At 71.9% G+C, this 115,343-nt stretch carries 104 protein-coding genes, 2 tRNA genes and 3 pseudogenes (2 of these 109 running past the window's edge); 56 read left to right on the forward strand and 53 right to left on the reverse strand.

What is annotated here, in order from left to right:
• The 4 genes in view from Asera_RS02895 to Asera_RS02910 are tightly spaced (at most 26 nt apart) and all read left to right on the forward strand, a layout consistent with a single transcriptional unit that may run on beyond the window.
• Positions 1-856, forward strand: the final stretch of a protein-coding gene (locus Asera_RS02895) for an ATP-binding protein (protein ID WP_425305966.1). It extends 2,120 nt beyond the left edge of the window; 856 of the gene's 2,976 nt are visible here — the last part of the coding sequence; the start codon falls outside the window, past its left edge; the stop codon is at positions 854-856.
• 3 nt (positions 857-859) lie between these two features.
• Positions 860-2,914, forward strand: coding sequence for an MFS transporter (locus tag Asera_RS02900; protein ID WP_157034887.1), 2,055 nt, complete (start codon positions 860-862; stop codon positions 2,912-2,914).
• A 26-nt stretch (positions 2,915-2,940) separates the two neighbouring features.
• A complete protein-coding gene (locus Asera_RS02905) occupies positions 2,941-3,492 on the forward strand; it encodes a hypothetical protein (protein WP_030446947.1) in 552 nt (183 codons plus the stop codon).
• Entirely contained in the window at positions 3,489-4,658 is a 1,170-nt protein-coding gene (locus Asera_RS02910; RefSeq protein WP_030446948.1) for a M23 family metallopeptidase, read from the forward strand. The genes Asera_RS02905 and Asera_RS02910 overlap by 4 nt, the downstream gene beginning before the upstream one ends.
• A gap of 36 nt (positions 4,659-4,694) precedes the next feature.
• On the opposite strand, the gene Asera_RS02915 is transcribed toward Asera_RS02910, so the two are convergent.
• Entirely contained in the window at positions 4,695-5,219 is a 525-nt protein-coding gene (locus Asera_RS02915; protein ID WP_030446949.1) for a GNAT family N-acetyltransferase, read from the reverse strand.
• 74 nt (positions 5,220-5,293) lie between these two features.
• Between Asera_RS02915 and Asera_RS02920 the strand changes: the two genes are divergently transcribed.
• The 9 genes from Asera_RS02920 to Asera_RS02960 all read left to right on the forward strand — a co-directional run bounded on the left by Asera_RS02920 (position 5,294) and on the right by Asera_RS02960 (position 13,233).
• On the forward strand, positions 5,294-6,028 hold the full coding sequence (locus Asera_RS02920) for a GNAT family N-acetyltransferase (protein ID WP_030446950.1): 735 nt from the start codon (positions 5,294-5,296) through the stop codon (positions 6,026-6,028).
• 94 nt (positions 6,029-6,122) lie between these two features.
• Positions 6,123-6,710, forward strand: coding sequence for a hypothetical protein (locus Asera_RS02925; protein WP_030446951.1), 588 nt, complete (start codon positions 6,123-6,125; stop codon positions 6,708-6,710).
• 2 nt (positions 6,711-6,712) lie between these two features.
• Positions 6,713-7,243 (forward strand): hypothetical protein, encoded by a 531-nt coding sequence (locus Asera_RS02930; RefSeq protein WP_030446952.1) that lies wholly within the window; start codon positions 6,713-6,715, stop codon positions 7,241-7,243.
• 96 nt (positions 7,244-7,339) lie between these two features.
• Entirely contained in the window at positions 7,340-7,765 is a 426-nt protein-coding gene (locus Asera_RS02935; protein ID WP_157034888.1) for a hypothetical protein, read from the forward strand.
• On the forward strand, positions 7,762-9,168 hold the full coding sequence (locus Asera_RS02940) for a hypothetical protein (protein ID WP_030446954.1): 1,407 nt from the start codon (positions 7,762-7,764) through the stop codon (positions 9,166-9,168). Before Asera_RS02935 ends, Asera_RS02940 begins: the two co-directional genes overlap by 4 nt.
• Positions 9,169-9,201: 33 nt before the next feature.
• Positions 9,202-10,350 (forward strand): type VII secretion-associated serine protease mycosin, encoded by a 1,149-nt coding sequence (gene mycP, locus Asera_RS02945; protein WP_051802393.1) that lies wholly within the window; start codon positions 9,202-9,204, stop codon positions 10,348-10,350.
• A gap of 55 nt (positions 10,351-10,405) precedes the next feature.
• Positions 10,406-10,771: a YbaB/EbfC family nucleoid-associated protein gene (locus Asera_RS02950; RefSeq protein WP_030446956.1), complete on the forward strand. Its 366-nt coding sequence runs from the start codon at positions 10,406-10,408 to the stop codon at positions 10,769-10,771.
• Positions 10,768-11,958, forward strand: a complete 1,191-nt coding sequence (locus Asera_RS02955; RefSeq protein WP_030446957.1) for a hypothetical protein — start codon at positions 10,768-10,770, stop codon at positions 11,956-11,958. The genes Asera_RS02950 and Asera_RS02955 overlap by 4 nt, the downstream gene beginning before the upstream one ends.
• A 108-nt stretch (positions 11,959-12,066) precedes the next feature.
• Positions 12,067-13,233, forward strand: a complete 1,167-nt coding sequence (locus Asera_RS02960; protein WP_157034890.1) for a hypothetical protein — start codon at positions 12,067-12,069, stop codon at positions 13,231-13,233.
• A 109-nt stretch (positions 13,234-13,342) separates the two neighbouring features.
• Here Asera_RS02960 and folE read toward each other — a convergent pair whose 3' ends face one another.
• From folE to Asera_RS02980, 4 genes and pseudogenes are all read right to left on the reverse strand, one after another.
• Positions 13,343-13,996: a GTP cyclohydrolase I FolE gene (gene folE / locus Asera_RS02965; protein WP_030446959.1), complete on the reverse strand. Its 654-nt coding sequence runs from the start codon at positions 13,994-13,996 to the stop codon at positions 13,343-13,345.
• Positions 13,997-14,198: 202 nt separating this feature from the next.
• Positions 14,199-16,220, reverse strand: a pseudogene (gene ftsH / locus Asera_RS02970) (ATP-dependent zinc metalloprotease FtsH); the annotation flags it as partial.
• Between the two features lie 283 nt (positions 16,221-16,503).
• Positions 16,504-17,070 carry a hypoxanthine phosphoribosyltransferase gene (hpt, locus tag Asera_RS02975; RefSeq protein ID WP_030446961.1) on the reverse strand — a complete coding sequence of 189 codons (567 nt, stop codon included), beginning with the start codon at positions 17,068-17,070 and terminating at the stop codon, positions 16,504-16,506.
• A 63-nt stretch (positions 17,071-17,133) separates the two neighbouring features.
• On the reverse strand, positions 17,134-17,277 hold the full coding sequence (locus tag Asera_RS02980) for a hypothetical protein (protein ID WP_157034891.1): 144 nt from the start codon (positions 17,275-17,277) through the stop codon (positions 17,134-17,136).
• 159 nt (positions 17,278-17,436) lie between these two features.
• Between Asera_RS02980 and Asera_RS02985 the strand changes: the two genes are divergently transcribed.
• The 5 genes from Asera_RS02985 (at position 17,437) to Asera_RS03005 (ending at position 21,218) form a co-directional block, all read left to right on the forward strand.
• Positions 17,437-18,411, forward strand: coding sequence for a GlxA family transcriptional regulator (locus Asera_RS02985; protein WP_030446962.1), 975 nt, complete (start codon positions 17,437-17,439; stop codon positions 18,409-18,411).
• Between the two features lie 138 nt (positions 18,412-18,549).
• The gene (locus tag Asera_RS02990) at positions 18,550-18,867 is read left to right on the forward strand and encodes a hypothetical protein (protein ID WP_030446963.1); all 318 of its coding nucleotides are present in this window, start codon (positions 18,550-18,552) and stop codon (positions 18,865-18,867) included.
• Entirely contained in the window at positions 18,864-19,613 is a 750-nt protein-coding gene (locus tag Asera_RS02995; RefSeq protein WP_030446964.1) for a hypothetical protein, read from the forward strand. Before Asera_RS02990 ends, Asera_RS02995 begins: the two co-directional genes overlap by 4 nt.
• The gene (locus Asera_RS03000) at positions 19,597-19,962 is read left to right on the forward strand and encodes a YbaB/EbfC family nucleoid-associated protein (protein ID WP_051802394.1); all 366 of its coding nucleotides are present in this window, start codon (positions 19,597-19,599) and stop codon (positions 19,960-19,962) included. Before Asera_RS02995 ends, Asera_RS03000 begins: the two co-directional genes overlap by 17 nt.
• A 404-nt stretch (positions 19,963-20,366) precedes the next feature.
• Entirely contained in the window at positions 20,367-21,218 is an 852-nt protein-coding gene (locus Asera_RS03005) for a PSP1 domain-containing protein (protein WP_030446966.1), read from the forward strand.
• Positions 21,219-21,402: 184 nt separating this feature from the next.
• On the opposite strand, the gene Asera_RS03010 is transcribed toward Asera_RS03005, so the two are convergent.
• Positions 21,403-21,633: a DUF1737 domain-containing protein gene (locus Asera_RS03010; protein ID WP_035297048.1), complete on the reverse strand. Its 231-nt coding sequence runs from the start codon at positions 21,631-21,633 to the stop codon at positions 21,403-21,405.
• A 234-nt stretch (positions 21,634-21,867) separates the two neighbouring features.
• Positions 21,868-22,554 (reverse strand): SGNH/GDSL hydrolase family protein, encoded by a 687-nt coding sequence (locus Asera_RS03015; RefSeq protein WP_157034892.1) that lies wholly within the window; start codon positions 22,552-22,554, stop codon positions 21,868-21,870.
• Positions 22,555-23,018: 464 nt separating this feature from the next.
• On the opposite strand from Asera_RS03015, the gene Asera_RS03020 reads away from it, so the two are divergent.
• A complete protein-coding gene (locus Asera_RS03020) occupies positions 23,019-23,399 on the forward strand; it encodes a hypothetical protein (RefSeq protein WP_211255607.1) in 381 nt (126 codons plus the stop codon).
• Between the two features lie 97 nt (positions 23,400-23,496).
• Positions 23,497-24,246, forward strand: coding sequence for a hypothetical protein (locus Asera_RS03025; RefSeq protein ID WP_030446970.1), 750 nt, complete (start codon positions 23,497-23,499; stop codon positions 24,244-24,246).
• 49 nt (positions 24,247-24,295) lie between these two features.
• On the opposite strand, the gene Asera_RS03030 is transcribed toward Asera_RS03025, so the two are convergent.
• Entirely contained in the window at positions 24,296-25,288 is a 993-nt protein-coding gene (locus Asera_RS03030; RefSeq protein ID WP_084131771.1) for a sugar-binding transcriptional regulator, read from the reverse strand.
• A 189-nt stretch (positions 25,289-25,477) separates the two neighbouring features.
• Here Asera_RS03030 and Asera_RS03035 point away from each other — a divergent pair, with 189 nt between their 5' ends.
• From Asera_RS03035 to Asera_RS03060, 6 genes are all read left to right on the forward strand, one after another.
• Positions 25,478-26,443: a carbohydrate ABC transporter permease gene (locus tag Asera_RS03035; protein ID WP_211255608.1), complete on the forward strand. Its 966-nt coding sequence runs from the start codon at positions 25,478-25,480 to the stop codon at positions 26,441-26,443.
• Positions 26,444-26,487: 44 nt separating this feature from the next.
• The gene (locus Asera_RS03040) at positions 26,488-27,300 is read left to right on the forward strand and encodes a carbohydrate ABC transporter permease (protein ID WP_035297049.1); all 813 of its coding nucleotides are present in this window, start codon (positions 26,488-26,490) and stop codon (positions 27,298-27,300) included.
• A gap of 43 nt (positions 27,301-27,343) precedes the next feature.
• Positions 27,344-28,720 (forward strand): ABC transporter substrate-binding protein, encoded by a 1,377-nt coding sequence (locus Asera_RS03045; protein WP_084131773.1) that lies wholly within the window; start codon positions 27,344-27,346, stop codon positions 28,718-28,720.
• Positions 28,721-28,761: 41 nt separating this feature from the next.
• A complete protein-coding gene (locus tag Asera_RS03050; protein WP_051802396.1) occupies positions 28,762-29,562 on the forward strand; it encodes a glycerophosphodiester phosphodiesterase in 801 nt (266 codons plus the stop codon).
• Positions 29,563-29,582: 20 nt separating this feature from the next.
• Positions 29,583-30,254: an HAD family hydrolase gene (locus Asera_RS03055; protein WP_051802408.1), complete on the forward strand. Its 672-nt coding sequence runs from the start codon at positions 29,583-29,585 to the stop codon at positions 30,252-30,254.
• Positions 30,255-30,369: 115 nt separating this feature from the next.
• Positions 30,370-31,452, forward strand: coding sequence for a hypothetical protein (locus tag Asera_RS03060; protein WP_157034893.1), 1,083 nt, complete (start codon positions 30,370-30,372; stop codon positions 31,450-31,452).
• A 59-nt stretch (positions 31,453-31,511) separates the two neighbouring features.
• On the opposite strand, the gene Asera_RS03065 is transcribed toward Asera_RS03060, so the two are convergent.
• Positions 31,512-31,585 (reverse strand) — tRNA-Thr (locus Asera_RS03065).
• 106 nt (positions 31,586-31,691) lie between these two features.
• Here Asera_RS03065 and Asera_RS03070 point away from each other — a divergent pair.
• Positions 31,692-32,669: a bifunctional helix-turn-helix transcriptional regulator/GNAT family N-acetyltransferase gene (locus Asera_RS03070; protein ID WP_030446978.1), complete on the forward strand. Its 978-nt coding sequence runs from the start codon at positions 31,692-31,694 to the stop codon at positions 32,667-32,669.
• Positions 32,666-32,902 (forward strand): hypothetical protein, encoded by a 237-nt coding sequence (locus Asera_RS03075; protein ID WP_030446979.1) that lies wholly within the window; start codon positions 32,666-32,668, stop codon positions 32,900-32,902. Before Asera_RS03070 ends, Asera_RS03075 begins: the two co-directional genes overlap by 4 nt.
• 111 nt (positions 32,903-33,013) lie before the next feature.
• On the opposite strand, the gene Asera_RS03080 is transcribed toward Asera_RS03075, so the two are convergent.
• A complete protein-coding gene (locus tag Asera_RS03080) occupies positions 33,014-34,312 on the reverse strand; it encodes an MFS transporter (protein ID WP_030446980.1) in 1,299 nt (432 codons plus the stop codon).
• Positions 34,313-34,417: 105 nt separating this feature from the next.
• On the opposite strand from Asera_RS03080, the gene Asera_RS03085 reads away from it, so the two are divergent.
• Positions 34,418-36,115 (forward strand): long-chain fatty acid--CoA ligase, encoded by a 1,698-nt coding sequence (locus Asera_RS03085; protein ID WP_030446981.1) that lies wholly within the window; start codon positions 34,418-34,420, stop codon positions 36,113-36,115.
• Positions 36,116-36,227: 112 nt separating this feature from the next.
• Entirely contained in the window at positions 36,228-36,941 is a 714-nt protein-coding gene (locus tag Asera_RS03090) for a hypothetical protein (protein ID WP_030446982.1), read from the forward strand.
• A 59-nt stretch (positions 36,942-37,000) separates the two neighbouring features.
• Here the strand turns inward: Asera_RS03090 and Asera_RS03095 are convergent, their stop codons facing one another.
• Positions 37,001-37,534: an inorganic diphosphatase gene (locus tag Asera_RS03095; protein ID WP_030446983.1), complete on the reverse strand. Its 534-nt coding sequence runs from the start codon at positions 37,532-37,534 to the stop codon at positions 37,001-37,003.
• A gap of 2,624 nt (positions 37,535-40,158) precedes the next feature.
• Between Asera_RS03095 and dacB the strand changes: the two genes are divergently transcribed.
• From dacB to Asera_RS33775, 5 genes are all read left to right on the forward strand, one after another.
• On the forward strand, positions 40,159-41,706 hold the full coding sequence (dacB, locus tag Asera_RS03100; RefSeq protein ID WP_051802397.1) for a D-alanyl-D-alanine carboxypeptidase/D-alanyl-D-alanine endopeptidase: 1,548 nt from the start codon (positions 40,159-40,161) through the stop codon (positions 41,704-41,706).
• Between the two features lie 875 nt (positions 41,707-42,581).
• Entirely contained in the window at positions 42,582-43,637 is a 1,056-nt protein-coding gene (locus tag Asera_RS03105) for a zinc-dependent metalloprotease (RefSeq protein WP_030449531.1), read from the forward strand.
• Between the two features lie 62 nt (positions 43,638-43,699).
• Complete coding sequence (gene tilS / locus Asera_RS03110; protein ID WP_030449530.1) at positions 43,700-44,677, forward strand: tRNA lysidine(34) synthetase TilS; 978 nt, start codon at positions 43,700-43,702, stop codon at positions 44,675-44,677.
• Positions 44,678-44,732: 55 nt separating this feature from the next.
• Positions 44,733-45,374 (forward strand): L-threonylcarbamoyladenylate synthase, encoded by a 642-nt coding sequence (locus tag Asera_RS03115; RefSeq protein ID WP_030449529.1) that lies wholly within the window; start codon positions 44,733-44,735, stop codon positions 45,372-45,374.
• Between the two features lie 88 nt (positions 45,375-45,462).
• On the forward strand, positions 45,463-46,305 hold the full coding sequence (locus tag Asera_RS33775) for an Rv0361 family membrane protein (protein ID WP_051803008.1): 843 nt from the start codon (positions 45,463-45,465) through the stop codon (positions 46,303-46,305).
• A 64-nt stretch (positions 46,306-46,369) separates the two neighbouring features.
• On the opposite strand, the gene Asera_RS03125 is transcribed toward Asera_RS33775, so the two are convergent.
• Positions 46,370-48,331 (reverse strand): FUSC family protein, encoded by a 1,962-nt coding sequence (locus Asera_RS03125; protein WP_035298590.1) that lies wholly within the window; start codon positions 48,329-48,331, stop codon positions 46,370-46,372.
• 145 nt (positions 48,332-48,476) lie between these two features.
• The gene (locus Asera_RS03130; RefSeq protein ID WP_030449526.1) at positions 48,477-49,970 is read right to left on the reverse strand and encodes a potassium/proton antiporter; all 1,494 of its coding nucleotides are present in this window, start codon (positions 49,968-49,970) and stop codon (positions 48,477-48,479) included.
• 229 nt (positions 49,971-50,199) lie between these two features.
• On the opposite strand from Asera_RS03130, the gene Asera_RS03135 reads away from it, so the two are divergent.
• The gene (locus tag Asera_RS03135; protein ID WP_157035174.1) at positions 50,200-50,856 is read left to right on the forward strand and encodes an ACT domain-containing protein; all 657 of its coding nucleotides are present in this window, start codon (positions 50,200-50,202) and stop codon (positions 50,854-50,856) included.
• Here the strand turns inward: Asera_RS03135 and Asera_RS03140 are convergent.
• On the reverse strand, positions 50,836-52,518 hold the full coding sequence (locus Asera_RS03140; protein ID WP_084132780.1) for a S53 family peptidase: 1,683 nt from the start codon (positions 52,516-52,518) through the stop codon (positions 50,836-50,838). The two genes, Asera_RS03135 and Asera_RS03140, sit on opposite strands and share 21 nt — an antisense overlap.
• A gap of 172 nt (positions 52,519-52,690) precedes the next feature.
• Positions 52,691-54,484, reverse strand: coding sequence for an MDR family MFS transporter (locus Asera_RS03145; RefSeq protein WP_244843714.1), 1,794 nt, complete (start codon positions 54,482-54,484; stop codon positions 52,691-52,693).
• Positions 54,485-54,739: 255 nt separating this feature from the next.
• On the opposite strand from Asera_RS03145, the gene Asera_RS03150 reads away from it, so the two are divergent.
• A complete protein-coding gene (locus Asera_RS03150) occupies positions 54,740-55,297 on the forward strand; it encodes a TetR/AcrR family transcriptional regulator (protein ID WP_030449522.1) in 558 nt (185 codons plus the stop codon).
• Positions 55,298-55,378: 81 nt separating this feature from the next.
• Here Asera_RS03150 and Asera_RS03155 read toward each other — a convergent pair whose 3' ends face one another.
• Positions 55,379-57,973 (reverse strand): MFS transporter, encoded by a 2,595-nt coding sequence (locus Asera_RS03155; RefSeq protein WP_030449521.1) that lies wholly within the window; start codon positions 57,971-57,973, stop codon positions 55,379-55,381.
• Between the two features lie 199 nt (positions 57,974-58,172).
• Positions 58,173-58,496 (reverse strand): annotated as a pseudogene (locus Asera_RS33850) (MarR family winged helix-turn-helix transcriptional regulator); the annotation flags it as partial.
• 419 nt (positions 58,497-58,915) lie between these two features.
• Between Asera_RS33850 and Asera_RS03160 the strand changes: the two are divergent.
• A complete protein-coding gene (locus Asera_RS03160) occupies positions 58,916-60,409 on the forward strand; it encodes a peptide MFS transporter (protein ID WP_030449519.1) in 1,494 nt (497 codons plus the stop codon).
• A gap of 42 nt (positions 60,410-60,451) precedes the next feature.
• Here Asera_RS03160 and Asera_RS03165 read toward each other — a convergent pair whose 3' ends face one another.
• From Asera_RS03165 to Asera_RS03190, 6 genes are all read right to left on the reverse strand, one after another.
• Positions 60,452-61,795, reverse strand: coding sequence for an ABC transporter substrate-binding protein (locus Asera_RS03165; protein ID WP_030449518.1), 1,344 nt, complete (start codon positions 61,793-61,795; stop codon positions 60,452-60,454).
• A gap of 2 nt (positions 61,796-61,797) precedes the next feature.
• A complete protein-coding gene (locus Asera_RS03170) occupies positions 61,798-62,613 on the reverse strand; it encodes a carbohydrate ABC transporter permease (protein WP_030449517.1) in 816 nt (271 codons plus the stop codon).
• Positions 62,610-63,506 carry a carbohydrate ABC transporter permease gene (locus Asera_RS03175; RefSeq protein ID WP_030449516.1) on the reverse strand — a complete coding sequence of 299 codons (897 nt, stop codon included), beginning with the start codon at positions 63,504-63,506 and terminating at the stop codon, positions 62,610-62,612. The genes Asera_RS03170 and Asera_RS03175 overlap by 4 nt, the downstream gene beginning before the upstream one ends.
• A 263-nt stretch (positions 63,507-63,769) precedes the next feature.
• Positions 63,770-67,624 (reverse strand): ABC transporter ATP-binding protein, encoded by a 3,855-nt coding sequence (locus tag Asera_RS03180; protein WP_035298586.1) that lies wholly within the window; start codon positions 67,622-67,624, stop codon positions 63,770-63,772.
• A 72-nt stretch (positions 67,625-67,696) separates the two neighbouring features.
• Positions 67,697-69,175, reverse strand: coding sequence for an MFS transporter (locus Asera_RS03185; RefSeq protein WP_051803006.1), 1,479 nt, complete (start codon positions 69,173-69,175; stop codon positions 67,697-67,699).
• A 124-nt stretch (positions 69,176-69,299) separates the two neighbouring features.
• The gene (locus Asera_RS03190) at positions 69,300-69,488 is read right to left on the reverse strand and encodes a hypothetical protein (protein ID WP_157035173.1); all 189 of its coding nucleotides are present in this window, start codon (positions 69,486-69,488) and stop codon (positions 69,300-69,302) included.
• 167 nt (positions 69,489-69,655) lie between these two features.
• Between Asera_RS03190 and egtD the strand changes: the two genes are divergently transcribed.
• From egtD to Asera_RS03220, 6 genes are all read left to right on the forward strand, one after another.
• Entirely contained in the window at positions 69,656-70,630 is a 975-nt protein-coding gene (gene egtD / locus Asera_RS03195) for an L-histidine N(alpha)-methyltransferase (protein ID WP_030449513.1), read from the forward strand.
• A 206-nt stretch (positions 70,631-70,836) separates the two neighbouring features.
• The gene (locus tag Asera_RS03200) at positions 70,837-71,730 is read left to right on the forward strand and encodes a hypothetical protein (RefSeq protein WP_030449512.1); all 894 of its coding nucleotides are present in this window, start codon (positions 70,837-70,839) and stop codon (positions 71,728-71,730) included.
• A 285-nt stretch (positions 71,731-72,015) separates the two neighbouring features.
• The gene (locus Asera_RS03205) at positions 72,016-73,338 is read left to right on the forward strand and encodes a protoporphyrinogen/coproporphyrinogen oxidase (protein WP_169745920.1); all 1,323 of its coding nucleotides are present in this window, start codon (positions 72,016-72,018) and stop codon (positions 73,336-73,338) included.
• A 136-nt stretch (positions 73,339-73,474) separates the two neighbouring features.
• Positions 73,475-74,281 (forward strand): hypothetical protein, encoded by an 807-nt coding sequence (locus Asera_RS03210; protein WP_030449510.1) that lies wholly within the window; start codon positions 73,475-73,477, stop codon positions 74,279-74,281.
• 13 nt (positions 74,282-74,294) lie between these two features.
• Positions 74,295-74,370: transfer RNA gene (locus tag Asera_RS03215), tRNA-Thr, on the forward strand.
• Between the two features lie 229 nt (positions 74,371-74,599).
• Positions 74,600-75,691, forward strand: a complete 1,092-nt coding sequence (locus tag Asera_RS03220; RefSeq protein ID WP_030449509.1) for an ABC transporter ATP-binding protein — start codon at positions 74,600-74,602, stop codon at positions 75,689-75,691.
• A 256-nt stretch (positions 75,692-75,947) separates the two neighbouring features.
• On the opposite strand, the gene Asera_RS32935 is transcribed toward Asera_RS03220, so the two are convergent.
• The 3 genes from Asera_RS32935 to cysS form a co-directional block, all read right to left on the reverse strand.
• A complete protein-coding gene (locus tag Asera_RS32935; RefSeq protein ID WP_051803005.1) occupies positions 75,948-78,692 on the reverse strand; it encodes an Hsp70 family protein in 2,745 nt (914 codons plus the stop codon).
• 134 nt (positions 78,693-78,826) lie between these two features.
• On the reverse strand, positions 78,827-79,888 hold the full coding sequence (gene rlmB, locus Asera_RS03230) for a 23S rRNA (guanosine(2251)-2'-O)-methyltransferase RlmB (RefSeq protein WP_030449507.1): 1,062 nt from the start codon (positions 79,886-79,888) through the stop codon (positions 78,827-78,829).
• Positions 79,888-81,303 carry a cysteine--tRNA ligase gene (cysS, locus tag Asera_RS03235; RefSeq protein ID WP_030449506.1) on the reverse strand — a complete coding sequence of 472 codons (1,416 nt, stop codon included), beginning with the start codon at positions 81,301-81,303 and terminating at the stop codon, positions 79,888-79,890. The genes rlmB and cysS overlap by 1 nt, the downstream gene beginning before the upstream one ends.
• A gap of 153 nt (positions 81,304-81,456) precedes the next feature.
• On the opposite strand from cysS, the gene Asera_RS03240 reads away from it, so the two are divergent.
• A complete protein-coding gene (locus tag Asera_RS03240; RefSeq protein WP_244843716.1) occupies positions 81,457-82,095 on the forward strand; it encodes an IclR family transcriptional regulator in 639 nt (212 codons plus the stop codon).
• Between the two features lie 742 nt (positions 82,096-82,837).
• On the opposite strand, the gene Asera_RS03245 is transcribed toward Asera_RS03240, so the two are convergent.
• On the reverse strand, positions 82,838-84,229 hold the full coding sequence (locus Asera_RS03245) for a class II fumarate hydratase (protein ID WP_030449504.1): 1,392 nt from the start codon (positions 84,227-84,229) through the stop codon (positions 82,838-82,840).
• Between the two features lie 64 nt (positions 84,230-84,293).
• A complete protein-coding gene (locus Asera_RS03250) occupies positions 84,294-84,755 on the reverse strand; it encodes an Lrp/AsnC family transcriptional regulator (protein WP_030449503.1) in 462 nt (153 codons plus the stop codon).
• Between the two features lie 346 nt (positions 84,756-85,101).
• Between Asera_RS03250 and Asera_RS03255 the strand changes: the two genes are divergently transcribed.
• A complete protein-coding gene (locus Asera_RS03255; RefSeq protein WP_051803013.1) occupies positions 85,102-85,314 on the forward strand; it encodes a BldC family transcriptional regulator in 213 nt (70 codons plus the stop codon).
• 59 nt (positions 85,315-85,373) lie between these two features.
• Here Asera_RS03255 and Asera_RS03260 read toward each other — a convergent pair whose 3' ends face one another.
• The 5 genes from Asera_RS03260 to Asera_RS03280 all read right to left on the reverse strand — a co-directional run bounded on the left by Asera_RS03260 (position 85,374) and on the right by Asera_RS03280 (position 89,638).
• Complete coding sequence (locus Asera_RS03260) at positions 85,374-86,051, reverse strand: UbiX family flavin prenyltransferase (RefSeq protein WP_030449501.1); 678 nt, start codon at positions 86,049-86,051, stop codon at positions 85,374-85,376.
• Positions 86,052-86,128: 77 nt separating this feature from the next.
• Entirely contained in the window at positions 86,129-86,593 is a 465-nt protein-coding gene (locus tag Asera_RS03265) for a pyridoxamine 5'-phosphate oxidase family protein (protein WP_051803004.1), read from the reverse strand.
• A 117-nt stretch (positions 86,594-86,710) separates the two neighbouring features.
• Positions 86,711-86,896, reverse strand: a complete 186-nt coding sequence (locus Asera_RS03270) for a hypothetical protein (protein ID WP_030449499.1) — start codon at positions 86,894-86,896, stop codon at positions 86,711-86,713.
• Between the two features lie 268 nt (positions 86,897-87,164).
• Positions 87,165-88,169, reverse strand: a complete 1,005-nt coding sequence (mqnP, locus tag Asera_RS03275) for a menaquinone biosynthesis prenyltransferase MqnP (RefSeq protein ID WP_084132774.1) — start codon at positions 88,167-88,169, stop codon at positions 87,165-87,167.
• On the reverse strand, positions 88,169-89,638 hold the full coding sequence (locus Asera_RS03280; RefSeq protein ID WP_030449497.1) for a menaquinone biosynthesis decarboxylase: 1,470 nt from the start codon (positions 89,636-89,638) through the stop codon (positions 88,169-88,171). The genes mqnP and Asera_RS03280 overlap by 1 nt, the downstream gene beginning before the upstream one ends.
• A gap of 199 nt (positions 89,639-89,837) precedes the next feature.
• On the opposite strand from Asera_RS03280, the gene Asera_RS03285 reads away from it, so the two are divergent.
• Both Asera_RS03285 and Asera_RS03290 read left to right on the forward strand, forming a co-directional pair.
• Entirely contained in the window at positions 89,838-90,599 is a 762-nt protein-coding gene (locus tag Asera_RS03285) for a TMEM175 family protein (RefSeq protein ID WP_051803003.1), read from the forward strand.
• A gap of 88 nt (positions 90,600-90,687) precedes the next feature.
• Positions 90,688-91,617: a hypothetical protein gene (locus tag Asera_RS03290; RefSeq protein ID WP_212804493.1), complete on the forward strand. Its 930-nt coding sequence runs from the start codon at positions 90,688-90,690 to the stop codon at positions 91,615-91,617.
• Positions 91,618-92,341: 724 nt separating this feature from the next.
• On the opposite strand, the gene Asera_RS03295 is transcribed toward Asera_RS03290, so the two are convergent.
• On the reverse strand, positions 92,342-93,427 hold the full coding sequence (locus Asera_RS03295; protein ID WP_035298581.1) for a UDP-N-acetylmuramate dehydrogenase: 1,086 nt from the start codon (positions 93,425-93,427) through the stop codon (positions 92,342-92,344).
• Between the two features lie 133 nt (positions 93,428-93,560).
• Here Asera_RS03295 and Asera_RS03300 point away from each other — a divergent pair, with 133 nt between their 5' ends.
• The 3 genes from Asera_RS03300 (at position 93,561) to Asera_RS03310 (ending at position 96,180) form a co-directional block, all read left to right on the forward strand.
• The gene (locus tag Asera_RS03300) at positions 93,561-94,331 is read left to right on the forward strand and encodes a maleylpyruvate isomerase N-terminal domain-containing protein (protein ID WP_030449493.1); all 771 of its coding nucleotides are present in this window, start codon (positions 93,561-93,563) and stop codon (positions 94,329-94,331) included.
• A gap of 124 nt (positions 94,332-94,455) precedes the next feature.
• A complete protein-coding gene (locus tag Asera_RS03305; protein ID WP_035298579.1) occupies positions 94,456-95,217 on the forward strand; it encodes a maleylpyruvate isomerase family mycothiol-dependent enzyme in 762 nt (253 codons plus the stop codon).
• Between the two features lie 42 nt (positions 95,218-95,259).
• The gene (locus Asera_RS03310; RefSeq protein WP_030449491.1) at positions 95,260-96,180 is read left to right on the forward strand and encodes a MerR family transcriptional regulator; all 921 of its coding nucleotides are present in this window, start codon (positions 95,260-95,262) and stop codon (positions 96,178-96,180) included.
• Positions 96,181-96,364: 184 nt separating this feature from the next.
• Here Asera_RS03310 and Asera_RS03315 read toward each other — a convergent pair whose 3' ends face one another.
• The 7 genes and pseudogenes from Asera_RS03315 to Asera_RS32940 all read right to left on the reverse strand — a co-directional run.
• Positions 96,365-96,877: an O-acetyl-ADP-ribose deacetylase gene (locus tag Asera_RS03315; protein ID WP_051803001.1), complete on the reverse strand. Its 513-nt coding sequence runs from the start codon at positions 96,875-96,877 to the stop codon at positions 96,365-96,367.
• 7 nt (positions 96,878-96,884) lie between these two features.
• Complete coding sequence (locus tag Asera_RS03320) at positions 96,885-99,062, reverse strand: endonuclease/exonuclease/phosphatase family protein (RefSeq protein WP_030449489.1); 2,178 nt, start codon at positions 99,060-99,062, stop codon at positions 96,885-96,887.
• A 76-nt stretch (positions 99,063-99,138) separates the two neighbouring features.
• On the reverse strand, positions 99,139-99,924 hold the full coding sequence (locus tag Asera_RS03325; RefSeq protein ID WP_030449488.1) for an EI24 domain-containing protein: 786 nt from the start codon (positions 99,922-99,924) through the stop codon (positions 99,139-99,141).
• Complete coding sequence (locus Asera_RS03330) at positions 99,921-100,730, reverse strand: alpha/beta fold hydrolase (protein WP_244843717.1); 810 nt, start codon at positions 100,728-100,730, stop codon at positions 99,921-99,923. The genes Asera_RS03325 and Asera_RS03330 overlap by 4 nt, the downstream gene beginning before the upstream one ends.
• Complete coding sequence (locus Asera_RS03335; protein WP_244843718.1) at positions 100,727-101,056, reverse strand: DUF2516 family protein; 330 nt, start codon at positions 101,054-101,056, stop codon at positions 100,727-100,729. Before Asera_RS03335 ends, Asera_RS03330 begins: the two co-directional genes overlap by 4 nt.
• Positions 101,057-101,296: 240 nt before the next feature.
• Positions 101,297-101,815, reverse strand: a complete 519-nt coding sequence (locus Asera_RS03340) for a hypothetical protein (RefSeq protein ID WP_030449484.1) — start codon at positions 101,813-101,815, stop codon at positions 101,297-101,299.
• A gap of 441 nt (positions 101,816-102,256) precedes the next feature.
• Positions 102,257-102,682, reverse strand: a pseudogene (locus Asera_RS32940) (helix-turn-helix domain-containing protein); the annotation flags it as partial.
• A 175-nt stretch (positions 102,683-102,857) separates the two neighbouring features.
• Between Asera_RS32940 and Asera_RS03350 the strand changes: the two are divergent.
• Positions 102,858-103,646, forward strand: coding sequence for an SDR family oxidoreductase (locus Asera_RS03350; RefSeq protein ID WP_030449482.1), 789 nt, complete (start codon positions 102,858-102,860; stop codon positions 103,644-103,646).
• A gap of 36 nt (positions 103,647-103,682) precedes the next feature.
• Here Asera_RS03350 and Asera_RS03355 read toward each other — a convergent pair whose 3' ends face one another.
• From Asera_RS03355 to Asera_RS03365, 3 genes are all read right to left on the reverse strand, one after another.
• Entirely contained in the window at positions 103,683-104,516 is an 834-nt protein-coding gene (locus Asera_RS03355) for a beta-keto acid cleavage family enzyme (RefSeq protein WP_030449481.1), read from the reverse strand.
• A 99-nt stretch (positions 104,517-104,615) separates the two neighbouring features.
• Positions 104,616-105,692 (reverse strand): CAF17-like 4Fe-4S cluster assembly/insertion protein YgfZ, encoded by a 1,077-nt coding sequence (gene ygfZ / locus Asera_RS03360; protein WP_425305967.1) that lies wholly within the window; start codon positions 105,690-105,692, stop codon positions 104,616-104,618.
• A 142-nt stretch (positions 105,693-105,834) separates the two neighbouring features.
• Positions 105,835-106,269, reverse strand: a complete 435-nt coding sequence (locus Asera_RS03365; RefSeq protein ID WP_030449479.1) for a Fur family transcriptional regulator — start codon at positions 106,267-106,269, stop codon at positions 105,835-105,837.
• 195 nt (positions 106,270-106,464) lie between these two features.
• Here Asera_RS03365 and Asera_RS03370 point away from each other — a divergent pair, with 195 nt between their 5' ends.
• Entirely contained in the window at positions 106,465-107,304 is an 840-nt protein-coding gene (locus tag Asera_RS03370; protein ID WP_030449478.1) for an aminotransferase class IV, read from the forward strand.
• A gap of 32 nt (positions 107,305-107,336) precedes the next feature.
• Here the strand turns inward: Asera_RS03370 and Asera_RS03375 are convergent, their stop codons facing one another.
• From Asera_RS03375 to Asera_RS03380, 3 genes are all read right to left on the reverse strand, one after another.
• Positions 107,337-107,960 carry a heme-binding beta-barrel domain-containing protein gene (locus Asera_RS03375; RefSeq protein ID WP_425305935.1) on the reverse strand — a complete coding sequence of 208 codons (624 nt, stop codon included), beginning with the start codon at positions 107,958-107,960 and terminating at the stop codon, positions 107,337-107,339.
• On the reverse strand, positions 107,957-108,055 hold the full coding sequence (mtfM, locus tag Asera_RS33495; RefSeq protein ID WP_030449476.1) for a small membrane protein MtfM: 99 nt from the start codon (positions 108,053-108,055) through the stop codon (positions 107,957-107,959). Before mtfM ends, Asera_RS03375 begins: the two co-directional genes overlap by 4 nt.
• Positions 108,056-108,147: 92 nt before the next feature.
• Positions 108,148-108,939 carry a hypothetical protein gene (locus Asera_RS03380; RefSeq protein WP_157035171.1) on the reverse strand — a complete coding sequence of 264 codons (792 nt, stop codon included), beginning with the start codon at positions 108,937-108,939 and terminating at the stop codon, positions 108,148-108,150.
• A gap of 159 nt (positions 108,940-109,098) precedes the next feature.
• On the opposite strand from Asera_RS03380, the gene Asera_RS03385 reads away from it, so the two are divergent.
• A complete protein-coding gene (locus Asera_RS03385) occupies positions 109,099-110,682 on the forward strand; it encodes a Na+/H+ antiporter (protein WP_030449474.1) in 1,584 nt (527 codons plus the stop codon).
• A 168-nt stretch (positions 110,683-110,850) separates the two neighbouring features.
• Here Asera_RS03385 and Asera_RS03390 read toward each other — a convergent pair whose 3' ends face one another.
• The 3 genes from Asera_RS03390 to Asera_RS03400 are packed head-to-tail and all read right to left on the reverse strand — an operon-like array spanning position 110,851 to position 112,578.
• Positions 110,851-111,183, reverse strand: a complete 333-nt coding sequence (locus tag Asera_RS03390) for a DUF1416 domain-containing protein (RefSeq protein WP_030449473.1) — start codon at positions 111,181-111,183, stop codon at positions 110,851-110,853.
• 1 nt (position 111,184) lies between these two features.
• Positions 111,185-112,039, reverse strand: coding sequence for a sulfurtransferase (locus Asera_RS03395; protein WP_030449472.1), 855 nt, complete (start codon positions 112,037-112,039; stop codon positions 111,185-111,187).
• Positions 112,040-112,071: 32 nt separating this feature from the next.
• Complete coding sequence (locus Asera_RS03400; protein ID WP_051803000.1) at positions 112,072-112,578, reverse strand: DUF4395 domain-containing protein; 507 nt, start codon at positions 112,576-112,578, stop codon at positions 112,072-112,074.
• Positions 112,579-113,043: 465 nt separating this feature from the next.
• Between Asera_RS03400 and Asera_RS03405 the strand changes: the two genes are divergently transcribed.
• Positions 113,044-113,253: a hypothetical protein gene (locus tag Asera_RS03405; protein WP_030449470.1), complete on the forward strand. Its 210-nt coding sequence runs from the start codon at positions 113,044-113,046 to the stop codon at positions 113,251-113,253.
• Positions 113,253-113,549, forward strand: a complete 297-nt coding sequence (locus Asera_RS03410; RefSeq protein WP_157035170.1) for a hypothetical protein — start codon at positions 113,253-113,255, stop codon at positions 113,547-113,549. Before Asera_RS03405 ends, Asera_RS03410 begins: the two co-directional genes overlap by 1 nt.
• A gap of 24 nt (positions 113,550-113,573) precedes the next feature.
• Here the strand turns inward: Asera_RS03410 and Asera_RS03415 are convergent, their stop codons facing one another.
• The 3 genes from Asera_RS03415 to Asera_RS03425 form a co-directional block, all read right to left on the reverse strand.
• Positions 113,574-114,047: a thioredoxin family protein gene (locus tag Asera_RS03415; RefSeq protein ID WP_244843720.1), complete on the reverse strand. Its 474-nt coding sequence runs from the start codon at positions 114,045-114,047 to the stop codon at positions 113,574-113,576.
• Between the two features lie 79 nt (positions 114,048-114,126).
• On the reverse strand, positions 114,127-114,906 hold the full coding sequence (locus Asera_RS03420; RefSeq protein WP_169745919.1) for an LmeA family phospholipid-binding protein: 780 nt from the start codon (positions 114,904-114,906) through the stop codon (positions 114,127-114,129).
• Positions 114,907-115,045: 139 nt separating this feature from the next.
• Positions 115,046-115,343, reverse strand: partial view of a hypothetical protein gene (locus tag Asera_RS03425; protein WP_084132760.1) — the final stretch only. The gene runs 1,904 nt beyond the window's last position; 298 of the gene's 2,202 nt are visible here — the last part of the coding sequence; its start codon lies off the right edge, out of view; the stop codon is at positions 115,046-115,048.

A 115,343-nucleotide genomic window follows, 5' to 3' on the forward strand; every position in this document is an offset into this window, starting at 1 on the left:
CCCGCCGCAGGTCACCCGGGAAGCGTCCACCGCGGCGCTGCTGCGACACGCGGCCCGGCAGGTACCGGCGGAGGAAACGTCCACACTGGACGACGTCGTCAAGGCGCTGCGCGGTACCGACGACGACGGTGTGGAGCTCGCCAACCTGCTGATGGACGCGGCCGAGATGCCACTCGCCCGGCTGTTCTTCGGCCGCCCACCGGAATCGCTCACCGACCCCGAACACCGGGACGTGCTCACCGTCATCACCATGGCCGGGCTGCGGCTACCCGACCTGAAGATCGAACGCGAGTACTGGTCGGCCGAGGAACAGCTGGCGCTGCCGATGCTGCACACCGCGCACCGGCTCGCCGTGCGCCGCTGCTACTCCGGCGACATGAACGCCCGCAAGCTGGTCGGGCTGGACGAGGCGCACTTCATGGAGGGCTGGCGGTCCGGCCGGTCGTTCCTGGTCCGGCTCGCCCGCGACTCCCGGAAGTGGAACATCGCCGGCCTGGTCGCCTCGCAGAACCCGAAGGACATCCTCGGCCTGGACGTGCAGAACCTGGTGTCCACCGTGTTCGTCGGCCGGATCGCCGAGGACCCGGAGATCGCCGCCGAGGCGTTGCGGCTGCTCCGGGTGCCGCGCGGCGTCGGGTACGAGGCGATCCTCGGCACCCTGTCCACCGGCGACACCGCGTCGGACCGGCGGCTGCCGTACCGCGAGTTCGTGATGCGCGACGTGGACGCCCGGGTGCAGCGGATGCGGGTCGACCTGGCGTACGTGCCCGAACTGCTCACCTACCTCGACACCACGCCGACCCAGGCGGCGCCGGTCGAGCGCACCTCCGTACCAGCCGCCAGTCGGGAGGCGTGAGTCATGATCGCCCGGTTGGCCCGCGGCGCGGGCCTCGATCCCACCCGGCCGGCGAGCCGCCGGGAGCGCCTCGTCTCCCTGGTACTGGCGGTCCTGGTCGCCGCCACCGCCGTACTCTTCTGGCCCGCCCAACCCGCCGCCGCCGACCCCTCCCACTGCACTCTCAAGCAGTGGCACGATCCGACCCAGGTCAAGAACTGCATCACGAAGTTGCCTGCCGCATCGAGCACCATCAACGACTGCATGGGGGTTCCCGCTCCTGGAGCGCCCGACAGCGGTTTTGGCGGCTGGTTCGCGGGTGACCCGAAGATCCGTACCGGAGTCACTGGTTATTACACGACCTATGGCTACGGTGGCTACGATTACCCGCTCTACAATCCGGACTGCGTCTCGGGTGCCTCACCACTGCCTTCTTCGGCATCGACGACAACGACCATCGCCAACGGCGAGATGATGGTGGCCACTGGCATCGTCGGTGCCGCCAACGCCTTCCGGGAAAAGGCATACAACCCAGACAGCATGTGGGGCTGGGCCGACAAGCTGGTTCAGAGCGCGACCAAGGCGATCTACCAGAAGGTCTTCACAGTCTTCGGCGTCGTGACGATCGCGATCGTGGGCCTCTATCTGCTCTGGCGTTCCAGGCAGGCCAACATGAGCGATGCGCTGACGACCGCCGGTTGGGCGGTCCTCGTCATGGTTGTTGTCACAGCCGTCGCCGCATGGCCGGTGCTGTCCGCGCACCTCGCCGACAAGACTCTCATCTCTTCGTTGGGCGTCGTCCACGATGCGGTTGGCCCCCAAGCGAAGGATCTTTCGGTTTCGCAGTGTCCCTACGCTTGGAAGAACCCTCCACCCAACTACAAACACGACCCATCACAGTGCAAGGACCAACGGCCGCCTGCGCTTCGGGCGAGCGACACGGCAACTCAGGCCGTGCTCTACAACAACTGGCTCCGAGGAACACTCGGATCGGCGACCAGCCCGGTCGCGGATCGATATGGTTTTGCCCTCTACGACTCGACCACGCTGTCCTGGGCAGAAGCCAAGCAAATTCGTGACGACCCGAGTAGCCGTTCGGAGATCCTCAAGCAGAAATCGCAGAACTTTCAGCGGATCGCGCAGCAGATCAAGACCGAGGATCCGGACGCGTACAACTACCTGCAGGGCAAGGAGGGCAGTGCCCGGGTCGGCGCCGGACTGATCGCGATCATCAGTGCGCTGGCGTTCGCGTTCTTCGACATCGCGGCGTCGCTGCTGATCATTCTCGGGTTCCTGATCTTCCGGTGGGCGGTGGTCGCGATCCCGGTGATCGGCACGATCGCGATCCTGCGGCCGGCCAGCGCCGGGTTCAAACGGTTGATCAACATCGTGGTGGCGGCGATCTTCAACATCGTCATCTTCGGTGCGGGGGCGTCGATCTACCTGTTCGCGGTGGACCTGATCATGAACACCGCGACGTTGCCGGGCTGGTTGCAGATCACCCTGGTGTGGCTGTGCGGGGTCGTCGGATGGTTGCTGTTGCGGCCGTTCCGGCGGATCACCCAGCTGGGCGGCAAGTCGCCGATCGGCGAGATCGCGCACATCGGTTCCTGGCACCGGCGGTTCTTCTCGGATCTCAAGGGCGTCGCGATCGGCGCCGCCGGTGCCGCGGCGCTGGGCGACATCGAGTCCCAGGACGACGAGGAGCAGAAGGGCAAGCGGAAACGCGGCAAGCCGGCGGAGGCCGGCGGCGACGGGCAGCAGCCCGCGACGACCGGTCCGGTACCGGACGCGCCGAGCAGCAGCCCCGCCCCGGACGGTGCGCCACCGGACCCGGCCCGGTCGCCGGAGCCGTCCCGTACCCCCGAGCCGGCGGGCGCGCCGCGCGGTGCGGGGCGCCGGGACGGCCAGGTGTGGGTGCCCGAGACCGGCCGGTACGCCGATGGCAGCGACAGCTACGACGACCTGGCGGCGAGCGTGGGCCGGGCCGACGCGCGGATCTCGCAGAACGCCGGGTCGGTCGACCGGGAACTTGCCGGGTACGAGCGCGCGGATGCGGACCGATCCAGAAACCCGTGACCGACCGATCCTGACGGGAGTTCCAGATGCGCCGGGTACTCGGGTTCGTCACCAGCCGGTACGGCCTCGCCGGGCTGGTGGCGTTGCTGATCATCGTGATCGTGGTGGTCGGCCGGGTCGCGGGCGTGGTCGGCGGCGGATCCGGGCACGACGACGCGGCCGTGCCGGTGACCGGCGGTACCCAGGCGGGCGCCGGCACCACCGAGTCGGGCGCGCCGAACGACGGACCGACCGGTGCCCCGCCGACGCCGAGCCCGGTGGTACCGGCCGGCAAGGCCGGCCCGGTGACCGTCGCCACCTCGTTCAGCACCGCGTACCTGGACTCGAACGGCCCGGCGAAGACCTGGCGGGCGGCGCTGCGCAGGTACGCCACCGACAAGCTCGCCAGCGAGCTCGGCACCATGGACCCGGCCACCGTGCCCGCCCAGCGGCGTACCGGGGCGGCCAAGCTCGGCGATCACGGCGCGCACTGGGCGCAGGTCGCGGTGCCCTGCGACTCGGGCACGCTGACCTTGCGGCTGCTCGGTGACGGCGACGGCTGGCTGGTCGACGGCATCGACTGGGCGCCGGCGTCATGAGCCGGCGCAGGCGCGGCCTCTGGGTGGTGGCGGGGATCGCCGCCACCGCCGTCCTGCTGTGCTGCGGCCTGGGCGGCGCGGTCGCGCTGTCCGGGCTGTTCGACCAGCAGGACACGCCCGCGGTGAACCTGAGCGGCTGCGGCCAGAAGCTCCGCGCGTACCGGGACCTGCCGGCGGTGTCCGGCTACACCGACGCGCAGCGCAGCCGGGCGTACGACATCGTCAAGGCGGGCATCAAGCTGAAGGTGCCGCCGCGCGGGTGGGTGATCGCCGTCGCGACCGCGTTGCAGGAGTCGGGGCTGAAGGTCTACGCCAACGACAATCCCTCGTACCCGCTGGTGAAGGCGCACAGCATGGCGTTGCCGCACGATGCGGTGGGGCACGACCACGACTCGGTCGGGCTGTTCCAGCAGCGGCCGAAGCCGCCGGAGGGTGCGGGCGGCTGGGGCACCGTCAAGGAGCTGATGGACCCGACCACCTCGGCGGAGAAGTTCTACCGCAAGCTGCTGTCGACCAGCGGCTGGCAGCAGGATCCGCTGACCATCGCCGCGCAGGCGGTGCAGGGCAGCGCCTACCCGGACGCGTACGCGAAGTGGGAGAGCGACGCGACGAACCTGGTGAACGCGCTGACCGGTGGCGCGGCCCGGACCGCGGCGAACGCGTCCGGCGCCCGGTCCGTCGGTACCTGCGCGGCCAACGGGCAGATCGCCGCGTCCGGCTGGGTGCAGCCGGTCAAGGCGCCGATCAGCTCCGGGTTCGGGCCGCGCGGCGGCTTCGTCCACTACGGCGTCGACCTCGCCGCGCCGCGCGGTGCCGACATCCGGGCCGCCGCCGGTGGGCTGGTGATCACCGCCGAGTGCGAACCCAGTACCGGCGACTGCGACCGGGACGGCAGCGCCTCGACGCCGGGCTGCGGCTGGTACGTGGAGATCAGGCACGCGGACGGGGTGGACACCCGGTACTGCCACATGGTGTCCCGGCCCGTGGTGCACGTCGGCCAGACGGTCGCCGCCGGTACCGTCCTCGGGCACGTCGGGATGAGCGGCAACGCGGACGGTCCGCACCTGCACTTCGAGGTGCACCTGCGCAACGACCTGTCGTCCAACGGCGCGATCGACCCGGTGCCGTTCATGCGGGACAAGGGCGTCCCGCTGGGCAGGTCCTGACCGGGCCGCCGCGACCCGGCGCCGCGGACCGGGTTCTCACTCCCCGGTGGGAGCGATGAGCTGCCACAGCACGTGTTCCTGCCAGCGGCCGGCGATCTTCAGGTAGTCCGGCGCGGTACCGATCCGGACGAACCCGCACCGGGTCAGCACCCGCTGCGAGCCGGCGTTCGCGACCAGCGTCTCGGCCTGCATCCGGTGCAGGCCCAGCTCGCCGAACGCCACCCGGATCAGCTCGCGCAGCGCCGCGGTGGCGACGCCCCGGCCGTTGCACCCGGCGTCCACCCAGTAGGCCACGCTGCACGACCGGAACGCACCGTAGACGATGCCGTTGAGGTAGCACCGTCCGATGACGGCACCGTCGTCGTCGACGATCAGCCGCGGCAGGGTGATCCCCCGGCCGTACCGGTCGAGCTCGTCCTCGATCACCGCCCGCTGGCCGGCGACGGTGTAGAACTCCGCGTCACGCAGCGGCATCCACGGCGCGAGGAAGTCACGGTTGCGCACGACCAGGTCGGTCAGGGCAGCGGCATCGTCGGCGCGGACGAGTCGGGTACCGGGCATGTGCCCATGATCCACGACGGGCGACCCGCCCATACACCGTTGCCGGCGCGATCCCGGCTCCCTATCCTGCGGTCATGGTCTACGAGGTCGTCACCTGCTCCGAGGCACCGGAACTCGACGAGCAGGCCGGCACGGCGCTGCGCGAGGTATGGCCGGAGTTCATCTTCCACGACCCGACCTCGCGCACCTACATCGACCGGGTGCAGCAGCACTTCTCGCGGTTCGACCTGTGGCTGCTGGACGACGGCGAGGTCGTCGCCGGCGGCTGGGGCGTGCCACTGCGCTGGGACGGCACCGTCGAGGACCTGCCGGACGGGTACGACGGGGGTCTGGTGCGCTCCGTCGGGGGCCACGAGCAGGGCGTCGCACCGAACACGCTGAGCATCATGGCCGCCGCCGTCGCGAGCGGCCGGCAGGGCGGCGGGCTCGCCGGCCGCGTCCTCACCGCGCTGCGCGAGCGCGCCACCGACGCCGGCCTCACCTCGGTGATCTGCCCGGTGCGGCCGACGCTGAAGACCAGCTATCCGCTGCAGTCGATGGCCGACTTCGCCACCTGGCAACGCGGCGACGGGTTGCATCTCGATCCGTGGATCCGTACCCACCAGCGGCTCGGCGCGACCGTGCTCGCCCCGGCGCTGCGCTCGATGGTCATCGAGGGCACCGTCGCCGAGTGGGAGTCCTGGACCGGGCTGGCGTTCCCGCAGTCCGGCGACTACGTGGTACCGCAGGCGCTCGCCACCGTGCACATAGACCGGGACGCCGACCACGGCAGCTACCTGGAGCCCAACCTCTGGATGCGTCACCTCTGACCCGCGGGCCGCCGACACGACACCCCTGGGTCGAGCGGTACGGCGGCACTAGGATCGCGGACGTGACCAGTACCGACCGGATCGTGCCGGCGCGATGACCGGACCGGCCGACTCCGACCTGTGGTTCCCGACCGCGCCGGGGCCGGTCCGTGCGGTGCCCGCGGCGCAGCGCGGATCGCTGCGCGGGCGGCGGGTCGTCACCGGTACGCCGGGCCGTGGCTGGCGGTGCGACCTGCGCGCCGATGATCCGGTCGAGCAGGACGGCCGCGCCTTCGTCCCGGTGCTCGCCGAGCACGACTGGTACCGCGCCGAGCTGGACGACACGGACGTGTTCGCCCCCCTGGTACCGGTCGAGCGGGTGTGGGTGGAGCAGCCCGACGCGGCGGCCGGCAGCGCGGAGCCGCCGGCCAACCTGCTGGCCCGGCTCGTCACGCTCGACGCACCCCCGCTGCGCATCCCGGTACCCGCGCGGGACATGCCGGCACTGACCGGCCGGCGGGTCGTCGTCGTCTCCCCCGAGACCGTTCGCCGGGACGTTCGCGCCGCCTCCGAGCCGTACGAGAACGACGACGGCACGATCTGCCTGTCGGTCTGCGCCGAACCCGACTGGTACCGCTGGGCGTTCGCCGGCCGCCCGGCCGACTGCACCGAGGTACCCGTCTACCTCGTCTGGGCGGAGTGACCATGACCCCATCCCCCACCGCCGCACCTGCCGCCACCCGCCCGGTCAAGCCGCCGCTACGCCGCACCCCGCTGACCCTGCTGCTCTTCCTGCTCGCCGGCTTCGCCTCGCTGGTCGCCGTCCTCGCCGCCGCCATCGTCATCTACATCGGCCAGGACGCCTACAAAGCCGGCCACCAGACCAGCCCGACCAGCGCCGTACGCGCCTATCTCGACGCAACGCTCAACGACCACAACGCTGATCTGGCCGGAAGTTACACCTGCGCCAACCAGAGGATCCACCAGCAAACGACGGAGTTGATCCGCCGCATCGAAGCAGCGCTGCATGACCATCCCGATGCAGAGATCAAGTACCGATGGAGCAGGGTAAGGCGGACTGACGACAGCGAGGCTCGAACGACGGTGAAGGCCGACGTGTATGCATCCACGATCATCAAGGACGCGGTGTCGACGAGCCCGGAACAGACCTGGAGGTTCTCGATGCGGAACGAGAGTGGCTGGAAGGTCTGCGGTCTCGCCATCCCGGCGAACTGACCGCGCCGCGCCCGACCGACGGGAACCGATCGACCAGCGGGTTTGACGTGGCCGATAGTGTGGCTCCCGTTCCGGTATGTACACGGGAGGCGAGCCATGGGCGAATCCTTGCAGGCTGCGTTGCGTGGGTTGCAGGTGAGCCTGCACGACCTCACCGGCACGGCGGACTACCTCGGCGCGGTCGCCGACCACTGGGACGACCATGTCGGCAGCTACATCGGTAAGCACATCGAGCCGGCGATGGCGAAGCTGCGGGACGAGACCTTCCAGAACCCGCACGGCCGGTTCGACGAGGCGACGAACCTCAAGTACGACATCGAAGGCGCGCAGGACAAGCTGGCCAGGCGGATCACCAGCGTGTCGACGCTGCTGCACGACCTCCAGCAGATCACCGCGCAGATCGCGGACAACTACCGGGCCACCGAGCTGTCCAACCAGGCGGACCAGAAGAAGCTGCTCGCGCTGATCGACAGCGGCACGGCGGATCCGGCCGGCGGCAGCGACGGCGGGGCGGCGGTATGAACTTCGGGTACCTGTCCGACGGCTCGTGGGAGGCCGCGGTCACCGACGTGGTGATCGCCGGTCAGCCGAAGGTCGTGCACACGATCAGCCAACGCTGGGCCGGCCTCGGCCACCTGATGCCGGACTACGCGAGAACCCTGCAGGACGCGGTCGACGCGCTCTGCGGCGGGAAGCACGGATGGCACGGCCCGGCGGCGAAGGAGTACGAGAAGATCGTCGCCCAGCTGGCGAAGGAGATCGGCAAGCTGGCCGATGACTGCATTCAGCTGGGCGGCTACATCGACGACGCCGGCGACGCGCTGTCCTCCGCGGTCGCCGGCATTCCGGTGCCGGTCGACAAGGACACCGCCTGGTACGGCGACGTCGACCACCGGCTCCCGGGTGGGACGGAGTTCGACGGCTCGTTGCACGGCAAGGAGAAGTTTCGCGACACGCTGGTCGGCGACTACCAGCAGCACCGGGGCAGCTACCACAACTTCCTGAGCGGGATCACCGTCGACAACGCCGGCAGCCGGCTCAGCAACGCCCGGGTCGCCCAGTACGGTGCGAAGGACTATAGCGGCCAGGCACCGGACCACGTCGACCCCAACACCGGCCAGCCCGCGCCGGGAAGCGCGGAACAGGCCCAGCAGCAGGCGATCGCGCGGCGGGTGGCCGCCTGGTACAGCGCGAACGCCGCCACCGCCACCAAGGCGTTCCGCGAACTGAAGTCCCACTACACCGACCAGCGCGGCGGCTACCGCGAGATCGCCGACAGGAGCTCCGAGTTTCGGCTCGGTACCGGCGGTGAGAAGGACACCGGCGGGGAAGACGGCTACACCGGGTACACCGGAGCGGCCGGCAGTTACGGTCCCGGGTCCGGTTACGTCACCACGCCGGACGGCTCGCGCTTCCACCCGGACGTGCCCGAACATCTGGCCCAGGGGCTCCAGTTGCCCGGTGCGCCAGACACCGGCACCGTCGGTGACCGCGGCCGGACCGACCTCGGCGCAGCCCATCGTCCGGACCTGACCGGGCTCGCCGGGCACGGCGGCAGTCCGGCCGGCGCGGCCCTCGGCGGTGCCGGACTCGGCGGCGCAGGCGGTGGCGGGATCGGCGCCGGCGGGTTCGGCGGCGGGTTGCCCGATGCCGGTGCAGTCCCGGGGTTGGTTCGGCCCGGCTCGGCGACCTCGGGGCCGTCGATGTCGCCGGCGCCGCCGCTGACCAGCCCGCGCGACGCGATCCTCGGCCCGAACGCCCGGACCGTGGCCCGGGGGTCGACCGGCCCGACCGGAATGGGCATGATGCCCCATGGCGGCGGCCGGCAGGGCGCCGGCCGGGATGAACGCAGCAGCTGGCTGACCGAGGACGACAAGGACATCTGGCGCGGCGTCCCGCTCGGCCCACCGTCGGTCATCGAGTAGCCCGTGTCGCGAGCCCACCGAGCAGGGAGATCCATGCACCGCGTTCACCGACCTCGCCGAGTGGTGGCGGCGCTCGGCGCACTGGCCACCGGCACCGCGCTGGCGCTGCTGCCGGCCGCACCGGCCAGCGCCGGGATCCACGGCCAGGAGTGGTTCCTCGACACCCTGCACATCGGCCAGGCGCACCGGTACTCCACCGGCAAGGGCGTCACGGTCGCGGTGGTCGACTCCGGCATCGATGCCGGCCACCCCGACCTGAAGGGGCACGTGCGCAAGGGCGTCGACCTGACCGGCTACAGCGACAAGTACGGCTGGGGGGACGACAGCGGTCACGGCACGGCGATGGCCGGCATCATCGCCGCCCAGGGCGGCGGCGAGGACCACGCCTACGGCATCGCCCCCGGCGCCGACATCCTCCCTGTCCAAGTCGGCAGCGATCCGCCCATCGAACGACTCGCGAACGCCATTCGCTGGTCGGTCGACCACCACGCGCAGGTCATCAACATCTCGATGGGCATCAACCGGCGGGACTACTCCGTTCTCACCGCCGCGGTGCGCTACGCGCTGGATCACAACGTGGTTGTGATCGCTGCAGCCGGCAACCTGCACAACAGTCCGGTCCGCATCCAACTTCCGGCCAAGGTTCCCGGGGTGGTCGCGGTCACCGGCACTACCCGTAGCGGTTCGTTCTGGGATCAGTCGTCGCACAGCAAACCCGCCGCGCTGGCTGCACCCGCCGACGGCATCACCTCGACCGACTCGCGTACCAAGTTCAAGACCGGGTACAGCACCGGGTACGGGACGAGTGCGTCGGCGGCGATCGTGTCCGGGGTGGCGGCGCTGGTGCGGGCCAAGTATCCGGACCTGGACGCGGCGAACCTGATCAACCGGCTCACCGCCACCGCGGACGACAAGGGCCCGAAGGGCCGGGACAGCAGGTACGGCTACGGCATCGTCGACCCGGTGCGCGCCCTGACCGCCAAGGTCCCGCACGTCGACCGCAACCCGGTGGGTACTCCCGCCGCGAAGAGCCACCGTGCCACCCGCCGTGCCAGCGAGCCGAGCGAGACCACGCCGGTCGGGCTGTACGTCGGCATCGTGGTCGCGATGCTGGTCGTCGTGGCTCTGCTCACCGCACTGCTGGTCGTCCGCGGCCGCCGCGCCCGGCGCCGCCGAGCCTGACGGCCGATCGCGGGTTGACCGGTGTCGATACCGTCACCGTCGGCAAGGAGTCGTCGTGGAGGTGGCCGTGACCGAGGAAGACCCGCTGAGCCGGATCGAACGCACCGCGAAGGACACGATCGCGCGTTACCAACGGTTCCGGGCCGGCACCGACGGCCTCACCGCCACCGCGACCTCGCCCGACAATGCCGTCGAGGTCACGGTCACGCCGGCCGGCGCACTGCGCGACCTGAAGCTCAACCCCAAGGCCAAGCAGTACCCGCTGGACAAACTCGCCGCCACCATCCTCGCCGCGGCAGCGGCGGCCACCACCGCGGCATCCGCCAGCTACACGGACAAGGCGGAGGAGTTTCTCGGGCCGAAGCTCGCCGGCCAGGTGCGTCAGGGGCTCCCGACGCAGCTGTGGAAGGAGCGGCCGTGATCTCGCCACTCGGGGTCGACCTCACCGAACTGTCCCGCGGCGTGCACCACTTCACCGCGTTCGCCACCAAGGCGACGGACATCCGCCGGCACGCCCGCGGCGCCGATCTCTCCGACGCGTACGGGAACTGGGGCCGGATCGGCAAGGATGTGGGGCTCGACGAGTACTACGCGAACGTCGCCTCCGCGGTCGAGACGCACACGCAGCTGATCGAGAAGTTCCTGACCGACTGCTCGGTCAACGTGGTCGATGCCCGGCGCGGCTACACCGACGCCGACCTGGACAGCCAGGACTCGATCACCGCCGCCGGCGCACCGCTGTCCGGTGGAGTCGGCCGCGACGGCATCGGCGCCGACGGGTGGACCCGCTGGAACGCCGACACGGACCTGCCGATCTGGGCGGACTTCGTCGCCGGCTCCGGCGCGCTCGCCAATGCCGACGTCGGTGCGCTGGTCAGTGCCGCGGCCGACCTCGTGTTCAATGTCGGAACGTTCGCGGCCGACCCCGAGGCCTGGGTGTTGAGCTCGCTGGTGACCATCGTCATCGACCTGATCCAACCGCTGGAGGATCTGCTCTCGTACGTGACGGGCAACGCGGAGCGGATCTCCGACCATGCCAGCGCCTGGGGGCAGGTCCAGACCGAGATCGGCCAGCTCAGTACCGACATCAAGCACGCGACGCGGGTCGATTTCGCGCACTGGACCGGTGACGCCGGCAGCAACGCACGGTCGAAGCTGGGCACGTTCGTCGGCGGCTTGGACGACACGCAGAAGGAGGTCGGCAACGTCTCGGCGATCCTGACCGCGAGCGCCGGCATCATGCAGGCGCTCCAGGCGATGGTCGTCACCGCCATCACCGAGTTGCTGGAACTGGTGATCAACCGGCTGATGATCGGGGCGGCCGCCGCGCCGTTCACCGCCGGCGCCTCGGAGGCCGCGGCGGCGACCGAGGCCGCGGTCGAGGCGGCGGTGAAGACGGAGCAGACGGTGGCCGAGGTGTCCAGGATCGCGAAACTGCTCGACGACGCGCGCGACCTGTTCACGACCGTGGCGACCACCCTGAACGACGCCTCGACGTTCGGTGCGCCCGGCGCGATGGCCGCCGGCGGCCTCGTCTCCGGCGGCCAGCAGTGGGCCGGCGGGAGCGGGAAGTCGCCGGCGACGGTCTCCGCGGAACTCGCCGAGTGATCGGCGGGGGCCGTCGGCCGACACCGGTTCCACCTGCCGTATCTGTCGCGGCGCAACGGGTCCCGCTGCTCGCCAATCGAGCAGCGGCCCGGGTATGGAGCGATGCACGTGACTGACGCCCGGCATCCGGAGTTCGAGGCGGTGGGTCCGTGGGCAGCGGTCCCGGTCACCGAGGGGTTCGAGCCGCCAGACCTGGCCGACGGTTGCGGCGCGGTGCACCTCGACGTGCTGCTGTTTCGGGCAGTCTGGGACCGGATGCCCGACCCGTACAGGCCACGTCGCAGGATGCTCGTCCGCCGTGCCACGATCGTCGGCGGCACCCGGCAGACGCAGGAGGCCGCCGCCCGACGGTTCGGCATGCAGTTCCGGTTCGCCGACATCACGGCGTGCACCGATTCGGCCCTATCGACGCAGCAACGGGCGGCCGTCACCGTCGACGGTTGCCGGTGCGTGCTCGGGTACGGGCAGTGGCTGGTGCCGCTCCGCGCCGGCCGCCACGAGTTCCGCCTGATCACCGGAGAGTGGACGAGCAGCGATCCGGTCTACGTCGACGTCGAGCCTGCTGCCGTCGTCGCGGTACACGGTCGGCACGCGTTCGGCCCGCTCTGGCCGCACTGGAACGCGACCGACCTGTTTACCGGCAACGGCGCCACCGATGGGGATCTGGATCCCGATGCGGAACTCGAACCCGGCCCGTGGCCAGATCCCGATGCGGAACTCGAACCTGGCCGGGAGCCGGACCTCGACCCGGAACTCGATTCGGGACCGGAGCCGGATCCCGATCCGGAGCTCGAATGGGGCCCGGGGCCGGTGTTCGTCGCGCGCGAGGTGCCGTGGGCCGCAGCCGTTCCGGCACCGCCGGCCGACCAGGGCCTCATCGAGCTGCGCGGGTACTGCTTGTGCCCGCCGGAGTCGGACTGCGTCGCCACCCCCGCGGTGACGGTCGACGGCGCTGCCGTGCGCAGCGGGCGGGGCCGCTGGCTCTATCCCCTCGAGCCCGGTCCGCACGAGGTCGCCGCGACGTACGGTCGCACCACGATGACGTTCCCGGTGCAGGTCGCCGCCGGTACGGCGGTGGCCCTGGAGCTGTTGCACCGACCGGACGCGGCGCTCACCTTCGTCCTGGGACGTACCGGCGACAGTGACCCCAAGCCCCGTGTCGATTCGTCGCCGGTCGCGCCGCTGCCGGCCAAGCTGCGCCGCTCGCTGGCGTTCCTGGCCTTCGCGATCGGCGTCATCGTGGTGATCTGGTTGGCTCAGCGAAACGCACTGTGACGACCGCGAAAGGACGGCGCACCCTTCGAGGCGACGAACGGTTCCGGGCCCGGCCCGCGAGCCGCGGCGGGGCCACGGCCGGCATGCCGGCGCACCGCGCCGGCGGTGGTCAGCGGCCGAGGACTAGGGACATGGCCTCGTTGCGGGCGGCGGCGGAGCGCTCGAAGTGGCCACGCACGGCGGAGGTGACGGTCCGGGAGCCGGGCTTGCGGATGCCGCGCATCGACATGCACAGGTGTTCGCAGTCGACCACCACGATCACGCCGCGCGGGTCGAGCACCTCGGTGAGGGTGTCGGCGATCTGCGAGGTGAGCCGTTCCTGCACCTGCGGCCGCCGCGCGTACACCTCGACCAGCCGGGCGAGCTTGGACAGCCCGGTGATCCGCCCGTGCGCCCCCGGGATGTAGCCGACGTGCGCGACGCCGTGGAACGGCAGCAGGTGATGCTCGCAGTTCGAGTACACCTCGATGTCGCGGACCAGCACGAACTCGTCGTGGTCGGCTTCGAACGTGGTGGTGAGCACCTGCGCCGGGTCGATCCGCAGCCCGGCGAACATCTCCGCGTACGCCCGGGCCACCCGGGCCGGTGTCTTCTGCAGCCCGTCGCGCTCCGGGTCCTCGCCGATGGCGAGCAGGATCTCGTGCACGGCGCGTTCGATCCGGCCGAGGTCGACGGTGTCCGCCACCGGGCCACCGCCGTGTTCGCCGCCGATCAGCCGGGCGGCCAGGTGATCGATGGCGCCGGGTTCGAGCTGCTCGCTCACCGCGTGCTCCCCTCGACAGGGTTCGAGCCCGGTAGCAGCTACCGGGCTCGAACCTGTGCGGTGGTCAGTGTTGCTCGCCGAGCCCGCCGGACTGGCCGAACTGGCGGCCGGTGCGGCCCCACTCCGGGTCGGTACCCGTGGCGGGCTGGCCGCCGTTCGCCTCGCCCGGAACGTCGTCCTGCGGCTCGGCGTCCCGCGGGGTGCCGGTGGCGTTCATCGACGGGTCCTGCGCCCCGCTGCCGGCCAGCGCCGCGGCGCCGTCCGCCTCGGCCTGCTGCTTGAGCGCGACGACCTCGGCCGGGGTCAGCACCGGCGGCTTGTCCGACGGCCGGCGCTTGCCGAATCCGTTGTACGGCGCGAGCTGCGGGCGCTTCTTGACCCGGGCACAGATGCGGGCCATGTCGGCGTTGGTGACGGTCTCCTTCTCGACCAGCTCCAGCACCAGGTTGTCCAGCACGTCGCGGTACTCGGTGAGGATCTCCCACGCCTCGTCGTGCGCCATCTCGATCAGCGAGCGCACCTCGGAGTCGATCTCCGCCGCGATCTCGTCGGAGTAGTCGCGGGTGTGCCCCATCTCGCGGCCGACGAACGGCTCGGAGTCCTTCGTGCCGTACTTGACGGCGCCGAGCTTGGCGCTCATGCCGTACTCGGTGACCATCGCCCGGGCCATCCCGGTGGCCTTCTCGATGTCGTCGCCGGCACCGGTGGTCGGCTCGTGGAACACCAGTTCCTCGGCCGCCCGGCCACCCAGCGCGTACGCCAGGGTGTCGATGATCTCCGACCGGGTCTGGTTGTACTTGTCCTCGGTCGGTAGCACCAGGGTGTGCCCCAGCGACCGGCCGCGCGGCAGGATCGTCACCTTGTGCACCGGCGCGAGCTCGGGCATCGCCCAGCCGACCAGTGCGTGCCCACCCTCGTGGTACGCGGTGACCTTCTTCTCCTTGTCGCTCATCACCCGGGTCTTGCGCTCCGGCCCGGCGATGACCCGGTCGATGGCCTCTTCCAGGTTGGCGTCGGAGATGGCCTTCTCGCCGGCGCGGGCGGTCAGCAGCGCCGCCTCGTTGATCACGTTGGCCAGGTCGGCACCGGTGAAGCCGGGGGTGCGTCGGGCCAGCGTCTCCAGATCGACGTCCGGGGTGAACGGCTTGCCCCGGGCGTGCACTCGCAGGATCGCCTTGCGGCCCTCCATGTCCGGGGTGTCGACGGCGATCTGCCGGTCGAACCGGCCGGGCCGCAGCAGCGCCGGGTCGAGGATGTCGGGCCGGTTCGTGGCGGCGATCAGGATGACGCCGCCCTTGGTGTCGAACCCGTCCATCTCGACGAGCAGCTGGTTCAGCGTCTGCTCGCGCTCGTCGTGGCCGCCGCCGAGGCCGGCGCCACGGTGCCGGCCGACCGCGTCGATCTCGTCGACGAAGACGATGGCCGGCGCGTTCGCCTTGGCCTGCTCGAACAGGTCGCGCACCCGGGAGGCACCGACACCGACGAACATCTCGACGAAGTCGGAACCGGAGATCGAGTAGAACGGCACGCCCGCCTCGCCGGCGACGGCGCGCGCGAGCAGCGTCTTACCGGTACCGGGCTGGCCGAACAGCAGCACGCCCTTCGGGATCTTGGCGCCGAGCGCCTGGTACTTCGCCGGGTTCTGCAGGAAGTCCTTGATCTCTTCCAGCTCTTCCACGGCCTCGTCGGCGCCCGCCACGTCGGCGAACGTGGTCTTGGGCATGTCCTTGGTGAGCTGCTTGGCCTTGGACTTGCCGAAGTTGAGGACCCGGCTGCCGCCGCCCTGCATCTGCGACATGAACAGGATCAGCAACACCACCACGACAGCGACCGGAAGCAGGCTGATCAGCAGCTGCATCCAGATGTTGTCCTTGGTGACCTTGACGTTCAGGGTGTCGACCTTGCCGGCCTTGACCTGCGTCTCGATCTGGTTGTAGATCCGGTCCGCGGACAGCGCCGGGAAGGATGCTTCGATCTTGGTCGAGTTGACCTTGTTGTCACCTGAACCCTTGTATTCCTTCTTCAGGTTCAGCTGCAGGACCTGCTCTTTGTCCTGGAAATTGACGCTCTTGACGTTGCCCGAGTTGATCTGGGCGATCGCCGTCGAGGTGTCGACCTTCTTGTAGTCGTCGCCACCGGTGATCAAAGAGCTGAGTAGGATCGCGCCGAGGATCACCAAGACGACCCAGAACAGCGGCCTACGAAAGAATCGAGTTCGCTCCATGCCGTTGCGGGCCCGCCGAGCGCGCCCCGCCCCTCCCGCTCTCACACCGACGTTGCGACTCGCCGGTCGACGACCGGCGTGAACCAGTTAGTCCCCGGTCATTCGACGGTACACCGTGAAGCCGAGCAACGCGGAGCCAGAGGGCCCGGGCCGGCCCCGAAGCGGTACATAACGCGCATGTGACCAGCGCAACTCCCGGCAAACCCGCAGGTCAGAGCACATCTCACCAACTGAGGGTGTGCTGTGAATGACCTGCCGGCCGGCTAGCCCGACCGGTGGCCCGTCAGCGCTCGTAGACCTCGGGACGCAGCAGGCCGACGTACGGCAGCTCCCGGTAGCGCTCGGCGTAGTCGAGGCCGTAGCCGACGACGAACTCGTTCGGGATGTCGAAACCGAGGTACTTGACCGGAATGTCGACCTTGACCGCGTCGGGCTTGCGCAGCAGCGCCACCACCTCCAGCGACGCCGGCCCCCGGCTGGTCAGGTACTTCAGCAGCCAGGACAGGGTCAGCCCGGAGTCGACGATGTCCTCGATCACCAGCACGTGCTTGCCGCTGATGTCGCGGTCCAGGTCCTTGAGGATGCGCACCACCCCGGACGAGGTGGCCCGCGTCCCGTACGACGAGATGGCCATGAACTCCAGCTCGACCGGGTGGTCGAGCGAGCGGGCGAAGTCGGCCATGAACATGACCGCGCCCTTCAGCACCCCGACCAGCAGCAGCCCGTCGACGCCCGCGTAGTCGGCGGCGACCTGCTTGGCCAGCTCCGCGGTCTTCTCCCTGATCTGTTCCTCGCTGACGATGACCTTGGAGATGTCGTCGGCGTACCAGTTGCCCCTGCCCGCAGCCATGTACCCAGCCTGCCCGACGGCACCGATCACGGCACCGCCGGGGTGGGCACCGGCACGACTCGATCACGCGGCGTGGCTGTGTTGCCGATCCTGCCCCTCCTCGGGGGCGTGCCAGTCCTTCGAGTCACGGCTGTCCCGGGTCCAGCCGAGCAGCTGGGCGGCACCGAGCACGAGCGCGAACACGACGATGAACAGCAGTGCATGCATGACGATCCTCTTTCGGGTCGATCCGGCGCCGCACGAGCGCCGGTGGGGAATCCGCACTGCCGATGGCCATCGACATGTCTATGTTCGGTCGCGCTCGCCCGGTCCTCCAGTGGCAGGAATGCCATTGACCATCGATTTTCTGCCGGTATGCTGGCGGGCATGTTGCGGAAGATCGCGGCGGTGGCGCTGGACGGTGTCGCCGCCTTCGAGCTGGGCGTGATCTGCGAGGTGTTCGGCGTCGACCGCACCGCGCAGGGCTTCCCGTCGTACGAGTTCGCGCTGTGCTCACCCGGCGGGCGGCCGGTGCGCTGCAAGTCCGGGTACCAGATCGTGCCGGACCACGGCCTCGCCCCGCTGGCGGACGCCGACGTGGTCGCGGTGCCCGCGATGGGTCACACCAGCAACCCGCCGGACGGCCCGCTGGCGATTCCGGCCGAGCTGGCCGAGGCGTTGCAGGCGGCCGCGGCCCGGGACGCCTGGGTGGTGAGCGTCTGCTCCGGCGCGTTCGTGCTCGGCGAGGCGGGGCTGCTGGATGGCCGGCGCTGCACCACGCACTGGATGTACGCGGCGGACCTCGCCGCCCGCTACCCGACCGCGAAGGTCGACCCGGACGTGCTCTACGTCGAGGACCGGCCGATCCTGACCAGTGCCGGCACCGCCGCCGGCATCGACGCCTGCCTGCACCTGGTACGGCAGGAGCAGGGTGCCGCGGTCGCCACCGCACTCGCCCGGCGGATGGTGGTCCCGCCACACCGGGACGGCGGGCAGGCGCAGTACATCGAGACGCCGGTACCGGTGGCCGAGACGGCCGAGTCGCTGCAGCCGCTGCTGACCTGGATGCAGGAGCACCTGGCCGAGGAGCTCACGGTGGAGTCGCTCGCGGCGCGCGTGCACCAGGCGCCCCGCACGTTCGCCCGCCGGTTCCGCGCCGAGACCGGCGCCACCCCGCACGACTGGCTGGTCGGGCAGCGGGTGCTGTTCGCCCGCACGCTGCTGGAGGAGACCGGGCTGGGGGTGGAGCAGATCGCCCGACGGGCCGGCTTCGGCAATGCGGCCACCCTGCGACACCACTTCACCCGGCGGCTGGGCACCGCGCCGGTCGCCTACCGCCGCCGCTTCTGCGGTCAGGACTGACCGACTGCCCCAGCTGCCGGCTTGTCAAGTGTTCTGTCGGGAATCTACAGGGGGTGGCGCCTCGCGCAACCGCTTCCGTACGCTCAGCGATCATTCGCGGGACGCGGACGGTGACGACGCGGGCGTGAGGAGTACACGGTGGGCGAGTCGGGCTCGGTCGGCCTGGGTACCTTCGGCGGCCGGCTGATCGCGGCCGCCGGCCGGATGCGGGCCGCCACCGGGCCGGACACCGGGTCCGCGCCGGCCTGCTGCGCGGCCCCCGGCTCGCTCGGCGATCTGGCCGCCGACCTGCACCGACGCTGGGGCGTTGCGGCTTGGCAGGCGCACGACGCGACGGATCGTGCCGCCGACCGGCTGACCGACCTCGGTACCGACCTGGGCACCGCCGCCGCCCGCTACCGCGACGCCGACCAGCAGGCGGCGCAGGCGATCCGGCGGGCCGGGGAGCCTCGGTGATCGCCGGGTCGGCCCGATACGGAACGCAGCGACCCGACTGGCGGCCGGCGCCGCTGCCGGCCGACCACCTCGCCGAGCTGGCCGAGGTGGTCACCGACCTGCTGGCCGCGGTCGACCGAGCCATCCAGCGGTACGGCGTGCCGCCGGAGCACCAGGTCGTGGCCGACCTGCGCGAGTTCCGCGCGCTGCCCGGTACGCTGGCGCAGTCCATCGTGGACACCGACCCGGAACCGGTGTGGCAGCGCTCGGTCGAGCTGGCCCGGCACCGGACGACGGTGGTCGAAGCGGCCGAGCCGGTCCTGGCCGACGGCGACGAGCTGCGCTGGGCCGGGGCGGGGCAGCGCGCGTACCAGACGGTGTGGTCGGCGGTGTCGGCCACGCTGACCGCCGAGCTGCCGGCGCAGCTGCTCGGCACCGCGGAGTACGGCGCCGCGCTGGCCGGCTGGTACAGCAAGCTGCGGGCCGCGCTGACCTCCTTCTTCCTGCGGTACGGCAACTCGCCGGCCGCGGTCACGCTGCGCGCGGGCCCCGGTCCGGGTACCGCGGACGAGCTGGACCATGTGCCGGCCGCCGCCACCGCGGCCGCCGACCTCGCCACCGCCTGCTTCGCCGCGCTGCGGCCCGTGCTCGCCGCCGGACGGGAACTGCGCCCGGCCACCGACCCGCGGCCGGCGCTGCCGACCGCCCGCACCCCGGACCACGACACCGGTACCGACTCGGGAGCGTTCCATGCCGGCCACGACTGACCACGAGCGCGCGACGGGCGCCCCGCGCGAGATCGACGAGACGTGGATCGAGGAGGCGGTGACGCACTACCGGCAGCTGGAACGGCGCCGCACCGAGCTCGCCGACCGGGTCGCGCACGCCGACGTGACGATCCGCTCCGGCGACGGGTTGGTGGAGATCGTGGTCGGCGCCGACGGCGCGTTCCACGACGTCCGGATCGCGGACGCGGCGCTGCGCACGCTCACCGCGCGGGACCTGTCCCGTACCGTGCTGGGCGCCTGCCAGCAGGCCCGGACGGCGGCCGACTGGGCCCGGCAGAAGCTGGCCGAGCAGGAGTTCGGCGCCGACCCGTTCGGCACCCGGCAGTAGCGGCCGGACGCTCGGCGCGGGGAGTGGCGGCGCGGTCGTGGCGGCCGTCTCGCGGCTCGGCGCGGTCGTGGCGGCCAGCTCGCGGCGCGGGCGCGCTCGTGGCCGCCAACTCGCGGCTCGGCGCGATCACCCCGGACCGGCGCGGCGAGGCATCCGACCACATGCCGGTCAAGCGGAAGGCCGGGCTCACCCGAATCGTGCGCCGCTCGGGCGGCCCGGCCGACCTGCACCCCCTGTGGGCCTGCTCCGAACGCCTGGTACGAACTGCGGCCCTTTCGGCGAAAACACCCTTCCGCCGACGTTACGGGTAACTTTCCGGCGCTGGCGCGGTGACGCGCGTTCACCCGGACGGAGTACCCGTTCCGGTTCCCCGCGGCGGGTGTCCGGCGTCGTAGGGTGCTCGGGTGGGCATGCTCTGCGCGGTCAGTTTCAACCGGTACGGCCGGCTCTACTACCTCGACCCCGGCGAGTTCACGCCGCAGGTCGGCGACAAGGTGCTGGTACCGACCGAGGACGGTACCGAGGTCGCCGAGTGCGTGTGGGCGCCGCAGTGGGTCAGCGAGGACACGGCCGGGTTCCCCCGCCTCGCGGGGCCGGCCGGCGACGCCGACCTGGACCGGGACGCGCTCGTACGGCGGCGCAAGGCGGAGGCGAAGGTCGCCGCGAAGAAGCTGATCCGCGAGCACGAACTGCCGATGAAGGTGGTCGCGGTCGACCACCTGACCGGGCCCGAGCCGAGCACCGACTCGGTCGAGGACGGCGCGCACACCACCATCTACTTCACCGCGCCGCACCGGGTCGACTTCCGCTCGCTGGTCCGCGACCTGGGCGCCACCCTGCGCTGCCGGGTCGAGCTGCGCCAGCTGTCCGTCCGCGACTCGGCCCGGGTACAGGGCGGCATCGGGTCCTGCGGCCGCGACCTGTGCTGCGCGACGTTCCTGCGCGACTTCGAGCCGGTCACCATCCGGATGGCGAAGGACCAGGACCTGCCGCTCAACCCGTTGCGCATCTCCGGAGCCTGCGGCCGGCTGATGTGCTGCCTGAAGTACGAGCACCCGCTGTACCAGCGTTTCCAGGAGACGGCGCCCCCGGTCGGCAGCAGGGTCGAGACCGAACAGGGGCCCGGCCGGGTCGTCGGGCACAGCGTGCCGCGGGACGCCGTCAACGTCCGGCTCGACGCCGACGGCAGCCGCTGCTCGTGCAGCCGGGCCAGCGTCTGCGGCTCCCGTCAGGCCTACGAGCAGCAGTACGAGTAGTCCCGCCACCGGTCGCGACCGTCCGCCGGCGAGTCCGTCGTACCGGCGGGTCGCGGCGGCCTGCCGGCGGGCTCACCCGATGCCGGCGACCGCCGCCGGGTCGGCCCGGTTCGGCGGGCAGTCATGACGGCCGGCCACCGGAGCCGGCGACCGCCCCGGCGTCCCGGTTCCGACTCCGGCGGGGTCAGCTCACCGGGTCTGCGCTGGCCGGGCTCTTGCGGATCCGAACCGCCTCGTATGCGGGGAGCACCACGGCCTGCGCGGCCACCACCTGGCCGTCCGGGCGGGCGGTGATCGACGGCGACCCGTACAGCTCGTAGCCCTCGTCGAGGGCGGCGCTGACCCGGGCGCAGAAGTCGTTGTCGTCCGGCCCGGTGAGCAGCCGGTACCGCATCCGCTCCGTCAGGTGATCCATCGGCCGTCCCAGCTCGTGTGGTGAGGCGGGTCGGTGGTCGGCTCGTCCGCCGGGCGCTGGTGCGCCAACCCGCAAGGTCATGACGGGCCGAAGATACCTGCCGGGCCGTACCGGCGGGCGACCGCCGCGACCAGGCCTGCCCGGTACGCACGACTCAGCCGCGTGGCGCCTCGGACGAGACGCCCGCCGCGAGCCGGCCGGTGCGGGTCCGAGGGGCTCCGCAACGGCCCTGGGTCAGTTGACCGCCTTGTGCACCGCGTTCGCCACGGTCCGGGCGAACAGCTGCTGTCCCTGGGGGCCCGGGTGGACCCCGTCGACCAGCAGCGCGCCTTCCTTACCGGCAATGGTGGCGTGCCAGTCGGCCAGGCTCACGTTGGCGTGGCTGCGGACCGCCTGCTGGATCGTCCGGTTCATCGACGCCGTCCACGGCCGCGCGCAGTCGGTGTTCACCAGCACGACCTTGCGGTTGCCGGCCTCGCTGATCGCGGTGTCGAAGTCGGACAGGCCCCCGTTGCCGTTGGTTCCGAGGGCGATGACCAGGACGTCGTTCGGGCCCATCGAGGACAGGTGCTGCTGCACCAGCCCCGGCGCGGTGGTCAGCTGCCGGCCGACCTGACCGTCGATGGTGATGCCGGGCAGGGCCGCCTGCAGGGACGGCGTCGAACGCACCGTGATCGAGTCGCCGATCATCGTCACCTTGGGGTTGGTGACGCGCTTCTTGTCGCGACTCGCCGGCTGCTGCGCTCGGGTCGGCTTCTTACTGTTGGGGGACACGCTCGGTGACGGCTTCTGGGACTGCTTGGTCGCCTGTGCGGTCGGGTGCGCTGCCGCCTTGGTGTCCGGCGACTCGCCCTTCCCACATGCTCCAAGCAATCCGACGACCACGGCCAGGGCCCCGGTCGCGACTGCCGTACCTCGCATCAGTCGTTGTCGATCGCTACGCACAGCAACGAACGTAGGGGTGGGTCGCTGTGATCGCGAATGTTTGTGCCTGCCCTCACCCGCATCCGGACACACCCGGTGCGGAACCTCGCACCGCGCCGCCGGGTCACCCACTCGCACGGGTTCCCCCGTTCGTACCGGTCGGCCGGGCGGCAGCGGCCGTGCGTCCGTCGCCTCGCCGCCCGGTTCACCCGGCGACGACCGTGCCACCCCCGTACCGCCGGCGGCGCCCCGGCGCGGGGAGCCGAACCGGATGCGGGAAACGTGTAACGGAATTGCCAGGGCAGACGAGGGGCAATTTGTTTCCCGATTTCATCGGGCGCATCGATTCTCATCTATTAATCGACACCGAACGTCATTCCGATACAACGCACTGCCGTTGGTCGAATTTGTTTCGTTCGTAGGGTTTCGCCCGCATCCACCGGCAACTACACTCGCCGACCATGTCCTACCACGACTATCGGCGAGACGACCCGCCACAGGGATATCAGGCCGGCCCGCAACCGCCGGGACCGTACAGCTACGAGCCACCGGCGAGGCGCCGACCGGGCGACGGCGCCTCGGTCGTCGCCCGGGTCGTGGTCGGCCTGACCTGCGTTGTTGCGGTGATCTTCGGCCTGCACGTCCTTTTCTCATTCGCCGACGCGAATCAGGGAAACGGATTCGTGCAGTTCATCTACGGTCTGGCCCGGGTGCTCGTACTCGGATTCGGTGACGTGTTCACGCCGGACGACGCCAAGATCGGCCTGGTGCTCAACTACGGGCTCGCCGCGCTGATCTATCTGGCCATCGGTCAGTTCGTTGCCAAAATGCTGCGCCGCTGACCGCACCCGGGTATTCACGAAATCCCACTGGCGCTTTCCCGGTCGCCGGACGAAACAGGAGAGCGGCCGAACCACCCGTTCGGTACGATCGGCGACCATGCGCGTCCTGGGCATCGACGTCGATACCACCCGGCTCCGCCAGTGGCGCGACTGGTTGATGCCCGACGCCCAGCCCTACCTCGTACCGGCCGGGTCCGCGGCGGGGTTCGGGCGGACCGACGAGCCGAACCGCCTCACCCCTGAACTGCGAGACACGTTCGAGCTGTACGACCTGTCCGGCCGCGCCGTCGTCTGGCTCACCCGCCGGCAGGCTCGCGAGCTTCCGCCTGCGGTGCGCGGCGCGCAGCCGGCCGCGCATCGCTGGCCGTCCCGCGACGAGTCCCGGACCAGCGCCCGGATCGTCCGGTACATCGAGTTCGGCCGGCGGGTGAGCCGGCATCGCAACGTCTCGGAGGCGACCTGGCGGGCGGCAGCTGGCACCCTGCCGAACGCGCGTGCGCTGGCCGGCCGCTTCCCCGCGCACAGCGGGCCGAACTGCTTCGGTGCGGTGATGGCCGCGGCCGGGGTCGACGGTGCGGAGCGCCTCTGGATGCAGCGGGAGCCGTTCGAGTCCTGGCTCGCCGAGCGCACCGCACGGGGCGGCCGGGACCACGAACTCGGCACCGTCCTGGTGTGGCGCAGCCCGGACGGGTTGGTGCAGCATGCGGCCGTGACGCTCGGCGACGGTTGGGCGCTGCACAAGCCGTCGCAGGGCTGGATGTCACCGACCAAGGTCCTTCGGGTCGAGGACGTCAAGTTGAGTTCCCGCGCGGTCGGCCGCCACCTGCACCGCCACCACATCCGCTGACCCGGCCGGATCCGATCCGGCGCGGTCCCGCGACAGGCGGGTGGGGCGGTCAGGTCTCCTCGACGAGGATCGCCTCGGCCAGACCGCGGTCGATCACGATGTCGTTGATCAGACCGGACTTGAGGGTGGCGCGTACCGCTTCCTTCTTGCGGGCGTCGAACGCGATGCCGATCCGGGTCGGCACCGATCGAAGCTGCGCTTCCGAGATGCCGATCATCCTGCCGTCGAGTGGGGTGTTGACTCGGCGGCCGTCCTTGTCCAGCAGCACGCCGACCACTTCGGCGACGGCCCCGGAGTCGCGAGCGATCGTGCGATCCTGCTCCGAAGCTGCCTCGTAGACGGTCGACAGCCCGTCACCCCAGGCGCCGATGCCGACCGCGCAGACGGTCAGCTGCTCGAACAGGCGCTGGCACCGCACGAAGTCCGGCTGCTTGGAGTAGATCCGCGAGTCCGACTTGTCGGGGCAGACCATCGGTGCGTAGTACAGGTAGGCCGGGCCGCCGCCGACCCGGGTGAACCGCCGGACGGCCTCCATGACGTCCCAGGCGTCGGTCCGCGAGACGGCGCCGGTGATCTGCACGACCGAGCACCGGCTGAACCCGGCCGGCGGTTCGGTCAGACCCATCAAGGCTCGGGTCGACGAGATGCCCAGCACGTCGCGGTCGGTGACGAGCTCTTCGAGCAGCGAGGTGGCGGCCTGACCGACGCTGGCACGCAGGGAGTGGAGTGATTCGTCGGGCGCCTCCGTGACCGCGCAGTAGCGCAGCCCGAAGCGGTCCTGGAGCTGGCCGGACAGATCGAACTCGACGTCGTCGGGCAGCCCGATCTCGATGCGCACCAGTCCGGTTGCGCGGGCCCGCTCGAGCAGCCGCCCGACCTGGAACCGGGAGAGTCCGAGCTCCTCGGCGATCTCCACCTTGGTGCGTTGATCCAGGTAGGCCCGCCGCGCGACCCGCGCCATCAGCAGTGCCTGACTGTGCTTACCGCGCAGTCGCCGGCCGTCCACTCGCGGTACGCCCGGGCCTTGCCTCGATTCGCTCATGTGAGCACTCTACTGCGTGGTTGACGCGACAGTCCGCCGCGATCTTGCCGTGGCTCCACTCGGTATGTGTTAATCGGTGCGTCTGGCGCTAGACGATCGATCAAATGAGCGATAGCGAGGGCACTCCATGAGTCACGAAGCAACGATGTTCGAGCGGCCCGACACCAGACGACCATGGCTGGCCCGCCGGTGACGCGGGCCCTGACTGGCCGCACCCAGCTACCGGCGGAACCGGCGCCCGAGACCAGGACACCGCAACGGCGGTGGCGTCGCACGCTGCGTCGCCACGGCAAGGAGTACCTGCTGTTCGCCGCCCTCGTCGGTCCGAACCTGGCGCTGATTCTGGTCTTCTCGTACTGGCCGGTGATCTACAACTGCTACCTGAGCTTCACCTCGTGGGACATGATCTCCCCGGCCCCGACCTGGGTTGGCCTCGACGAGTACCGCGAGCTGTTCACCAGCGCGGACTTCGGCCACGTCCTGCTGAACACGGTGAAGTTCGTCGTGCTGATCGTGGTGGGAGCCATCGTCGGCGGACTGGCCACCTCCCTGGTCCTCAACCAACGACTGGTCGGCCGCGGCCTGGCGCGAACCGTCAGCTTCGCGCCGCACATCGTGTCCGGTGCGGCGATCGCGGCCCTGTGGCTGTTCATGCTCGATCCGAGCTTCGGGCTGGTGCGCGCGCTTCTCGAACCCCTGGGCATCTCGTCGCCGCAGTGGACGACCAGCTCGCACTACTCGCTCTACGCACTGGTGCTGGTCTACGTGTGGAAGGGCATCGGTTTCAGCGCGATCATCTACGTCGCCGGACTGCAGAACCTACCGGCCGATCTGTTCGAGGCCGCCACGCTGGACGGCGCGAACGGCTGGCAGCGGTTCCGCCACGTGACGTTCCCGTTGCTGTCCCCGGTCACCTACTTCCTCGTCGTGACCTCGGTGATCGGCGCGTTCCAGGCGTACGACGTCACGGCCGTCATGACGGGCGGCGGGCCGGGGCAGTCCTCGACCACCTTGAGCTGGTTCATCTACCGGCAGGCTTTCCAGGCCTCCAATGCCGGACTGGCCGCGGCCGCCGCAATGGTCATGCTCGTCATTCTCTTGACGATCACCATGCTGATAGCCCGATACGGCGAGCGGAGAGTGACCTACCAATGAGCGTCGAAACATCGAGGCGACGCCACACCGGCACCCGAGACCGGGTGCGCAGGATCCTGCTGTACGCGGCGCTGGTACTGATCGCCGCCGTGTTCATCATGCCCCTGTACTGGCTGTTCAGCTCGGCGGTCAAACCGAGCGGGGAGATCTACCGGTTCCCGTTGCAGTGGATTCCCCGTCACCTGCACTGGTCGAACTTCACCAACGCCTGGCATGACGCACCGTTCGGATCGTTCTTCATCAACTCGATCGTCGTCACCCTCATCGGCACCGCGATCAAGATGGTGTTGGCGACCGGCTCGGCCTACGCGTTCACCTTCCTGCCCTTTCCGTTCAAGCGGGTCTTCTTCGCGCTGATCCTCGGCACGCTGATGACACCCGGCACGATCACCCTGCTCACCAACTACCTGACCGCCTCCGACCTCGGCTGGGTCGACACGTATGCGGGCCTGATCGTCCCCGGTGCCGGTTCGGCCTTCGGCATGTTCCTGTTGCGCCAACAGATGAAGTCCCTGCCGCGGGAGGTGTTCGAAGCCGCCCAGATGGACGGCGCGGGCCATCTGCGGATTCTCGTACGGATGGTCATCCCGATGTCGCGCCCGATGATGATCACCGTCACGTTGATCTCCGTGATCGAGGTGTGGAACGACTTCATCTGGCCGCTCATCATCACGACGACCACGCAGATGCGCACGCTCCCGATCGGGCTGCTCTACCTGAAATCGCAGGAAGGCTACAACGACTGGGGCGCCATCATGGCCGGCACCGTCATGGTCGCCGCGCCGATGCTGATCCTTTTCCTCCTGGCCCAGCGATACATCGTCGCGGGTTTCTCCGGCGGCGCGGTCAAGGGCTGACGTCAGCGCCCGGCGCCGCCACCACGAAAGGATTGTCAAACAGATGTCAGGACAGAGACTCGCACAGGAATCCGGCGCGGCGGTGAGCCGCCGATCACTGCTCGGACTCGTCGGCGCCGGGGCCCTCCTCGCACCGACCCTCGCGGCATGCTCGCACGGCGCAGGAGGACGCGGCTTCGCCCAGGTCGACGTCAAGGTGCCGAAGAAGTACGGCAACCGCAAGCAGAAGGTCGTCCTCTGGAGCTCGTGGAACGCGTCGGCCGGGAAGGTCCTGGACGGCCTCATCAGCAAGTTCAACGACTCGCAGAACGACATCTATGCACAGGCCCAGTACCAGGGCAACTATTTCGACGCGACCTCCAAGGTCACCGCCGCGCTGCGGGCCAAGGCCGTGCCGGACATCATGGCGTTCGGTCAGACAGCCTGGCAGATCTTCTTCCTGAACGAGACGCTGGAAGATCTCAGCAGCTACGCGGACGAGAAGTTCGCCTCCTCGTTCTATGCGAACCTCTACGACGCGGGGCTCATCAAGAAGAGACCGTACTGGATCTCGTTCGCGCGCAGCACGCCCATCATGTACTACAACAAGAACCTGTTCGCGAAGGCCGGACTGCCCGATCGCGGGCCCAAGACCTGGACCGAGCTGCGGGACTGGGGTTCGGCGCTGGTCAAGCAGAAGGCCGCCGGCAAGCCGGTGAAGGTGACCGAGCTGTCCGGCGGGGACAGCTGGGAATTCGAGGCGAGCGTCTGGGAGTTCGGCGGGCGGATTTCGCACGGGCTCGACGTCGTGGTCAACAAGGGCGGCGCGGTCGAGTGCGCGGAATTCATGCGCAAGCTGATCTTCGACGACAAGATGGCCATCCTGGCCAGCCAGTACGGGACGAACTTCAACAACGGTCTGGTCGGGGCCTACATGAACTCGACCGGTGCCCTGGCCGGCACCTACGAGGCGGCGAAGTTCGACGTCGGATGCAGCCCGCTGCCGACTCAGGTGACCCGCGGCGTCCCGACCGGCGGTGCGGGATTCTCCATCTTCAAGGGCGTACCGAAGGAACGTAAGCAGGCCGCCTGGGAGGTCATCAAGTTCCTGTCCTCGCCCGAATCGGCGGCCACCTGGTCGTTGGGCACCGGATACCTGCCCGTCGTGAAGGCGGCAGTGCACCAACCCGACTACGCGAAGGCCATGCAGAAGGACCCCAACCGCCGCGTGGCCGTGGCGCAGCTCGCGCAGGCCGGGCAGCTGGACGAGGTCGATGCCTACGTGCAGAACGCCTCACCGATCATCTACGGCGGGCTGCAGAAGATCTACGGCGACAATCGGCCGTCGCAGGACGTGTTGAACGACGTCGCCCGGCAGCTCGTGGCCGGCGAGAAGAAGATCAGGCCGATGTACGACAAGCTCATCGGTGGCAATGGGTGACCAGACTTCGAACCCTTCGGGTCACCGGCCACCGCGGCGCCATGGGGTACATGCCCGAGAACACGCTGGCTTCCTATCGTCGTGCTGTTGCCGATGGTGTCGACGAGGTCGAGCTCGACCTCCGGCTCAGCAAGGACGGCGAGGTCGTGCTGATGCACGATGCCGACGTCGACCGGACGACGGACGGGCATGGCGCCGTGGCGGACCTGACGCTGGCCGAGTTGCGACGACTGGACGCTGGCAACGGTGAACGCGTGCCGACCCTCGACGAGGCGATCGATGCCGTCGACGTCACCATTCTGGCGGAGATCAAGGCCGACGACGCGGTGGCGGCGCTTCGGCGGATCCTGACCGGGCGGCCCGACCTGCGCCGGCGGATCCAGCCGATGAGCTTTCATGCCAGGCATCTCACGCCGCTACTGGCCGAGTTCGACGATCTGCGGTGTGCGCTGCTCGCGGATGCGGGATCCGACCAACTCGTTGAGCGGGCGGTCGGGCTCGGTGTCGCCTGGATCGGAGTCGGCTGGAAGGGCACCAGCCCCGAGCTGATCGCGCGGGCACACGACCGCGGCCTGGAATATTGCCTGTGGCCGGCTCCGACCAGCGTCGAGGTCGAACGGGCCAGGGCCTGGGGAGCGGACGGGGTGACCACCGACTACCCGGCCAACGTGATCCCGGCCCTGGCGGTCGGGGACCGCGCGGCGGCCGGCAGCGGCCCACCGCGCGGCCTCGGGTCGGCGACGCGAACCATGCCCGGCGAGCGATCCGTTCGCGGCGAGCGATCCGTTCGCGGCGAACGATCCGCGCGAGAGATGCCCGACAGCGTCGAGGAACGGCCATGAACGGCACCGGGATCGCCGCGGTGCTGTTCGACATGGACGGCACCCTCTTCGACAGCGAACGGATCTGGGACGTCAGCCTCGCCGACCTCGCTCACCGGCTCGGCGGCGAGCTGTCCGCGGCGGCCCGGCAACGGGTCGTCGGGACCAACCTGCTGCACACGGTGCGGATCGTGCGGGAGGATCTCGGCGCCGAGGCGGACGACGAGCGGTCGGCCGCCTGGTTACTCGAGCGAACCCGGGAACTGTTCGCCGCCGGCGTGCCGTGGCGGCCGGGCGCCCGGGCCCTGCTCGAGTCGGTCCGGTCCCGGGGGATCCCGACCGCGCTGGTGACCACGAGCTACCGCGCCCTGGTGGACGTGACGCTGGCGCAGATCCCGGCCGGAACGTTCGAGTTCACCGTCACCGGCGATGAGGTGGAGCGGCACAAGCCGCACCCGGAGCCCTACCTGACCGCCGCCGAGGCGCTCGGAGTCGAGCCCGGAGACAGCGTGGCGATCGAGGATTCGCCGAACGGGATCCGCTCGGCGGTACGAGCGGGATGCCTGACGGTGGCCGTCCCCGAGGATCCGCGGACGCTCGCCGATCCGTCCGGCGCGATCGTGCTGGCGCTCGGCGAGGTCACCGTCGACGGGTTGGCGGCGTTGCTGCGCAGCCGGCGGCGGCGCGGGGAACCGGAAGGTGTTCCTGCCTGACCGGAACGCAATCAGGAGAACGCAGCGCAGAAGGGAGAACACGATGTTCGGGCTCCGGAACGCGGGGCGTCCCCGTCGGTATGTCAGGCGATCGGTCAGCACGGCATGCCTTGTGGTGTGCGCACTGCTGGGTACGACCAGCCTGGCCGCGGCGGACACCCTGCCGGCCTCGCACAGCTTCGATCTCAGCGCCCAGGTCGCCAGACACCCGGTGATCGTGAAGGAGGAGATGCAGCATCCGTACTGGGGTGGCCCGGTGCAGGCGTTCGCCTTCGACGACGTGCACCATTACCTGTTCGTCGTGCAGAACCACAACATCTACAGCTCCTACACGGCGCACGGCGCGTTCGAGGCCTACACCGACACCCTGGTCATCAACCGCATCCCGCTGACGGGCGCCCGCGCGGGCCAGGTGATCGACAGCATGACCGTTCCCGATGCGGGCCACGGATCGATCGGAGTGGTACCGGTCGGATCGGGGTCCCAGATCTGGTTGGAGGGCGATCCGAACGGCCCGGCCAGCGGGCCGTGCGCGGGGCAGCACACCTGTCCCGCGTCGAACGACACGGAGATCTTCGGTACCGAGATCGACAGCTTCATGTACCGGCCGAACGCGATCACGACCACGACCCGGCCGGCCGGACTGGTCGCCCACTTCGCCGGCAACTACCACATCTCGGTGTCCTCCGACCCGGTGCACCGGCGGCTGGCCATCCGTTACTGGAACGCCTCGCTGTCCTCGTTCCGGGTCGCGGTCTACGACTGGAACGACGTGCACGATCCGGCGCTGCTGCGCGTGTCGATCCCGCAGACGAGCTTCGCCCAGGGCTTCGTCCTCTACGGCCAGTACTACTACGTCCTGAACGGGAAGTGCCTGCCGAGTGACGCCGGCTGCACCGATTCGACCCAACTGATCGAGATGGATCTCGACAGCGTCGGTTCGCAGGGATCATCGACCCAGGCGACGATCACGCAGCAGGCCCATACCGCGGCACTCGCGACGACCCTGGCGGGTCTGAAGGGCGAGCCGGAGGGGATCGCGGTCCACGCCGATGCGCGGGGGCACATCGGTTTGTTCTTCGGCTTCAACTCCCGGCTGCTGGCCGAGAACAACCTGCCGAAGGTCGTCAGCATCGTGTGCAAGGTCGGCTGGCTGCCACACGTGGCCAGCCCGCAGCCCGACAGCTGCCCGAACTGATCGGTCGCCGGATGGAGAAAGCCCCAGGTCATCACGTTGACCTGGGGCTTTCTGCTGCGAGCCGCCTGTGGGAATCGAACCCACGACCTACGCATTACGAGTGCGTCGCTCTGGCCGACTGAGCTAAGGCGGCAGCGCTGGTGAGTGTACGCGATGACGCACGAGCGGCACGAAGTGGTTGCGGCCGCCCGCGACAAGTGTTTGACTGAGTCAAAGAACTCCGAAGCACGGGAGTGGACATGATCGACTCGTCGCAGCAGCGCGTCGCCGAGGTACGCGCGTTCAACCGGTTCTACACCGCCCTGCTCGGGCTGCTGGAGGCCGATCACCTGCACCTGCCGTACACGTTGACCGAGGCCCGGGTGCTGTTCGAGCTGGGCCAGGTCGAGCAGGTCGACCTGCTCGAGGTGCGGCAGCGGCTCGGCCTGGACGCCGGCTACCTCACCCGGCTGGTGACCAAGCTCGGCCAGGCCGGGCTGGTCGAGCGGGAGCGCTCCGCGGCCGACGCGCGGCGCCAGGTGGTGCGGCTCACCGGCACCGGCCGGGAGACGTACCGCGAGCTCAGCCGGCGCTCGTCCGAGCAGATCGGCGAGCTGCTCGGACGGCTGCCGGAGCCGTCCCAGCAGCGGCTGCTGGCCGCGATGGGTACGGTCCGCGAGGCGCTCGGCGATCCCCGGGCCGGCGGCGACGAGCCCCAGCCCGGCGACGAGGCCCAGCGCGGCGCCGCGGTACGGCTGCGGGCGCCGGCGCCGGGTGACCTCGGCTGGGTCGTGTCGCGCAACGGCGCGCTGTACGCGGCCGAGTACGGCTGGAACGAAGACTACGAGGCGCTGGTGCTGCGGATCGTCGCCGACTACGCCGAGCACCGGGATCCGGCGCGGGAGGCCGCCTGGATCGCCGAGCTCGACGGCGTACCGGTCGGCTGCGTGTTCTGCGTCCGCGCCGGCGAGCCGGACACCGCGAAGCTGCGGCTGCTGCTGGTCGAACCGTCCGCCCGGGGCCTCGGCGTCGGTGGCCGGCTCGTCGACGAGTGCGTGCGCTTCGCCACCGAGGTCGGGTACCGCCGGATGGTGCTGTGGACCAACGACGTCCTCACCTCGGCCCGGCGGATCTACACCCGGGCCGGGTTCGAGCTGGTCGACGCCGAGAAGCACCACAGCTTCGGGTACGACCTGGTCGGCGAGACCTGGTCCCGGCCGCTCGGCGGTGCCCGATGACCGCGCTGGTGTTCATCGCGTCGTTCGCGGTGCTGCTCGCGCTGGCCCAGCTGCTCGGGCTGCCGCACGACAGCCGGGACGGCCACGACTGGCACCCGCCCCGGGCCGAAGAGGACCGGCACGTGCCGCGGCCCGACCGGGACGGCCGCCGGCCGGGCTCCGACCCGACCGACACCGTCGTACCGCTGCGCCGGCACCGCCCGCCGTGGACGCGCCACCACCCAGCGGCCTGAACCGCGATGCGGCCGGCCACCGGACGGGCGCGTCAGCCGACCGCGGCACCGGGCGGCGCGCAGGAACCCGACGGTGCGAGCGCTCCGGCGGGCCGGACCGCGCCGGAGCCGTCAGTCGGCCGCCGCGGCTGCGGCGGTGGCCGCGCGTTCGGCGTCCACCTGCTGCTTGTGCGCTAGGCCGTCGCGACCGTCGTACCGGCGGAACGCGGGCAGCGCCACCGCCAGCGCGATCGTGGTCAGTACGCACAGCACGCCACCCGAGACGATCGACCCGGTGACGCCGGTGAACCGGGCGACCACGCCGCCGCGCAGGTTGCCCAGCGACGGTCCGCTGGTGTAGCTGAGCATCTCGACGCCGGCGAGCCGGCCGCGCAGGTGGTCGGGGATGGTCTGGTTCCAGACGATGCCGCGGAACATGCCGCTGATCTGGTCCGCGGCGCCCGCCACCGCGAGGCACAGCAGCGCCAGCCACAGCGTCGGCGCCAGACCGAACCCCGCGATCGCCAGCCCCCAGGCCGCCGCCGCAACGATGATCATCATGCCGTGCCGGTGCACCCGGCCGGTCCAGCCGGAGCTGACCGAGGCGACCAGGCCACCGACCGACTCGGCCGTGTACAGCATGCCGAGCACGGTCGGTCCGCCCAGCCGGTCGGCGACGAACGGGTACAGCGCGAGCGGCATGCCGAAGAACATCGCGTTGATGTCCACCAGGTACGTGCCCAGCAGCTCCTTGCGGCTCCCCGCGTACCGCAGGCCGGTGATCACCCCGCGCACGCTGGGGCGGTCCGCGTCCGGCGGCGGCGGTACCGCGCGCACCGCGATCAGGCAGCCCAGCGACACCGCGAACGTCAACAGGTCCAGCCCGTACGCGGCGGGCAGGCCGACCCAGGCGATCAGCGCACCGCCCAGCAGCGGTCCGATCAGCGAGCCGACGGTGCTGCGCATCGAGTTCAGCGCGCTGGCGGCGGGCAGTTCGTCCGGGGTGACCAGCCGCGGCATCATCGAGTCCAGCGCCGGCCGCTGCAGCCCGTCGAGGGTGGCGCTGATCGCCGCGATCGCGTACAACAGCCACAACTGCGGCGAGGGCAGCAGCGCGTTGGCGACCAGGATCGCGGTGAGCAGGGTGAAGCCGACCTCGGCGCCGAGTACCAGCTTGCGCCGGTCCAGGTAGTCCGCGAGCGCGCCGCCCAGCAGCGCGGTCACCAGCAGCGGCGCGAACTCCACGATGCCGAGCAGGCCGACCAGCAGTGGCGAGTCGGTGAGCGTCGCCACCTGGTACGGGATGGCGATGTAGGTGACCATCGAGCCGAGGAAGGACACGCCCGCAGCCAGGTACGTGAGCCGGAAGTCCCGGGAGGTACGCAGCGGGGTGACATCCAGCGCCCAGCGGCGCCAACCGATCACGGCCACGCCCGGAATCCTGTCCGCTGCGGCCGCCGCGCGCGACGCAATTTCGCGGGTACCCTGCCGCATCGACGGGTACCGAATTGTGACGGCGGCCACTAACGTGTGATCATGCGGAGCACGATGCAGGAGTGGCCGCTTCGGCTGAGCCACGTCCTTGACTACGGCAGCACGGTGCATGCCGACACCGAGATCCTGACCTGGACCGGTACGGCGGCGCGGACCACCACCAACGCCGAGATCGGCCGGCTGGCCGCGCGACTCGCGCACGGGCTGCGCGAGCTCGGGGTGCGCGGCGACGACCGGGTCGCCACGTTCTGCTGGAACAACGACGTGCACCTGGCCGCCTACCTGGCCGTGCCGGCGATGGGTGCGGTGCTGCACCCGCTCAACATCCGGCTCCCCGCCGACCATCTGGCGTACTCGGCGAACCAGGTAGCCGACAAGGTCGTCCTGGTCGACAGCACGCTGATCCCGGCGCTGGCACCGATCCTGCCGAAACTGTCCACAGTGGAGCACGTGGTGGTGGTCGGGGACGGCGACGTCGAGCCGCTCGCCGCCGCCGGCAAGCCGGTACACCGGTTCGAGGAGCTGGTCGGCTCGCAGCCGGACACGTTCGACTGGCAGTACGACGGGGACGAGACCGAGGCGGCGGCCATCTGCTACAGCTCCGGTACGGTCGGGCTGCCCAAGGGCGTCGCCTACTCGCACCGCTCGATCTGGCTGCACTCCATGCAGATCGCGGCCGCCGGCTCGTTCGGCTTCGCGCCGACCACCCGATCGCTCGTCGTGGTGCCGATGTTCCACGTCATGGCCTGGGGCATGCCGCACGCGGCGTTCATGACCGGCGCCGGGCTGCTGATGCCGGACCGGTTCCTCACCCCGGAACCGCTCGCCGCGATGATCGCCGCCGCCAAGCCCACGCACGGCGCCGCCGTGCCGTCGATCTGGACCGGCCTGCTCGCGTACCTGAACGCGCATCCCACCGACACGTCCACGCTCAAGGAGGTCGTCGTCGGCGGCTCCGCCTGCCCGGAATCGCTGATGCGCGGCTTCGACGAGCACGGCATCCGGATCGTGCACGCCTGGGGCATGACCGAGACCTCGCCGCTCGGCTCCATCGCCCGGCCGCCGGCCGGCGTCACCGGCGACGAGCTGTGGCGGTACCGGCTCAGCCAGGGCCAGATCCCCGCCTCCGTGCAGGCCCGGATCGTCGCACCGGACGGCAGCATCGCACCCCGGGACGGCGAGACCGTCGGCGAGCTGGAGGTCGCCGGACCGTGGATCACCGGCCGCTACCTCGACTCCGACGAGCCCGCCCCGGGCGGAGTCCCGAGTCGCCAACCCGGCAGCCCAGCAGCGAGTCGGGACTCCGACAGGTTCGACGACGGCTGGCTGCGCACCGGCGACGTCGGCACGCTGAGCGCCGACGGCTACATCACCCTGACCGACCGGGCCAAGGACGTGATCAAGTCCGGCGGCGAGTGGATCAGCTCGGTCGAGCTGGAGAACCACCTGATGGCGCACCCGGCGGTACTGGAGGCCGCGGTCGTCGGTGTTCCCGACCCGAGGTGGGAGGAGCGCCCGCTCGCCTCGGTGGTACTTCGCGACGGCGCCACCGCCACCCCCGAGGAGCTGCGCGACTTCCTCGCCGACCGGATCCCGCGCTGGCAGCTGCCGGAACGCTGGACGTTCCTCACCGAGGTACCGAAGACGACGGTTGGCAAGTTCGACAAGAAGGTGATCCGCCGCCGGTACGCCGAGGGCGACCTCGCGGTACGCAATCTCAAGGAGTCCGCACCGGAGTGAGCCCGGCCGCTGGCCCCGGCGCCTCTCGGGGATCCACCGGATTCCGGCACTCGTGTTTTTCGGGGTCGTCACCGATATCGGTGACGACCCCGGCGTTCCTACGCTTCCTGGCATGACCGCCACCCCACCGATCCCCGCCACCGGAACACCCTCGCCCGACGGCTCCGGTACCGCACCTCCCGGCGACGGCGACGCGCAGCCGCGCCAGTTCGCCCTCACCGTCCTCGTCGCGGCACCCGCCGCCTGGTTCTTCGGCTGGGTCGTCATGCGGGTACGCACCACGCACGGCCCCGGTGCCGCCTGGACCACCGCGCACTCGCTGTGGATCGTCGCGTTCACCATGTTCGCGATCGGCTGCGTCGGCCTCGCCCGGCTCGTCGGGTCCCGCCGGCTCGTCGGGCAGGGCCGGGCGACCGGGCCGGGCCACGCCGTGCTGGTCGCCGCCACGACGGTCGCCCTCGTCGGGGCGGTACTGACCGGACTACAGATGGTGCTCGACCTGATCGTCGGGTTCGCGCCGACCGAGGCCGCGATGGACGACCGGTACGATGCGCTGTTCGCCGTACCCGGAGTGCACCTGGTCTGCTACACGCTCGCCCCGATCGTCTTCTACGTCGGGCTGCTCGCGCTGCTGGTGCTCGGCGCGGTGCGGCGAACGGCGCCGGTGGCGCTGGTCGTACTGGCCGGATGCGGGATCCTCGCCGCGGGCATCGGGCACGGGCTGCCCGGCATGCTGCGGCTGGTCGAAGGCGCCGGCGGGCTGCTCATCCTCGGCGCCCTCGCCAGCATCGTGCGGACCCGTGGCGGTGCCTTACCGCCGGCCTGACCACCGGAGACGCCGAAGCCCCGGCGCAGTGCGGCGGGGCTTCGTGGCGGGCGTGCGGCTCAGACGCCGGGGAACGGGTGCACGCCCGGGTCGTGGTACTCGCCGGCCGCCACCGCCTCCTTGTACCGGGTGAAGGAGCGCTCGATCTCGGCCTCCGCCTCGACCCGGCCGACCCAGTCGGCGCCCTCGACGCTCTTGCCCGGCTCCAGGTCCTTGTAGACCTCGAAGAAGTGCTGGATCTCCAGCTTCTCGAACTCCGGCATGTGATGCACGTCGCGCAGGTGGTCCTGGCGCGGGTCACCGGCCGGTACGCAGAGCAGCTTGTCGTCCGGGCCGCTCTCGTCGGTCATCCGGAACATGCCGATCGCCCGGCACCGGATCAGGCAACCCGGGAACGTCGGCTCCCGCAACAGCACCAACGCATCCAGCGGGTCACCGTCCTGGCCCAGGGTCAGCTCGACGAACCCGTAGTCGGCCGGGTACTGGGTCGCGGTGAACAGGGTGCGGTCCAGCCGGATACGGCCGGTGGCGTGATCCACCTCGTACTTGTTGCGCTGACCCTTGGGGATCTCGATGGTGACGTCGAACTCCACGCCCCGGTCCTCCAGTTCGCTCCCGGCAGCGTGGGCCACCGGCGACAATGACTTTTGCCCGGCCGGTCGGTGCGGCGGTGCGCCTGCCCGAGTCGGCGATCCACGACGCCGGCCCCGGTGCCGGCTGTCACGCGGTATTCGTCCAGTAGTCTCGCCCAGGTGCGCCGGGGAGGCAGCGGGAGGGGCTTGTGACGGGAGATTGCACACACCCTAACGACCATTCTTCGGACGGTTCGCCCCCGTCGGATATAAACGCCCCGGTCGAACAGAACACGAAAGATCACTCCGAGCCAGGCAATCCAGACGACACTCCCGATCCGGCCCCGCACACCGCCTCTACTGCCGACACGGACGCCGCCGGCGAGCCCGGCGACGATGGCGCTCGTACCAGCCCGGCCGACGCCACCGCTGCCACCAGCACCGACGACCGCGCCGGCGCCACCGATCCCGCCAGCACCGGCGATCCCGATGGGCTGAGCGGCACCGCCGATCCTGGCGATCCCGGTGACCCGACCGGCACGGCCGATCCCGGCGACCAGGCGGGTCATGCCGATGCTGGTACCGAAGCTGCTGGTACCGAAGCTGCTGGTACCGAAGCCAACCAGGCTCCGCCCGCAACCGGTGCGATCGCACCGGACCGGGAACCGGCCGGCCGATCCACCCCCGAACCCGGCGTCGAGACCGAGGCCGGCACGGTCGGAACCGCACCCGACCGCGGCACCGCCGAGCCACCGGATTCTGCTCCACCGCCCGAATCCGGCCCCGTACCTGAGCACGGCACCGAACCCGAGCCGAGCATCTCGCCGGAGCAAGACACCGGACCCGGCCCGGAGCGAGGCACCGGACCCGGAGCGAGCGCCACATCCGGATCGCGTACCGCAGCCGCGCCAGGCACCGGGCCCGAGCCGGGCAGCGCAGCCGAATCGACCGCGGAATCCGACCCTGGCCCCGACTCGGACGCCGCCGCCCGAGGGGAGAATGCCGCACCCGAATCGGGCACGGAACCGGCACCGATCGCTGCCGCCGAACCCGGCCCGGCGGGCCAAGCCGAGCCCGAGCCGAGCAGCGCAGCCGAAAACGCCGAAGGCGACCGCACCGCAGGCGAAGCCGGCGAGCGGCCCGCGCACGCGGCGCACGACGGCACGCTGAACGAAGCCGGAGACGGCACTGCGGCCGCCGACCCCAGCCGCCCGGACGAGGCCAGAACGGCCGCCAGCACCCGCCCCACGGACGACAGCGGAGCCGCCGCCAGCACCGGCCCGGTCGGCGAGAGCGGGGTCGCCGCCAGCACCAGCCCTGCAGGCGAGGGCCGGGTCGCCGCCAGCACCAGCCCTGCGGCAGAGAGCGGTGTCGCCGCCGGCACCGGCCGCACGGACGAGAGCGGTGTCGCCGCCGACATCGGCCGCACGGACGACGGGACCGAGGCCGCGGCGAGCGCCGGCCGTACGGGCGGGGCCGACGCGGATCCCGGCACCGGCAAGGCTTCCGGCACCGAGCCCGATGGGCGGGGCGGGTCCGCGCCGCCCGGTGGTGGCGACCGGATCGAGCAGACGAGTACCGACAGCACGCAGATCCTGGATCTGTCCGGCCTGCGCTGGGCAGGGCCGCACGAGCCGCCGGCGACCCGGATGCCGCCGCCCGGTACCGATTCCCCGGCCGGCCAGGGGCGGCAACCCGGCCCGGTGGGCCGGGCGCAGCAATCCGAGCCCGCGCCGAGCGAAGCGGTGGCGCCGGAAGGGTCGCCGGATGGGCGGGGCAACCGGCCGGGCTGGCCGATCGAGCCGACCCCGTCGCTCGGTGCACCCCCGCCGGTCGAACCGATCGAAGCGGGACCGTCCCGCGGACCGGTGTCCGGCGACTCGACGCCGCGCGGCCGGGCGATGGTCCGGCCGCCCGCGGCGCCGCCGGCCCGGGGCACCGCATCGGTCGCCCCCGGCGAGCCGGCCGCGTCGTCCACCGAGCCGGCTGCGCCGACCGCCGGCCCACCGGCGTCCACCACCGGCCCCCGCGCGCCGGCCCCCGCGCCACCCGCATCCGCCGCCACGGGAACGCCGCAGGGCGCCGAACCACCGACCCAGGCGTTGCCGGCGCCGGGCGCGGCCGAACCATCCACGACGCGGATCCCGGCAGCCGCCGAGTCGTGGGCCCCCGACCGGGACACCGCGGCACCGGACGCGGCTGGGCCGGGCGCCCGGCAACTCCCGGACGGCTGGCGGGCCGGCACCACCTCGGCCACCGGTACCGCCCAGGTTCCGCCGGCCGCTACCGAGCCGGCAGCCGGAACCGGATGGTTTTCCGCCCCGCCCACAACATCGCAGGACGCCTCCACGGCAAGCCCGGCCCAGGGTCCGGCCGCATCCGGGACAGCGCAGGCTCCCCCCACCGCGAGCCCGGCCCAGGGTCCAGCCGCATCCGGGACAGCGCGGGTTCCTTCCACGGCGAGCCCGGCGCAGGGGCCCGCCGCATCCCGGACCGCGCAGGGGCCGGCCGCATCGGGGACGGCGCAGGTCTCCCCCGCGCCCGGAACATCGCAGGGTCCCTCCACGGCGAGCCCGGCGCAGGCGCCCGCCGCATCGGGGACGGCGCAGGTTTCCCCCCCGTCCGGGTCGGCACAGGTTCGTGGTGTGGCGGGGACCGCGGCGGCGGCGCAGGGCGGCGGCGAGGCGCTTTCGGCGCACGGCGATGCGGGCACCGGTGCGGCACCCGAGGTACCGGCAGAGCCGCCGACGTTGCGGTTGCCGGCACGTCCGCCGATGCCGCCACCGCCGGCGGACGTGCCACCGCCGGCGCGGCGACCGGGCCGGCCGAACCGGATCCTGATCGGCGCGCTCGCCGCGCTGGGCGTGCTGGTACTGATTGCCGGCGGTCTGGTGGTCTTCCGGCCGGGCCCGGTGGAGAAGCTGTTCGCCGGGGCCGCGACGCCGTCCCCGTCGCCGTCGACCGCGGCGCCGAAGCCGGTGCTGTCGCCGGTGTCCGGTGCGGCGGCGCCCACCCCGGCCGGGGTGGCGCGGGCGCTCGGCCCGAAACTGACCGACCCGCGGCTCGGCGCCCGTACCGCGGTGTCGGTGGTCGACGTGGCGACCAACAGCGCCCTGTACGGCAAGACGCCGGATGCGATGGAGGTGCCGGCGTCGGTGACGAAACTGGTCACCGCGTCGGCGGTGCTGACCGTACGCGGCCCCACGTACCGGCTGACCACGAGCGTGGTGGCCGGCTCGAAGCCGGGCGAGGTCGTCCTGGTCGGCGGCGGTGACCCGACCCTGGCCACCAACGGCCACAGCATCTATCCCGAGGCGGCCCGGCTGGACAAGCTCGCCGACCAGGTCAAGAAGGCGCTGCACGGCGTCAAGCCGACCCGGGTACTGGTGGACTCGTCGCTGTTCGGCGGCCCCGGCACCGGCCCCGGCTGGGACGGCGACATCGTGTCCGGCGGGGACGCCGCGCCGATCCGGCCGGTCATGCTCAACGGCGGCCGGGTCGACCCGAACGGTGCCACCGCGGTCCGCACCACCGAGCCGGACCTGGACGCCGGCCGCAAGCTGGCCCAGTTCATCGGCGCCCCGACGAACACGGTGACGCACGGCAAGGCGCCGTCCGGTGCCCGGCGTCTCGGCGCCGTCAAGTCGCCGCCGCTGCTGCACCTGATCGAGATGATGCTGCAGCACAGCGACAACGTGATCGCCGAGACGATGGCCCGCCAGGTGGCGCTCGCCGAAGGCAAACCGGCCACGTTCGCCGGCGGCGCGGCGGCGACCACCGAGGTGATCAAGCGGCTCGGCCTGAACACCGCCGGGCTGCAGTTGCACGACGGCAGCGGGCTCTCCCGCAAGGACCGGATCTCGCCGTCGTTCCTGACCAGCCTGCTGACCTCGATCACCGACGGCAAGCACCCGAAGCTGTGGCCGGTGTGGACCGGGATGCCGGTCGCCGGCTACAGCGGCACGCTGCTCAACCGGTACACGTCGTCGGCCGGGGACGCCCGGGGTGCCGGCATGATCCGGGCCAAGACCGGCAGCCTCAACGGCACCAGCACCCTGGCCGGCCTGGTACTCGACTCCGACGGGCGGCTGCTCGCGTTCGCGATGATGGCCGAGGGCGTCACCGACTGGGGTGGTGCCGAAGCCGCCCTGGACGTGGCCGCCACCACGCTGGTCGGCTGCGGCTGCCGGTGACCTGGCGTCTCCCGGTACCGAGCCGCCTGGTCACCGCCCCCCACCGCTCCCGCTGGGTGCTGGCGGTGTGAAGCCCACCCCTGTCCGACCCTGCGCTTCCGGCGTGCTGGCGCCAACGCCCGCTCTGCCCGGCGCCGCGCGCTCGGCGTGCGGGTGTAAAGGCCACCTCTGTTCGCCGCTTTACCCCGCGTGGGGGAATGCGAGGAGAGGGCTTCGCCCCCTCCTCGCGCTCCTTCCCCGCCAAGGGGATTCCCCTTGGCCATCCCCTTACCCATCCCGGTGACGATGCCCCTCGACGCCCAGTGCCCGTCGAAGAAGACCGGGGAACCGGCCCGGCCTACCCATCACGCCAACGCCCGCCTCGCAACGCAACGCGACGCTTCGTCTCCTGGCGGGCCACAGGCGGATGGGGTTGGTTGTTGGCGTGGCGGGCTCGGCGGCGATGGGTAGGCCGCACCGACACCCCGTAGCTCCGAAACGGGCCAGGCGGGGTCAGGATCTCGTCTCTGGTTTTCCGGTGGGGGATTGTCAAGGGGGCGACTGCCCCCTTGACGGGGAGGGGTGTGGGGAGGGGCGAAGCCCGCTCCCCACGGTCCCCCACGAGGGGTGAAAAGAGGAACAGAGGTGGGCTTTACCCCACCAGCAGAAGCGCACGCCGGCGCGAACAGGGGGTTGACGCCGCCAGCAAGAGCGCGCCGGCGCGGACGGGGGTGGGCTTACGCTGCCAGCGCGAGCGCAGCGCGAACGGAGTGGCGCTTCAGCGCCCGACGCCGGACCACATTCCGGACACCCCGGGCAGCACGACGCAGCCGGAACGAACGAACCGGGGGCGTCGATGCTGGGCGGCCGGCCCGGCAGGCACGTACCGTTGGACCATGACGCAGTTTGTGGACTGGGATCTTGCCATCAGCACGGCCGGGACCATCTCGAAAGCGGGTCCACGGGTCAGCTTCGACGAGGCGGCCGAGGTGGTGGGCGACCTGCGTCAACTGACCGACGAGGCGGCCGGCCACGTGATCGCCACGACCGGCCTGAGCGGCACGACCACGGCGCACCCACCGGTGCGGGTGGTGGACCGGGCCGACTGGGCGGCGGCGAACCTGCGCGGCCTGCGCGACGTGATGACCCCGCTGATGGAGCGGGCGCTGGCCGGCAAGGAGCCGGGCACGTTCACCCAGCAGGTCGGGTCCCGGCTGACCGGCGTGCAGGCGGGGACGGTGCTGGGCTACCTGTCCGGCAAGGTGCTCGGGCAGTACGAGGTGTTCTCCGGCGAGCCGGGCAACCTGCTGCTGGTGGCGCCGAACATCGTGGAGGTGGAGCGCAAGCTCGGCGCGCGGCCGCGCGACTTCCGGCTGTGGGTGTGCCTGCACGAGGTCACCCACCGCACCCAGTTCACCGCGGTGCCGTGGCTCCGGCAGTACTTCCTGGATCAGGTCAGCGAGTTCGTCGATGCCTCGCGGGTGGACACCGAGCAGCTGGCCGACCGGCTGCGGCACGCGATGGAGTCGCTGGCCGACGCGGTGCGGTCGCCGGACAGCCGGGCCAGCGTGCTCGACCTGGTGCAGACGCCGGCGCAGCGCAAGGTGGTCGACCGGCTGACCGCGCTGATGACGCTGCTGGAGGGGCACGCCGACTACATCATGGACGCGGTCGGACCGCAGGTGGTGCCGTCGGTGGAGGAGATCCGCAGCAAGTTCAACCGGCGCCGGGAGACGACGAACCCGGTGGAGCGGGTGATCCGCAAGCTGCTCGGCATCGACGCGAAGATGCGGCAGTACGCGGAGGGCAACAAGTTCGTGACCGCGCTGGTGGACCGGGTCGGCATGGACGGGTTCAACCGGGTGTGGGAGTCGGCGGAGACGCTGCCGCAGCTGACCGAGATCACCGATCCGGACGCCTGGCTGCGCCGGGTGCACGGCGCCGAGATCTGAGGCTTCGCTGGATGGACGTCGCCGTGCGGCGGCCGCGCCGCGTACCCGGCGGGGCTGAGTAGATGGCACGGTTGCCGCCCGCTGTAGCGGCGGTGCGGGTCGCGGTGCGCCGGTCGCTGACCGGGATGGCCCCCGGCGGTACGGTGCTGGTCGCCTGTTCCGGCGGTCCCGACTCGCTGGCGTTGGCGGCGGCGACCGCGTTCGTGGCGCCACGGTCGGGCCTGCGGGCCGGGCTGGTGACGGTCGACCACGGGTTGCAGCCGGGTTCGGCGGCCCGGGCGGCGGAGCTGGCCGAGTGGGCCCGCACCGCCGGGCTGGCGCCGGTCGAGGTGGCGACGGTGACGGTGGGCTCGGCCGGCGGTCCAGAGGCGGCGGCCCGCACCGCGCGGTACGCGGCGCTCGACGAGGCGGCGGCGCGGCACGAGGCCGCGGTGCTGCTCGGCCACACCCGGGACGACCAGGCCGAAACGGTACTGCTCGCGCTGGCGCGCGGCGCCGGCCCGCGCGGCGTGGCCGGCATGCCGGCGGTGCGCGGGCGGTACCGGCGGCCGCTGCTCGGGCTGCCCCGGGCGACGACGGTCGCGGCGTGCGAGCAGCTCGGGCTGACCCCGTGGCGGGACCCGCACAACACCGACCCGGCGTACGCGAGATCCCGGTTGCGGTCCGCACTGGATGAGCTGGAATCGTTGCTGGGCAAGGGTTTCCGCAGCAACCTGGCCCGTACCGCGGAGCTGGTGGCGGCGGACACCGAGCTGCTGGACGAGCAGGCCGACGCGCTCCTGTCCACTGTGGACAAGGATGACGGGCTGGCGGTGGCCGAGCTGGCCGCGGCGCCCCGGGCGCTGCGGACCCGGGCGCTGCACGCGTACGCGCGGCGGCTCGGCGCGCCGGGTACCGACCTGACCGCGGGGCACGTGGCCGCGCTCGACGCGCTGCTGACCGACTGGCACGGCCAGGGCCCGGTGTACCTGCCGGGCGCGATCACCGTGCGCCGCCGCGCCGGCCGTCTCACCCCACCGCTGCCCCGGTGCCGGGTGTGACCCCGTACCAGCAGGTTCCCACGCGGCGCGTCGGCGTGGGAGACTCCGTGACGTGATGAGCTACGACTGCCGCACCCTGGCCGAGCGCGACCAGGGCATTGCCGCCGCGGTGGAGGCCGTCAAGTCCGGCCAGCTGGTGGTGTTTCCCACCGGCACCATGTACGGGCTGGGTGCCGACGCGTTCGACGAGGATGCGGTGGCCGAGCTGCGCCGCCTCAAGGATCACGGCCGGGACGTCGCGTCGCCGGTGATGGTCGGCTCGCAGCAGACCCTGGACGGGCTGGTCCTGGTGCTGCCGCAGGCGGCCCGGGAACTCGTCGAGGCGTACTGGCCGGGTGAGCTGAGCGTGATCGTCGAGCACGCGCCGAGCCTGGCGTGGGACATCGGCGACACCGACGGCACGTTCCTGGTGCGGCAGCCGCTGCATCCGGTGGCGCTGGAACTGCTGCGCGAGACCGGCCCGATGGTGGTGGTGGGCGCATCGCTGCCGGGAAAGACCCCGCCGACCACGGCGGAGGAGGCGCAGGAACAGCTCGGTTCGGCGGTGTCGGTGTACCTGGAGGCGGGGCCCGGCGGCGAGGCGGTGCCGTCGACGATCGTCGACTGCGCGGAGGAACCGCCGATGCTGCTGCGGGCCGGCGCGCTGTCGCTGGACACGCTGCGTACGGTGGTGCCGGAACTCGTCGAATCGGACTGATCGACCACCCCCACGGCCGACCGTTTGCCCGCATCGGCCACGATAAGTAATCGAATCCTAGGCAAGACTGCGACCCGCGGAGACCCTCGTGACCTATCCCCCTGGCCAGTACGGCCAGCCCGGCGGCAACGACCCCTACGGTCAGCAGCCGCCCTATGGCCAGCCCCAACAGCCCTACGGCCAGCCGCCCGCGAGCGGTCAGCCCGCCTACGGCCAGCCGGCCAGCGGTCAGCCGTACGGCCAGCCCGACCCGTACGGCCAGCCGCCGGCGAGCGGCCAGCCCTACGGCCAGCCGGCCAGCGGTCAGCCCGCGTACGGCCAGCCGCCGGCGAGCGGCCAGCCGTACGGGCAGCCCAGCGGCGCGCCGTACGGGCAGCCGTCCGGCGCACCCGACCCGTACGGCCAGCCGGCCCAGCCGTACGGCCAGCCCGGCTACGGTCAGCCGGGGCAGCCCGGGTACGGCGGCATGCCGCCGGTCCCGCAGCAGCCGAAGAAGTCGAAGCTGCCGATCATCCTCGGCGCCGGCGGCGGTGGGCTGGCGCTGATCATCATCCTCATCATCGTGCTGGTCGTCGCGTTGGGCGGCAGCGGTGGCGCGAGCGATCCGGCCACGGCGGTGCAGAAGTACCTGACCGCGGTGTTCAAGGACAAGGACGCCAGCACCGCCAAGGCGATGCTCTGCAAGGCGGAACAGCACACCACCGACGCGGACCCGGAAGAGGTCCAGAAGCAGTTCCGCAGCGGTTCCACCCAGGTGTCGGTCGACTGGACCACGCCGACCGAGTCGAGCCGCAGCGGTGACAACGCCGAGGTGAAGAACGACCTGAAGCTCTCGTACAACGGTCGTTCCACCACCCTGCCGGTGACCTGGAAGGTCGTCGACGAGTCCGGCTGGAAGGTCTGCGACCTGGAGACCGGCACGCCGAAGTAACCGCACCGACGCGCGCGGCGCCGCCCGGGGATGCCCCGGGCGGCGCCGTCGTGTTCGGCGCCGGTCAGACGTGGCCGAGGGAACGGTCGGCGGGCTCGGGGCCGGCGGCGACCCGTCTCGCCGTACGCACCCGGGAGGCGATCGGTTGCAGCGCCTCGTCGGCCGGGGACGGGATCTCGTCCGGTGAGCGCCGCTCGCGCAGCGCGCCGGCGAGGTCCCGGACGTCGGCGACGAGCAGGTTCACCGCGTCCGGGGACGGCGGCCGGCCGGACCCGGTGCGGACCGCGTCCCGGGACTTGATCGCCGCCGCCGTGGTGGCGTCCACCGCGTACTCCAGTTCCACGATCATCGGCCACCACGCGGCGGCGTTCGTACTGACCGGCGGCGGCTCGGCGAGCTTGCGCTGGAACGCGGTCCGCACGTCGGACATGGTCCGGTAGGTACGCCGGCGCTGCCGCCGGGCGGCACCCACGTCGGTGCCGAACGCCACCCGTAGGTAGTCGGCCAGCTCGTCCACCGCGTCGGCGACCTGCGGCCCGAGGTGCACCCGCCACGTCTCCGGCCACAGCAGGTACCCGAAGACCAGCGCCACCGCGCAGCCGGTGGCGGTGTCGATCAGCCGGGTCACCACGATCGACGGCCCCTGGTGGGTGCTGAAGTCGATCAGCAGTGACGCCAGCGGGGTCAGGAAGATCGCGAACATGCCGTAGTTGCGGCCCATCACGATCGGCAGCACGCCGGCGGCGACGGCGATGAACGGCAGCAGCCAGGCGCCGTTCGGCGCGATCGCGAGCAGCGCGGCGCCGATCAGGACGCCGCCGAGGGTGCCGACGGCGCGCTGCACACCGCGGGCGAACACCGAGCCGAAGTCCGGTTTCAGCACGATCGCCACGGTCAGCAGGATCCAGTAGGACCGTTCCAGCTGCAGCACGCCGCGCAGCGCCTCGGCGAGCGACATGCACAGCACCAGCCGCATCGCGTACAGCCAGGTGGCCGGGCCGGTCAGGATCGTGTCGCTCCAGCGGATCAGCCGTTCCCGCATCGGCGGTGGCAGCAGCGGCGCCGTCGACACCGCCTCGTGCTCGGGTTTCAGCAGTTCGCGCACGTCGTTCATGCCGGTGCGCAGCGCCCGCAGCCGGTACGTGTCGGGGTGCCGCAGCGACTCCGGCATCGGCGGTGGTGGCCGGTCGTTGCTGATCGCCTCGGCCACCGCGCGCATCCCGGCCGGGATCTCCGCCGGTACCGGCTTGCCCAGGTGCGCGATCGTCACCGCCGCCTCGGTGACCGGGGTGGCGGCGTTGAGCAGCGCGGCCAGCTCGCGAAACGTCGGGTTGCGGCCGGCCGAGCGGGACCGGACCGACAGCAGGGCGTCGTAGCCGGCGTTCATCGCGTCGGTGACCGCCTGCCGGGCCGCGACGGCGCGGTCGGTACCGGTGTCGGCGAGCAGGTCGGCGATCGACCGGTACACCGCCGCCACCGCCTCGCGTTCCGGCGTGCGGACCCCGCCGACCAGCGACACCAGCACCGACAGCAGCAGCGCCCACAGCGCGCCGACGAGGTACAGCGCCGGGATCACCCACGGCGCGAACGGTTGCGGCAGCCCGGACGCGATCGCCACGTAGACCAGCAGTTGCAGGCCGGCGGTCGACGCGGCGGCGTTGATCACCGACAGCAGCGCCGAGACGAGCGACGCCGCGGCGACCACCAGCACCGCCACCCAGCCGGTACCGACGGCGAGGTGGCCGACGTAGAGGCCGACCGCGCCGGCGAAACCGACGCCCACCTGGCGGGCCAGCCGGAACCGGAGCGGGCCGCCCCGGTCGGCGAGCGCGGTGGCCATCGCACCCATGCCGGCGAACGTGCCGAGGCTCGGCGCGCCCAGTGCGAGGAATACCGCAAGGGGCGTCGGGATCGACACCGCCATCCGCAGCACGTCCAGCCAGGAGATGGCAGCCGGCTTCAGCCGCACCAGCTCGACGATCCAGTCCGGTGCGGACAGCTCGAACCGCCGCGCCCGGACGGCCATCACCCCATGATCACAGAAACCGGCCGCACCCCGCGACGCTTGCCGCGGTCAGCGGTGCGGGCCCCGCTCGCGCCGGCCGGGACCGCGGCGACGCCCGCCGGCACAGGTCAACCCGCCCGCCGAGCCGCAGCGATGCTCGCAGCGGTCAACCGCGCCGGTCCGGGTCACGCCAGCCGGCCTGCGGGCCGCGCTGCCCGATGGCGGTGAGCCGGCGCTCGACATCCGGGCGGACCCGGTTGGTGGTCATCACGAGCAGTTCGTCCCGGGCCCGGATCGGGGTGCGCCGGTCCGGGACGAACGCCCGGCCGGCCCGGATCACCATCGTCACCACCGCCGGATCCGGCAGCCGCAGCTCCCAGATCTCCACGTTGCGCAGCCGGGACCGGGGCGACACCACCACGTGGATGAGGTCCGCGTCCAGTACGTCCAGCGGAGCCGACTCGATCTCCAGGTCCCGGGTGGCGTCGGCGGAGACCAGGCCGAGTCGCCGGGCCACCGGTTTCAGCGTCGGCGCCTGTACCAGGGTGAACGCCACGACCAGCACGAACACCACGTTGAACAGCCGCTCCGAGCCCGGCACGTGGGCCACCACCGGGAACGTGGCGAGCACGATCGGTACCGCCCCGCGCAGCCCGGCCCAGGACAGCAGCACCTGGTCGCGACGCGGTACCCGGAACGGCAGCAGCGAGACGACCACCGACACCGGCCGCGCCACCAGCAGCAGGACCAGCCCGAGTACCAGCGCCGGGGCGATCACCCCCAGCAGCTCGCTCGGCGTCACCAGCAGGCCCAGCGACACGAACAGGCCGATCTGCGCGATCCACCCCATGCCCTGGGCGAACGAGCGGACCGCGTGCCGGTGCGTGCGGCCGGCGTTGCCCAGGATGATCGCGGTCAGGTACGCGGCGAGGAACCCGCTGGCGTGCGCCGCGCCGGCCGCCGCGAAGGCGATCAACCCCATCGAGAACGTCGCCAGCGGGTACAGCCCGGACGACGGCAGCGACAGCCGGCGCAGCCCCAGGGCGCCGAGGAACCCGACCGCGAGCCCGATCGCCGCCCCGACCCCCAGCTCGTACGCGAGCGAGACCACCGCACGCAGCGGCGTACCGGCGTCGATCGGCACCGTGAACGCCAGCACCAGGATCACCGTCGGCGCGTCGTTGAACCCCGACTCCGCCTCCAGCAGCCCGGCGATCCGGTGCGGCAGCGGCAACGCCCGCAACACCGAGAACACCGCGGCCGCGTCGGTGGACGCCACCACCGCGCCCAGCAGCAGCGCCAGCTGCACCGAGACGCCCAGCAGCAGCCAGGCGCCGGCCGCGGTGACCAGCACGCTGACCACGACGCCGAGGGTGGCGAGCACACCCGCCCGGCCCAGTACCGGCCGGATCAGCCGCCAGTCGGTCGACAGACCGCCGTCGATCAGGATCACCGCGAGCGCGCCGATCCCGATCGCCTGCGCCACCTGGTCGTTGGAGAACTGCACCCCGAGGCCGTCCTCGCCCAGGCCCAGCCCGATCGCGAGGAACGCCAGCAGCACCGGCAGGCCGACCCGGCTGACCAGCCGGGCCGCCGCGATACTCGCCACCACCACGCATCCGCCGACGAGCACCACCAGGTACAGCTCGTGCAGCGTCATCCGGGTGCCCTTCGCCCTCCGTTCGGCGCGACGGCACGGGCGGTGCGTGGCCGCCGGGCTCGACCGCCCGTCACGGCCGTGGATCAACGGTACGCAACGGGGCGCCCGCTACGGGCCCCATCGGGCGATCAGGCCCGGCTCGTCACCGGGTTTCACCGCCGCTCAACGGACCCGAAACATCGGCCCGCCACGCTGCGTACCGAGGGCACTGCCGTCGAAGGGAGTCGTGATGCCGACCAGGTTACGGGTACGGATGCCGGACCGCCCCGGCGCGCTGGGCCGGCTCGCCGCCGCGCTCGGCGCCGCCGGCGTGGACATCCGGCAGGTCCGGGCGCTGGATCGCGCGGCCGGCCGGGCCGTGGTCGACGTGCTGGTCGCGCTGCCCGCCGCCATGCTGCCCAGCGCGGCGGCCCGGCTGCTCAGCGGCATTCCGGGGGTACGCCTCGACGGCTGCTGGCAGGCCGGCGACTCGCTGGAACTCGACCTCGGCCTGGAGGCGCTGGCCGAGACACTCGCGGCACCGCACCGAGCGCTGCCGGTACTGGTCGACGCGGCGCCCCGGGTGGTCGCGGCGCACTGGGCAGCCGCACTCGTGGTACCGAGCGGGCGCATCGTCCGGGCCAGCTGGCGGGCGCCGCGACTGGCACCGGGCCCGCTCGGGGGCGTCCGGCCGCACACCTCGACCGCGGCGGACGGTACCCGGCTCGCGGTCGTACCACTGGGGCGCGAGCACGCGCTGCTCGCCGGCCGCCGCAACGCACCGTCCTTCCACCAGTCGGAGCTGCACAGCCTCACCACGCTGGCCCGCGCCGCGGCGCGGCTGATCGAGCTCGCTGCCGATGCCCGGCCGGCCGGCGCGAACCTGTCACTGGTCGGCGACCGCTGATCGAGCACCCCTGCCCGCCGAGGCCGAGCCCGACGGAGCCGAGCCCGACGGGGCCGCGCTGGATGGGGCCGGGCCCGACGGGGCCGCGATGTCCGGGCCGGTGAGCACGTCGGCCAGCGCGGCGGTGGGGACGCCGAGGCCGGTACAGGCGTCCCAGCCGGGGCCCGCCTCGTACGCACCGTTGCCGCCGCTGGTCACGTCGCGGAAGCCGGGCGCGACCGCACCGGCGGTGGTCGTCCCGTACAGGGTGGGCTGGACCAGGCCGAACCCGGAGCCGGTCCGCTGCGCCAGCCGGGCCAGCAGCGCCGCCCACAGCGGCGCCACCGCGCTGGTACCGCCGATCACCATCTCCTTGCCGTCCACCCGGACCCGGTAGCCGGTGGCCGGGTCGGCGTCGGCCGCCACGTCCGGCACGCCGCGGCCGGCGCCGCCGGTCGGCCCGGCCGGCACGCCGACCTGTTGCTGCCAGGACGGCAGATCGAACGCGGTACTCACGCCGCCGCCGGTCGCCCCGCCGCCGGAGCCCGAGTTCCACACCGTCTCGGACCGCACCGCACCGGTCGACGCGTCCGCGGTCAGGCTGGTACCGCCGCAGGCCAGCACGTGCGGGCTGGACGCCGGGAAGTCGGTGTGCGCGGTGCCGTCGGTGGCACCGTCCGCGCTGCCGCCGTCGCCGGCCGCCGCGGTCACCGTGACCCCGAGCGCCGCCGCATCGGCCAGCGCCTGGTCGAAACTGGCCCGGGCCTGCTCGGTCCACTGGTCCTCGCTGGCCCCCCAGCTGATGCTCACCGCGACCGGCGTCGGGTCGGCGTGGATCGCGGTACTCACCGCGTCGAGGAAGCCCTGGTCGGTGTTGGGGGCGAAGTAGACCACCTGGTGCGCGCCGGGGGCGAGGCCGCCGACCACCTCGATGTCGAGCAGCACCTCGCCGTCCGCGCCGCTCGGGTCACCACCCGGCCGGTTCTGCCCGCCGTCCACGCTGGCCGCGGTCACCGTCGGCGGCGCCAGCTGCAGCTCGCCGAAGTACGCGTCCAGGTCGGCCTGCCCGAAGCCGCCGCCCAGCTCGATGATCGCCACCGTCTGGCCGGTGCCGTCGACGTCGGTCGGGAACCCGTAGACCGTGCCGAGCTGTGGCGGCGTGAACGACGCGGTGGTCGCCTCGGCGGCGGCCACCCGGAACGCGGCGCGGGCCTGCGGCCGGTCGTCGAGCCCGAGCACCGCGGTCACCACGCCGGCGAGCTCGGCGGGCAGCCGCAACTCGCCCTCCCGGTGCCGGTAGGCGACCGTACCGCCGTCGAACGGGTTCGGCGCGCTCATCCGGGACAGCCGTGCACCGAACATCGCGGACTGGGTGGCGAGCGGACCGCCGACCACGATCCGCCGACTGGCCTGGTCGACCGCGACGATCTCCAGCCCGTGGCCGGTCAGCGCCGCCCGGACCGTGTCGATGTCGGCCGGATCGGCCCCGTACCGATCGGCGAACTCGGCCCGGCTCACCGTCGCCGGCCCCGTCACCAGCTCCGCCGGCAGCGGGGAGCGGCGACGCAACACCAGCGTCGTCTCCAACCGCTCGGCGTCGTCCAGCGTGCCGGACTCCTGCGCCTGCGGCAGCGCGGCGCCGCGCCGACTGCCCGGTACCGGAACAAATGCCACGTCAGCCATGCGCCCATCATCCCGCGTCGTGGACCCGCCGACCAGCACCGAACCCCGACATTCCGGCGCCACGGCAGGCCACGCCACGACAAGGCACGCCACGCCACGGCAAGGCACGGCATCGACGGTGGGCCGGATCGGGCCCCTCGCCCCGATCCGGCCCACCATTCGCCCGGCGCGGTCAGCCTGCGGCGGCACCCCCGGTACCGACGCCGGCCGGCGCCACGCCCGCGGGCCCGACACCGGCGCCCACCCGCCCGGCGGGCACGACACCGGCGCCGGCTCGCGCGGCAGGCTCGGTACCGTCGACGCGCGTCGCGCTCGCCGTGCCCGAGCCGGAGCCCGGGTCGGAGCCGGGGCCAGCGGCGGCGGAGCCGGGCGCGGAGCCGCGCAGCGGTACGTGCCGGATCAGCCAGGCGAGTGCGAACATCAGCGCGGCGATCGGTACCGCGGCCCAGAACACCACCCCGACGCCATTACCGACCGCGGCCAGGTAGGCCTGGTGCACGGTGGCGGGCAGGTGGTTCAGCGCGTCCGGACTCATCCGGGCACCCGCGGACAGCAGCCTGTCACCGGCACCGGCACCGAGCTGGTCGTCCAGCGAGGCGGTCAGCCGGGCGGTGAGCACCGCGCCGAACACCGCGGTACCGAAGGCGCCGCCGATCGACCGGGCGAACGTGACGACGCTGGACGCCACCCCGATCTGCCGGAGCTCGACGCTGTTCTGCGACACCGTCATCAGCGTCTGCATCAGCGCACCCATGCCGAGGCCGAGCGGTACCATCAGCAGCCCGGCGACGAACCTGCTGGTGTCCGCGTCCAGCTGGGCCAGCGCGACCATCCCGACGATCATCAGCGCGCCACCCAGGATCGGGAACATCCGGTACTTCCCGGTCCGGGTGATGACCTGGCCGGCGATCAGGCTGACGACGATCATGCCGAGCATCAGCGGCAGCAACGCGAGGCCCGAGCCGGTCGCCGACTCGCCCTGCACGATCTGCTGGTACTGCGGCAGCGCCAGGGTGGCGCCGAACATCGCGAACCCGACCAGGAAGCCGAGGACCGACACCACCGCGAAGTTGCGGCTGCGGAACAGCCCCAGCGGGATGATCGGTTCCGCGACCCGCCGCTCCACCAACACGAACCCGATCAGCGACAGCACCGCGAGCACGCCCAGGCCGATGATCTGGGTGGACAGCCACGGGTACTGGCTGCCGCCCCAGGTGGTGCCGAGGATCAGCGAGCCGGCGGCGAGCGCGAGCAGCCCGGCGCCCAGGTAGTCGACCCGGTGGCTGGTACGCACCCTGGGCAGCTTCAGCGTCGCCACGATCACCGCGAGCGCCACCGCGCCGACCGGCAGGTTGACGTAGAACGCCCAGCGCCAGCTCAGGTGGTCGGTCACGTACCCGCCGAGCAGCGGGCCGCCGATCATCGCCAGCGGCATGATCGCCGCCATGATCCCCTGGTACCGGCCGCGTTCGCGCGGCGGCACCAGCACGCCCATGATCGACATCGCCCCGACCATCAGGCCGCCGGCGCCGAGTCCCTGGAACGCGCGGAACGCGATCAGTTCGGTCATGCTCTGTGCCGCGCCGGACAGCGCGGAGCCGCCGAGGAACAGCACGATCGCGGCCAGGTAGACCTTCTTCTGCCCGTACAGGTCGCCGAGCTTGCCCCAGATCGGCGTGGTCACCGTGGTGGCGAGCAGGTACGCGGTGACGACCCAGGAGTAGTGGGCCAGGCCGCCGAGGTCGCCGACGATGCGCGGCAGCGCGGTGTTGACGACCATCTGGTCGAGCATGCCGAGCAGCATGGCGAGCATGACGCCGACCAGCACCACGTACATCCGGGCCTTGGACTGCGGTACCGGCTCCGCTGGTCCTGCCGGTTCTGCCGGCGAGGTCGCCGGACCCGGCTCGTCTCCTGTGGTGTGTGCCCCGACGTACCGGCTGGGGGTGTGCCTGCGAGCGGCCACGGGTACGCTCCTCTCAGAGGCCAGCAATTTACTTGCCGGCCGGCTAGTTTCCTTACCTGTCGTAAGGTAAGCTCTGTACTAGCCGGCCGTCAAGTAGGTAGCGAGTGACGAGGAGCGCATCGGAGCCATGAGCGAGCGTCAGCGAGCGAATCATGGGCATCGCGCGGCGTGGCTCCTCATGGGTGTTCCGACCAGCGGAACGCCCATGAGCAGGGCGCAGCGGGTGTCGGAGAACCACGGAAGCGGGGAGCGGCGATGACGACTCGGGAGCGCCCCCGCGACACCAGGGCCCGCATCCAGCAGGTCGCGCTCGACCTGTTCGCCGAACACGGGTACGAGAAGACCGCGCTGCGCGAGATCGCCGAGAAGCTCGGCGTCACCAAGGCCGCGCTCTACTACCACTTCAAGACCAAGGAAGACATCCTGGTCAGCATCTTCACCGACTCGGCCGAGCAGATCGACGAGCTGATCGAGTGGGCGCGCGCCCAGCCGCCGACGGTGGAGACCCGGCGCGAGGTGATCCGGCGCTACTCCGGGCTGATGCGCGGCAACCGCAAGCTGCTCCAGTTCATGCACGAGAACCAGCCGACGCTGCGCGACCTGCCCATCGGCGAGACGATGAAGCACCGGATGGCGGGCTTGTTCGAGGTGCTGACCGACGACGGCCAGTCGCTGCCCGACCAGCTGCGCGGCCGGCTCGCGGTGTTCGCGATCAGCTTCGGCACCATGGTCGGGATGTCCGACACCAAGCACTCCGGCGACGAGGTGGCCGACGCGGCGGTCGAGGTCGCCCTCGACCTCATCCGCGAGTAACGCCCGCCCCGGGCCGGAGAGCACACCCGGGCAGCACGAGGGCCCGGCGGCGCACCTGCCGCCGGGCCCTCGTCGTACCGGTCAGTCGGTCGAGTGGCTCAGCTCGACATCGTGCTCGTGCCGGTCGCCGATGCTGAGCGTCAGCGAGCTGCGCACCGGCGCGTACCCGGACGCGACGACGGTGTAGTCGCCCTCCGGCACCTCGGTGAACGCGTACCGCCCGGCGTCGTCGGTGATCGTCGCGGCGATCTCGGTCCCGTCCGGCCGGCGCAGGCTGACCCGGGCACCGGGCACCAGCCGGCCGTCGGACGACCGCGCCACGCCGCGCAGCTGGGCGCCGCCGGCCAGCTCGATGTCCTGCCGGACCCGGCCCACGTCGGGCACCGTGACGAGCAGCGCCACCGGCTGGTAGGACGGCGCGCTGACCGCCAGCGTGTACGACCCGGCGACCAGCTCGACGAACTCGTACGTGCCGCCCACGTCGGTGGACTGCGAGCCGACCACGTTGCCGTCGGCATCCGCGAGGATCACCGCGGCGCCCGGGATCGGGTGGTCACCGGTCTGCTTGACCGCACCGACCAGGCCGGCCGAGCCGGCCAGGGTCAGGTCCAGCTGGACCGGGTTCCCGTTCACCGTCACCATCGTGGCCTGCGGCTGGTGCGCCCGGGCGCGGGCGATCAACACGTAGTTGCCGGGCCGGTCGACCGCAATCTGGTACCCGCCGTCCCCGGCGGTGATGCCGCGCCCCATCTGCTGCCCGGCCGGATCGATCAGGGTCAGCGCGGCGTCCGAGACCACCGCACCGCCGGCCTGCCGCACGTACCCGCGGATCGGTGTACCGATCACCGGAGCCGGCGGCAGGTCCGCGGTCGGGTCGGCCGCCGGCAGCGCCGCCACCGCGTCGACCGGCGGTTCCGCCGCGGGATCGGCGTCGGCGGCGTGCCGGCCGCCGGGCGGCACCGAGTCCTCGGTGTCGGCCACCATCGCGGCCGGGTCGGCCGCGGCCTCCGCGCTCTCCGCGGACAGCCGCGCCGCGGTGCCGGACTGGGTGCGCAGCGGCACCTCCTTGGTGAACAGGAAGAGCACGAACGCGATCGCCGCGACGCCGGCGGAGATCAGGAACACCAGGTCCATCGAGTTGGAGAACCCGACCAGGAACGGCCGGGCCAGCCGGTCGTCGATGTGGGAGAGGAACGACGAGTCGCTCATCACCTGCTTCGCCGCCTGGGCCGGATGCTTCAGCATGTCGACGTTCAGCGGGTTCTTCAGCACCGACGGGTCCTGCGCGGCCTGCGCGATGCCGTGCTGGATCGACTTCTCCTTGAAGGCGTCGGTGATCTTGTCGCCGACCGTGCTGAACAGCACCGAGATGAACACCGCGGTACCGAGCGTGCCGCCCATCTGCCGGAAGAACGTGCTGGTGGCCGACGCGACGCCCATGTCCTTCGGCGGCGCCGCGTTCTGCACCGCGAGGGTCAGCGTCTGCATGCAGTTACCGAGGCCGAGGCCGAGCATCGCCATGAAGACGTTGACCTGCCACAGCGCGGTGTCGGCACCGATCGTGTGCAGCAGCAGCAACGCCGCGACCATCAGCGCGGTACCGATGATCGGGAAGATCTTGTACCGGCCGGTGCGGGCGGTGATCTGGCCGGACAGGATCGAGCCGACCATCATCCCGAGCACCATCGGCAGCATCAGGAAGCCGGACTTGGTCGCCGACGCGCCGTGCACGATCTGCAGGTACTGCGGCAGGATCGCGATGCCGCCGAACATCGCCATACCGACGATGAAGCCGCCGGCCGACATCAGCGAGATCACCGGGTTGCGGAACATCCGGAGCGGGATCAGCGCCTCGTCCTTGGCGAACTTCTCCGCGATGATGAACGCGACGATGCCGACCACGCCGATGCCGTAGGCGGCCAGCGACCGGGTCGAGGTCCAGCCCCACGACTGCCCCTGTTCGGCCACGACCAGCAGCGGCACCAGCCCGACCACCAGGAACAGCGCGCCGGCCCAGTCGATCTTGTGCTTGTGCGCCGCATGCGGCACGTTGAGCACCTTGGTCACCACGACCATCGCGACGGCCGCGATCGGCACGTTGATCAGGAACACCCAGCGCCAGCCGGTCAGGCCGAGGATCGAGCTCTGCCCGGACAGCACCCCGCCGAGCACCGGGCCGAGCACGCTGGAGGTACCGAACACGGCGAGGAAGTAGCCCTGGTACTTGGCTCGTTCCCGGGGCGCGACGATGTCACCGATGATCGCCAGCGCGAGCGACATCAGGCCACCGCCACCCAGGCCCTGGAACGCCCGGAACGCGGCCAGCTCGTACATCGAGGTGGAGAACGTGCAGGCGACCGAGCCGGCGATGAAGATCAGGATCGCGGCCAGGAAGAACGGCTTCCGGCCGTACATGTCGGACAGCTTGCCGTAGAGCGGGGTGGCGATCGTCGACGTGATCAGGTACGCCGTCGTCGCCCAGGCCTGCTTGTCCAGGCCCTTCAGGTCGTCCGCGATGTTCCGGATGGCGGTACCGACGATCGTCTGGTCGAGCGCGGCGAGGAACATGCCGAGCATCAGGCCGATCAGGATCGTCATGATCTGTCGGTGCGTCAGCACGCCGTTGGACGGGGACGCAACCGCCTTGCTCGGTGCCGCAGCAGCGGTATGACTCATCCGACCTTCTCTCCCCGTTGCTGTTTCTGGCTGCAGCCCTCGTGGACCCGCAGCAGGTATTCCTCGAAGTCGTCGTTGAGGCGGTCGAGCAGCGCCAGCAGCTCGCGCCGGTCCTCGTCCCCCAGCCGGCGAGCACGTGGGCCATGTGTTCGTTGCGGCGCTTGCGGATGCGCCGGTAGACGCGTCGGCCGTCCTCGGTCGGCGCGAGCAGGTAGGCCCGGCCGTCCTCCGGGTCCGGGGTGCGCTCCACCCAGCCCTGCTTGACCAGCGCGGTGACCTGCCGGCTGATCGTCGAGATGTCCGAGTGCACGGCCTCGGCCAGGGCGGTGGTGCGCTGCGGCCCGTCCGCCGCGAGGCGCCACAGCAGCACGTAGCCGACCTTCTCGATGTCCGCCTGGTAGATCTCGGGAAGGTTGGTGTGGTTGCGGCCCACCAGGCGCAGGAACCGGACAAGCTGATCGCCGAGGCGGTCTGCCAGCGCAAGTTCCTCGTCCGGCGGAGTCGCCGGCGTCGAACCGGACATGATCTCCAAGCTGCCTGCCGACCGACAGCCGGGCAGGCCCCACCGAGGATGGATAGTTGTTCCCTACAAGCATCAGTTTTGCCGGCCCGGCAGGCAAGTTGATTAGCTGTGACGAAGAACCCAATTACTTGCCGGCCGGTCAATTCCGCCCCGCAGACCGCCCGTACGGCGACGAGAGGGTGGTCGACCACGGCCCCGTTGCCGGGTCGAACGCCGGCGACCCGACCGCGGCGGTCGGCCGGCGGTACGGGTCGGGCTCAGCCTAGGCACGGTCGGCTCGACGCCGGCCGGCACCCCGGACAGGCGCAGGCCGCTCGACGGTTCACCCGAAGGATTGTCGGGTAGGAAAAGCGGCAAATGCCCACCAAGCGGTACCGGAGCAATGCAGCCTGAGGGGATCCCGACGGAAAGGGGCGACGGTGAGTCAAGCAGTCGACGAGGACGCGGTACCGGACGCACCGCAGTACGGCTTCTTCGGCCACCCGCGCGGGCTCGCCACGCTGTTCTTCACCGAGATGTGGGAGCGCGTCAGCTACTACGGCATGCGCGCGATCCTGCTCTACTACATGTACTCCGCGGTCAGCCAGGGCGGCCTGGGGATCCCGCAGGGCACCGCGTCGTCGCTGATGTCGATCTACGGCTCGGCCGTGTTCATGTCCGGCGTGATCGGCGGCTGGATCGCCGACCGGCTGCTCGGCTCCCGCCGGTCGATCTTCATCGGTGGCTGCCTGATCATGTGCGGGCACATCTGCCTGGCCATCCCGACCGGCGGCCTGGCCGCGCTCTACCTGTCGATGATCTTCATCGTGATCGGCACCGGGCTGCTCAAGCCGAACATCTCCAACGTCGTCGGCGACCTCTACAGCCGGCGCGACGCCCGCCGCGACGCCGGCTTCTCCATCTTCTACATGAGCACCAACATCGGCGCCTTCATCGCGCCGATCGTGGTCGGTGCGCTGGCGAACGGCTACAACTACCACGCCGGGTTCAGCTTCGCCGCGTTCGGCATGGCGCTGGCGCTGGTGCTCTACGTGGTCCTCGGCCGCTGGATGGGCTCGGCCGGTACGACCGCGCACAACCCGATCACGCCGGCCGAGCGGCGACCGGTCGCCACCCGGTTCGGCATCGGCGCGATCGTGGTCGTGCTGGTACTGGGCGGGATGGTGCTTGGCGGGGTGTTCACCGTCGGCTGGATCATCGACATCATCTCGCTGCTGTCCATCGCGCTGCCGGTGGCGTACTTCGTGGTGATGCTGCGCAGCCCGCGCACCACGCCGGACGAGCGGTCCCGGGTCCGGGCGTACATCCCGCTGTTCATCGGGTCGATGTTCTTCTGGATGATCGAGGAGCAGGGCTCGGTGGTGCTGGCGACGTTCGCGAAGGAACGGACCAACCTGCACCTCGGCAGCTTCGAGATCCCGCCGTCCTGGTTCCAGTCGATCAACCCGCTCGCGATCGTGCTGTTCGCGCCGCTGTTCGCATTGCTGTGGACCAAGCTCGGCGACCGGCAACCCCGTACGCCGCGCAAGTTCGCCGCCGGGATGTTCCTCGCCGGTCTGTCGTACCTGCTGATGACCGGTCCCGGGCTGATCGACGGGACGTCCGTACCGGCCAGCCCGTTCTGGCTGGTCGGCAGCTTCGTGCTGGTGATCCTCGGCGAGCTGTGCCTGTCCCCGGTCGGGTTGTCGGCCACCACCAAGCTCGCCCCGGTCGCGTTCGCGTCGCAGACGATGAGCCTGTGGTTCCTGTCCGACGCCGCGGCGCAGGGGATCAGCGCGCAGATCGTGCCGGTGTTCAACCCGGACACCGAGGTCGCCTACTTCGCCATCGTCGGCGGGGTGGTCGCGCTGCTCGGCGTCGTCATGTACCTCGTCTCGCCGCTGATCACCAAGCGCATGCGCGACGTCAACTGACGGACGCGGTGGCCCGGCCGGCCGGGCCACCGCGACGCGGTACTACTTGTAGTGCGAGTCGTAGGTTTCGCGGATCAGATCGGCGAGCGAACCGAGCTTCTTGTCCAGCCGGCCGAAGACGTCCGGCACCGAGGCGTTCGACGAGTACAGCTTGGTCAGCTGCTCGTCCATTGTGTCGCCGGCGCTGGACACGATCAACCGGATCAGGTCCTGCGGCTGGGTCTTCGGCAGCTGCCGCAGCGCGGTCAGGTAGTTCTTGTCCTTGGTCGCCTTGATCAGCTCAGGCTCCTGCTGGGCCGCCTTCACCACCGGCAGGTAGCCGGTACCGACGGTCCAGTGCGCCGAGTTCTTCGGCTGCGCCAGGAACTTGATGAACTGCCAGGCGGCCTCCTTGCGTGACTTCTCCGCGTACTTGAGCACGCCGATGCCGGACCCACCGGTTGGGCAGCCGAAGTTCCCCTCGTGCTGCGGCAGGAACGCGGTACCGACCTGGTAGTGGCCGCCCTTGGCGTTCAGGCCGGCCTGGGTGAGGCCGCCGGTCGAGGACAGGTAGCAGGCGGTGATCCCGCTGCCCATGTCCTGGTCCGGCTTCTGCGACAGGTACGCGGCCTTGTGCTTGCGGATGAAGTCGACCATCCACTGGCCGGCGTCCATGAGCTGCTTGGTGTCGAACTTGACGTCCAGGCCATTGGAGTAGTGGCCGCCCCAGGTCCAGACGTTGCTCTGGAAGTACCAGCTGGCGTACGTGCTGCCCAGCGCCAGCACCTTGGGATGCCCCGCGGCGGTCTTCTGCCGCATGATGGCCGGCGCCCACTCCTGCAGCTGCTCCCACGACTCGGGCCCGTCCGACGACAGCCCGGCCTTCTCGAACACCGTCTTGTTGTAGTAGAAGATCGGCGTGCTGCGGGCGAACGGGATCCACCACAGCTTGCCCTGGACCGTGCCCTCCTCGATGAACTGGTCCATGAACTGGTCCGGCTGCACGTCGCCGTCGAAGAAGTCGTTGTACGGCTCCAGCGCGTCGGCCAGGTGGATCTTGCGCCAGGTGACCTCGGACAGTACGCAGATGTCCGGTACCTGCTTGGCCACGATGGCGGTGGCGAGCTTCTGCATCGTCATCTCGTAGCTGCCCTGGAACTGGGCCTCCACGTAGATGTCCGACTGGCTGTCGTTGAACTTCGCCACCAGCTCGGTGAGCACCTTGAGCGGGGTACCGCCGAACGAGTGCCAGAACACCACATGCTGCCGCTTGGCGTACTTGCCGGGCACCGTGCCGGCGGTCTGCTGGAAGCTGCCGGCGCAGCCGGACATCGCCGCGACGCCGGTGAGCCCCAGCGCGCCGAGCAGGGTGCGCCGGCTCAGCGCGGCGCGTGCTTTCGCGTTCATTCTCAGCCCTTCGTCGCGCCGGCGGTGAGCCCGGCGATGATCTGGCGCTGGGCGATGAAGAAGACGATCAGCACCGGCACCACGATGAACACCGAGGAGGCCATGACCGCGCCCCAGTTCGTGAAGCCCTGCGCGTCCTTGATCATCAGCAACCCGACCGGCAACGTACGCATCGAGTCGGTACTGGTCGACACCAGCGGCCACACGAAGTCGTTCCACTTCTCCACCAGTGCCACCACGATCACCGTGACCACCATCGGCCGCGACATCGGCAGCACCACGTGCCAGAGGATGCGCAGGTGGTTCGCGCCGTCGACCTTCGCCGCGTCGGTCACCTCGGACGACAGCGTCAACATGTGCTGGCGCAACAGGAACATCGCGAACACCGATCCGACACCGGGGATCACGATGCCGGCGTAGGAGTTGACCCAGCCGAGCGCCGCGATGGTGAGGAAGTTCGGCATCAGTACCACCGTGCCCGGCACCATCATCGCGCCGAGGAAGATCAGGAACACGATGCGCTTGCCCGGGAAGTCGAGGAACGCGAACGCGTACGAGCTGAGGATCGCCACGCAGATCTGGATCAGCGCGCCGGCCAGCGTGACGATGATCGAGTTCTTGTACATCGCGCCGAACGGTGCGGACTTCCAGCCGTCGATGTAGTTCTGCCAGTTCAGCCCGTCCGGGAACCACTGGAACTGGAAGATCTTCTCCGGCGAGGTGACCGAGGTGGACAGCAGCCAGTAGATCGGCACCGCGGCGAGCACCAGGACGACGATCAGCCCGAGGTATTTCAGGCCGGTACCAACGGTCTTCATCGGTAGTGCACCTTCCGCTCCATGAACCGGGCCTGGGCCGCCGTGATCGCGATCAGGATCACGAACATCACGAGCGCGCCGGCGCCCGCATGGCCGGCGTCCAGAGCCTGGAAGGCCTCTTTGTAGATGTACCAGGAGATCGTGGTGGTGGCGTCGCCCGGACCGCCGTCGGTCATGATCGCGATGACGTCGAACGCCTGGAACGTGGCGACGATCGTGACCACCACGACGAAGAACGTCACCGGCGACAGCAGCGGGAACGTGATCTTGCGGAACAGCGTCCAGGAGCCGGCGCCGTCCAGCCGCGCCGCCTCGTACAGGTCGCTCGGCATGCCCTGCAGGCCGGCCACGTAGACCACCGCGACGAAGCCGATCGTCTTCCACAGGTAGACGATGATCAGGCCGGCGAGCGCCCAGTTCGAGTCGGTCATCCAGGCCGGGCCGTCCGCGCCGATCTTGCCCAGCACCATCTTCATCAGCCCGATCTGCGGGTCGAAGATGAACAGCCAGACGGTACCCATCGCGACGCCGGACAGGATGTGCGGCGCGAACGCGACCGTGCGGACCACGTTGCGGCCGCGCAGCTTCTGGTTCAGCAGGATCGCGACCGCGAGCCCGGCCACCACGCAGCCGATGACGACCGCGCCGGAGAACAGGATCGTCCGCAGGATGACCCACCAGAAGTCGGTGTCGGTGAACATGTCCTTGTAGTTCGCCAGGCCGACGAACGGGATGTGCGGCGAGACCATGTCCCAGCTGGTCAGGCTGAGGATCCCGTTGAACACGATCGGCCAGTACGCGAATACCGCGAGCAGCACCGCGTTCGGCGCGATGAACAGCAGGAACAGCAGGTACTCGCGCCGTTTACGGCGCGTTCTGCTGGCCGACCGCACTGCAGGCGCGTCAGCCTCGGCGGTAGCCGCCGATGATCGGTCAGTGACTGTCAACGTTCCCTCCCACCACGGCAACCGGCACGATGCACAACGCGGTCGTTGAAAGATTTTTACGACAGCGTTCACGGGAAGATAGAGCAGCTTCCGGCTGTGCCGCAACCCACAAGACAGACGTCGTTAACCTTCTGGACACCTGCCGGTCACCCGGACGGCACGCAGCGACTCGGCGTGGGTACCGACAGCGATGATGCGGCGGGCTCGGGTCAGCGTGCTGCCGTGATGGTCTGACCGGTGGTGAAAACCTCCCACTGCCGGGCGTAGGCGCCGTCGGCGGCGAGCAGCTCGGCGTGCGTACCGGCCTCGACGATGCGGCCGCGGTCGAGCACCACGATCCGGTCGGCCCGCGCCGCGGTGGTCAGCCGGTGCGCCACGACCAGCGTGGTTCGCTTACCCACCAGGCGATCCGTGGCCCGCGTGACCTCGGCCTCGGTGGCCAGGTCGAGCGCCGCGGTGGCCTCGTCCATCACCAGGATGTCCGGCGCCACCAGCTGCGCGCGGGCCAGCGCCAGCAGCTGCCGCTGCCCGCTGGACAGGTTGCGGCCGCGCTCCGCGACCTCGTGGTAGTAGCCACCCTCCAGCCGGGCGATCATGTCGTGCGCGCCGACCGCCCGGGCCGCGCGCTCCACCTCGGCGTTGCTCGCCGCCGGCCGGCCGTACGCGATGGTGTCCCGAACCGTGCCGGGGAACAGGTACGGCTCCTGCGGCACCACACCCATCCGGTGCCGGTAGCCGGGCAGGTCGTAGTCGCGGATGTCCACGCCGTCGACCAGGACCGCGCCGCCGGTCACGTCGTAGTACCGGGAGACCAGCTTGACCAGCGTCGACTTCCCGGCGCCGGTCTCACCGACCACCGCGACCGTCTCCCCCGGGGAGACCGCGAGGTCCACATCGGACAGCGCCGGGGGCAGGTCCGGCGAGTAGCCGAACGACACGTCGGCGAACACGATCTCGCCGCGCAGCCGCGGCGGGACCGCGATGGGGTCGGCGGCCTGCGGCGTGCTGGTCGGGGTACGCAGCAGCTCGACGATGCGGCGCAACCCCACCGCGGCCTGCTGGTACCCGTCGAAGACCTGGGACAGCTGCTGCACCGGCGCGAAGAACATCTCGATGTAGAGCAGGTACGCGATCAGCGCGCCGGTGCTCAACGATCCACTGTGGACCAGCTGGCCGCCGACCACCAGCACCAGCGCACCGGCCACAGTGGACAGGAACTGCACGAACGGGAAGTACGTGGCGATGTAGCGCTGCGCCCGGGTGCGGGTGCGGCGGTAGTCGTCCGAGCGGGCTGAGAACCTGGCCCGGTTGCGCCCCTCCCGGCGGTACGCCTGGGCCACCCGCATGCCGGCGACGTTCTCCTGCAGGTCGGCGTTGACGATGCCGACCTTCTCCCGCGCCTCGGTGTACGCCTTCGACGAGCGGGACCGGAACACCAGCGTGGCCAGCACCATGATCGGCAGCACCGAGCAGACCACCAGGCCGAGCTCGACGTTCAGGTAGAGCAGCGCGCCGAGGATGCCGAAGAACGTCAGGACCGACACCACCGCCTGCACCAGCCCGGTCTGCAGGAACGACGAGAACGCGTCCACGTCGGTGGTCATCCGGGTCATGATCCGGCCGGACAGCTCCCGCTCGTAGTAGTCCAGGCCGAGCCGCTGCAGGTGCGCGAACGTCTTCACCCGCAGCGCGTACAGCATCCGCTCGCCGGTGCGGCCGGTGATCCGCGTCTGTCCTATCTGGACGACCCAGTCGATCAGCACGACGCCCAGCCCGATGATCGAGACGGTCGCGATCACCGCCAGGTGCCGGTGCTGCACGCCGGAGTCGACGCCGGAGCGGATCAGTGCCGGCAGGATCAGCGTCGCCGCCGCATCCACCGCCACCAGCAGCAGCGCCACCAGCAGCGGCGCGCGCATCGGGGCGATCAACCGGCGCAGGCTGAACCGCGGGTCGGCCGCCCGTACCGAGTCGTCGTCGACGTCCGGGGTGTCGGTGGCCGGTGGCAGCGCGGCGACCTTCGCGAGCAGGTCCGGCGTCGGCGGCATGCTCGCCAGCGCGCCGCCCATCCGGCCCATCCCGCCACCGCCACCGCCCCCGCCGCCACGCGGCAGCGCGGCCGGATCGCCGGCCAGGCCCGGCACGTGCTCCGGCTCCGGCGCGCGGCTCGGATCCCACAGCCGCGCCGTGGTCCCGTCGTCGTTCAGCTCGTCGGCCGCCGAGTCCGGTACCACCAGCGCCGGTTCGGCGGGCAGCTCGCCGGCGTCGATGCCCTCCGCGTCGTCGCCCGGGCCGGACAGCAACAGGGTGTACAGCGGGCAGCGCTCTGCCAGCTCGGCCTCGGTACCGATGTCGACGACCCGGCCGCCGTCCAGCACCGCGATGCGGTCCGCCAGCGCCAGGGTCGAGCGGCGGTGCGCGATCAGCAGCGTGGTGCGGCCCTGCATGACCCGGTGCAGCGTCGCGTGGATCTCCGCCTCGACCTGCGCGTCCACCGCCGAGGTCGCGTCGTCCAGGACCAGGATGCGCGGGTCGGTGATCAGCGCCCGGGCCAGCGCCACCCGCTGGCGCTGGCCGCCGGACAGAGTCAGCCCCTTCTCCCCGACCATCGTGTCGTACCCGTCGCGCAGGCCGAGGATGAACTCGTGCGCCTCGGCCGCCTTCGCCGCGGCGACCACCTGCTCGTCGGTGGCGTCGGGTCGCCCGTACGCGATGTTGTCCCGGATCGACTCGGAGAACAGGAAGCTGTCCTCCAACACCAGCCCGATCGACGCCCGGAGCGAGTCGATCGTCAGCTCCCGCACGTCGTGCCCGGCGACCCGGACCGCGCCGGCGCCCACGTCGTAGAACCGGGGCAGCAGCAGCGACACCGTCGACTTGCCCGACCCGGACGAGCCGACCAGCGCGATCGTCTCGCCGGGCGCCGCGGACAGGGTCAGCCCGGACAGCACCGGCTGCGACGGCACGTACCCGAAGTGCACGTCGTCGAACTCGACGGTCGGCGTGGTGTCGGCCGGTACGTCGATCGCGTCGGGCGCCTCGGTGACCAGTGGCTGCGAGTCGATCACCTCGAACACCCGGATCACGCTGGCGCGCGCCTGCTGGCCGATGGTCAGCAACCCGGCGAGCATCCGTACCGGGCCGATCAGCTGGGCCAGGTAGCTGGAGAAGGCGAGGAAGGTGCCGAGCGTGATCGACTGGTTGACCGCGAGCCAGCCGCCCAGCGCCAGCACGCCCACCTGGCCGAGCGCCGGGATCGCCTGCAGGGCCGGGTTGTACCGGCTGTTCAGCCGCACCGCCCGCAGCCGGGACGCGAACAGCCGCCGGGCCACCCGCTCCAGCTTGGTCAGTTCCTGGGACTCCTGGCCGAAGCCCTTGACCACCCGCACGCCGGTGACCGCGTCGTCCACCTCGGCCGCGACCGCCGCCGCCTCCTGCTGCGCCGCCCAGGTCGCCGGGAACAGCTTGCGCCGGGACAGCACGGAGATCCAGTACAGGCCGGGGCCGACCGCGAGCGCGACGAGCGTCAGCAACGGCGACAGGGTGATCATCACGACCAGCGAGATGACGAACAGCAGGACGTTGCCGATCATGATCGGGATCATCCCGAGCAGGCCCTGCACCATGGTGATGTCCGAAGTGGCGCGGCCGACCACCTGGCCGGTCTGCAGCTCGTCCTGCCGGGCACCGTCCAGCCGGGACAGCGCGGCGAACAGCGCGGTCCGCATGTCGTGCTGCACGTCCAGCGCCAGCCGGCCGCCGTGGTACCGGCGCAGGAACGCGGTGCCGTAGATCGCCAGCGCGGCCAGCACCAGCAGCCCGACCAGCGGCAGCAGCGGCCGCTTCGAGGACAGGATCGAATCGTCCACAATGGAGCGTTGAATCAGCGGTACCAGCGCGGTGACGCCCATCCCGGCCACCGAGGCGCCGAACGCCACGATCACCCGGCCGCGGTAGCGCCAGCAGTACCCGAGCAGGCGCCGCAACCATCCGGCCTCGCTGCCGCCGCCCCCGGCGTTGCCGGACCGGGCGTTATGTCCCCGTTTGCGGTCGTCCGCCCTCATCGCTCGCCTCGTCGCACCACGACCACCACGCTAATACGGAGTCAGGCTCGCCAACTGCCGCCGCGGTACAGGTCACACCCGGGGCGGCAGGGACCCCTGGGCCCGGCGGTGCCGGCGATCCAGGACCAGATCGGCCACGCCGACCAGCACTGCGACCAGGACCAGCGCGATCGAGCCGCGGATGCCCAGCGCCGCCGCCTGGTGGTAGTCGCCGTGCGTGGTGGCCAGGCTGCCGAAGAACAGCGCGCCGGCCACCGCGGTGCCGATCGCCGAGCCGATCCGCTGCCCCGTCTGCAGCACGCCGGCGGCGGTGCCACCCTCCGCCGGCGGTACCTCGGCGAGGGTCAGCGTCTGGTTCGGCGCGATGGTCAGGCCGCTGCCGATCCCGGCCACCGCGAGCGGCAGCGCGGTCACCAGCCCCACGTGCCCGCCGGTGAACGCGCCCAGCACCAGGTCGGTACCGACCAGGCCGACCGCGACGGCGAGCACCCCCAGCACCACCAGCGCCCGCCCGTACCGGGACACGATCCGGCCACCGAGCGCGGCGGCACCGGCCGACCCCATCGCGAACGGCAGCATCGCCGCGCCGGCCTGCAGCGGCGTGTAGCCCAGCCCGCGCTGGAAGAACAGCGTGATGACGAAGAAGATCCCGGTGAACCCGGCGAAGTAGGCCAGCCCCAGTGAAGTACCCATCGCGTAGCTGCGGGTACGCAGCAGGCCCAGGTCGACGAGCGGCTGCCGGCCGCGGCGGGAGTACCGCCGCTCCCAGCCGACGAAGCCGCCGAGCAGCGCCACCCCGACCGCGAGCAGCCACCACGGCGCGCCGGACGGGTCCTTCTCCGCCTGGATCAGCGGCAGCATGATCGCCACCACCGCCACGCCGAGCAGCACCACGCCAACCAGGTCGAGCGTGTGCCGGGAGGCGTTGCGGTCGATCCGGTCGTGCGGCAGCAGCCGCGCCCCGGCGAACAGCGCGAGCACCCCGATCGGCAGGTTCACGTAGAAGACGAACCGCCAACCCTCCTGATCACCGAAGCCCTGCAGCAGCAACCCGCCGAGCAGCGGCCCGATCGCCGTCGAGATGCCGACGACCGCACCGAACAGGCCGAACGCGCGACCCCGCTCCCGGCCCCGGAACAGCTGCTGGATGACGCCGATGACCTGCGGGTTCAGCAACCCGCCGGCGGCACCCTGGAGCAGCCGCGCCACGACCAGCCAGGTGCCGGAGGTGGCCGCGCCGGCGAGCGCACTGGTCGCGGTGAACAGCACCAGCCCGGCCAGGAACATCCGCTTCCGACCGCGGTCGTCGCCCAGCCGGCCCGCTGTCACGAGCACCAGCCCGAACGTCAGCGCGTACCCGGAGATCACCCAGGACAGGTCGGAGGCGCTGGCGTGCAACCCGTCCTGCATGGACGGCAACGCGACATTGACGATGCTGACGTCCAACAGCGTCATGAACCCGGCGATCAGGCACACCGTCAGCGCGCGCCACCGGCGCGGATCCGGGGTGTACTCGCCGAGCACGCTGGCTCGGGCGTCGACGGAGGTCACGGTCCCATCGTTCAACGCCGGACCCCGATCCCGCCCGCCGACCCGACCGGACGGTGGGCACTCTCACCCGGTACGGCCAGGCGACGGGTGCTCTCGACGCCGGGCCCGACCCGGCTCGGCCGGCTCAGCCGGCGCCGTTGACGTTCTCCCGGGCCAGCTCGAACCAGCCGCTGCCCCGGCACTCCGGGCAGCGGGTCGGTGCGGCCAGCGAGAACGTCTCCCGGCTGCCCCACTGCACCGCCATCTTCGGTGCCCAGACCACACCCGTACTACGGCACAACTGGCACATCAGTCGGGTGCGGTGCGCAGACATGAGGCGCAGCCTACCGACGGCACAACCACCCAGCCGCCGCAACCCGGCAGCCGGCGTACCAGCACACCCGGCGGCCGGCATTCGTCCCTCGCCCGCTCGCCGCAACTCCGCCGCCGGCCGCCCGCCACGCCGTACCGTGAATCCATGGCTGCGGAGGTGGCGGCGTGCTGAGCGATCGGCCGACCTTCGACGTCCGCCTCGGTACCGAGGAGAAGGCCCGGGCGCTGCGCGCGGACGCGGTCGCCGGGCTGACCGAACACCCGAAGTGGCTCCGGCCGACCTGGTTCTACGACGCGCACGGCAGCATGCTGTTCGACGAGCTGAGCCACGCGCCCGGCTACTACCTGGCCCGGGCCGAATCGACGGTGCTCGCCGAGCACGCCGCGGACGTCGTCGCCGACACCGACGTCCGCACCCTGATCGAGCTGGGTTCCGGCGCGTCGACGAAGACCCGGCTGATCATCGAGGCCGGGCACGAGCACGGCACGCTGCGCCGGTTCGTCGGGTTCGACGTATCGGAGAGCGCGCTCGCGTCGGCGGCCGCGACGCTGTCCGCCCGGTACCCGTGGCTCGACATCCACGCGGTGGTCGGCGACTTCACCCGGCATCTCGACGCGCTGCCGGCAGACGAGAACCGGCTGGTGCTGTTCCTCGGCGGCACCATCGGCAACCTGCTCCCACCGGACCGGGCGCAGCTGCTGTGCGGCCTGCGCGCGGTGCTCGCGCCCGGCGACGCGCTGCTGCTCGGCGTCGGCCTGGTCACCGACCCGGAGGCGATGGTCCGGGCGTACCAGGACCCGGACGGGCGCACCGCCGAGTTCAACCGCAACGTGCTGCGGGTACTCAACCGCGCGCTCGGCGCCGACTTCCCGATCGAGGCGTTCGAACACGTGGTGCGCTGGGACGCCGAACACGAGTGGGTACAGCTGCTGCTGCGCGCGACCCGGCCGATCGAGGTGACGCTCGCCGCGGTCGACCTGACGATCTCGTTCACCGCCGGCGAGCTGCTGTGCACCGCGGTCTCCACCCGGTTCCACCGGGCCGGTATCAGCGCGGAACTCGCCGCCGCCGGGTTCACCGTCGAGCACTGGTGGCCAGACGGTACCGAGCGGTTCGCGGTGACGCTCGCCCGCGCCCGCTGACGTCCCCGTCCCGGCGGCCTTTCGCCGGACGCGCCCGGCGCCGGCTCACCCGCAGTATCGATGCCGGCTACCCCGTGCGGGCGTCGTGTCGTACGCCTGTGCGAAGGTCATTCCGCACCTGTCGTACGGAGGTCGGTCCGACCTCTGCGGCCGCGGAACGTCGCCGACGTCGTTCCGCCGTGCCATCACCGAAGGAAAGGACGAGCGTGAGCGCTGGTTCCACCGATCAGCTCAGCGACCGTGACCTGCATGCCCTGGTCAGTGCGTTGGGGCGAGGCGAGCAGCCCAGGGTCGCGGTGCACACCGCACACGGCGAGGTTCCCGCCGGTACCAAGGGGGTCCTGGTCGACCACGACCCGGACGCCGACCTACCCTGCACGGTGCGGATCACCCGCAACGGATCCGAGCAGGACGTCCGGCTGCCCACCACGGTGCTCACCGTCGTGCCGCGCGGTCGCGCCGACGTCATCGCCCGCACCGCCGCGACCGACCCGGACGCGACCGGACCGGCCTCGGCCCCCACCCGCCCGACCTCCGACGCTGCGAGCGGCGCCGACCCGACCTCCGACGCCGACCCGGCCTCCGACGCGGCGACCGGCGCTGGTCCGGCCTCCGACGCGGCGACCGGCGCCGGCCCGGCCGGCGCCGCAGGCCGCGCCGACTCGGCCGGCGTCGGTGAAGCGGCCAGAGCCGGCGGCGCATCGGCTTCCGATGGCGAGAGTGAAGCGGCGCCGGCCCGGCGCGGCCGACCGGCCAAGGCGGCGGCGAAGAAGGCCGCCCGGGGCAGCGCCGGTGACGTGGTCATCACGGTGACCGTCGCCGGCGACGGCGCCACCGTGGAGGCGAGCCACGGCTCGCGCAAGCTGGTCAAGCCGACCCCGCTGCCGGTGACCGCCGGACACGCCGTCGCCCGGGCGATCGACATCGAGTCCATCACCGGCGCGGTCGAGACGGTCATCGACGAGCACCGCTCCGCCAAGCAGGCCGAGGCGGAGGCGCTGCGCGCCCGGCTGGCCGAGCTGGAACGCGAGCTCGCCGGCTACCCCGGCGCCGACGACGCCGAGCCCGCCGGCGAGCCGGAGCCGGCCGCCGCATCCTGACCCACCCGGGAGGTCCGCCCGGCCAGCCGGCGTTGGCCGGCCGGGCGGACACTCCTGCCACGCACCGGGACCGCCAGCCGTCGGCGCGACGTGGCGCCCGGCACGTCCCGGGAACGACAGCCGCCGGCGCGACGTGGCGCCCGCCGGATGCCCCTGGCACGTACCGAGAACGACACCGGCAGCCGTCGGCGCGGTGCGGTGCCACCACCGGATGCGGTACTCCGGTGGTGGCACCGCACCGGGGCGTGCCGCGGCCGGGTGCACGGCCACGGCATGATGGGTGCCATGGCGGTACCTCGACGGGTGGTGGTGGTCGGCGCCGGCCCCGCCGGGCTGACCGCGGCGCGCGCGCTGACCACGGCCGGTGCCGCGGTGACCGTGCTGGAGCGAGATCCCCGACCCGGCGGTCGCTCCGGCGTCGCCGAGCTGCGGGTCGACGGCCAGGTCTGGCGGTTCGACCGGGGCGCCGAGTTCATCGCCTCCTTCTACCGCTCCACCCGCTATCTCGCCCGGCAGGTCGGCCTCGGCCGGCGCGACCTGATCCGGCTGGCGATGGACAGCCGGATCGTCCTGGACGGCCGCCGGCACCCGCTGCCGACCGCCACCGCGGCGATGCTGCGCACCCCGTTGCTGTCGGCGGCCAGCCGCCGGCGGGTGGCCGCGCTCGGCACCCGGCTGGCCGCTTCCGCACCCCGCTGGGGCGATCTGGCCGCCGCCGCGGACCTGGACGACGAGGACGCCGCCAGCTGGTTCACCGCGCACGTCGGCCGCGACTACGCGGACCGGATCCTGCCGGCGACGCTCGACGCGCTGATGCTCTCCCCGGCCCACCGCACCTCCCGGGCCGTCGCCCTGGCGCAGTTCGCCGCCGCACCCGGCGCCCGCCTGTACTGCCCGCGCGGCGGCCTCGGCACGCTGTGGGAGTCGGTCGCCGCGGCGTTGGACGTCCGGTACGAGACAACCGTCGTGGCGCTGCGGCCGGACGGCGACCGGGTGCACGTCGACACGGCCGGCGGCGACACCCTCACCGCCGACGCGGTGCTACTGGCTGGCCCGCCGTCGCTCGCCACCACCCTGCTGCCGGCCGACCACCCCGACCGGTCGCTCGCCGACGACGCCGCGTTCTCCCCGGCGGTACTGCTGCACGTCGCGCTGGCGGCGCCGGCGCCGGTGCCGCACCCGGTCTGCCCGGTCGGGGCCGGCCGGCATCCGCTCGCCGGGGTCGAACCGCTGGAGATCCGCGGTACCGGGCAGGTGCCGGACGGCCGCGGCGGCCTGGCGATCTGCGCGTCGCCGCAGCTCGGCGCCGAGCTGCTGGACGAGCCGGACCGGCCGATCCGGTCGCTGCTGCTGGCCGAGGCGGAGCGGCTGCTCGGCCAGCCGTTGGGCGACATCCTCGGCTGGGCGGTGGTCCGGCACCGGTACGGCGTACCGCTGTTCGGGGTCGGCTGGCTGCGCCGGCTGCACGCGCGCGACGCCGCGCTGCGGGCCCGTACTCATCGCGCCGACCGGATCCACCTCGCCGGCGACTGGCTCGCCAGCCCCAGCCTCGAAGGCGCCGTCCGCAGCGCCCTGCACGCCTGTGCCAACCTCCTGCACACCTCCTGACCACATCGCGGTACGGGGCGGACCGCACCGCGGGGCCGGGCGCGACCCGCCGGGCCGGTTCGCAGGCCCGGCGAGCGCGGTCCGCAGGCCGCGGCGAACCGGTCATCGGGTGGTGTCGGGTCGCTACGGTGGCCGGATGCGTGCCGAGTTTCGTACCACGTTGTCCGTCGTCAGGGCGTTCGTCGTGATCCTGCAGCTGCTTCCGCCGGTCGCGTTGCTCGTCGGGCTGGCGCTGGTCGCCGACCAGCGGCTGGTCCGCACGCCGGCGTTCGCCGCGGCGGTCGGGCTGCTCGTCCTGGCGGTGGTGCAGCTGGTCCGGCACTGGAACGACACCGACGAGTGGGCCCGCTCCGGTCGCTGGATCGCGGCGCTCACCGCCGGTGCGATCGCCGGGTACGCGACCGACCTCGGCGCCGACGGTGGCGGGCACACGCCGTCCTGGATGCTCGCCACCACCGGCGGCGCGGTGGCCGGCGCCTGCGGCGCCGTGCTGCTGTTCACCGTGCTGCGGCGACTGTGCCTGCGGCCGATCCTCGCCGCTGACCCGGCCGATCTGGCCGCGAGCCCGCTGGCGGTGACCTGGAGGCTCGACCTTCCCTGTCGGATGCGGGTCGGGCCGGACGAGGTGGGCGTGAACAGGCGGGTCCAGTCGCGACACTGGGGCAGCCGGGTCGTCTGGTACGACCGAGCCGACTGGTCCGAGGTGGGCGATGTCGCCGCGGTGACCGTCTCGGAGCCGGGGACCGTGGCGTACCCGACCACCAGAACGGGGCTGACCATCGCGATCGGCCGGCCGGCGGTCCGGATGTCCGTCCGGGCCGGCGTCTGGTGCGTACCGGTCGGGTCTGCGGACCGGCTCGCCCGGCTGATCACCCTGCGCGCCGCCGGCGCGACACGCCCCGCCCGTGCCAGCGGTGGCGCCACCGCGGGCCAGTGGTCTTAGACTGGCTGCGTTTGCCGCCTTAGCTCAGTTGGTAGAGCGACGCTCTTGTAAAGCGTAGGTCGTCGGTTCGAGGCCGACAGGCGGCTCCAGGAGCGCCCGCGGACAATCCGGGCGCGCAGGCCCGGCGCGGGGTGAACCGCCGGTGCGAGACCCACCCCGCCGTACGGCGAGTCAGCGGCGCGGCACCGCTCGTACGGACTCTGTTCATTCACAGGGCCAGCGGCTATGTTGGCGACAGCACACCGCCCTCGGCGCGGCTGTGCGGTCTTTCACTCGGATCGTCCGGCACGTACCTGCCGGTGAAAGGACGCCATCACCATGGCAACTGTCACCTACGACGCCGCTTCCCGGATCTACCCGGGCACCACGAAGCCGGCCGTCGACTCGCTCAACCTGGAGATCGAGGACGGCGAGTTCCTCGTTCTCGTCGGCCCGTCCGGCTGCGGCAAGTCCACCTCGCTGCGGATGCTCGCCGGTCTGGAGGACGTCGACCGCGGCGCCATCCTGATCGACGGCAAGGACGTCTCCAACCTTCCCCCCAAGGCGCGCGACATCGCCATGGTGTTCCAGAACTACGCGCTGTACCCGCACATGACGGTCTTCGACAACATGGCCTTCGCGCTGAAGCTGCGCAAGACGCCGAAGCCGGAGATCGAGCGCCGGGTCAAGGAGGCCGCGGCCCTGCTGAACCTGCAGGAGTACCTGGACCGCAAGCCGAAGGCGCTGTCCGGTGGCCAGCGGCAGCGGGTCGCGATGGGCCGCGCGATCGTGCGTGAGCCGCAGGTCTTCCTGATGGACGAGCCGCTGTCGAACCTGGACGCGAAGCTGCGCGTGCAGACCCGTTCGCAGATCGCCGCGCTGCAGGCCCGCCTCGGCACCACCACCGTGTACGTGACGCACGACCAGACCGAGGCCATGACCATGGGCCACCGGGTCGCCGTGCTCAAGGACGGCCTGCTGCAGCAGGTCGACACCCCGCGGGTGCTGTACGACAAGCCGAAGAACGTGTTCGTGGCCGGCTTCATCGGTTCGCCGGCGATGAACATCAAGACCGTCAAGCTCGGCGACGCCGGCGCGCACCTGGGTGGCCTGCAGGTACCGCTGACCCGCGAGGCGGTCGCCGCGGCCGGCGAGGGCGCCGACGGCAAGGTGACCGTGGGCTTCCGGCCGGAGGACGTGCAGCTGGTCGGCCAGGGTGACGGCGGCCTGTCGATGACCGTCGACCTGGTCGAGGAGCTCGGCTCGGACGCGTACGTCTACGGCCGCGCCGACCTGGACGGCACCGAGGAGCAGTTCGTCATCCGTACCGAGGGGCGGAACACGCCGAACATGGGCGACACCGTCTACCTCAAGCCGCAGAGCACGCCGCACATCTTCAACGCGTCGACCGGCGAGCGCGTCGAGGCCTGAGCGACACCGTTCCAGCGATGCGGGGCATCGGCCTTCGGGCCGGTGCCCCGCTCGCGTCCGCGGCCGGGAAGCGGCGGGACAGCGACAAGGGAGGCACCGGCGGCTACCGGTGCCTCCCTTGCTGTTCCTACTCTCTGCAGTCGCGGTACCGGCATGCGCACGGACGGCGACCGTGCCACCCGGTACCAGCGGGAAGTGCCTGGGTGCCCTCATTGTGTGCCGCAGGACGGCGCCGCTGGGGGCGATTCGCGCAAGCTCAGCTCCGGAAACGCCAGAACTCGAACTTGCCGTCGCCCGAACAGGCGAGGTATGTGTCGCTGAACTCGCACCTGGACAGGTCGGCGGCGAGCGGGCCGAGCGTGTCGGTGTTGCCGGACTGCACGCCGTACCCGGTCATCGTCCAGTTCGGATCGGTCTCGTTGGTCTCCACCACGCCGTTGGCGAGCAACATGGTGGCGTCGTCGACCCGGGCCGCGTCCATCCCGGCCCGGCGTTCCTGGAAGGTGCCGTCCTCGTCGTACACGGTGGTGGTGGCCCTGTCGTCGTGCGCGGTGACGACGACCCGGTTGCCGACCCCGATCGCGCCGTCGAGGCCCTTGACGTCCTTGTGCCAGGCTTCCTTGTTGCCGTCGTCGAGGTGCAGCGTGACCAGCCGGACGCCCTTCTCGGCGGAGCCGTCGGTGCTGTCGCCGCGGTGCTCCTTGATGCACAGCAGCGACTCGCCGCACGGCTGGATCCAGTCGGGGGTGTAGCCGCTGCCCCCGTGGTACGCCCACTTCTGGTCCATCGAGTCGAGCGCGTACGCCCGGATCTGGAAGCCTGCCGCCGGGGTCATGTCCATCAGCATGCCGTTGTAGACCAGCCGGGTCGGACCGGTGGTGGCGCCGGTCGTCGTGCCGGAGAGCCGCTGGCTGCCGCCGTCGGCGAGCTTGTGGCCGGTCTTGAGGTCGACGAGCGTGGCGACGTTGTCGGTGTCGACGACCACCGCGCGGGTAGCCTTCTCCGCGCTGTGCATCGGCCACGAGCTGCCGAACCAGGCCGGCCGGGCCAGATCGCCGGGCGTGTTCTCGACGTACGCGATGCCGGCGAGGTGCCACTTCGGCTTCCCGTCGGACAGGCCGAGCGCGGTGATCCGGGAGCCGTCGCTGGCCTGCCGAAGCACCACACCGGCGGCGACCGACACCCCGAACGCCTCGTTGTTGGCGGTGTCGCTGTGCCAGTTGCTGCCGCCGTCGAGGTCGAGCAGGTAGTACCGGCCGGGGGTGTCGCCGTCCGGGCCGTAGCGGATCGCGATGCCGCCACCGTCGTACACGTGCATGCCCCAGTCGGTGTCCCAGTCGGCGCCGCCGGAGTCGATCCGCTTCGTCCACTTCGCCTTGAGTGGCTTCTGGCCCAGCGGAATCGCCCGCAGGATCGCCGTACCGGAGCTGGTGTAGGACTCGCCCGAGTCGATCTCCATGGTGTACGCGGTGTCGCCGACGACCTGCACCCACGTCTTGTCGTCGGCGCCGGCGTACTTCACCGAGCCGATCGCCTTCAGCCCGTCGAAGCCGCGTTCCTGGTAAGGGTTGCGGAGCAGCAGGTACCCGCCCACGACGAGCAGCAGCACGACGGCCGCGGCGGCGGGCACGATGACCTTCGGCCGCTTGTACCAGGCGCGTCGCGCCGGCGGCGGGGCCGGGATCGGCGCCGGCTGGCCGAACTGCGCCTGCGGGTAGCCGCCCGGCCCGCCCGGCGGTGGCCCGCCCGGCAGGTACGGCCCGGGCGGCCCACCCGGTGACATCGGCGCGCCGGACGGCTGTCCCGGCGCACCCGACACCGGGCCGGCCTGGCCGGGCAGGGCGCTGACGGGCATGCCGGCGGCGGGGCTCGCCGGCATCGCCGACATCGGGTACGGCATCGACTCGGTCGCCGCGTCGGCCGGCGCGAGCTCCGCCAGCGCGCCCTCGGCGACCGGCAGCTCCGGCTGCTCCAGCACGGTCGGCGCGATGCCGAGTTTGGCGTGCAGCAGCCGGGCGACCATCGGTACCCGGCTCGACCCGCCGACCAGGAACAGCCCGGAGAGCTGGTCGGCCCGCAGGCCGGCCTGAGCGATGGTCGCCTCGGTCGCTGCGACGGCGCGATCCAGCAGCGGCGTGGTCAGCCGCTCCAACTCGTCGCGGGTCAGGTGGATCGCCGCGTCGGCGCCCGGCACCGGCACCGGCGCGTTCGTCGACCGGGACAGCATCTCCTTGGCGCCGCCCACGTCCGCCCAGAACAGCCGGCGGTACCGGCGGTCGGTGGTCGAGGTCGGCTGGGACAGGTGCTGCCAGATCTGCGGGTACCGCTGGCCGATCTGGCCGCCGACGTGCGTCACCAGCGCCTCGTCCAGATCCAGCCCGCCGAGCCGCTCGTCGCCACCGGAGCCGATCACCGTGAACCCGGTGCCCTCGTTGCGCACCACCGCGACATCCAGCGTGCCACCACCGAAGTCGAACACGGCCAGCGACGACCCGACCGGCACCGGCCGGCGCATCACCTGCGCGAAGTAGCGCGCCGCCGCGATCGGCTCCGGTACCAGCTTCACCGGCGGCCACCCCGCCTGTCGCACCGCCTCCAGCAGCGCGCCCCGGCGGGTCGGGCCCCAGGCCGCCGGGTGCGTCATCGCGGCGGGCGGGAGGAACCCGACCGCCTCGACCGCCTTGGCCGCGATCTCCTTCAGCAGCCCCGCCAGCAGCGCCACCACCGGCACCTCGCGGTCACCCAGCAGTACCGACGGCTCGTCGATCCGCCGCTTGGGGTTCGGCTCGCACCGGGCCGGATCCAGCTGCGCCAGCCGCTGCGCGTCCCGGCCGACGTGGATGTGACCGGACTCGTCCACGAACACCGTCGATGGCAGGATCGGCTGCCCGTCGAACAGCAACGGCCGGGTCCGGCCGTCCGGTGAGCGCACCACTGCCACCGTGTTCGACGTACCGAGATCGATCCCGATACCGAAACCCGGCTGAAGCGGCGTGGTCACGGCGGATCCCTCCGATCCTCGACGGGGCCGGCGCCTGGGCACGACGACCGGACCCGATCGTACGGACGCAGCCCAAGCGCGGTCCCGGTCTCCGCCGGACGGCCGCAGCGTGCCGGGATGGTCACCCGGTGCAATCAGGCGGTGCGGATCCGGGCGATCTCGGCGAGCGCGACGGCCATCGCGACCGACGCGTTCAGCGACTCGACCTCGGACGCGATCGGGATCGACACCCGCAGGTCACAGGTCTCGCCGACCAGCCGGGACAGCCCGCGGCCCTCGGAGCCGGCGACCACCACGATCGGATCGACCGACGCCTCCAGCTGGTACAGCGGGACGTCGCCGTCGGCGGCCAGCCCGGCCACCACGAACCCCGCCTGCTGGCACTGCTTGAGCGCCCGGGTCAGGTTGGTGACCTGGGCGACCGGCAGCCGCGCCGCGGCGCCCGCCGAGGTGCGCCACGCGGTCGCGGTCATCCCCGCCGCCCGCCGGGACGGCAGGAACACGCCCTGCGCGCCGAACGCCGCGGCCGACCGGATCACCGCACCCAGGTTGCGCGGGTCGGTCACGCCGTCCAGCGCCACCAGCAGCGGCGCCGGGGCCTCGCCGGAGGCCGCCAGCATGTCCTCGAACGACTCGTACTCGTACGGCGGGACCTGGATGCCGATGCCCTGGTGCAGCACGCCGCCGGTGAGCCGGTCGAGCTCGGCCCGGGACACCTCCATGATCGCGATGCCCCGGTCACCGGCGGTCCGCACCGCCTCGGTGGTCCGGGCGTCCAGCTCGATGCCCTGCGCCACGTACAGCGCGGTCACCGGCACGTGCGCGCGCAGCGCCTCGACCACCGGGTTGCGCCCGACCAGCAGCTCCGGCGCGTCCTTCGGCGTGCTGCTGCGTCGGCCCGGGGACACCCGCGGGCCGCGGCGGCCGGACGCCGGTGAGGCGTCGCGCCGGCCACCCGCCTTCGGCGCGCGCCCCTCGGCAGCGGCCTTGCGGCGCTCCTTCTCCTGCTTCCACTTGGTCCGCTTCGGCAGCTGCTCGTTCTCACCGGGGCGGTACTGCTTGTGCCACGGCCGCTCGTCGGCGGGCAGGGTACGGCCCTTGCCGGCGAGCGAGTGCTTGTGGTGCCCGCCGGAGCCCGACGTGCTCCCCTTCTTCGACGAGGTGCGACGATTGCGGCGCTGCGAGTTGCCGGGCATCAGGGACCGTCCGTTGCGTTGGCCGCGAGTGTCCACCGTGGACCGTGCGGGGTGTCTTCGATCAGTACGCCGGCCTGTTTGAGCTGGTCACGCACGGCGTCGGCGGCCGACCAGTCGCGCCGCGCGCGGGCCGCCTCGCGCTGTTGCAGGGCCAGCGCGACGAGCGAGTCGACCGTGTCGGCGAGGCCGCTGCCGCCGGCGGCCGGTGCGCCGGCCAGCGGGTCGAGGCCGAGCACGCCGAGCATCGCCAGGACCTCGCCGAGCGCCTGCCGGGCCGCCTCGTCGTCGCCGGCCGCGAGCGCCGTGTTGCCGGCCCGCACGGTCTCGTGCACCAGCGCGAACGCCTGCGGCGTGTTCAGGTCGTCGTCCATCACCGTCTCGAACCCGGCCGGCACCACGCCGTCGGTCTCGACCACCCCGACCCGCTCCACCGCCCGCTGCACGAACCCCTCGATCCGCCGGTACGCGGCGGCGGCCTCGTCCAGCGCGGCCTCCGAGTAGTCGATGACCGAGCGGTAGTGCGCGGCGGAGAGGTAGTAGCGCACCTCCGCCGGGCGCAGCCCGCGGGCGGCCAGCGACGGCAGGTCGACGACGTTGCCGAGCGACTTGCTCATCTTCTCGCCGCCGAGGTTGAGCGGCCCGTTGTGCACCCAGTACCGGGCGAAGCCGAAGCCGGCCGCGCGGGACTGGGCGATCTCGTTCTCGTGGTGCGGGAACCGGATGTCCAGCCCGCCGCCGTGGATGTCGAACTCCTCGCCGAGGTAGCGCCAGGTCATCGCGGAGCACTCGATGTGCCAGCCGGGTCGGCCGCGGCCCCACGGCGACGGCCAGTAGGCGTCGTCCGGTTCGGTCGGCTTGACGCCCTTCCACAGCGCGAAGTCGAGCGGGCTGTGCTTGCCGGGCGCGGCGCCCTCACCGGAGCGCATCTCGTCCGGCCGCTGCCCGGACAGCGCCCCGTAGTCGGCGAACGACGAGACGTCGAAGTAGACCTCGCCGGCGTCGGTGACGTAGGCGTGGTCGCGGTCGATCAGCCGCTGGATCAGCGCGTGGATCTCCGGGATGTGCCCGGTCGCGCGCGGCTCGTAGGTGGGCAGCCGCACCCCCACCGCGTCGTACGCGTCGTCGAGCAGCCGCTCGTTGCGGTACGCGATCGACCAGTACGGCACCGCCTCGGCCACAGCCCGCGCCAGCACCTTGTCGTCGATGTCGGTGATGTTCCGGATGAACCGAACGTCCAGACCGCGGTACTCCAGCCAGCGGCGCAGCACGTCGTAGTTGACGCCGGAGCGCAGGTGACCGATGTGCGGCGGGCTCTGCACGGTGACACCACACAGGTAGATCCCGACCTTGCCGGGTTCCCGCGGGACGAAGTCCCGCACCGAGCGGGTCGCGGTGTCGTACAGCTGCAGGCTCACCCTGAAAGCGTAACGGCCCGCCCACACTCCTCGAACCCCGCGCCACCCCCACCGGGTCGATCACGGCGCGGTACGCGGAGAAAGCGCTTACCAGTCGACACCGCACCATGATCAACCGGGGGTGGTGGGGGCGGCAGCCGGTAAGGTCTGGCTGTGGAGAGGGCGACCGAGACCGCGCAGACGCTCGACCGCGGGCTGCGCCTGCTCGCCCTCGTCGCCGAGCACCCCGGGGGTGTCTCGATCAGCGCCGCCGCGCAACACCTGTCCGTCGGCCGTACCGTCGTCTACCGGCTGGCCGCCACGCTCGCCGCCCACGGGCTGCTGCACCACGACCCCGGCGGGCCGCTGCGGCTCGGCATCGGCGTACTGGCGCTCGCCCGGCGGGCCCAGCCGCTGCTCGCCGAGGCGGCGTCACCGATCCTGCGGGCCCTCGCCGAGGACCTCGGTGCCACCGCGCACCTGACCGTCGAGGACGGCGGCGAGGCGCTCGCCCTGCTGGTCGTCGAGCCCTCCTGGACCGCGCTGCACGTCGCGTACCGGACCGGCTCCCGGCACCCGCTGTCCGCTGCCGCCGGTGGCCAGGCCATCCTCGCCGGGCGCCGCGGTGAGCGCGGCTGGACCAGTTCGGCCGGCGGATTCCAGTCCGGTGCCTACGGCGTCGCGGCCCCGGTCCTCGGCATCGACGGCCTCGAGGCCAGCGTCGGCGTCGTCGCCCTCGGCACCCTCGACGACACCACCACCGGTCCGCGCGTCCTCGCCGCCGCCACCGCTCTGTCCACCTCTATCCGCTGAGCTGAACCCCACCTCTATACGCTGAGGTGAACCCGAAGCGCCGCCCGTCCGGCTCGCGTGCGCGCGATGTAAAGCCCGCCCCTGTTCGCGCCGGCGTGCGCTTCTGCTGGTGGTGTAAAGCCCACCTCTGTTTCCTCTTTCCACCCCTCGTGGGGGAACCGTGGGAGCGGGCTTCGCCCCTCCCCACACCCCTCCCCATCAAGGGGGCAGCCGCCCCCTTGACAATCCCCCGTCGGGGAAGCAGTGATCGGGCAGGACGCCGCCTGGCCGTTTCGGAAGATCGGAGTGTCGGCACGGCCTACCCATCGACGCCGAGCCCGCCACGCCAAACCAAACCCCCACCCCGCCTGCGGGCCGCCAGGACACGAAGCGACGCGATGCGTTGCGAGGCGGGCGTTGGCGTGATGGACATGCCGGGCCGGTTCCCTGTTCTTCTTCGACGGGCACTGGGCGTCGAGGGGCATCGTCACCGGGCCTGGCAAGGGGATGGCCAAGGGGAATCCCCTTGGCGGGGAAGGAGCGCGAGGAGGGGGCGAAGCCCTCTCCTCGCATTCCCCCACGCGGGGTAAAGCGGCGAACAGAGGTGGCCTTTACACCCGCACGCCGAGCGCGCAGCGGCGAACACGGGGCTCACTCCGCACGCCGAGCGCGCAGCACCGGACGGGGGTGGGCTTTACACCGCCAGCGCCGAGCGCACGCCAGCCGCGCAGTGGCGCTTCGGGTTGACCTCAGCGCATAGAGGTCACGGATGCGTCATGGAGAGGACGTCGAGGATCTCGTCGAGCTGCGACTCGGTGAGTTTGCCCGAGGAGACGTGACCCCGCTCGATGACGACCTCGCGGATCGTCTTGCGCTCCTTCAGCGCCTGCTTGGCGATGGCCGCGCCCTCCTCGTACCCGAGGTACCGGTTGAGCGGCGTCACGATCGACGGGGAGGACTCGGCGAACTCGGTGCAGCGTTCCACGTTCGCGGTGATGCCGGCGACGCAGCGGTCGGCGAGCAGCCGGGACACGTTCGCGATCAGCCGGACGGACTCCAGCACGTTGACCGCGATGACCGGCAGCATCACGTTGAGCTCGAAGTCGCCGAGGGTGCCGCCGAACGCGACGGTCGCGTCGTTGCCGATGACCTGCGCGACGACCTGGCGTACCGCCTCGGGCAGCACCGGGTTCACCTTGCCCGGCATGATCGACGAGCCGGGCTGCAGGTCGGGCAGCGCGATCTCGCCCAAGCCGGTACGCGGACCGGAGCCCATCCACCGCAGGTCGTTGACGATCTTGTACAGCCCGGCTGCGATGGTGCGCAGCTGGCCGGACGTCTCGACCAGCCCGTCCCGCGCGCCCTGCGCCTCGAAGTGGTCCCGCGCCTCGGTGAGCGGCAGGTTGGTCGCCGCGGCGACCTCCTCGATCACCTTCGCGGAGAAGCCGGCCGGCGTGTTGATCCCGGTACCCACGGCGGTACCGCCGAGGGGCAGTTCGGCCAGCCGCGGCAGCGAGGCCTGCAGCCGCTCCACCCCGTACCGGACCTGCGCCGCGTACCCGGCGAACTCCTGGCCGAGGGTGACCGGGGTGGCGTCCATCAGGTGGGTACGGCCGGACTTGACCACGGTGGCGAACTCGGCGGACTTCGCCGACAGCGCGTCGGCCAGGTGGGTCAGCGCCGGTACCAGGTCGTTGATGACCGCGGCGGTGGCGGCGACGTGGATGGAGGACGGGAACACGTCGTTGGACGACTGCGACGCGTTGACGTGGTCGTTCGGGTGGACCGGCTTGCCGAGGCGCTCGGTGGCGAGGGTGGCGAGCACCTCGTTGGTGTTCATGTTCGAGGAGGTACCGGAGCCGGTCTGGAACACGTCGATCGGGAACTGGTCGTCCCAGGCACCGTCGATGACCTCGACGGCGGCGGACCGGATCGCCTCGGCGACGTCCGTGTCGATCACGCCCAGCTCGGCGTTGACCTTGGCGGCCGCCGCCTTGATCTGGGCCAGCGCGGCGATGTGCGCGTGCTCCAGGGTGCGGCCGGAGATCGGGAAGTTCTCCACCGCGCGCTGGGTCTGCGCCCGCCACTTGGCCTTGGCCGGTACCCGGACCTCGCCCATCGTGTCGTGCTCGATCCGGAACTCTTCCTCGCTCATCGCCACTCCGCTCGCTTCGCTCGCCGTGCTGTTCGGCTCGGTTACTGGTGTCGTCGCCCGACGCTCACTGCTCGTCCGGGTCGGTCAGGGGCTGGGGCCGGTTCTCCCACTTGGTGGACAGCGCGATCGTCGAGTGGGTACGGGCCACCCCGGGCACCCGGTTGAGCCGGCCGATCAGCGTCTCGAGCTGCCCGATCGTGCCGACCCGCACCTTGCACAGGAACGATTCCTGGCCGGCCAGGTAGTAGCAGGACTCCACCTCGGGCAGCTTGGCCAGCTCGGCGGCGATGTCGTCCGCCTCGCTGCTGTCGGTCTGCACGATGCCGACGAGCGCGGTGACGCCGAGGCCGATGGTCTCCGGTTCGACGAGGGTGCGGTAGCCGAGGATCACCCCGGTGGCCTCCAGCTTGGACACCCGGTCGTGCACCGCGGGTGGCGAGAGGCCTATCTGTCGACCGAGTTCCGCATACGACAGGCGGGCGTTGGTGCGCAGCAGGTCGAGGATCTGCCGGTCGGTCGAGTCCACCGCGACAGTTTAGGTCGGCGTCCTGGTCCGTTCTGTCGGGGCCGGGAGAGGCGGAACTTGCCGGGAAAGGGGTCGGCACTCGCCGCCGGTGACTGCGCTCAGTACACGCGAGCGGGCTCGATCGGCAGCGTTCGGCGGATCGGTGCGGTAACCCGATAGCGGATACCGACTGTTAAAAATCCCAACATCCGCCCTTGTGCACAGCTCCGAGTGACAATATTCCTACAGGCGGTTGAAGAAGTGTGCGTCGCCACAACACCCCATCGGGTGGCGTTCCGACCATTTCCGGGACGGCGGGGGACGTCGATGCTGTAATGGATTCAGGGAGTATGTACAAAGGGGGGTCGTGGAGAGTTCCGATCGGCTGCTCACACCGGGTGAGGTGGCCTCGTTGTTCCGAGTAGACCCGAAGACAGTGACCCGTTGGGCCGCAGCCGGGCGGATCGGCAGCATCCGTACGCCGGGCGGGCACCGCAGGTTCCGGGAGTCGGAGGTTCGCGCGCTGCTCAGCGGCGACGAAGCAGGGTTCGCAGAGGAGAGTCAGGCAACGTCGCACTGACGCGGCCAAACCACAGAGACAGCGGTCCGGCGGCGCCGGCCAGACGCGGCACCGGGGTTCTACTCCGGGTCTGGCCGACTCGCCGGATCGTTGGTGTCCGCGGCCAGCCGGGCCTCGCCCAGCCGGCCGGACCAGCGCAGGTAGAGCGTGTGCGGGACGGCCAGCGCGTCCAGCACCCGGCCGGCCACGAAGTCGACCAGCTGCTGCACGTCGCGCGCGCCCGCGTAGAACGCCGGGCTCGCCGGCAGCACGGTCGCGCCCGCGTCGTGCAGCGCCAGCAGCTGTACCAGGTGGCTGCGTGGCACCGGCGTCTCCCGCGGTACCACGACCACCGGCCGATGTTCCTTCAGGTTGACGTCCGCCGCCCGCTGCAACAGGTCCTTCGACAGTCCGAGCGCGATGCCGGCGCAGGCGGCCGTGCTCGCCGGCACCACCACCATGCCACGGGCCGGGTACGAACCGGAGCTGGGTCCGGCGGCCAGGTCACCGGCCGGCCAGTACCGCAGGTCGGCACCGGCAGCAAGGTCACGGCCGAGGAAGCCGGCCAGGTCCTCGCGCCAGTGCCCGTCCCGGATCGGCCGGCCGGTCTCGTCCAGCACGGTCAGCCGGGCCGCCCGCGAGACGATCAGGTCGACCGGCGCCCCGGCGTCGAGCAGCGCGCCGACGACAGCCCGCGCGTACGGGGTGCCGGACGCGCCCGACATCCCGACGATCCACGGTCGACGCTGTTCCGCCATGCACCCCACTCTGCCGCACCACCCGCCACACCGGGCCGGCCGCCCGGGCCGGGTGTGCCCGGCGTGACCCGCGCGCCTCAGCTCAGCGCGACCGGTACCCGGTGGTCGGGCGCACCGTCCTTGGCGAGCATCCAGTACCCGTCGGCGACCGCGCGGTAGAGCACCAGGCCGGCGGCCTCGCCGACGTCGGCGGTGGTCCAGGCCCGGCCGCCGTGGTCGAGCGAGCGGCGGCTGAACACGGCGAGCGCGTGGGCCAGCTCGGTAGCGGGCACCCGGGCGGCGGTCGCGGCGAGGTAGACGCCCTGCCCGGTGCCGATCGGCGCGGCCGAGTCGAACACGACCCCGCCGACGTCCGGCCTTGTCTCGATGTTGCGGGAGTGCGCCGCGGCCGGCGACGACACCCAGTAGAACGTGCGGTACCGGTCGTGCGCGAAATACACCGGGGTACTCCACGGCCGGCCGGTGCGGTCCGCGGTCGCGAGCACCAGGTAGCGCTGCGCGTCCACGATGTGCCGCGCCGTCCGAACCGGATCGTCACCCATCCCGACCACCTGCCTCCCCACTGTCGATGATTGTCGGACGGCGAACTCGTCGCGGGGGCCGGACACGCCGCGGGCCGGTGCGCGACCTGCGCACCGGCCCGCGGTGGTAGGACCCGATCAGGGCCCGATGAGGTACTCGTCGGTGTCGGTCCAGCCGTCCACCGGGCCGTCCCCGGTGACGCCGTCGACGACGACCTTGTCACCGGCTGCGTCGACGGTGCGTTCTTCGGTGTCGGCGCTGGGCCGACGTGGTGCCGGGGGCTTCGTTGCCGCATCCAGCTCTCGCCATTTCGATCTGGTCACGCGCTACCTCCTCCCCCATCGCCGAGCGGCGGGGTCGGTCCGACACTCGGACAGAACCGGGGGCAGACATCCAGGATCGCGGAATGTGAATCTACCGTCCACCCTCCGTACAGTCGCAGCCGGTTGCCGCGGTTGTCACCTGGACCACATCCACCCTGTTCGATACCCACGACGGCGGGCTCCACTCAAGCCGGTGCCGGAGTCGCGCCGGTTGTCGCGGGATTTCCGATCGGTACGGATCGCCTGACGTACCGGTTGCGGCGACCGGTCAGGCGCCCAGGCCCTGCAGGAACACCAGGTCGGCGAGGGCGAAGGCGAACAGCACGATGCTGACCACACCGTTCGCGGTGAAGAACGCCCGGGTCATCCGGGACAGGTCGGACGGCCGCACGATGGCGTGCTCGTACACCAGGATCAGGGCCGTGATGCCGAGCCCGACCCACCAGATCGGGCCGTATCCGGCAGCCAGGGCGAAGGCTACGAACAGCCCGAGGGTGACCACGTGCACCACCGCGGAGGCGCGCAACGCGTTCGCGACACCGAACCGGACCGGCACGCTGCGGACACCGATCCTGGCGTCCACGTCGACGTCCTGGCAGGCGTACATGCAGTCGAAGCCGCCGATCCAGGCGCCCACCGCGAGGCCGAGCAGCAGCGCGGTCCAGGACCAGTGGCCGGTGACACCCAGCCAGGCGCCGATCGGGCCGATCGCCTGCGCGAGGCCCAGGAACACCTGCGGGAAGTCGGTGAACCGCTTCGCGTACGAGTAGATGATCAGGAAGAACAGCGCGATCGGCGACAGCGCCAGGCACAGCCAGTTGAGCAGCCCGGCGCTGACGAAGAACACCAGCAGCGAGATGCCGAGCCCGAGGTACGCCTTGCGCAGCGACAGCGCGCCGGTGACCAGCTCGCGGTGCGCGGTACGGGGGTTCTGCGCGTCGATGTGCCGGTCGATGATGCGGTTCGCCGCCATCGCGACGGTACGGCCGGCGACCATCGCCACGGTGATCTCGACCAGCGTGAGCCACTGCACGTGCCCGCCGTGGATGCGCATCGCCGACAGCGCGGCGACGTAGGCGAACGGGAGCGCGAAGATCGAGTGCTCGATCATCACCAGCCGCAGGAACGCGCGGGCGCCGTGCCCGGGGCGTACCACCGAGTCGCTGACCGCGTCCGCGGTGCCGCTGCCGCCGGCCGTCGGGGTGGGCGAGCCGTCGGTGGCCGGGGTCGGTGCCCCGCCGGTGGCCGGGGTGGGCGAGCCGTCGGTGGACATCAGCGGCCCGTCCCCAGGCCGTACTCGGCCCAGCGTTTGTCCACAGTGGACACGATCTCCGGTGACATGGTCATCATCTCCGGCCACTCGCGGGTGTACCCCTCGGTCGGCAGCTTGCGGGTCGCGTCGACGCCGAGCTTGCCGCCGAAGAACTGGTGGTACGAGGAGTGGTCGAGATGGTCGACCGGTCCCTCGGAGACCACGATGTCGTGCAGGTAGTCGACGTTGCCGAAGGCACGGAACGACACCTCGCGCAGGTCGTGCACGTCGCAGTCGGCGTCCACCACGATGACCAGTTTGGTCAGCGACAGCAGGTGTGCACCCCAGACCGCGTGCATCACCTTCTGCGCCTGCTTGGGGAACCGCTTGTCGATCGACACGACCAGGCAGTTGTGGAACACCCCGGGCTCGGGCATGTTCATGTCCACGATGTCCGGGATGAGGATCTTGATCAGCGGCAGGAAGATCCGCTCGGTCGCCTTGCCCAGGCCGAAGTCCTCCTGCGGCGGCTTCGAGGTCACGATCGACTGGTACACCGGGTTCTTCGCCGTGGTCATGCACTCGACGTGCAGCACCGGGAACGGCTCGACCGGCGTGTAGAAGCCGGTGTGGTCGCCGAACGGCCCCTCCGGCGCCCGCTCCCCCGGCTCGATCCAGCCCTCCAGCACCACCTGGGCGTTCGCCGGTACCTGCAGCGGCACGGTCCTGCAGTCGACCATCTCGACGCGCTCGCCGCGCAGGAACCCGGCGAACAGGTACTCGTCGATCTCGGCCGGCAGCGGCGCCGACGCGGCGTACGACACGGCCGGGTCGCAGCCGAACGCGATCGCCACCGGCAACCGCTGACCGAGCCGCTCCGCGACCGCGTGGTGCGCGGTCGAGTCCTTGTGGATCTGCCAGTGCATGCCGAGCGTGTTGCGGGAGTGCTGCTGCAACCGGTACAGGCCGAGGTTGCGCTTGCCGGTTTCGGGATGCTTGGTGTGGGTCAGTCCGAAGTTGTGGTAGATCCCCCCGTCGCCGGGCCACACCTGCAGGCCGGGCAGCCGGTCCAGGTCGACCTCGTCGCCGGTGTACACCACCTGCTGACACGGCGCACTCTTCACGTGCTTCGGCGGCACCGACTTCAGCTGGCCGAGCTTGCCCAGCGCGCCCCAGATGCCGCCGAGCCCGGTCGGCAGCTCCAGCTTGACCAGCTCGGCGATCCGGTCACCGATCTCGTCGACGTCGCGTACCCCCAGCGCCAGCGAGGTGCGGCGGCGGGTGCCGAACAGGTTCATCAGCACCGGCATGTCGCCCCGGGTCGGCCGCTCGAACAGCAGCGCCGGCCCGCCGGCCCGGACCACCCGCTGGGTGATCTCGCTGATCTCCAGCGTCGGATCGACCGGTACCGACACCCGCTTCAGCTCGCCGGCCTTCTCCAGCCGGCGCAGGAAATCGGGCAGATCCGCGTACGGGTAGCCGTGTGCCATGCCGACAGTCTGTCAAGCGCTTCCCGGCGCGCCGCCGCGACCTGACCAGATCGTGACCGCTGCCCCGCGGGCCCGCCCGTGCGGTACCGCTCGAAGCGTCCGCCCGGTTTTCCCGGTCTGGCACACTCACGACGTCCACAGAGGTCAGGGCCGTGAGGTGCGCCCGGCCGAGCCACCACCCCGAGGTACGAGGCCGTTGATGCTCGACGAACCACAGTCCCCTTCCGCGTCGCAGCCGAGCGGCGCCGCCGCACCGGCGGTGGACGCTGCCACCCGGGCCGAGGCGGAGGAGATCCGGCTGACCCGGGTGGAGGTGGAGTTCGCCGCGGCCGAGCGGCTCACGTTCTTCTCCGACGCGGTGATCGCGATCGCCATCACCCTGCTCGCGCTGGAGCTTCCGGTGCCGCAGCGTGGCACCAGCGCCGAGGTGCTGAGCTGGATGTACGACCGCAAGATGGAGTACATCGCGTTCTTCATCAGCTTCGCGGTGATCGGCGCGCACTGGATGAGCCACCACGCGGTGTTCCGGTGGGTGCGCCAGCTCGGCGGGCGGGTACTGCGGTACAACATGCTCTGGCTCATGATCACCGTGCTGCTGCCGTACCTGACGAAGCTGCTCACCCAGAGCGAGGACGACGGCGCGTTCCTCGTCCGGTTCGGGCTGTACGCGCTGGCGCAGGCGGTGTCCGGTCTGCTGTTCGCGCTGATGGTGCGGGACATGTGGAAGTACGGGCTGTTCCGTCCCGGCGTTCCCACGAAGGCGATCGACGGTGCCCAGATGCGGTCGCTGATGATGGCCGGGGTGTTCGCGATCTCCATCCCGATCGCGCTGCTCGGCCAGTGGTCGTTCCTGGTCTGGCTCGCGATACCGGTGCCGATGCGACTGCTCGGCGACCGGCTGCGGCGCTGGCTCGGGACACACCGGCCGTCGTCACCGACACCGGAGACCACCGTTATGTAGTCACGTGAATCCTCGGCGTTGCCGGAACGGTACCGGCATCCCCTCGCGCCTACCCGCCCGTTGGTCGGCACTGCTGCTGGTGCTCGGCGTGCCCGCGGTGGCGCCGCTACCGGCGACCGCCGGCACCCCCCGGCCGGTCGCGGCCGTCGCCGCGGGCGACGAGCTGCCGGCCTGCCCACCAGGCGGACCCACCGCACCGCGCCGCCCGCCCACCGCACCGCCCGGCGCCGGGGCCTGCCGCGCCGCCCCGACCCGCGTCGTCCCCGCCCGGCCGGTACCAGCGACGCGCGTCGCACCGGCCGGCACCGGTCCGTCGGGCGGGCGACGGGCACCGGCCGGCGGCGCTCCGTCGGGCGGGGGCGTCGGGCTCGCCGCGCGGCCGGGTGAAGATGCCGACGGGTACCGGCACCTCGGCGCGTACAGCGAGAACGACTACGCCGCCGTCGGCGCCACCCTGCAGGTCCGCGACACCGGGGTACGGCGGCGCAGCAACGACTTCGTCGCCGCCCGGGTGATGGCGCGCGCCGACGCGGCCGGCCGCACCCGGTGGCTCGAGGCGGGCTGGACCGAGGACGGCTGGCTCGACGACAACGCCCAGCACGTCTACACCTACGACAGCACCGGCGGCGACTGGGCCTACTACGACCAGTACCCGGTGCACGACGGCGACCGGATCTCGGTCGTCGTCGAGTCCGGGCCCGCCGCGAGCGGCGGCACCACCTGGCGCGCCTACCTGTGGTGGGACAACCGCTGGAACCTGCTCGCCGCGCCGACCCTGCCGTTCGGGCCGCGGGCACAACTGGAGCAGTACGTCGAGGTGTACGTGGATCCGCGACGCGGCGGGCGGTACCCGGTGCCCGCGGTGGCCGTCACCGGCAGCATCGTGGCGGCCGATCCCCGCGGGGACGCCGTACCCTGGCGCGACCCCGCCATACCGACCGACACGTCCCCCGCCTACTCCGGGTACTGCGTCTCCTGGCGGGAGCGGTACGACTCCTGGGCGGCGGGGACCTGCTGAGTGGGGGACCTCTTTGCGCTGAGGTCAACCCGAAGCGCCGGTGCGCGGCTGGCGTGCGCTCGGCGCTGGCGGTGTAAAGCCCACCCTTGTCCGGCGCCGGTTGCAGCCGGCGGTGTGTACGCGTCTCTGGCCGGGGCCGTTGGGTGCTGGTGGTGTAAAGGCCACCTCTGTTCGCCGCTTTACCCCGCGTGGGGGAATGCGAGGAGAGGGCTTCGCCCCTCCTCGCGCTCCTTCCCCGCCAAGGGGATTCCCCTTGGCCATCCCCTTACCCATCCCGGTGACGATGCCCCTCGACGCCGAGCGTGCGTCGAAGAAGACCGGGGAACCGGCCGGGCCTTCCCATCACGGCAACGCCCGCCTCGCAACGCATCGCGTCGCGTCGCTTCGTGTCCTGGCGGCCCACAGGCGGGTGGGGTTGGCTTGGCGTGGCGGGCTTGGCGTTAATGGGTAGGCCGTACCGACATCCCGTAGTTCCGAAGCGGGCCAGGCGGGGTAAGGATCTCGTCTCTGGTTTTCCGGTGGTGGATTGTCAAGGGGCGACTGCCCCCTTGACGGGGAGGGGTGTGGGGAGGGGCGAAGCCCGCTCCCCACGGTTCCCCCACGGGGGGTGAAAAGGGGAAACAGAGGTGGGCTTTACACCGCCAGCACCAGCGCGCCAGCGCCGACAGGGGGTGGGCTTTACATCGCGCGCACGCGAGCCGGGCACCGGCGCTACGGGTGTACCTCAGCGCATAGAGGTGCCCAGGGAGGTGTTGACGAGGACGGGTTCGGGGTGGAGGGAGACACCGAAGGTCTTGTGGACGCCGGCGGCGATCTCCCGGGCCAGGTCGAGCAGCTCGGCGGTGGTGCCGTGGTCGGCGTTGGTGAGGGCGAGCGTGTGCTTGGTGGAGATCCGTACCGGGCCGGGGCCGTACCCCTTGGTGAAGCCGGCGCGCTCGATCAGCCAGGCGGCGGGGACCTTGACCCGGTCGCCGGACTCGGGCCAGGACGGTACGGGCACGTCGGCACCGAGCAGGTCGGCGCACCGGGCGGACAGCGCGGCGAACTCGTCGGCGGACAGGATCGGGTTGGTGAAGAACGAGCCGGCGCTGCGGGTGTCCGGGTCGGCCGGGTCGAGCACCATGCCCTTGCTCCGGCGCAGCTCCAGCACCGCGTCCCGGACGAGCGGCAGCGGTACCCGGTCGCCGACCTCGACGCCGAGGGCGCGGGCCAGCTGCTCGTACCGGATCGGTTCGGACTCGCCGCCCTCGTGCAGCACGAAGGCGACCGACAGCACCACCCACCGGTCGTTGCCCTTGAACAGGCTGGTCCGGTAGCCGAACGCGCAGTCGTCGGCGCGCATCGCGGCGGTGCGCTGCTCGACCCGGTCGTACACGGTGACCTCGACGATGGTGTGCGAGACCTCCTGGCCGTACGCGCCGACGTTCTGGATGGGCGTTGCGCCGGCCGCGCCGGGAATGCCGGACAGGCACTCGATCCCGGACCATCCCTGGGCGACGGTGGCCTCGACCACCGCATCCCAGTCCATCCCGGCCGGTACGGTCACCGCGACCCGGCCGTCGCCGCCGCGGCCGAAACCGAGGCCGTCGCCGCCGGTGCGCAGCAGGACCACGGTCCCGGGGAACCCTTCGTCCGCGATGACCACGTTCGACCCGCCGCCGAGCAGCAACAGCGGCTCGCCGGTGGCGTCCCCGGCGCGTACCGCCGCGACGATCTCGTCGGAATTGGTGACCTCGACCACACGTTGCGCAGGGCCACCGAGGCCGAGCGTCGTGTAGCGACCCAGAAACTCTTGACTGACGTCCTGCACCCGGTCAGCCTAAGCTCGAAGTATCCAGCCATCCGCGCGGATGGGGGTGCAGGACGATGAGCGAGCATCAGCGAGCGAATCAGAGGTACCGCGCATCGCGGCTCATCGGGCTTCCGACGAAGGAGGCAGGCCGATGAGCAGGATTCCGGTGCGGCCGGGAAAGGATTTCTGGCTGGCCGCGCTGCGCCACGACGGTGTGCTGCTCGGCGAGTCGGCGGTCGGGGACGCCCTCGAACTGCCGGTACCCGGCCACGTCGACCGGACCGTGGGCGATCTGCTCGGCACGCTCGGCGCCGAGTACCGGTGGGTTCGCGCACACGTGACCCGCGGCGAGACGAGCCGACCCACCCTCCCGCTGCCCGAGCCGCCGCACGGTCTGGCGCTGCTCGACTTCTGGCTCGACGCGTACCGCGACCTGCTCGCCACGTTCGACGAACTCGACCCCGACCTGCCGGCGTGGAACTGGGCGCCGCAGCCGAAGCAGGCCCGGTTCTGGATGCGCCGCACCGCGCACCTGACCGCGCTGGACCGGTGGGACGTGCAGCTCGCCACCGGCGCACCCGTACCGCTGGAGGCGAAGGCCGCCACCGACGGCGTGACCGAGCTGTTCGACACGATCCTGCCGGCGCGCCGCATCGGCCGGCACGACCCGACCGGTACCGTCCGGCTGCTCGCCACCGACACCGGCGCCGAGTGGCTGGTCCGCCTGCGCGAGGAGGGCATGGCGCTGCTGGACAACAGCGGCCACACCACCCCGGCGGTGCGCGCCGTGGCCGCCGGTACCGCGAGCGACCTGCTGCTCGCGCTCACCAGCCGGATCTCGTTCGAGCTGGTCGGTACCGCCGGCGAGGCGCGGCTGCTCGACCAGCTGCGGCCGGACCGCCGTCCCACGCTCGACCCGTGAACCGGCGCCGGATCCGCCCGGGGTGCCCCGAGCGTGACGATCCGGGCGGCTTCTGCTATCCCTAGAGGGCCCTGCGCCGCCGTGCCGCGCCGGGCTTCGCGGTATGTCGGAAACGGGGGACGCCATGACCTTGACCTCGGCCAGGCCGGACAAGGCGTTCTGGCTGTCGGCGATCCAGCGGGAGGCGGCGGCGCTGCGCGCCGTCACGGCGGTCGACGACGCGCTCGCCAGCCCGGTACCGAGCTGCCCCGGCTGGACGGTCGCCGACCTGTTCCGGCACACCGGCGCCGGGCTGCGCTGGGTCGCGGCACACGTCGTCCGGGGTGAGACCGGTTCGCCCGGGGACCCGTCCACCGACGGCGCGCCGACCGGCGCCGACCTGCTGCCGTGGTGGGACGCCGCGCTCGCCGCCGCGGTGGCCGCGCTGGGCGGTACCGCGCCCGATCTGCCGGCGTGGAACTGGGCGCCGCAGGACAAGGTCGCCCGGTTCTGGTACCGCCGGTTCGCGCACGAGCTCGCGGTGCACCGCTGGGACGGGCAGGTCGCGGTCGGGCTGCCGGAGCCGATCGAGACCGCGCTCGCGGTCGACGGCGTCGACGAGGTGCTCGACACCTGGCTACCGGCCGACGGCGGGCTCGCCAAGACCGGCGACGGCGTCGTCCAGCTGATCGCCGACGACTCCGAGGACAGCTGGATCGTCCGGGTCCGCGGCGGCGCCATCTCGCTGCTGGACACCGCCACCCTGCTGCCCGAGGAACGCCCGCTGCAGACCCAGGTCAGCGGGTCCGCCAGCGACGTGGAACTCGCCCTGTACGGGCGGGTGCCGTTCGACATCCTCACCGTCACCGGCGACGAGACGCTGCTGGACTGCCTCCGGGTCGGCTGACCGGCTTGCTCCTCCAGCAGGGGGAGCAGGCACAGTGGCTGCATGACCAGCGGCGCGCACCTCGCGATCGGTGACCTGGCCCGGCTGACCGGGCTGTCGGTCAAGACCGTCCGGTTCTACTCCGACCTCGGACTGGTGCCGCCGGCCGGGCGGACCGCGGCCGGGCAGCGCCGGTACGACGCGGCCGCGGTGACCCGGCTCCGGCTGGTACGCACGCTGCGCGCGCTCGGTCTCGACCTCGCCACCGTGGCCCGGATCCTGGGCGGCCAGACCTCCCTCGCCGAGGTCGCCGCGGTACGGGTCGCGGCGGTCACCGAGCAGCTGCACGCGCTGCGCCGGCAACGCGCGGTACTCGCCGCGGTGGCCGAACACGGCATCGACCCGAAGGAGACCGATCTGATGAGCCTGCTGTCCGACGACGACCGCGTCGCCCTGATCGACGACTTCCTCGGCACCGTCTTCGCCGGCCTCGACCTCGACGGCGTGCCGCGCTCGCTGACCCCGGAACTGCCGGACGATCCGGACGCGGCCCAGGCGGCGGCCTGGCTGGAGCTGACGGCGCTGCTCGCCGACGACGGCTTCCGTGCGGTCCTGCGCCGCACCGCCGAACAGTTCCACGCCGACCGGGTCGCGCAGGACGCGGTCGCGGGTGGCCGGCTGCCCCGGCCGGACGCGGTCGCGCTCGCCATCGAGCAGGCGCGGCCGGCGCTCGCGGCGCGGGTCGACCCCGGCTCGCCCGCCGCCGCGTCGCTCGTCGCCGCGCTGACGGAGCGGTACGCGGCGACCCTGGGCCACCCCGCCGGCCTCGACGTGCGTACCCGGCTGGCGGCGCGGCTGGAGACCGCCGCGGACCCGCGGCGGCAGCGCTACCTGGAGCTGCTGTCGGTGGTCAACGGCTGGCCGGCACTCCCCGCCCAGACCGAACCGATCGCCTGGTCCCGGGCGGCACTCTCCGCATCCTGACCGACCGGTCCCGGGCAGCGTTCACCGCATCCTGACCGAACCGACCGACTGGTCCCGAGCGGCGCTCGCCGCGTCACGGGCGCTTTCTGGCCCTGGCGGAGTCGAGTCGGATCTACCTGCCCGGCCGAGACCGTGCGGAGACGAGCACGGCGCCGGCTACCGCGCGACGGGGTTGGGGCGGTGGTCAGCGGGCGGCGAGGAGCTGCTCGGCGAGGAGACGCTTGGGTTCGTCGAACAACACGAGGGTGGCGCGTTCAACCGCGGTTTCGGTGTCGCGCAGGGTGTTCAGCGCCTGCCGGATCGCATCGTCGGCCGGCCAGCCGTACACGCCGGCGGAGATCAGCGGGAACGCGACGGTCACCGCCCCGAGCTCGTCGGCGACCCGCAGGCAGTTGCGGTAGCAGTCGCGCAGCAGCGGCGACCGGTCGGTTCCGCTCGAGTAGACCGGGCCGACGGTGTGGATCACCCACCGCGCGGGGAGCCGACCAGCGGTGGTGGCGACCGCCTGCCCGGTGGGCAGACCCTTGCCGTACCGGGAGGCGCGCAGCGCGCGGCACTCGGCGAGGATCTCCGGCCCGCCGCGCCGGTGGATCGCGCCGTCCACGCCACCGCCACCGAGCAGCGACGAGTTCGCCGCGTTCACGATCGCATCGACCTGCTGTTCGGTGATGTCTCCCCGGACCGCGTCGATCTGCATCACCGCATCATCCCAGCCGTACCGTGGTGGCCAGCGGGAAGTGGTCCGACGCGGTGCTGTGCACGATCCGGAAGTCGTTGAACGACACGTCGTCGGAGCCGAAGATCCAGTCCGGCCGGTACTTCGGGGTGTCGGTCGGCGAGGTCAGTTCGCCGGCGTGCCCGGTCGAGTCCTGCGCGCTCACCAGCCCGGCCCGGTCGAACTTCGCGATCTCCGGCCAGCCGGGCATGGCGTTGAAGTCGCCGGCGACGACCACGGGCGCGTGCCCGCCGCAGTGTCCGAGCAGCGTGTCGATCTCGGCGTCGCGGGTGGCGTGGTGCTCGGTGATGTTCTGCAGGTGCGCGGTGCACACGGTCAGCCCCTGGCCGCCGGGCAGCTGCACCGTGGCCTGCGCGTACGAGCGGCGCTGCGGACCCTGGCCGTACGGCAGCGGGCCGGTGTGCACGTGCGACATCGGCAGGCTGGACATGATCACGTTGCCGAACTGGCCGTCCGCCGCCGGCGACCACACGTACGGCATGCCGAGGGTGCGGGACAGCCACTCGGCGAGGTCGGTCCCGCCGCCGATCGGCCAGCCGCGGTTCACCTCCTGCAGCAGGATCACGTCCGGGTGCTGGCCCCGCAGGGTGGCGGCGATCGCGGCCGGGTCGACCGCCGCGTCGTCGTTCACGCCGTAGTGCAGGTTCCAGGTGACCAGCCGGACCGAGTCCGCGGTGGCGCTCGGGTGCGCCGGCGCCGGGGTGGTCAGCAGCAGCACGATCGGCACGATCAGCAGTACCGCCGGCACCCCCGCAAGCGGGGCGAGCAGCCCGCCGCGCCGGTCCGGCGTCGCCGGCTCGGTGTCCACTGTGGACCGGTAGCCGAGCGCCGCCGGCAGCGCCATCAGGACCGCACCGGCCAGCGGCAGGAACCGGTTGTCGAACGGCAGCGGCAGGTCGTAGCTCGCCTGGTACAGCAGGACGACGAGGACGAAGCCGAGACCGGCGCCGAGGCCCGCGGCCGCGAAGCCGAAAGCCGGCGTACGGTGCCGTACCGGCGGAGCCGGCGGTGGGGTCGGGCGGGGCCGGGGCCGCATCCCGCCGCCGGGAACTCCGACCCGCCGACCGCCGGGTGACGGCGCCGAGTCCGGCTCGAGCCCGGTCGGCCCGGCGTGCGCCCGGCGCCCCGCCGGGCGCCCCGGACCCGCCCCGTCACCGGCGGCGGCGACCCCGGGGCGCAGTACGCCGCCGGCTCGGGCGGGCGCACCGGCGGGAGCTGGCGGCTGGTATGCCGCGGGCAGCCGCGCCAGCAGCAGCGCGGCGGCGACCTGGCCGACCAGTACCGCGATCAGCGCGGGAACGCCGTGCAGGTAGAGGGCGGCGGCGACCGCGCCGAGCAGCACCAGCCCGACGATCCACAGGTACCGGCCGGGCAGCCGCGCGTCCCGCCCGATCGCCTCGATCGCCAGCAGCGCGCCGAACAGCAGCAGTACCGTCGCCCACGGCGCGCCGAGGCCGCCCTGCGAGGCGACGAACGCCGGGCTGCCGAGGATCAGCACGTACAGCGCCAGGTACGGGCCGAGCACGGCGAACGAGCGCACCTCGCCGGTCACCGGCCCGAAGGCGCGCGCGGTGCGCGCCAGCAGCGCCACCAGCAGCACGCAGGCGACCACCGTGTAGAGCCAGGGCAGCAGGCCGGGCCGCCAGACCGGATCCCAGCTGCCGAACGCGGACCGTACCGCGACATCGACGGCGCCGCCGAGCACGATGCCGAGCGCGAACCCGCGCCGACCGATCCGCACCACCTGCGCGGACACCAGCACCAGCGCGCCGAGGCCGACCACCGTGGTGGTCAACGCGGTACCGAAGCCGGGCGTCGGCACCGCCTGCTCCAGCAGCCGCACCACCACGAGCAGCAGTACCGCCGCGGAGGTGGCGCGCCGCGCCCCGAGCCAACCGGCGAGCGGGCCGATCAGTACCGGGAGCAGGTAGACCAGCAGCGCGACCAACGCCGCGACCGCGACCCCACCGGCACCCGCGACGTGGTCCAGCGGCGGACCGCTGGTGCGCAGCCCCTCGACCGCGAACACGGTGACCACGGCCAGCAGCGCGACCAGCGGTGCCCGGCCCGCCGCGCCCGGACCGCTGGCGGGTTCGGCCGGGGCCGTGGCCTCGGGCCCCCGTGACGTCGACGCCGGCACATCCATGGCGGGCACACTAGCGCCTCTCCGGAACCCACCGTGCCCTGCGTCACCGACCGGGCAACCGCCGTGACCTGCCCGGTCAGTGGGGTACCGGGGCGGGGCGGCGAACCGTGGCCGGATCGCCGAGGGTGTGCCGGGCGAGCAGGGTGGCGCCGGCGACCGCGGCCGGGGTACCGATCAGCGCCCCGAACGGCACCAGGAACAGCACGAACACCGCGACCCCGAACCCGAGCGCCCGCGGCCGGTACCGGCGCAGCAGGCGGCGGCGTTCGGCCAGCCGCAGGCCACGCCGCTCGTACGGCACGCCGGTCAACTCCAGCGCCAGGAACCAGCCGCCGACCAGCGCACCCAGCACCGGCACCACGGTCTGGCCGACCGCCGGCAGGAACCCGGCGGCGAACAGCAGCACGCCGGTGACCGCCGAGGCGAGCAGCATCCGCAGCGCGTCTCGCACCGTCCGGCCCGCCGAGCGCCACCACGCCACCTCGACCTCGTCCGGCAGCCCGCCACACTGCCGCTCGGTGTGCCGCGAGATCGCCTCGTAGCAGGGGTCACCGATGGTCAGCGCCAGCGTGGTGAACAGCAGCGCCGCCACCACCAGCCCGGCGCCGGTCAGCGCGACCCCGGCGACCACGTGCGCGGTGGTCCGCCACCCGGCCGACCAGCCGTCCGCGAACGGGGTGACCAGCTCGACCTCGTCGCCGAGGAACACCAGCAGGAACGTGTACCCGGTGGCCAGCACCACGAACGCGAGCAGCGCCGGTAGCGCGCCCAACAGCAGCAGCCGCGGCGAGCGGAACACCACCACGATGCCGCGCCCGAGCAGGGCGACACCGGTCGCGAACTCGCGCAGCATCCGGATCATCCGTTCAGGAACGCGCTGATCCGGCCGCGCAGGTCTGCCCGGTGGTGCCACAGCACCCCGGGTTCCAGGTACCGGTGCAGGGTGGCGTGCGGCAGCGCCGCGGCGAGCCGGTCGCCCACCTCCGCCGGATGCGCCGGGTCACCGACGCAGGACAGTACGAGCGATGGCGCGGTCACCGCGGCCAGCGCGGCGAGGCCGCCGGCGGAGCGGGGCAGCGCCACCGCCTCGGCCAGCCCGGCGAGGCTGGCGCCCAGCCCCGGCCCGAGCAGCGCGGCGACCCGCTGGCGGACGAACGTCCGGGCGGTTGCGCTGTCCCGCAGTTCGGCCGGTACGTCCGCTTCGATCAGTTCGGTGGCGAGCTTCTCGTCGCCGGTTGCCGCGGCGGTCGCGAGCCCGACGATGCGCTCCCGGGCGGCCCCGTCGCGCGGCGTGTCCAGCACCGCCGGCAGGAAGAACACCAGCCGCTCGAACCGCTCCGGTTGCTCGGCGAGCAGCCGGCACAGGGCGCCGGCGCCGAGGCTGACCCCGAGCGCGCGGGTGGCGCCGACCTCGTCGGCCACCGCGAGCAGGTCCGCGGCCAGGTCACCGTACGTCCACGGGCCGGGCACCGCCGTCGACCCGCCGTGCCCGCGCTGGTGGTAGAAGACCTTGGTGCCGTCGACCGCGCTGCCCAGCGGGCGGGTGTCCGGGATGCCGCCGCCCAGCCCGTGCGCGAAGACCGTCACCGGCGCGCCGGACCCGACCACCAGGTAGTCCAGGTGTGCGCCGTGCGCGGTGTGCAGAGTGCCGGCGACCCGGCCGGTCACCACAGCCCGCCGCTGTGCAGATCTCGCAGGCCGGGCTTGACGTCCAGCAGGTAGACCGAGGCGGCAACCAGGCCGACCAGCCCGATGAGGCCGAGCGGACTGGCGCCGAGCAGCAGCGTCAGCAGGGTCGACCCGCCGATCAGCAGCAGCCACACCGGCTTGCTCAGCGTGCCGACCGCACGGAACGCGTCGGACCGCTGGATCGCGCAGTGCACCAGCGCGACCAGCTCCAGCACCAGGGTGAACACGGTCAACAGCAGCGCGATGTAGTACTCCACCACCACGGCGAAGTTGTCGAGCGTCGGCACCGGGAACTGGAACATCATGCGACGAGCCTAGCGCCGGTGCGCGCGGTGCACCGCCTCGAACTCCCGCGCCCGCTGCCCCACCCAGGTCACGGGGGCGGTACGCCGGCGCGCCGCCGGGCCGGCCACGCGGGTACGCCACCGGGCGCAGCGGCCGGCGGTGGAGCCGGTGCCACGCCCGTACCGGCGTGACGGGGCCCGGACGCGCCGCTCGCGCACCCGGACCCCATCCTCGGGGTGCGCCACTCGCGCACCCGAGGGTTACTTGTCCGCGCTCTTCCGGACTGCCGGACGGGTCGCCTTCTTCGCCATCTTCTTCGGCGCGGGCGCCGACTCCGATTCCGGTACCGGCGCGGCGTGCTCGGCGATCTCGTCCGGCGTGTCGGCGGCGGTGGTGGCGTCGGCGTCCAGCAGGGTGCTGCCCCGGGCGACCAGGTCCTGGTACGCCTCGGCCGCCCGGACCTGCGCGGTCACCAGCCGGCGACCCGCCTCGTCGGCCAGCTCGCCGGCCCGGCGGCGCGCGTCGGCCCGCAGCTGGGTGCGGTCGGTCGCGGCGATGTCCTGCACCCGGTGCCGCCAGTTGGCGAGCCCGGCGCCGACCTTGCCGCCCAGATCGGCGAGGTCGGCCTGGGCCTTCTCCCGGCCACCGGAGAACTCCTCGCGGGCCCACGACTGCAGGCCGGACACCCGGTCGGGCAGCTCGCGCAGCTTCTCCGCGGCGAGGTCACCGAACCCGGCCGCCGCGTACAGCGGGCCGGGGTACTTCTGCTTGTCTGACATTTCTCCACCCCTCGACTGTGGTCACTGGTCATCCGGTCGGCCGCGCCCCCGCTTGCCGACCGCGGATCGAACTACCTTGCCGGCCGCGGTGTCCGCGGCCCGTTGCGCCGCCTTGCCGGCCGAACGCTGTGCGGCCTTCGCCGCCGGGCTGCCGGCGGCCCGCGAGGCGCCGTCCGCGGCCCGTTGCGCCGCCTTGCTCGCTGCCCGCCGCGCCGCGCTCGCCGCGGTGCGCGCCATCGGCACCGCGGTCGACCGCGGCGACCCGACCGGACCGGCCGTGGGCGCTGTGCCACCGTCCGCCGGCTCGGTCGCGGCCTCAGCGGTCCGGCCACCGTCCGCCGGCTCGGCGGTGCTGCCGACGGATGCCGCCTTGGCGGCCGGGGTCGGTTTCCCACCGGCCCCGGCCGCCGCACCCACCCCCGGGTCGTGCGGCTCTGGTGTCGGGCCGTCCTCGGCCGTGCCGGCGGCCGGCACCCCGTCGGACGGCTCACCGTCGAACGGCACCCCGTCGGACGGCGCGTCGGCCTCCGCGTATCGCAGGTTCTCGCGGCGGAACGCCTCGTAGATCTCGGCCAGGGACTGCTTCTGCCGGGCCGTGAGCACCTCGTCGGCGGCGATCGCGGTCAGCACACCCTGGCCGTCTCCGTGCTCGAGCAGGCCGGCGCGCAGGTACATCACCGGGGTCGAGACGCGCAGCGCGTTCGCGATCTGCTGCAGCACCTCGGCACTCGGTTTGCGCAGGCCCCGCTCGATCTGGCTGAGGTACGGATTGCTGACGCCGGTCTGCTTCGCGAGCTGCCGCAGCGAGATCTGCGCGCTGCGCCGCTGCTCGCGAATGAAGTCCCCGACGTCCCGCAGCCCGGCCATGTCAACGACGGTAGCGCGCAGTGCTAACTCCTGCAAGCACCCTGCTTGCAGGAGCGTGTCGTCACTGCCGATCCAGCCTGTTCACCTGCGGAAATGACCGCAGAAGTGATCTGCGCCCTGCTAGCAGCACGGTATTGCGTTGCCGCTGACGGGACGGCCGGCGAGACTGCGCGACATGTTCGCATCCAGCGCCCGCCGGGTCGCCCTGGTCACCGGAGTCAGTCGTACCAACGGGATCGCCGCCGCGGTCGCACACCGGCTCGCCGCCGACGGGTACGACCTGTTCCTGTCCGGCCTGCCCGCCTACGACGCGGCCGAGTACGGCACCGAGGATCGCACCGCGCAGGTCGTCGCGGCGTTGCGCGAGACCGGCGCGGCGGTCGAGTACCGGGCCGGCGACTTCGCCGACCCGGCCGAACCCGGCGCGCTCGTCGACGCGGCGCTGCACCGGTACGGGCGGATCGACGCGCTCGCCGCGGTGCACGCCTACTCGACCCAGACGCCGCTCGCCGAGATCACCGCGGAGGAGATCGACCGGCACCTGAGCGTCAACGCGCGCGGCTCGCTGCTGCTGGTCAAGCACTTCGCCGCGGCGTACGAGCAGGACGCGGAGCTGGGTGGGCCGGGCGGCCGGATCGTGCTGTTCACCAGCGGCCAGCGGCTCGGCCCGATGCCGAACGAGCTCGCCTACATCGCCAGCAAGGGCGCGATCGAGGCGCTCACCCTGTCGCTGTCGGCGTCGGTCGCCGGGCAGGGCATCACCGTCAACGCGGTCAACCCGGGCCCGTGCGACACCGGCTACTCGACCGGCGAGGCCTACCAGCGGGTCGCGGCGGCGTTCCCGACCGGCCGCTGGGGTACCCCGGCCGACGTGGCGCCGGTGGTCGGCTGGCTCTGCTCGGCCGAGTCCGGCTGGGTCACCGGCCAGGTCATCAACGTCGAGGGCGGCTTCCATCGCGGCTGACCAGCCGGCGCCGGGGCGACGATGCCGCGGACCAGGTCAGTCCCGGATGTGCAGCAGCGCGCGGGCCTCGGCGACCGGCATCGGCGGGCGCTGAGCCAGCCGGGCCAGGCCCGCAGCCCGCGCCACCAGCTGCATGTTGCTCTCCACCGGCTGCCGCCGCGCGTACGTCAGGGTGTCCTCCATGCCGACCCGCAGGTGACCGCCGGCGGCGAGCGAGGTGAGCAGCACCGGCAGGGTGGTCCGGCCGATGCCGGTCGCGGCGAACGTGGTGTCGGCCGGCAGCAGGGTGCGCACCTCGTTCGCGGCGGCGACCAGGGTCTGCGCGCTGCCGGACATACCACCCGGCACGCCCATCACGAAATCGACGTGCACGTGCCCGCCGTACGGCAGGCCGTGCTTGTCGAGCAGCCGGGCCAGCGAGGCGAGATGCCCGAGGTCGAAGATCTCGTACTCCGGCACGATCTTGGCGTCGCGCAGCCGGGTGTGCAGCTCGACGATGAACTCCCAGCGGTTGGAGAACACGTCGTCGCCGAAGTTGACCGTGCCCATCGTGCAGGAGGCCATGTCCGGCTCGGCCTCCAGGACCCGCAGCCGGTCGGACTCCGGGTCGGTCACCGCACCGCCGGACGACAGCTGCACGATCAGGTTCGTCTCGGCGTGCAGCGCCGCCACGGTGTCCTTGAGCCGGCCCAGGTCCAGTGTCGGCTCGGCGTCCGCGCCACGGATGTGCACGTGCACCACGCTCGCGCCGAGCGCCTCGCACTCCTTGGCCGTGGAGACCAGCTCCGCCAGCGTCACCGGCAGCGCCGGTACCTCGGACTTCTTCGACTCGGCGCCGGTCGGCGCCACCGTGATCAACGTGCCACCCATACCCGCGATCCTGCCAGACCTGTCCGGGTCGCTGCGCCGGCCCGATCTCTGCTCTGACGGTGATGTGAGGTCATCGGGCCGGCGCAGCGACCCTGACGGCTACAGGTCGGGGTCGATGGCGGCGTTGGCGTCACCGATGCGCAGGGCGGCGTCGGCGGGGACGTTCTGCTTGACCAGGGCGAGGGTGACGGGGCCCAGCTCGTAGTGCCGGGCGGCGCTGCCGACGACGCCGACCTGCCGGTCGTCCCGCAGCACCGGAGTACCGGGGGCGGGCAGCTGCTCGCCGATCCCGTCCAGGTGCAGCAGCACCGTACGGCGGGGCGGGCGGCCCAGGTTGTGCACCCGGGCCACCGTCTCCTGGCCGCGGTAGCACCCCTTGTCCAGGTGTACCGCCGAGGCGAGCAGGCCGCCCTCGGCCGGGATGGTGCGGTGGTCGGTGTCCAGGCCGAACCGGGGGCGGCCGGCGGCGACCCGCAACGCCTCGTACGCCCAGCTGCCGGCGACCGGGACGGCCAGCCGCTCGGGCAGCTCGGCCAGCGCCGGGCGGGGCAGCACCAGGTCGATCACCGCGGCGTCGCCGAAGTCCGGCATCCGCCGGGCGAACCCGCCGCCGGGCAGCGCGACCACCGGGAACGTCGAGGTCGGCGCCGGTGGCACCGCGCCGGTGGCGAACTGAGCCGGCGGTACCGCGGCGACCCGGGCCGGGCCCAGCTCGGGCACGCCGAGCCGGGCCAGTGCCGCCGGCGCGTCCGGGCCGACCAGGCTGACCACCGCGTACCCGGCGGTGACGTCGGTCGGCTCGACCCGCAGCAGGAACCGCATCGAGGTGAGGAAGTCCAGCAGCGCGCCGGCCGCGCCGGGCTCGGTGTCCAGCCAGACGGCCTGGTCGAACTCGGCGAGTACGGCGTGGTGCTCGATGTGCCCGTGCGGGGACAGCAGCAGCAGCTCGCTGCCGGTCGGCGCGTCGACCCGCTCCAGGTGCTGGCTGCCGAGGGTGTGCAGCCAGCTGAGCCGGTCGGCGCCGGGCACCTGGAGCACCCCGCGGTTGCTCCGGTCGACCAGCCCGACCGTCTCGGCCAGGGTGCGCTGCTCGCGCATCGGGTCGCCGTAGTGGGCGGCGACGCCGGCGTCCGGGCCGGTCGGGTCGGCGGCCACCGCCCCGGGTAGCCGCAGCAGCGGCGAGGCGGTGTCGGTCGGTGCGTTCATGGGGCTGCCTGCCTTCCCTCGGTCCGCCGGAAAGGGCGCCTTTCCTGGTGGACCTCGTGCTCGGATCGGATGCGCCGCCGCTACGGTCGGGGCAGCCGCGGTTGCCGACGGGTCACGACGGGTGCTCGGCGCAGTCGGCGCAGGTGCCGAACAGCGCCATGTGACCGATGTCGAGGCGGAACCCGCGTTCGGCGAGGAGCTGTTCGGCGAGCGGGCCCATCAGCGACAGCGGCGCCTCGTCGATCGCACCGCACCGGTGGCAGACCAGGTGCAGGTGGGACCGCTCGCCCGGCACGTGGTACGTCGGTGCCCCGTGCGAGAGGTGCGTGTGCGTGACGAGCCCGAGCCCCTCGAGCAGCTCCAGCGTGCGGTAGATGGTGGTGATGTTGACGCCCGCGGCCGTCGCGCAGACCGCCTGGTGCACCTGCTCCGGGGTGGCGTGGCCGAGCCGCTGGACGGCCTCCAGCACGAGCTGCCGCTGGGCGGTGAGCCGAAGACCCCGGGCGCGCAGCACGTCGGCGAGCGACGGAGCGGTGTCAGCGGCCATGGCCCGATCATAGGCACGGGTACGGCTCGGACGACGAATCCGCGTCGGCGCGACGTCGGCAATCGGTGATTTGCCCGACCAGATGGTAAATGCCCCTTCCGAAGATACCCAGGGTGATCATTTGCGGCGTGCGAGGCCGAAAAACGGCGGGTACCGTCGCGCAGAGTGCTACCCCTACCGGATAGGGTCGATGCCGTGGAACGAGTCGTCGCGGTCCTGGGCCGCGGAGTCATACCTGCGACCACACCGATCCTTCGCGCCGACGACCTCGGCGCGGCGCGTGGTGACGGCGTGTTCGAGACCATGCACGTACGGTCCGGTCGTCCGTGGCTCCTCGACGACCACCTGGACCGGATGGCCGGTTCGGCCGCCCGGCTCGACCTCGATCTCCCGCCCCGCGCCGAGCTGGTCGGCCTCGCCGACACCCTCTGCGCGCAGTGGCCGGCCGGCACCGAGGGCGCGCTGAAGATCATCTGCACCCGCGGTCCCGAGGACGGCGACGGCATCACCTGCTACGGCACCCTGACCGCGGTCCCGGACAGCACTCACGCGGTGCGCCGCAACGGGCTGCGCCTCGGCACCCTCAACCTCGGGCTCGCGTCCGACGCCCGGTCCGCGGCGCCGTGGCTGCTCGGCGGCGCGAAGACCCTGTCGTACGCGATGAACATGGCCTGCCAGCGCTGGGCCGCGGCGGCCGGCCTGGACGACGTGCTGTGGGTGTCGTCCGACGGCTACCTGCTGGAGGCGCCGACCTCGACGCTGGTCTGGCTGGAGCACCGCACCCTCTACACCGTGCCGCAGGCGACCGGCATCCTGTCCGGCACCACGGCGCGCTGGCTGCTCGACCACGTCGACGCGCTCGGCTGGCACGCCGGCGAGCGGATGGTCCGGCAGGACGAGCTGGAGCGCGCCAGCGGCGTCTGGCTGACCTCCAGCGTCCGCGGCATCGTCGCGGTCCGCGAACTCGACGGCGTCAAGTTCACCGAACCCGCCCCCACCGAAACGCTCCGCGACCTGTTGGGTTTCCAGGCCTGAGGGTCGGCCCGCCACACGTTCCGGGCGGGCGGTCAGCCCGCCACGCGTTCCAGACGGGCGGACAGGTGCGGGCTGGATTCCTGGCCCATCGCAGTCATGTCGTACGCGTAGAGCAGGGCGCCCTCGACGATCCCGTACAGCCGGTGGCCGGCGGAGACGTCCTTGGCGGTGCCGGACCGCAACACCGCGTCGGTGCCCAGCTCGACCTGGGTACCGGTCATCCGGCCCAGGTAGAGCTCCATGATGCCGGTCGGGTGCGCCAGCTCGACCTCGATCTCGTCGCCGTCGCGGGCGCCGTTCGGGCCGACCTGCGGCCGCCACCAGCCGACCTCGCGGGCCGCCGGACGGATCGGCTTACGCTCCGCGTCCACCAGCCAGGACCGCGACTCGTAGTAGAGGAACGGCCGGCCGTCGTGGCTGAACCGGATCTCCTGGGCGAAGTCGAAGTCCTCGATCGTCGGGTAGCCGCCCTTGCCCCAGCCGCGCCACACCCCGACGTACGGCAGCAGGCCGAGCAGCGACGGATGCAGGTCCGGGCCGACGCGCAGGTCGTGCGTCTCCTCGTACGGGTACGCCGGCGCGGTCTGGCTCGGGAAGCCCGGCGGCAGACCCGGCTGCTGCGTGCTCGTGCCGTCCGCGCCGCTGTTCTCGCTCACCGCGCCCTCCCGATCCGTACCGCGAGATATCCGAACGTGCCGGCGAGCACGCCGAACAGCACCACCAGCAGGCTCACGAATCCCAGCTCGACCACGGTGCGTGAGTCTACGGGGCGCTGTCCCCGCCCGCTCGGCCGTGTCGGGTGCGATCGTCGGCCGGGTCACCCCGGACCGACCGCACGCGAGATCAGCGACATGGTGTGGTGGCGGTGACGGCGAGCCGGTCGCCGTCCGCGGCCACCACCAGGCCGCGGCCGTGGTCGAGGTAGACGTACCGCGAGTCGTTGTGCGTGATCAGCCGGCCGGCCGGCGGGTGCGCGTCCAGCGCCCGGCCGAGCGGGGCGAGCGACGACGGCGCGGTGGCGGTCGCCGTGACGGTGCGGGCACCGCACCCGAGCTCGGCCCGCTGCCAGGTCCTCGGCGTCGCGTCGAACAGCCCGAACACCCGCTTCGCCGTACCCCGTTCCCGGTCGGACGCGGCCGCCAGGAACGCCGGGTACGGGTTGCCCGTGGTGGGCCGGCAGCCGGTGTCGACGGTGGCGATCACGTGTCCCGGGTCCTTCTCCGCGGCCCGCACCGTCAGCTTCAGGAACGGCGAGGGGTGCGCGACGGTCATCCGGCCGCCGCCGGTGAACGACAGCTCCGACTTCGCCTGGTAGCGGGCCGGCAGCCGGTCGGCGAGCCCGGCGAGCCGGGCGGTCGGGCCGTAGACGTCGACGACCTGCGACCACTCGACGCCGCGCCGCGCCGCGGTCAGCGAGCACGTGCCGACCTGCCGGTACGGGCCGACCGCCGTCACGGTGTCCGGCCCGGCGGCGGCGAGCACGCTGGCCAGCGCCGCCTGCACCGACGGGCGGGCCGCGGCCGGGCTCTGCTGCTGCTTGACGGTGGGGCGGCTGGCCGCCGCGAACGCGAGCGCGACCAGCACCACGGCCCACAGCGCCACCGTCGCCCACAGCCACCGCGCACGCCTCGTCACGCGACCATGGTGGCAGCCGCCCGCACGGGCCCGGCGAGCGGGGAACGGCCAGGCGCCGCGGTTGCGACCCGTTAGTGTCGCTGACATGTCGGGGGACGTGGCGCTGGCGGGCGGGACGGCGCGGTTGCGCCGCGCGGCGGGCACGGGCGGGTGCGTGCGATGAGCCAGCTTGGGGTCGTGTTCTTGCTGGCCATTGCGACGATCCTGATCACGCCGCTGGCCGAGCGGCTGAAGCTGCCGTACCCGGTGCTGATCACCGTGTTCGGCCTGATCCTCGCGGTCATCCCGAACTCGATCGTGCCGGCGCTCAAGCTCGAACCGGACCTGATCCTGCCGCTGGTGCTGCCGCCGCTGCTGTACGCGGCGACCCAGCGCAGTTCGTGGCGCAGCTTCGTGGCGAACGCCCGGCCGATCCTGCTGCTCGCGGTGGCCCTGGTGTTCGTCAGTACCGCCGCCGTCGCCGCGGTGGCGTCCGCGCTGATGCCCGGCCTGCCGCTGGCCGGCGCGATCGCGCTGGGTGCGATCGTCGCGGCACCCGACGCGGCGGCCGCCACCTCGGTGGCGAACCGGCTCAACCTGCCGCGCCGGCTGGTCGCGCTGATCGAGGGCGAGGGGCTGTTCAACGACGTCACCGCGCTCACGCTGTACCAGGTGGCGGTGGCCGGCGTGGTCACGGGCTCGTTCTCGGCGCTGCGGGTCGGCGGCCTGTTCGTCTACTCGGCGGTCGCCGCCACGGTGATCGGGCTGCTCGTCGGCGTGCTCAGCCGGTACCTGCTGCGGTGGCTGCCGACGGCGACGTTGCAGAGCGGGCTGTCGCTGCTGGTGCCGTTCGTGTCGTACGTGGCGGCCGACCGGCTGGAGGCGTCCGGGGTGCTGGCGGTCCTCGCCACCGGCTTCTACCTGGGGCACTTCGCCTCCAATCCGGACGACGCCGAGGGACGGCTGCAGAGCCGGTCGTTCTGGGAGGTCGTGGAGCTGCTGGTGACCGGGTTCGCGTTCGGGCTGATCGGCCTGGAGCTGACCGAGGTACTGCCGGAGTTGCGACACCACCTGCTGCATCCGCTGATCGACGCGGGGATCGTGTGCGTCGTCGTGATCGGCGTACGGATCGGCTGGATGCTGTTCGCCGGCCTGCTGTCGCACACCCGGCGGCGCATCCGTACCTACGCCGGCGTCGAACCGAGCGGCGTGCGCAGCTGGCGGGAGAGCGCCGTGCTGGCCTGGTCCGGGATGCGCGGCGTGGTCACCGTGGCGACCGCGCTGGCGCTGCCGCTGGACTTCCCGCAGCGGGCGAACATCCTGCTGATCGCGTTCGCGGTGATCCTGGTGACGCTGGTGGTGCAGGGGCTGACGCTGCCGACACTGGTGCGGGGGCTGGGCGTGCAGGCGAGCAGCGAGAAGCAGCGCAAGGCAGAGCTGACGATCACCGGCGCCGCGGCCAAGGCGGCGCTGACCCGGCTGCAGGAGCTCACCGACTCCGGCGATGTTCCGCCGGAGCTGTACGACCGGCTGCAGTCCTGGTACCAGGCGGTGCTGAACCGGATGCGCAGCGGCGAGGACCGCGACGACGACCCGGAGCTGGCCCGCCGGCTGGCAATGCGGCACGAGCTGGTCGGGCTGGAGGCCGAACTGCTGTCCGCGGCCCGCCGCGCGGTGCTGGCGGCCCGCCAGCAGGGCGCCGACCCGGAGGCCGCCGACCACGTCCTGCGCCGCCTCGACCTGCGCGCCATCCAACGAACCTGACCCACCACGCCGTTCGAAGCAGGTGGTGCTCTTCGGGCCCCTTTGCTCTGCTTACTCATGGGAAGCAGTCCAACCTTGCTTACCCATGAGAAGCAGAGCAAAGGGAGTGAGAAGAAGTGGGTGTGGCCCCTGGAGGGCGATCCCGGGGCCACACCTCGTCGATGGCGGTCAGCGGGCGACGGCGACCTCGACCTCGTTGAGGCCGCGGTCGGCGGTCACCGGCACGTCGCCGTTGCCGGCCCGGGACAGCGCCCGTACGGTCCAGGCGCCGGGCGCGGCGAAGAACCGGAAGGCACCGTCGTCGGACGCCACGACCTCCGCGGTGAACTCGCCGGTGCCGTCCAGCAGCCGTACGTAGGCGCCGGACACCGTGGCGCCGTCGGCGGTGACGGTACCGGCGATGACGGTCTCCTTGGTCAGGTCGACGCTGGCCGGCAGCGCTGCCGCCTGGTCGGGTGCGCCGCAACCGGCCACGGTGAGCGATGCCTGCTGTGCGGTCATGTCAGGCCTCCTTGCTGCCCGGCTCGTCGCCGAGGGCGACCGGCACACCGACGAGCGAGCCGTACTCGGTCCACGAGCCGTCGTAGTTCTTCACGTCGGGCTCGCCGAGCAGTTCGTGCAGCGCGAACCAGGTGTGCGACGAGCGCTCCCCGATCCGGCAGTACGCGATCGTCGGCTTGCTGCTGTCCAACCCGGCCTCGATGTACAGGGCGCGCAGTTCGTCGTCGGACTTGAAGGTGCCGTCCTCGTTGGCGGCCTTGCTCCACGGCACGTTCGCCGCGGTCGGTACGTGCCCGGCGCGCTGCGACTGCTCCTGGGGCAGGTGCGCGGGTGCGAGCAGCCGGCCGGCGTACTCGTCGGGCGAGCGGACGTCGATCAGGTTCTTGACGCCGATCGCGTCGACGACCTCGTCCCGGAACGCGCGGATCGACAGGTCCTGCGGCTTCGCGGAGTACTGCGTGGCGGCGCGCTGCGGCAGCTCGGTGGACAGCTGCCGGCCGTCCAGCTCCCACTTCTTGCGGCCACCGTCGAGCAGCTTCACGTCGCCGTGCCCGTACAGCTTGAAGTACCAGTAGGCGTAGGCGGCGAACCAGTTGTTGTTCCCGCCGTAGAGCACGACGGTGTCGTCGTTGCCGATGCCCCGGCTGGACAGCAGCTGCTCGAACTGCTGCTGGTTCACGAAGTCGCGGCGTACCGGGTCCTGCAGGTCGGTCTTCCAGTCGAGCTTGATCGCGCCCGGCAGGTGGCCGCCGTCGTAGGCGGTGGTGTCCTCGTCGACCTCGACGAAGACGATCCCCGGCTGTCCGAGGTTCTTTTCGGCCCAGTCGGCCGAGACGAGTGCGGTGTCGCGACTCATGATGCGTTCTCCCTAGATGGTACGTGCGGCGGTCAGGGGGTCGATGGATGGACACGGGCGGCGAGCGGGCGGTGGGTGGCCCGCCGGTACAGCAGGTAGACCTCGCAGCCGAGGCACAACCCGAACGCGGCGTTCAGGAACGCCGCGACCAGCGCCAGCGCGGCGGCGACGACGCCCAGCGCGACGACTCCGGTACCGAACCCGACGGTGGCGAGCGCCCCGAACACCAGCCCGACCGCCTGCGCGAACCGCACCGGCGCGACCGGCTCCAGCTCGCTCGGGCGGCCCCGGCGCGGGGCGATCGCGTAGCGGTACACCAGCCCGTACGGCGCGGACCTGGGCCCGGCGAAGGCGCCGATCGCGAACACGACCGTCTGCACGCCGGCCACTATCGCGGCGGCGAGCGGCGAGGCGAACGCGAGTACCAGGACGGCGACGAACACCGCGGTGGTCACCCAGGCACCGAACCGCGGGCCACGCGGATCGAGCAGCCCGGCGGCCGGCCGGGCCGACGGGGGCGGCCCGGCGGGTTCGGACACGGGCGAGGGCGGCTGGGGTTCGGAAACGGACGATGACGGCATGGCACACCTCCGGCAGACGAGTACGCGTCTTTGCGGCGACTATGCCGAAATCAGACCCGCGGATCCACTGCGAGTCAACAGATCGGTACCGATGGTTCGCACACCGTGCTCAGTACGGGCGGAATGAGTGCCCGGAATCCAGATCGAGCAGCTGCGGGGTGCGCGAGACGGTCGTCGCCGGTCAGGCCGGGCGACGACAGAGGCAGGTGGCGACGCGGCAATGGTCGATCGGCCGGCGTCGGGTGAGCAGCATGCTCATGCCGTGACGCTAACACGCCGACCCGTGGTCGCTCACCCTCGAAGTGACCCCGCTCACCGTTCTTCTCGGTACGGCGCCGATCGGCGGACAGCGGCGGGACGTACCCGTCCGTACCGGTGACGAACCGTCCGACCGGTTCGGCCCGGCTCGGTACGCTGCCGGCCATGACCGTCAAACGCACCATCGTGTTCGACGACGAGGCCGACTTCCTGCTGCGCCAGGTGGCCGCCCGGGCCGGCATCTCGGCGTCCGCCTGGCTGTCCGCGGTGACCCGGCGGGAGGCGCTGCGCACCGGCGCCGCCGCGCAGCCCGACGCCGAGCAGCACTGCCGGTACGACGAGCAGGAGTTACTCGCCGCCGAGGGCGCGGCGTGATGCGCGGCGCCATCTACCGCTACGAACCGAAGGGGTCGCCGCGCCGGCGCGACGTGCTGATCGTGTCCGCCGACGGAATCAACGACTCCACCCGCAGCTGGCTGTACGCGCTGGATGTGCGCGACGGTGACTCCGGCGACCTGCTCACCGTGCGGCTACCGGACGGCCGCTGGGCGGACGGCTGCTCGCTCACCCGGGTGTACCGGGATTGGCTGGCCGGCCCGCCGCAGGCGCACATCGGCGAGGAGACGCTGCGCGACGTGGAAGCGATGCTGCGCAGCGGCCTGGACCTCTGAACCCCGAGCGTGCCGCCGCCGGCGTCAGGAGGTCTGGCCCGCGCCCGCGGGCGCGGTGAGCAGCGGAGCGATCGCGGCGATCAGCTGCGGCTTGCTCGGCGCGCCGCTGGCCCGCTGCACGATCTGCCGGCCCGCACCGACCACGAACAGCGTCGGGGTGCGCAGCACGTTCAGCGCGCGCACCTCGTCGAGGTGGCTCTCCGCGTCGACCTCGACGTGCACCACGCCGTCGAGCTGGTCGCCCACCTCGGCGCAGATCCGCCGGGTGGCGCGGCACGGCGCGCAGAACGCGGAGGAGAACTGCAGCAGCGTCACCGGCGCGTCCGCCGGCACGCCGAGCCGGGCCAGCACGCCGGCCTCGGCATCCTGTTCCGTCACCGCCGGGCCCCCCTCCACCGCGCGCAACCGACCGTTGCGGCGCTGCCAGAGCAGGCCGGCCACCGTCGCGGCGGCCAACACCACCGCCGCGACCACGACACCCGTCACCCAGCTCGGCACGCTGTCGACCGTATCGCGCGCGGCGCGAACCGGACAGTGCGCCGCCGGCCGGTCGATGTCGTGCCGGTCACGGCGGTGGTCACTCGGCGAGCGTGACGTTCTCGGCCGTGGCGGTGACCAGCAGCCCGTCGGACTGCGGGTCCACGTGGGTCAGCTTCAGCCCGTACGGCAGGGTCGGCAGCTTGATCTGCAGGCCGAGCTGCTGGAGCACGCCGTCCAGGATGTTCTTCGCCGCGTCCGGCAGCTTGCCGGTGGTGTGCAGGCCGGCGAAGCTGACCCGCAGGCTCTTGCCGTCGTCGTTGAGCGTCGGCTTGGCGGTACCGGCGAGTTGGAGATCCTGGCCGAGCACGGTGACGGTCATCCGCACGTCGAGCGCGCCGTCGTGTCCGGACAGCTGCACGTCCTTGACCTGGTCCTGCTCGAGCTGCTCCTTGGCCGCCTGATTGACGTACCCCCAGCCGACGGTCGCGGTACCCGAGACGGTGTCGGCGGTGATCGGGCCGTTGCCGTTGAGCACGTCGCTGGTCTTCGCGTGCACGCCGTTGGCGGTGATGTCGAGCTTCGGGATCGCGTAGCTCTGCACCGTCACGTCCCGCATGTGCACCAGGATCTTGTCGTACTTGCCCGCCGCGACCTGCGTCAGGAACGGGAAACCGGTGATGTCGGCGGTCGGTGGCACGCCGAGCTTGACATCCTTGCTCTGCGCCTGGGCGGCGACCTGGTCGGCCAGCTTGTCGTCCGCGACGGAGTGGCCGACGCGGTCTGCCGCGACGAGCAGCAGCACGAGCACGATCAGCAGCACGAGCAGGACGATCGGCGCCTTGCGCCGGGTGCGCTTGGGTTTCGCGTACACAACCACGGGCCCAGGTTGCCAGATGACCGCACCACCGCAACGCGCGGCATCCGACAAACCACGCAGATCGCCTGCGAGGTGCCGATAATCTCGTCAGATTTTCCCGGGGCGAGCGGTCCGCGGGCCGGCGGCCCGGGCCGGCGGTTCACTGCGGTGGCAGCAGCACCAGCCAGCCGAGCACGAACGCGACCGGCGCGACGAGCGCCGCCGCCACCGCCGGCCCCAGGACGAACCGGGCCGGCCACAGGTGCGGCGGTTCCCCGGACAGCTCCCGGCCGGAGCTGCCGAAGCTGACCCCGACGTCGGCGAGTACCGCGGCCAGCCCCATCAGCAGCCCGGCGACGGCGGCGTGCAAACCGGGCAGGCCGGCGAGCTGGCCGGCGACGAAACCGACCACCGTGCCGGCCACCACCCCGCCGGCGACCACCCCGATCACCCCGCGG

Origin of the sequence: Actinocatenispora sera, from assembly GCF_018324685.1 — a bacterium.
Classification (GTDB): Bacteria; Actinomycetota; Actinomycetes; order Mycobacteriales; family Micromonosporaceae; genus Actinocatenispora; species Actinocatenispora sera.

Bases quoted from the DNA above. Each gene is read 5' to 3' on its own strand.
- Asera_RS02900 (WP_157034887.1), top strand. From the start codon at position 860: ATGATCGCCCGGTTGGCCCGCGGCGCGGGCCTCGATCCCACCCGGCCG.
- Asera_RS02905 (WP_030446947.1), top strand. From the start codon at position 2,941: ATGCGCCGGGTACTCGGGTTCGTCACCAGCCGGTACGGCCTCGCCGGG.
- Asera_RS02910 (WP_030446948.1), top strand. From the start codon at position 3,489: ATGAGCCGGCGCAGGCGCGGCCTCTGGGTGGTGGCGGGGATCGCCGCC.
- Asera_RS02915 (WP_030446949.1), bottom strand. From the start codon at position 5,219: ATGCCCGGTACCCGACTCGTCCGCGCCGACGATGCCGCTGCCCTGACC.
- Asera_RS02920 (WP_030446950.1), top strand. From the start codon at position 5,294: ATGGTCTACGAGGTCGTCACCTGCTCCGAGGCACCGGAACTCGACGAG.
- Asera_RS02925 (WP_030446951.1), top strand. From the start codon at position 6,123: ATGACCGGACCGGCCGACTCCGACCTGTGGTTCCCGACCGCGCCGGGG.
- Asera_RS02930 (WP_030446952.1), top strand. From the start codon at position 6,713: ATGACCCCATCCCCCACCGCCGCACCTGCCGCCACCCGCCCGGTCAAG.
- Asera_RS02935 (WP_157034888.1), top strand. From the start codon at position 7,340: ATGGGCGAATCCTTGCAGGCTGCGTTGCGTGGGTTGCAGGTGAGCCTG.
- Asera_RS02940 (WP_030446954.1), top strand. From the start codon at position 7,762: ATGAACTTCGGGTACCTGTCCGACGGCTCGTGGGAGGCCGCGGTCACC.
- mycP (WP_051802393.1), top strand. From the start codon at position 9,202: ATGCACCGCGTTCACCGACCTCGCCGAGTGGTGGCGGCGCTCGGCGCA.
- hpt (WP_030446961.1), bottom strand. From the start codon at position 17,070: ATGGCTGCGGGCAGGGGCAACTGGTACGCCGACGACATCTCCAAGGTC.
- Asera_RS02980 (WP_157034891.1), bottom strand. From the start codon at position 17,277: ATGCATGCACTGCTGTTCATCGTCGTGTTCGCGCTCGTGCTCGGTGCC.
- Asera_RS02985 (WP_030446962.1), top strand. From the start codon at position 17,437: ATGTTGCGGAAGATCGCGGCGGTGGCGCTGGACGGTGTCGCCGCCTTC.
- Asera_RS03000 (WP_051802394.1), top strand. From the start codon at position 19,597: ATGCCGGCCACGACTGACCACGAGCGCGCGACGGGCGCCCCGCGCGAG.
- Asera_RS03010 (WP_035297048.1), bottom strand. From the start codon at position 21,633: ATGGATCACCTGACGGAGCGGATGCGGTACCGGCTGCTCACCGGGCCG.
- Asera_RS03015 (WP_157034892.1), bottom strand. From the start codon at position 22,554: ATGCGAGGTACGGCAGTCGCGACCGGGGCCCTGGCCGTGGTCGTCGGA.
- Asera_RS03020 (WP_211255607.1), top strand. From the start codon at position 23,019: ATGTCCTACCACGACTATCGGCGAGACGACCCGCCACAGGGATATCAG.
- Asera_RS03025 (WP_030446970.1), top strand. From the start codon at position 23,497: ATGCGCGTCCTGGGCATCGACGTCGATACCACCCGGCTCCGCCAGTGG.
- Asera_RS03030 (WP_084131771.1), bottom strand. From the start codon at position 25,288: ATGAGCGAATCGAGGCAAGGCCCGGGCGTACCGCGAGTGGACGGCCGG.
- Asera_RS03045 (WP_084131773.1), top strand. From the start codon at position 27,344: ATGTCAGGACAGAGACTCGCACAGGAATCCGGCGCGGCGGTGAGCCGC.
- Asera_RS03050 (WP_051802396.1), top strand. From the start codon at position 28,762: ATGGGGTACATGCCCGAGAACACGCTGGCTTCCTATCGTCGTGCTGTT.
- Asera_RS03070 (WP_030446978.1), top strand. From the start codon at position 31,692: ATGATCGACTCGTCGCAGCAGCGCGTCGCCGAGGTACGCGCGTTCAAC.
- Asera_RS03075 (WP_030446979.1), top strand. From the start codon at position 32,666: ATGACCGCGCTGGTGTTCATCGCGTCGTTCGCGGTGCTGCTCGCGCTG.
- Asera_RS03085 (WP_030446981.1), top strand. From the start codon at position 34,418: ATGCGGAGCACGATGCAGGAGTGGCCGCTTCGGCTGAGCCACGTCCTT.
- Asera_RS03090 (WP_030446982.1), top strand. From the start codon at position 36,228: ATGACCGCCACCCCACCGATCCCCGCCACCGGAACACCCTCGCCCGAC.
- Asera_RS03105 (WP_030449531.1), top strand. From the start codon at position 42,582: ATGACGCAGTTTGTGGACTGGGATCTTGCCATCAGCACGGCCGGGACC.
- tilS (WP_030449530.1), top strand. From the start codon at position 43,700: ATGGCACGGTTGCCGCCCGCTGTAGCGGCGGTGCGGGTCGCGGTGCGC.
- Asera_RS03115 (WP_030449529.1), top strand. From the start codon at position 44,733: ATGAGCTACGACTGCCGCACCCTGGCCGAGCGCGACCAGGGCATTGCC.
- Asera_RS03125 (WP_035298590.1), bottom strand. From the start codon at position 48,331: ATGGCCGTCCGGGCGCGGCGGTTCGAGCTGTCCGCACCGGACTGGATC.
- Asera_RS03130 (WP_030449526.1), bottom strand. From the start codon at position 49,970: ATGACGCTGCACGAGCTGTACCTGGTGGTGCTCGTCGGCGGATGCGTG.
- Asera_RS03135 (WP_157035174.1), top strand. From the start codon at position 50,200: ATGCCGACCAGGTTACGGGTACGGATGCCGGACCGCCCCGGCGCGCTG.
- Asera_RS03140 (WP_084132780.1), bottom strand. From the start codon at position 52,518: ATGGCTGACGTGGCATTTGTTCCGGTACCGGGCAGTCGGCGCGGCGCC.
- Asera_RS03150 (WP_030449522.1), top strand. From the start codon at position 54,740: ATGACGACTCGGGAGCGCCCCCGCGACACCAGGGCCCGCATCCAGCAG.
- Asera_RS03155 (WP_030449521.1), bottom strand. From the start codon at position 57,973: ATGAGTCATACCGCTGCTGCGGCACCGAGCAAGGCGGTTGCGTCCCCG.
- Asera_RS03165 (WP_030449518.1), bottom strand. From the start codon at position 61,795: ATGAACGCGAAAGCACGCGCCGCGCTGAGCCGGCGCACCCTGCTCGGC.
- Asera_RS03170 (WP_030449517.1), bottom strand. From the start codon at position 62,613: ATGAAGACCGTTGGTACCGGCCTGAAATACCTCGGGCTGATCGTCGTC.
- Asera_RS03180 (WP_035298586.1), bottom strand. From the start codon at position 67,624: ATGAGGGCGGACGACCGCAAACGGGGACATAACGCCCGGTCCGGCAAC.
- Asera_RS03190 (WP_157035173.1), bottom strand. From the start codon at position 69,488: ATGTCTGCGCACCGCACCCGACTGATGTGCCAGTTGTGCCGTAGTACG.
- Asera_RS03205 (WP_169745920.1), top strand. From the start codon at position 72,016: ATGGCGGTACCTCGACGGGTGGTGGTGGTCGGCGCCGGCCCCGCCGGG.
- Asera_RS03210 (WP_030449510.1), top strand. From the start codon at position 73,475: ATGCGTGCCGAGTTTCGTACCACGTTGTCCGTCGTCAGGGCGTTCGTC.
- Asera_RS03220 (WP_030449509.1), top strand. From the start codon at position 74,600: ATGGCAACTGTCACCTACGACGCCGCTTCCCGGATCTACCCGGGCACC.
- rlmB (WP_030449507.1), bottom strand. From the start codon at position 79,888: ATGCCCGGCAACTCGCAGCGCCGCAATCGTCGCACCTCGTCGAAGAAG.
- Asera_RS03245 (WP_030449504.1), bottom strand. From the start codon at position 84,229: ATGAGCGAGGAAGAGTTCCGGATCGAGCACGACACGATGGGCGAGGTC.
- Asera_RS03260 (WP_030449501.1), bottom strand. From the start codon at position 86,051: ATGGCGGAACAGCGTCGACCGTGGATCGTCGGGATGTCGGGCGCGTCC.
- Asera_RS03265 (WP_051803004.1), bottom strand. From the start codon at position 86,593: ATGGGTGACGATCCGGTTCGGACGGCGCGGCACATCGTGGACGCGCAG.
- mqnP (WP_084132774.1), bottom strand. From the start codon at position 88,169: ATGTCCACCGACGGCTCGCCCACCCCGGCCACCGGCGGGGCACCGACC.
- Asera_RS03280 (WP_030449497.1), bottom strand. From the start codon at position 89,638: ATGGCACACGGCTACCCGTACGCGGATCTGCCCGATTTCCTGCGCCGG.
- Asera_RS03285 (WP_051803003.1), top strand. From the start codon at position 89,838: ATGCTCGACGAACCACAGTCCCCTTCCGCGTCGCAGCCGAGCGGCGCC.
- Asera_RS03300 (WP_030449493.1), top strand. From the start codon at position 93,561: ATGAGCAGGATTCCGGTGCGGCCGGGAAAGGATTTCTGGCTGGCCGCG.
- Asera_RS03305 (WP_035298579.1), top strand. From the start codon at position 94,456: ATGACCTTGACCTCGGCCAGGCCGGACAAGGCGTTCTGGCTGTCGGCG.
- Asera_RS03310 (WP_030449491.1), top strand. From the start codon at position 95,260: ATGACCAGCGGCGCGCACCTCGCGATCGGTGACCTGGCCCGGCTGACC.
- Asera_RS03315 (WP_051803001.1), bottom strand. From the start codon at position 96,877: ATGCAGATCGACGCGGTCCGGGGAGACATCACCGAACAGCAGGTCGAT.
- Asera_RS03320 (WP_030449489.1), bottom strand. From the start codon at position 99,062: ATGGATGTGCCGGCGTCGACGTCACGGGGGCCCGAGGCCACGGCCCCG.
- Asera_RS03325 (WP_030449488.1), bottom strand. From the start codon at position 99,924: ATGATCCGGATGCTGCGCGAGTTCGCGACCGGTGTCGCCCTGCTCGGG.
- Asera_RS03335 (WP_244843718.1), bottom strand. From the start codon at position 101,056: ATGATGTTCCAGTTCCCGGTGCCGACGCTCGACAACTTCGCCGTGGTG.
- Asera_RS03340 (WP_030449484.1), bottom strand. From the start codon at position 101,815: ATGTCAGACAAGCAGAAGTACCCCGGCCCGCTGTACGCGGCGGCCGGG.
- Asera_RS03350 (WP_030449482.1), top strand. From the start codon at position 102,858: ATGTTCGCATCCAGCGCCCGCCGGGTCGCCCTGGTCACCGGAGTCAGT.
- Asera_RS03355 (WP_030449481.1), bottom strand. From the start codon at position 104,516: ATGGGTGGCACGTTGATCACGGTGGCGCCGACCGGCGCCGAGTCGAAG.
- Asera_RS03365 (WP_030449479.1), bottom strand. From the start codon at position 106,269: ATGGCCGCTGACACCGCTCCGTCGCTCGCCGACGTGCTGCGCGCCCGG.
- Asera_RS03385 (WP_030449474.1), top strand. From the start codon at position 109,099: ATGAGCCAGCTTGGGGTCGTGTTCTTGCTGGCCATTGCGACGATCCTG.
- Asera_RS03390 (WP_030449473.1), bottom strand. From the start codon at position 111,183: ATGACCGCACAGCAGGCATCGCTCACCGTGGCCGGTTGCGGCGCACCC.
- Asera_RS03395 (WP_030449472.1), bottom strand. From the start codon at position 112,039: ATGAGTCGCGACACCGCACTCGTCTCGGCCGACTGGGCCGAAAAGAAC.
- Asera_RS03405 (WP_030449470.1), top strand. From the start codon at position 113,044: ATGACCGTCAAACGCACCATCGTGTTCGACGACGAGGCCGACTTCCTG.
- Asera_RS03410 (WP_157035170.1), top strand. From the start codon at position 113,253: ATGCGCGGCGCCATCTACCGCTACGAACCGAAGGGGTCGCCGCGCCGG.